The sequence below is a fragment of the Streptomyces sp. NPDC054887 genome, from assembly GCF_053610585.1.
The window spans coordinates 1-103,687 of record NZ_JBSGYQ010000020.1 but is presented as its reverse complement, the minus strand read 5'-3'; the positions used below and the strand labels follow the sequence as shown (position 1 = coordinate 103,687).

The 103,687-nt window shown below is 73.4% G+C and carries 89 protein-coding genes and 1 pseudogene; 45 read left to right on the top strand and 45 right to left on the bottom strand.

The genetic code is table 11. From position 1 onward, the window contains the following. Nucleotides 1–15: 15 nt before the first annotated feature. The 7 genes from ACWGH0_RS14390 to ACWGH0_RS14360 form a co-directional block, all read right to left on the bottom strand. Entirely contained in the window at nucleotides 16–1,653 is a 1,638-nt protein-coding gene (locus ACWGH0_RS14390; protein WP_453404471.1) for a phytoene desaturase family protein, read from the bottom strand. Nucleotides 1,654–1,683: 30 nt separating this feature from the next. Continuing rightward, nucleotides 1,684–2,142: an SRPBCC family protein gene (locus ACWGH0_RS14385; protein ID WP_453404470.1), complete on the bottom strand. Its 459-nt coding sequence runs from the start codon at nucleotides 2,140–2,142 to the stop codon at nucleotides 1,684–1,686. A 172-nt stretch (nucleotides 2,143–2,314) separates the two neighbouring features. Further along, complete coding sequence (locus ACWGH0_RS14380; protein ID WP_453404469.1) at nucleotides 2,315–3,973, bottom strand: catalase; 1,659 nt, start codon at nucleotides 3,971–3,973, stop codon at nucleotides 2,315–2,317. Nucleotides 3,974–4,226: 253 nt separating this feature from the next. After that, on the bottom strand, nucleotides 4,227–5,432 hold the full coding sequence (locus tag ACWGH0_RS14375) for a type III PLP-dependent enzyme (protein WP_453404468.1): 1,206 nt from the start codon (nucleotides 5,430–5,432) through the stop codon (nucleotides 4,227–4,229). After that, the gene (locus tag ACWGH0_RS14370; RefSeq protein ID WP_453404467.1) at nucleotides 5,429–7,186 is read right to left on the bottom strand and encodes an IucA/IucC family protein; all 1,758 of its coding nucleotides are present in this window, start codon (nucleotides 7,184–7,186) and stop codon (nucleotides 5,429–5,431) included. Before ACWGH0_RS14370 ends, ACWGH0_RS14375 begins: the two co-directional genes overlap by 4 nt. Before the next feature lie 119 nt (nucleotides 7,187–7,305). Further along, on the bottom strand, nucleotides 7,306–9,039 hold the full coding sequence (locus ACWGH0_RS14365; RefSeq protein WP_453404478.1) for an IucA/IucC family protein: 1,734 nt from the start codon (nucleotides 9,037–9,039) through the stop codon (nucleotides 7,306–7,308). 230 nt (nucleotides 9,040–9,269) lie between these two features. Further along, nucleotides 9,270–10,460, bottom strand: a complete 1,191-nt coding sequence (locus ACWGH0_RS14360; protein ID WP_453404466.1) for an ATP-grasp domain-containing protein — start codon at nucleotides 10,458–10,460, stop codon at nucleotides 9,270–9,272. Between the two features lie 178 nt (nucleotides 10,461–10,638). Here ACWGH0_RS14360 and ACWGH0_RS14355 point away from each other — a divergent pair, with 178 nt between their 5' ends. Next, complete coding sequence (locus ACWGH0_RS14355) at nucleotides 10,639–11,505, top strand: (2Fe-2S)-binding protein (protein WP_453404465.1); 867 nt, start codon at nucleotides 10,639–10,641, stop codon at nucleotides 11,503–11,505. Nucleotides 11,506–11,515: 10 nt separating this feature from the next. Here the strand turns inward: ACWGH0_RS14355 and ACWGH0_RS14350 are convergent, their stop codons facing one another. After that, on the bottom strand, nucleotides 11,516–11,740 hold the full coding sequence (locus ACWGH0_RS14350; RefSeq protein ID WP_453404464.1) for a hypothetical protein: 225 nt from the start codon (nucleotides 11,738–11,740) through the stop codon (nucleotides 11,516–11,518). Between the two features lie 141 nt (nucleotides 11,741–11,881). On the opposite strand from ACWGH0_RS14350, the gene ACWGH0_RS14345 reads away from it, so the two are divergent. Next, a complete protein-coding gene (locus tag ACWGH0_RS14345; protein ID WP_453404463.1) occupies nucleotides 11,882–12,340 on the top strand; it encodes an RrF2 family transcriptional regulator in 459 nt (152 codons plus the stop codon). A 168-nt stretch (nucleotides 12,341–12,508) separates the two neighbouring features. Next, on the top strand, nucleotides 12,509–13,783 hold the full coding sequence (locus ACWGH0_RS14340) for an acyl-CoA dehydrogenase (protein WP_453404462.1): 1,275 nt from the start codon (nucleotides 12,509–12,511) through the stop codon (nucleotides 13,781–13,783). Nucleotides 13,784–13,880: 97 nt separating this feature from the next. Here ACWGH0_RS14340 and ACWGH0_RS14335 read toward each other — a convergent pair whose 3' ends face one another. Further along, nucleotides 13,881–14,369: an isochorismatase family protein gene (locus ACWGH0_RS14335; RefSeq protein WP_453404461.1), complete on the bottom strand. Its 489-nt coding sequence runs from the start codon at nucleotides 14,367–14,369 to the stop codon at nucleotides 13,881–13,883. Between the two features lie 466 nt (nucleotides 14,370–14,835). Between ACWGH0_RS14335 and ACWGH0_RS14330 the strand changes: the two genes are divergently transcribed. The 8 genes from ACWGH0_RS14330 (at nucleotide 14,836) to ACWGH0_RS14295 (ending at nucleotide 24,086) form a co-directional block, all read left to right on the top strand. Next, complete coding sequence (locus ACWGH0_RS14330; protein ID WP_453404460.1) at nucleotides 14,836–16,965, top strand: hypothetical protein; 2,130 nt, start codon at nucleotides 14,836–14,838, stop codon at nucleotides 16,963–16,965. A gap of 77 nt (nucleotides 16,966–17,042) precedes the next feature. Then, complete coding sequence (pelF, locus tag ACWGH0_RS14325) at nucleotides 17,043–18,548, top strand: GT4 family glycosyltransferase PelF (protein WP_453404459.1); 1,506 nt, start codon at nucleotides 17,043–17,045, stop codon at nucleotides 18,546–18,548. Continuing rightward, nucleotides 18,545–19,903 (top strand): hypothetical protein, encoded by a 1,359-nt coding sequence (locus tag ACWGH0_RS14320; protein WP_453404458.1) that lies wholly within the window; start codon nucleotides 18,545–18,547, stop codon nucleotides 19,901–19,903. Before pelF ends, ACWGH0_RS14320 begins: the two co-directional genes overlap by 4 nt. A 42-nt stretch (nucleotides 19,904–19,945) precedes the next feature. Next, nucleotides 19,946–20,953, top strand: coding sequence for an SDR family NAD(P)-dependent oxidoreductase (locus ACWGH0_RS14315; RefSeq protein WP_453404457.1), 1,008 nt, complete (start codon nucleotides 19,946–19,948; stop codon nucleotides 20,951–20,953). Nucleotides 20,954–20,985: 32 nt separating this feature from the next. Then, nucleotides 20,986–21,699 carry a nucleotidyltransferase family protein gene (locus ACWGH0_RS14310; RefSeq protein WP_453404456.1) on the top strand — a complete coding sequence of 238 codons (714 nt, stop codon included), beginning with the start codon at nucleotides 20,986–20,988 and terminating at the stop codon, nucleotides 21,697–21,699. A 7-nt stretch (nucleotides 21,700–21,706) separates the two neighbouring features. Continuing rightward, nucleotides 21,707–22,615, top strand: coding sequence for an NAD-dependent epimerase/dehydratase family protein (locus ACWGH0_RS14305; RefSeq protein WP_453404455.1), 909 nt, complete (start codon nucleotides 21,707–21,709; stop codon nucleotides 22,613–22,615). Between the two features lie 50 nt (nucleotides 22,616–22,665). Further along, complete coding sequence (locus ACWGH0_RS14300) at nucleotides 22,666–23,310, top strand: spherulation-specific family 4 protein (protein ID WP_453404477.1); 645 nt, start codon at nucleotides 22,666–22,668, stop codon at nucleotides 23,308–23,310. Next, the gene (locus ACWGH0_RS14295) at nucleotides 23,307–24,086 is read left to right on the top strand and encodes an endo alpha-1,4 polygalactosaminidase (protein WP_453404454.1); all 780 of its coding nucleotides are present in this window, start codon (nucleotides 23,307–23,309) and stop codon (nucleotides 24,084–24,086) included. The genes ACWGH0_RS14300 and ACWGH0_RS14295 overlap by 4 nt, the downstream gene beginning before the upstream one ends. 5 nt (nucleotides 24,087–24,091) lie before the next feature. Here ACWGH0_RS14295 and ACWGH0_RS14290 read toward each other — a convergent pair whose 3' ends face one another. Next, nucleotides 24,092–26,227, bottom strand: a complete 2,136-nt coding sequence (locus ACWGH0_RS14290) for a SpoIIE family protein phosphatase (RefSeq protein ID WP_453404453.1) — start codon at nucleotides 26,225–26,227, stop codon at nucleotides 24,092–24,094. A gap of 273 nt (nucleotides 26,228–26,500) precedes the next feature. After that, a complete protein-coding gene (locus ACWGH0_RS14285) occupies nucleotides 26,501–27,301 on the bottom strand; it encodes a LysR family substrate-binding domain-containing protein (RefSeq protein ID WP_453404452.1) in 801 nt (266 codons plus the stop codon). Nucleotides 27,302–27,346: 45 nt separating this feature from the next. Here ACWGH0_RS14285 and ACWGH0_RS14280 point away from each other — a divergent pair, with 45 nt between their 5' ends. After that, entirely contained in the window at nucleotides 27,347–27,763 is a 417-nt protein-coding gene (locus ACWGH0_RS14280; RefSeq protein WP_453404451.1) for a DUF5997 family protein, read from the top strand. Nucleotides 27,764–27,808: 45 nt separating this feature from the next. Here ACWGH0_RS14280 and ACWGH0_RS14275 read toward each other — a convergent pair whose 3' ends face one another. The 8 genes from ACWGH0_RS14275 to ACWGH0_RS14240 all read right to left on the bottom strand — a co-directional run bounded on the left by ACWGH0_RS14275 (nucleotide 27,809) and on the right by ACWGH0_RS14240 (nucleotide 36,307). Further along, the gene (locus tag ACWGH0_RS14275; RefSeq protein WP_453404450.1) at nucleotides 27,809–28,186 is read right to left on the bottom strand and encodes a 5-carboxymethyl-2-hydroxymuconate Delta-isomerase; all 378 of its coding nucleotides are present in this window, start codon (nucleotides 28,184–28,186) and stop codon (nucleotides 27,809–27,811) included. Nucleotides 28,187–28,337: 151 nt separating this feature from the next. Beyond that, the gene (locus tag ACWGH0_RS14270) at nucleotides 28,338–29,444 is read right to left on the bottom strand and encodes a prephenate dehydrogenase (RefSeq protein ID WP_453404449.1); all 1,107 of its coding nucleotides are present in this window, start codon (nucleotides 29,442–29,444) and stop codon (nucleotides 28,338–28,340) included. 69 nt (nucleotides 29,445–29,513) lie between these two features. Then, the gene (locus ACWGH0_RS14265) at nucleotides 29,514–30,452 is read right to left on the bottom strand and encodes a DMT family transporter (protein WP_453404448.1); all 939 of its coding nucleotides are present in this window, start codon (nucleotides 30,450–30,452) and stop codon (nucleotides 29,514–29,516) included. Further along, entirely contained in the window at nucleotides 30,449–31,696 is a 1,248-nt protein-coding gene (locus ACWGH0_RS14260; protein ID WP_453404476.1) for an aminotransferase-like domain-containing protein, read from the bottom strand. Before ACWGH0_RS14260 ends, ACWGH0_RS14265 begins: the two co-directional genes overlap by 4 nt. Nucleotides 31,697–31,757: 61 nt before the next feature. Continuing rightward, nucleotides 31,758–32,678, bottom strand: a complete 921-nt coding sequence (locus ACWGH0_RS14255) for a phytanoyl-CoA dioxygenase family protein (RefSeq protein WP_453404447.1) — start codon at nucleotides 32,676–32,678, stop codon at nucleotides 31,758–31,760. Continuing rightward, entirely contained in the window at nucleotides 32,675–33,847 is a 1,173-nt protein-coding gene (locus ACWGH0_RS14250) for an alpha-hydroxy acid oxidase (RefSeq protein WP_453404446.1), read from the bottom strand. The genes ACWGH0_RS14255 and ACWGH0_RS14250 overlap by 4 nt, the downstream gene beginning before the upstream one ends. After that, a complete protein-coding gene (gene hppD / locus ACWGH0_RS14245; RefSeq protein WP_453404445.1) occupies nucleotides 33,844–34,953 on the bottom strand; it encodes a 4-hydroxyphenylpyruvate dioxygenase in 1,110 nt (369 codons plus the stop codon). Before hppD ends, ACWGH0_RS14250 begins: the two co-directional genes overlap by 4 nt. Nucleotides 34,954–35,539: 586 nt before the next feature. Further along, nucleotides 35,540–36,307, bottom strand: a complete 768-nt coding sequence (locus tag ACWGH0_RS14240; protein WP_453404444.1) for a DeoR/GlpR family DNA-binding transcription regulator — start codon at nucleotides 36,305–36,307, stop codon at nucleotides 35,540–35,542. Between the two features lie 167 nt (nucleotides 36,308–36,474). Here ACWGH0_RS14240 and ACWGH0_RS14235 point away from each other — a divergent pair, with 167 nt between their 5' ends. The 11 genes from ACWGH0_RS14235 (at nucleotide 36,475) to dhaM (ending at nucleotide 47,239) form a co-directional block, all read left to right on the top strand. Further along, on the top strand, nucleotides 36,475–37,707 hold the full coding sequence (locus ACWGH0_RS14235) for an MFS transporter (RefSeq protein ID WP_453404443.1): 1,233 nt from the start codon (nucleotides 36,475–36,477) through the stop codon (nucleotides 37,705–37,707). Nucleotides 37,708–37,710: 3 nt separating this feature from the next. Then, nucleotides 37,711–38,322: an HAD family hydrolase gene (locus tag ACWGH0_RS14230; protein ID WP_453404442.1), complete on the top strand. Its 612-nt coding sequence runs from the start codon at nucleotides 37,711–37,713 to the stop codon at nucleotides 38,320–38,322. Further along, nucleotides 38,319–38,615, top strand: a complete 297-nt coding sequence (locus tag ACWGH0_RS14225; RefSeq protein ID WP_453404441.1) for a hypothetical protein — start codon at nucleotides 38,319–38,321, stop codon at nucleotides 38,613–38,615. The genes ACWGH0_RS14230 and ACWGH0_RS14225 overlap by 4 nt, the downstream gene beginning before the upstream one ends. A 269-nt stretch (nucleotides 38,616–38,884) precedes the next feature. Further along, entirely contained in the window at nucleotides 38,885–40,153 is a 1,269-nt protein-coding gene (locus ACWGH0_RS14220; protein ID WP_453404440.1) for an aspartate aminotransferase family protein, read from the top strand. Next, nucleotides 40,150–41,121, top strand: coding sequence for an inositol monophosphatase family protein (locus tag ACWGH0_RS14215; RefSeq protein WP_453404439.1), 972 nt, complete (start codon nucleotides 40,150–40,152; stop codon nucleotides 41,119–41,121). The genes ACWGH0_RS14220 and ACWGH0_RS14215 overlap by 4 nt, the downstream gene beginning before the upstream one ends. Next, nucleotides 41,118–42,155 (top strand): zinc-dependent alcohol dehydrogenase, encoded by a 1,038-nt coding sequence (locus ACWGH0_RS14210; protein ID WP_453404438.1) that lies wholly within the window; start codon nucleotides 41,118–41,120, stop codon nucleotides 42,153–42,155. The genes ACWGH0_RS14215 and ACWGH0_RS14210 overlap by 4 nt, the downstream gene beginning before the upstream one ends. Beyond that, nucleotides 42,152–44,062: a beta-galactosidase gene (locus ACWGH0_RS14205; RefSeq protein ID WP_453404437.1), complete on the top strand. Its 1,911-nt coding sequence runs from the start codon at nucleotides 42,152–42,154 to the stop codon at nucleotides 44,060–44,062. Before ACWGH0_RS14210 ends, ACWGH0_RS14205 begins: the two co-directional genes overlap by 4 nt. Before the next feature lie 211 nt (nucleotides 44,063–44,273). After that, complete coding sequence (locus ACWGH0_RS14200) at nucleotides 44,274–45,059, top strand: LppU/SCO3897 family protein (RefSeq protein WP_453404436.1); 786 nt, start codon at nucleotides 44,274–44,276, stop codon at nucleotides 45,057–45,059. 116 nt (nucleotides 45,060–45,175) lie between these two features. After that, the gene (dhaK, locus tag ACWGH0_RS14195; protein ID WP_453404435.1) at nucleotides 45,176–46,168 is read left to right on the top strand and encodes a dihydroxyacetone kinase subunit DhaK; all 993 of its coding nucleotides are present in this window, start codon (nucleotides 45,176–45,178) and stop codon (nucleotides 46,166–46,168) included. 82 nt (nucleotides 46,169–46,250) lie between these two features. Beyond that, nucleotides 46,251–46,832: a dihydroxyacetone kinase subunit DhaL gene (gene dhaL / locus ACWGH0_RS14190; protein ID WP_453404475.1), complete on the top strand. Its 582-nt coding sequence runs from the start codon at nucleotides 46,251–46,253 to the stop codon at nucleotides 46,830–46,832. Beyond that, nucleotides 46,829–47,239: a dihydroxyacetone kinase phosphoryl donor subunit DhaM gene (gene dhaM, locus ACWGH0_RS14185; RefSeq protein WP_453404434.1), complete on the top strand. Its 411-nt coding sequence runs from the start codon at nucleotides 46,829–46,831 to the stop codon at nucleotides 47,237–47,239. The genes dhaL and dhaM overlap by 4 nt, the downstream gene beginning before the upstream one ends. A 257-nt stretch (nucleotides 47,240–47,496) precedes the next feature. Here the strand turns inward: dhaM and ACWGH0_RS14180 are convergent, their stop codons facing one another. Then, on the bottom strand, nucleotides 47,497–51,027 hold the full coding sequence (locus tag ACWGH0_RS14180) for a phosphodiester glycosidase family protein (RefSeq protein WP_453404433.1): 3,531 nt from the start codon (nucleotides 51,025–51,027) through the stop codon (nucleotides 47,497–47,499). A gap of 677 nt (nucleotides 51,028–51,704) precedes the next feature. On the opposite strand from ACWGH0_RS14180, the gene ACWGH0_RS14175 reads away from it, so the two are divergent. Continuing rightward, nucleotides 51,705–53,489, top strand: coding sequence for a bifunctional sugar phosphate isomerase/epimerase/4-hydroxyphenylpyruvate dioxygenase family protein (locus tag ACWGH0_RS14175; protein WP_453404432.1), 1,785 nt, complete (start codon nucleotides 51,705–51,707; stop codon nucleotides 53,487–53,489). Here the strand turns inward: ACWGH0_RS14175 and ACWGH0_RS14170 are convergent. Continuing rightward, nucleotides 53,486–54,451, bottom strand: coding sequence for a DUF4331 family protein (locus ACWGH0_RS14170; RefSeq protein ID WP_453404431.1), 966 nt, complete (start codon nucleotides 54,449–54,451; stop codon nucleotides 53,486–53,488). The genes ACWGH0_RS14175 and ACWGH0_RS14170 overlap by 4 nt on opposite strands. Before the next feature lie 185 nt (nucleotides 54,452–54,636). On the opposite strand from ACWGH0_RS14170, the gene ACWGH0_RS14165 reads away from it, so the two are divergent. Next, nucleotides 54,637–55,581 carry a glycoside hydrolase family 16 protein gene (locus tag ACWGH0_RS14165; RefSeq protein WP_453404430.1) on the top strand — a complete coding sequence of 315 codons (945 nt, stop codon included), beginning with the start codon at nucleotides 54,637–54,639 and terminating at the stop codon, nucleotides 55,579–55,581. Nucleotides 55,582–55,656: 75 nt separating this feature from the next. Here the strand turns inward: ACWGH0_RS14165 and ACWGH0_RS14160 are convergent, their stop codons facing one another. Together ACWGH0_RS14160 and ACWGH0_RS14155 are read right to left on the bottom strand one after the other, a co-directional pair. Further along, nucleotides 55,657–56,238 (bottom strand): hypothetical protein, encoded by a 582-nt coding sequence (locus tag ACWGH0_RS14160; RefSeq protein ID WP_453404429.1) that lies wholly within the window; start codon nucleotides 56,236–56,238, stop codon nucleotides 55,657–55,659. Between the two features lie 110 nt (nucleotides 56,239–56,348). After that, nucleotides 56,349–57,854 (bottom strand): UDP-N-acetylmuramoyl-L-alanyl-D-glutamate--2,6-diaminopimelate ligase, encoded by a 1,506-nt coding sequence (locus tag ACWGH0_RS14155; protein ID WP_453404428.1) that lies wholly within the window; start codon nucleotides 57,852–57,854, stop codon nucleotides 56,349–56,351. Between the two features lie 399 nt (nucleotides 57,855–58,253). On the opposite strand from ACWGH0_RS14155, the gene ACWGH0_RS14150 reads away from it, so the two are divergent. Further along, nucleotides 58,254–59,342, top strand: a complete 1,089-nt coding sequence (locus ACWGH0_RS14150; protein ID WP_453404427.1) for a magnesium and cobalt transport protein CorA — start codon at nucleotides 58,254–58,256, stop codon at nucleotides 59,340–59,342. Here the strand turns inward: ACWGH0_RS14150 and ACWGH0_RS14145 are convergent. Together ACWGH0_RS14145 and ACWGH0_RS14140 are read right to left on the bottom strand one after the other, a co-directional pair. Beyond that, nucleotides 59,337–60,989 carry an amidohydrolase gene (locus tag ACWGH0_RS14145; protein WP_453404426.1) on the bottom strand — a complete coding sequence of 551 codons (1,653 nt, stop codon included), beginning with the start codon at nucleotides 60,987–60,989 and terminating at the stop codon, nucleotides 59,337–59,339. The two genes, ACWGH0_RS14150 and ACWGH0_RS14145, sit on opposite strands and share 6 nt — an antisense overlap. A gap of 44 nt (nucleotides 60,990–61,033) precedes the next feature. Then, nucleotides 61,034–62,425, bottom strand: coding sequence for a purine-cytosine permease family protein (locus ACWGH0_RS14140; RefSeq protein ID WP_453404425.1), 1,392 nt, complete (start codon nucleotides 62,423–62,425; stop codon nucleotides 61,034–61,036). A gap of 151 nt (nucleotides 62,426–62,576) precedes the next feature. Here ACWGH0_RS14140 and ACWGH0_RS14135 point away from each other — a divergent pair, with 151 nt between their 5' ends. Then, nucleotides 62,577–63,185 (top strand): TetR/AcrR family transcriptional regulator, encoded by a 609-nt coding sequence (locus ACWGH0_RS14135; RefSeq protein WP_453404424.1) that lies wholly within the window; start codon nucleotides 62,577–62,579, stop codon nucleotides 63,183–63,185. 88 nt (nucleotides 63,186–63,273) lie between these two features. On the opposite strand, the gene ACWGH0_RS14130 is transcribed toward ACWGH0_RS14135, so the two are convergent. From ACWGH0_RS14130 to ACWGH0_RS14110, 5 genes are all read right to left on the bottom strand, one after another. After that, nucleotides 63,274–63,942, bottom strand: a complete 669-nt coding sequence (locus ACWGH0_RS14130) for a response regulator (protein ID WP_453404423.1) — start codon at nucleotides 63,940–63,942, stop codon at nucleotides 63,274–63,276. Further along, a complete protein-coding gene (locus tag ACWGH0_RS14125) occupies nucleotides 63,939–65,294 on the bottom strand; it encodes a sensor histidine kinase (protein ID WP_453404422.1) in 1,356 nt (451 codons plus the stop codon). Before ACWGH0_RS14125 ends, ACWGH0_RS14130 begins: the two co-directional genes overlap by 4 nt. Nucleotides 65,295–65,304: 10 nt before the next feature. After that, nucleotides 65,305–66,477: an acyltransferase family protein gene (locus ACWGH0_RS14120; protein ID WP_453404421.1), complete on the bottom strand. Its 1,173-nt coding sequence runs from the start codon at nucleotides 66,475–66,477 to the stop codon at nucleotides 65,305–65,307. Then, a complete protein-coding gene (locus ACWGH0_RS14115) occupies nucleotides 66,470–67,438 on the bottom strand; it encodes an alpha/beta hydrolase (protein WP_453404420.1) in 969 nt (322 codons plus the stop codon). The genes ACWGH0_RS14120 and ACWGH0_RS14115 overlap by 8 nt, the downstream gene beginning before the upstream one ends. A 150-nt stretch (nucleotides 67,439–67,588) precedes the next feature. Next, entirely contained in the window at nucleotides 67,589–69,136 is a 1,548-nt protein-coding gene (locus ACWGH0_RS14110; RefSeq protein WP_453404419.1) for an MFS transporter, read from the bottom strand. A 247-nt stretch (nucleotides 69,137–69,383) separates the two neighbouring features. Between ACWGH0_RS14110 and ACWGH0_RS14105 the strand changes: the two genes are divergently transcribed. Next, nucleotides 69,384–69,707: a putative quinol monooxygenase gene (locus ACWGH0_RS14105; RefSeq protein ID WP_453404418.1), complete on the top strand. Its 324-nt coding sequence runs from the start codon at nucleotides 69,384–69,386 to the stop codon at nucleotides 69,705–69,707. A 77-nt stretch (nucleotides 69,708–69,784) separates the two neighbouring features. After that, nucleotides 69,785–70,480 carry a type 1 glutamine amidotransferase domain-containing protein gene (locus ACWGH0_RS14100; protein WP_453404417.1) on the top strand — a complete coding sequence of 232 codons (696 nt, stop codon included), beginning with the start codon at nucleotides 69,785–69,787 and terminating at the stop codon, nucleotides 70,478–70,480. A 66-nt stretch (nucleotides 70,481–70,546) separates the two neighbouring features. On the opposite strand, the gene ACWGH0_RS14095 is transcribed toward ACWGH0_RS14100, so the two are convergent. From ACWGH0_RS14095 to ACWGH0_RS14080, 4 genes are all read right to left on the bottom strand, one after another. After that, complete coding sequence (locus ACWGH0_RS14095) at nucleotides 70,547–73,393, bottom strand: NHLP bacteriocin export ABC transporter permease/ATPase subunit (protein WP_453404416.1); 2,847 nt, start codon at nucleotides 73,391–73,393, stop codon at nucleotides 70,547–70,549. A gap of 1 nt (nucleotide 73,394) precedes the next feature. Continuing rightward, nucleotides 73,395–75,671, bottom strand: a complete 2,277-nt coding sequence (locus ACWGH0_RS14090) for an NHLP family bacteriocin export ABC transporter peptidase/permease/ATPase subunit (RefSeq protein WP_453404415.1) — start codon at nucleotides 75,669–75,671, stop codon at nucleotides 73,395–73,397. Beyond that, nucleotides 75,668–76,474: an HlyD family efflux transporter periplasmic adaptor subunit gene (locus ACWGH0_RS14085; RefSeq protein ID WP_453404414.1), complete on the bottom strand. Its 807-nt coding sequence runs from the start codon at nucleotides 76,472–76,474 to the stop codon at nucleotides 75,668–75,670. Before ACWGH0_RS14085 ends, ACWGH0_RS14090 begins: the two co-directional genes overlap by 4 nt. A 195-nt stretch (nucleotides 76,475–76,669) precedes the next feature. Next, a complete protein-coding gene (locus ACWGH0_RS14080) occupies nucleotides 76,670–76,894 on the bottom strand; it encodes a type A2 lantipeptide (protein ID WP_138895529.1) in 225 nt (74 codons plus the stop codon). Nucleotides 76,895–77,389: 495 nt separating this feature from the next. On the opposite strand from ACWGH0_RS14080, the gene ACWGH0_RS14075 reads away from it, so the two are divergent. After that, nucleotides 77,390–77,830, top strand: a complete 441-nt coding sequence (locus ACWGH0_RS14075; RefSeq protein ID WP_453404413.1) for a hypothetical protein — start codon at nucleotides 77,390–77,392, stop codon at nucleotides 77,828–77,830. 19 nt (nucleotides 77,831–77,849) lie between these two features. Here ACWGH0_RS14075 and ACWGH0_RS14070 read toward each other — a convergent pair whose 3' ends face one another. Next, a complete protein-coding gene (locus tag ACWGH0_RS14070; RefSeq protein ID WP_453404412.1) occupies nucleotides 77,850–78,575 on the bottom strand; it encodes a class I SAM-dependent methyltransferase in 726 nt (241 codons plus the stop codon). A gap of 119 nt (nucleotides 78,576–78,694) precedes the next feature. On the opposite strand from ACWGH0_RS14070, the gene ACWGH0_RS14065 reads away from it, so the two are divergent. From ACWGH0_RS14065 to ACWGH0_RS14050, 4 genes are all read left to right on the top strand, one after another. Further along, complete coding sequence (locus ACWGH0_RS14065) at nucleotides 78,695–79,165, top strand: SPW repeat protein (RefSeq protein WP_453404411.1); 471 nt, start codon at nucleotides 78,695–78,697, stop codon at nucleotides 79,163–79,165. Nucleotides 79,166–79,327: 162 nt separating this feature from the next. Then, nucleotides 79,328–81,679 carry an FHA domain-containing protein gene (locus ACWGH0_RS14060; RefSeq protein WP_453404410.1) on the top strand — a complete coding sequence of 784 codons (2,352 nt, stop codon included), beginning with the start codon at nucleotides 79,328–79,330 and terminating at the stop codon, nucleotides 81,677–81,679. 11 nt (nucleotides 81,680–81,690) lie between these two features. Beyond that, nucleotides 81,691–82,998: a hypothetical protein gene (locus ACWGH0_RS14055; RefSeq protein WP_453404409.1), complete on the top strand. Its 1,308-nt coding sequence runs from the start codon at nucleotides 81,691–81,693 to the stop codon at nucleotides 82,996–82,998. Beyond that, nucleotides 82,998–84,005, top strand: a complete 1,008-nt coding sequence (locus ACWGH0_RS14050) for a serine/threonine-protein kinase (RefSeq protein WP_453404408.1) — start codon at nucleotides 82,998–83,000, stop codon at nucleotides 84,003–84,005. Before ACWGH0_RS14055 ends, ACWGH0_RS14050 begins: the two co-directional genes overlap by 1 nt. Here ACWGH0_RS14050 and ACWGH0_RS14045 read toward each other — a convergent pair. Further along, entirely contained in the window at nucleotides 84,002–85,303 is a 1,302-nt protein-coding gene (locus ACWGH0_RS14045; RefSeq protein WP_453404407.1) for a streptophobe family protein, read from the bottom strand. The genes ACWGH0_RS14050 and ACWGH0_RS14045 overlap by 4 nt on opposite strands. Before the next feature lie 153 nt (nucleotides 85,304–85,456). On the opposite strand from ACWGH0_RS14045, the gene ACWGH0_RS14040 reads away from it, so the two are divergent. From ACWGH0_RS14040 to ACWGH0_RS14020, 5 genes and pseudogenes are all read left to right on the top strand, one after another. Continuing rightward, complete coding sequence (locus ACWGH0_RS14040) at nucleotides 85,457–86,698, top strand: DUF6777 domain-containing protein (RefSeq protein WP_453404406.1); 1,242 nt, start codon at nucleotides 85,457–85,459, stop codon at nucleotides 86,696–86,698. A gap of 124 nt (nucleotides 86,699–86,822) precedes the next feature. Then, nucleotides 86,823–88,547, top strand: a complete 1,725-nt coding sequence (ctaD, locus tag ACWGH0_RS14035; protein ID WP_453404474.1) for an aa3-type cytochrome oxidase subunit I — start codon at nucleotides 86,823–86,825, stop codon at nucleotides 88,545–88,547. Nucleotides 88,548–88,580: 33 nt separating this feature from the next. Further along, on the top strand, nucleotides 88,581–88,922 hold the full coding sequence (locus ACWGH0_RS14030; RefSeq protein ID WP_453404473.1) for a hypothetical protein: 342 nt from the start codon (nucleotides 88,581–88,583) through the stop codon (nucleotides 88,920–88,922). A 129-nt stretch (nucleotides 88,923–89,051) separates the two neighbouring features. Further along, nucleotides 89,052–90,089, top strand: coding sequence for an NAD-dependent epimerase/dehydratase family protein (locus tag ACWGH0_RS14025; protein WP_453404405.1), 1,038 nt, complete (start codon nucleotides 89,052–89,054; stop codon nucleotides 90,087–90,089). A gap of 112 nt (nucleotides 90,090–90,201) precedes the next feature. Next, a pseudogene (locus ACWGH0_RS14020) lies at nucleotides 90,202–91,044 on the top strand (SigB/SigF/SigG family RNA polymerase sigma factor); the annotation flags it as partial. A 37-nt stretch (nucleotides 91,045–91,081) separates the two neighbouring features. On the opposite strand, the gene ACWGH0_RS14015 reads toward ACWGH0_RS14020, so the two are convergent. From ACWGH0_RS14015 to ACWGH0_RS13990, 6 genes are all read right to left on the bottom strand, one after another. Continuing rightward, a complete protein-coding gene (locus ACWGH0_RS14015; protein WP_453404404.1) occupies nucleotides 91,082–91,522 on the bottom strand; it encodes an ATP-binding protein in 441 nt (146 codons plus the stop codon). A gap of 96 nt (nucleotides 91,523–91,618) precedes the next feature. Beyond that, on the bottom strand, nucleotides 91,619–92,830 hold the full coding sequence (locus ACWGH0_RS14010; RefSeq protein WP_453404403.1) for an FUSC family protein: 1,212 nt from the start codon (nucleotides 92,828–92,830) through the stop codon (nucleotides 91,619–91,621). A gap of 25 nt (nucleotides 92,831–92,855) precedes the next feature. Beyond that, nucleotides 92,856–93,563, bottom strand: coding sequence for an HAD family hydrolase (locus ACWGH0_RS14005; protein ID WP_453404402.1), 708 nt, complete (start codon nucleotides 93,561–93,563; stop codon nucleotides 92,856–92,858). A gap of 164 nt (nucleotides 93,564–93,727) precedes the next feature. Continuing rightward, entirely contained in the window at nucleotides 93,728–93,904 is a 177-nt protein-coding gene (locus ACWGH0_RS14000) for a CsbD family protein (RefSeq protein ID WP_453404401.1), read from the bottom strand. Between the two features lie 107 nt (nucleotides 93,905–94,011). After that, nucleotides 94,012–94,206 (bottom strand): hypothetical protein, encoded by a 195-nt coding sequence (locus ACWGH0_RS13995; protein WP_453404400.1) that lies wholly within the window; start codon nucleotides 94,204–94,206, stop codon nucleotides 94,012–94,014. Nucleotides 94,207–94,221: 15 nt separating this feature from the next. Beyond that, entirely contained in the window at nucleotides 94,222–94,593 is a 372-nt protein-coding gene (locus ACWGH0_RS13990) for a VOC family protein (protein WP_453404399.1), read from the bottom strand. A gap of 136 nt (nucleotides 94,594–94,729) precedes the next feature. Here ACWGH0_RS13990 and ACWGH0_RS13985 point away from each other — a divergent pair, with 136 nt between their 5' ends. The 4 genes from ACWGH0_RS13985 (at nucleotide 94,730) to ACWGH0_RS13970 (ending at nucleotide 98,668) form a co-directional block, all read left to right on the top strand. Then, a complete protein-coding gene (locus tag ACWGH0_RS13985) occupies nucleotides 94,730–95,272 on the top strand; it encodes a 2Fe-2S iron-sulfur cluster-binding protein (RefSeq protein ID WP_453404398.1) in 543 nt (180 codons plus the stop codon). After that, nucleotides 95,269–96,255 (top strand): FAD binding domain-containing protein, encoded by a 987-nt coding sequence (locus ACWGH0_RS13980; protein ID WP_453404397.1) that lies wholly within the window; start codon nucleotides 95,269–95,271, stop codon nucleotides 96,253–96,255. Before ACWGH0_RS13985 ends, ACWGH0_RS13980 begins: the two co-directional genes overlap by 4 nt. Nucleotides 96,256–96,275: 20 nt before the next feature. Beyond that, entirely contained in the window at nucleotides 96,276–98,381 is a 2,106-nt protein-coding gene (locus tag ACWGH0_RS13975) for a xanthine dehydrogenase family protein molybdopterin-binding subunit (protein WP_453404396.1), read from the top strand. A gap of 110 nt (nucleotides 98,382–98,491) precedes the next feature. After that, nucleotides 98,492–98,668: a hypothetical protein gene (locus ACWGH0_RS13970; protein ID WP_453404395.1), complete on the top strand. Its 177-nt coding sequence runs from the start codon at nucleotides 98,492–98,494 to the stop codon at nucleotides 98,666–98,668. A 601-nt stretch (nucleotides 98,669–99,269) separates the two neighbouring features. On the opposite strand, the gene ACWGH0_RS13965 is transcribed toward ACWGH0_RS13970, so the two are convergent. Next, complete coding sequence (locus ACWGH0_RS13965; RefSeq protein ID WP_453404394.1) at nucleotides 99,270–99,689, bottom strand: CBS domain-containing protein; 420 nt, start codon at nucleotides 99,687–99,689, stop codon at nucleotides 99,270–99,272. Nucleotides 99,690–99,896: 207 nt separating this feature from the next. On the opposite strand from ACWGH0_RS13965, the gene ACWGH0_RS13960 reads away from it, so the two are divergent. Beyond that, nucleotides 99,897–100,124: a DUF6480 family protein gene (locus ACWGH0_RS13960; protein WP_453404393.1), complete on the top strand. Its 228-nt coding sequence runs from the start codon at nucleotides 99,897–99,899 to the stop codon at nucleotides 100,122–100,124. A gap of 15 nt (nucleotides 100,125–100,139) precedes the next feature. On the opposite strand, the gene ACWGH0_RS13955 is transcribed toward ACWGH0_RS13960, so the two are convergent. Both ACWGH0_RS13955 and ACWGH0_RS13950 read right to left on the bottom strand, forming a co-directional pair. Further along, nucleotides 100,140–100,949, bottom strand: coding sequence for an SDR family oxidoreductase (locus ACWGH0_RS13955; RefSeq protein WP_453404392.1), 810 nt, complete (start codon nucleotides 100,947–100,949; stop codon nucleotides 100,140–100,142). Nucleotides 100,950–100,986: 37 nt separating this feature from the next. Beyond that, nucleotides 100,987–101,736 carry an SDR family oxidoreductase gene (locus ACWGH0_RS13950; protein ID WP_453404391.1) on the bottom strand — a complete coding sequence of 250 codons (750 nt, stop codon included), beginning with the start codon at nucleotides 101,734–101,736 and terminating at the stop codon, nucleotides 100,987–100,989. A 625-nt stretch (nucleotides 101,737–102,361) separates the two neighbouring features. On the opposite strand from ACWGH0_RS13950, the gene ACWGH0_RS13945 reads away from it, so the two are divergent. Then, nucleotides 102,362–103,687, top strand: a 1,326-nt coding sequence (locus ACWGH0_RS13945) for an MFS transporter (protein WP_453404472.1), incomplete at its 3' end; no start/stop codon positions are given.

Below are 103,687 nucleotides of genomic sequence, written 5' to 3'. Positions count from 1 at the left end.
GGACCAGGACGCGCCTCACCCCGGGTCCGGGCCCGCCCGTTCGCCGCTCCTGTCGCGCCGGCTGAGCAGGCGCTGGGTACGGCTGAGCACGCCGCCCACCGAGCGGGCGCGCAGCGCCGCCCTGGCCGCGTTGGCCCCCGGGGCGCCGTGGACGCCGCCGCCGGGGTGTGCGCCGGCCGAAGCGAGGTAGAGCCCTGCCACGGGGGTCTCGGGGCGGCCCGTGCCGGGGACCGGGCGGAAGAAGAGCTGCTGGTGGACGGCGGTCGTGCCGCCGTTGATGGCGCCGCCGTGGAGGTTCGCGTCCATCGCCTGCATCGTGGCGGGCGAGAGCACGCGGCGGGCCCGGATCCTGGCCCGGAAACCCGGCGCGTACCGCTCGACCTGGGCCTCCACCCGGTCCGCCATCGCCTCGCGCTCGCGCTCGTCCCAGGTCCCGGTGAGGCCGTCGCCGCCCGCGTCGCCCTTGATCACGTGCGGGACGTGGGTGTAGGCCCAGGCCGACTCGGTGCCCGCCGGCGACCGGGAGGCGTCGGCCGTCGTCATCTGGCCGAACAGCGCGAAGGGCTCGTCCGGCACCTGGCCCATGGCGATCTGGGCGGCGAACCGGGTGAGCCCGTCGACCCCGTCGGCCAGGTGCACGGTGCCCGCGGTCGCTGCCTGCGGCGCGGTCCACGGCACCCGGCCGTCCAGCGCCCAGTCGACCTTGAAGGTGGCGAAGTCCCACTGGAAGCCGCGCAGGTCCCGCACGAACCGGCTCGGCAGGTGCCGCACGTCGACCAGGCCGCCGTACAGGTCCGGAACGGCCACGTCCGCCAGTACGGCCCGACGCGCCGGCACCCCCTCGCCGCCCGCCGTGCGCACGCCCACGGCACGTCCCGCCCGTACGACGACCTCGGCGACGCGTTCGCCGCAGCGCACCGCCCCGCCCCGGGACTCCAGGCGTCGTACGAGCGCGGCGGTGAACTCGCCCGCGCCGCCGGTCGGCACGGGAAAGCCGTGACTCTGGCCGAGCATCGACATCAGCCAGCCGTAGCCTCCGCTGCCCGCCGCCTCCGGGGCCAGGTCCGCGTGCAGGGCGTTGCCGGCGAGCAGCAGCCGGCCCCCCTCGCCGCGGAACTCCTCCTCGCCGAGCCGGCGTACCGGCAGCATCATCGTGCGGGCGAGGCGCAGGCCGCCCGCGCCGCGCAGCCGGACCGCGAGGCGGGCGGCGGGGCGCACGGGCGGGAAGGGGGTGAAGAGGGCACTGAGGATGTCCGGGCGGAGCCGGTCCCAGATGTCGTACAGCCCCTGCCACGCCGCGCCGTCACCGGCGGCGAACTCGTCAAGACCGGCGACGGTGTCCGCGGCGCCGCGTTCCAGGACCGCGCACCGGCCGTCGGCCAGCGGATGCGCCAGCACGCTGGGGGCGTGGCTCCAGCGCAGTCCGTGCTCGTGGAGGCGCAGGCGGGCCAGGACGGGCGAGGCCGCGGCCAGTGGATAGAACGCGCTGAAAAGATCGCTGACGTAGTCGGGGTGCACCCCCCGGTCGCTGCGGACCGCGCCGCCGGGCTCGGGCTGGGCCTCCAGCACCTCGACGGTCCAGCCCGCGTCGGCCAGCAGGTTCGCGGCGACGAGCCCGTTGGGGCCCGCGCCGACGACTACGGCGTCCGGCATCGCTCCTCCTGTTCACCCCGGCCACGCGCTTCAGGACGGCGCGTTCGCGCCGCTGCGGCTGCTGCTCTCGACGACCTTGGCGAGTCTGCCCAGCATGCTGCGGTGGCGCAGCTGGATCACGGCGTCGAGCGCCGTGTTGTGCAGGGCGCCGCCGATGCCGCGCAGGGGGTGCTCGTCGAGGACGACCAGGGCGTCGTCCCCCCAGGGGCGGACCTCGATGGCGATCCTCGCCGTGCCGAGCGCGCCGCTTTCGGCCTCCAGCTCGATCTCGTGCGGCGGCTCGCTGCGGCGGACGACGGTCCGCCCGGTCAGCCTCCACGGCCCGATGTGCACCGCGTACTCGATGGACGCGCCGACGTCCGGCCAATGGCCCTCGGCCGGGCGCGAGTCGGCGGTGCCGACGACCCAGTCGCTGTAGCGCGAGCCGTCGGACAGGACCTTCCACACCGCCTCGGGCGACGTGCGGATCAGCTGATGACGTACGGCCATGGGTCCTCCAGCGCCTGGGCGGAAACGATCAGCGGCCCCCGGGTTCCCAGCCTAGGGCGGGACATTCCCGCCGACCTCCCGGAGACGGCGAACGGGCCCGGCGGGTGGCCTCCGCACGTACACGCGGCGTGTACGCGCCGGGGCCGCCCGCCGGGCCCGGGTCCGGCGGTCGTCAGCGGGTGACGACGTGCCGTTCGTTGGGTACGCAGTGCGTCATGGTCAGACCGGTCACGTCACGCGGCGGGTTGTCGCCCAGGTTCGCGAGCCGCTTCCGGTCGTCGTCGGTGAGGTCCTGGCTGGCCAGCGGCTCCAGACCGGCCACGTCCCGCGGGGCGATGCCGAGCCCTTCGCCCACCCGCAGGCCGAGCTCGTTCTCGACGAGCAGGAAGTGCCACACCATCCGCTCCTGCACGGGACGGTCGCAGTCCGAGAGCAGGGTGACGAAGTTGTGCACCAGGTCGTCCCGCTCCCAGTCCTCCATGAGCCGGAAGCGCTGGCCGGCCTGCATGTAGTCGTTGGTGCGCGGAATGCGCTTGCGCGTGAGCCGGCCGCGGATCTCGGGGCCCTGCTCGTCGTGCGTGGGGTACTGGTCCTCGCGCAGACCGCCGGTGATCGACGGTTCGTAGTTGACGCTCGGGTTCTCCCCGGCCCCGTCGACGTGGTACGTCATCAGGCCGTCGCGCTGGTTGGTGCGCACGTCGGCGTTCTTGGCCTGGTTGACGGGAAGCTGGAGGTAGTTCGGCCCCACGCGGTACCGCTGGGTGTCGCTGTAGGAGAACGTACGGCCGACCAGCATCTTGTCGTCGGAGAAGTCCAGGCCGTCGACCAGCACACCGGTGCCGAAGGAGATCTGCTCGTTCTCGGCGAAGAAGTTGTCCGGCATGCGGTTGAGGACCATCTTGCCGACCGGCTTCGGCGGGAAGTCCTGCTCGGGCCAGGTCTTCGTGTCGTCGAGCGGGTCGAAGTCCAGCTCCGGGTGGTCGTGGTCCTCCATCATCTGGACGACCAGCTCCCACTCCGGGTACTCGCCCCGGCCCACCGCCTCGTAGAGGTCCTTCGTGGCGTGCCCGAGCCCCTCGGCCTGTACGTTGGCCGCGTCCTCCTCGGTCATGCTGCGTACGCCCTGCTTGGGCAGCCAGTGGTACTTGACCAGGACGGACTGGCCCTCGGCGTTGATCCACTTGTACGTGTTGACGCCGAAGCCCTGCATGTGCCGGTAGTCCGACGGGATGCCGCGGGGGCTGAACAGGTTGACGAGCATGTGCATGCTCTCGGGGGTCTGCGACATGAAGTCGAAGATCCGCCGGGGCTGTTGCTCGAAGCTGACCGGGTTCGGCTTGAGTGCGTGGATGACGTCGGGGAACTTGATGGCGTCGCGGATGAAGAAGACGCCGAGGTTGTTGCCGACGAGATCCCAGTTGCCGTCCTCGGTGTAGAACTTCACCGCGAAGCCGCGCGGGTCGCGGGCCGCCTCGGAGGAGTCGCGGCCCCCGATCACGGTCGAGAAGCGCACGGCCAGGTCGGTGCGCCTGCCGCGCTCCTGGAAGAGCTTCGCCCGGGTGTAGCGGCTGATCGGCTCGTCGCCCCACGCTCCGTACGCCTCGAAGTAGCCGAAGGCGGTGACGCCCCGGGCGTGCACGACGCGCTCGGGGATGCGTTCGCGGTCGAAGTGGCTGATCTTCTCCAGGAACTGGTAGTTCTCCAGGGTGGCCGGTCCCCTGGCTCCCACCGTGCGCTGGTTCTGGTTGTCGTAGACCGGGTGGCCCTGCCGGTTGGTCAGTACCTTCCGGTCATCGTCCGGGGACGGGCCCTTGCCGGATACATCCGTCACGATCTTCAACCCCTTCTATGCCCTTTTTGTGCCGATTACTCCACACTATTCCCCTTCGCGCGGAAGCCCGGCTCGCCCGAAGGTGTGGCGGAGGTGCGCCGCCGTCCCGCCAGTACCCCTCGGCACCGAAGTCATACGGCCGCCCGGCGGAATCCGGCCCCGGTGCGGCGGTCCACCGCACGAGGCCCCGTGATCGGCGCCGCTGCGTGTCCGCTCGTGCGCGATCCGGGCGGCGGGTGCGGCCGGCCGGCGGTCAGGCGCCGAGGTAGTGGAAGCCCGGGCGGGGGTGCATCAGGAAGTCGTGGTGCGAGATGTTCCACGCGTACGCGCCGGCGAGCGAGAAGGCCACCCGGTCGCCCGCCCGCAGACCCGCCGCCGGGACGCGGCGGGCCAGTACGTCCTTCGGCGTGCACAGCTGCCCGGTGAGGGTGACCAGGTCTCCCCGGGCCGCCGGGCGCGGCCAGGGGTGCGGCCAGGCGTCCACCGGCAGCACCGCGCACGGCTGGTCGTGCCCCTTGGTCGCCGGGGTGCGCAGGTGGTGCGTTCCGCCGCGTACGACGGCGAACTCCTCGCCGTGGCTGTGCTTCACGTCCAGAACCTCGGTCGCGTACCAGCCGCAGTACGCGGTGAGCGCGCGCCCCGGCTCGATGCGGAGGGTCAGGTCCGGGTGGGCCTCGGCCAGTTCGCCGAGGCCCCGGCCGTACGCGTCCCAGTCGAAGCGGCGCTCCGGCCGCGCGTAGTCCACCGTCATGCCGCCGCCGACGACGACCTCGGGGAGCCGTGCGCCGTGCCGGTGCGCGAGGGCGGTGGCCCAGGCCACCACGGACCGCGCCACCGCCAGCAGCTCCGGAGCCTCCAGGCCGCTGGCCAGGTGGGCGTGGACGCCCCGGGGCTCCAGCTGCGGGTACGTGCCGTCGGTGAGGAGCCGGACGACGGCGTCGGCCTCCGCCGGGTCGATCCCGAACGGCGTCGGACGGCCGCCCATCGCGAGGGCGCTCCGCTCCAGGGAGCCGTCGGGCACGGGCAGGTTGAAGCGCGGCAGCACCGCGACGCGCGTGCCGGGAACGGTGCGGGCGGCGAGCGCGGCCAGCATGTGCAGCTCGTACACGCTTTCCACGTGGAAGCGGCCCACGCCCGCCCGGAGCGCGGTCGTGATCTCCGCGGGGGTCTTCCCCGGGGCGCCGAAGGCCAGGCGGTGGCCGGGGACGGCGTGGTGGACGTGGGTGAGTTCGCCGCCGGACGAGACCTCGTAGCCGTCCACGTAGGGGGCCAGCGCGGCCAGGATCTCGGGGTCGGGGTTGGCCTTCGCGGCGTAGTACAGCTCGACGCGGGCGGGCAGAGCGGCCCGTACCGCCCCGGCGTGCTCCCGCAGCGCCGCCAGGTCGTAGAGGTACGCGGGCAGCCCCTCGGCGGGCAGGGACAGGGCGCGGTCGCGCACGGCGGCGGTGGGGGGTGTCATCGGGTGTTCCAGGGGGTGTCGGCGCCGGTCGCCCCGGAGAGGACGTCCTCGGCGAGCGGGGAGGGGAGCCGTACGTAGCCGGCCTCGCGGTCGGCCTTGCGCTCCCAGCGGGTGAGCAGATTGGCCTTGGCCGGCAGCGGCACGCCCGCGAGCAGGGCGGCGAGCCGGGGCGGCCGGTTGTGCCGGTCGGCGCAGCCGCGCAGCACCGCGCGGACCCGCGCCCACAGGGCGGGTTCGGTGGCCGGGTGCAGGTCGGCGAGGGCGGCGAGCATCTCGGCGACGTGGTTCACCAGCAGGCAGTAGACCACCCGGTCCCAGCCGCGCTCCGCGTCGTACGTCAGGGGGGCGGCCACGTCGGCCGGGAGCGCCGCGAGGGCGTCCGCGTGGTGCTCGGGGAGGAGCTTCACGCCCTCCAGGTCGCGCAGCAGCACCTGGACGGGCATGCCGTCGTCGTCGACGCAGACGACGACGTTCTGGAGGTGCGGCTCCAGCACGACGCCGTGGTCGAAGTAGGCGGCGATGACGGGCGGCAGGAGCAGTCCGAGGTACGCGTCCCACCAGTCCAGCGCGGTCTGCGGGCCGCCCCCGCCGACGAGGTGGGAGATGTGGCCGGGCCCCGTCGGGTACTCGTCGGCGACGGCGGCGGCGAGCAGCGCGGTGGTGCCGGGGAGCCGGTGCCGCGGCAGGCCCTCGCGGACGATCACGCCGAAGCCTTCCAGCAGGGCGAGGTCGGGGACGCCGTCGGGCCCGGGGAGGGCCAGGCTGCGGTACGCGGGCTCGCGGAGCAGGGCGGCGGCGGGGAACTCGGCCGCCAGGGCGGCCAGCGCGGGCCGCAGGATGCGGGTCAGGGCGACGGCGCCGGCCAGCTCGTACCGCGCGCTCCTGCGCACGCAGTTGGTGATGCGGACGTTGAGGCTGAACTTCAGGAACGTCTCGCCGTCGTACAGCGTGCGCACGGACGCGGTGGCGGCGAACGGGGCTCCGCCCTCGCCCAGGTCGAGGACGTCGCCGCGGGCCGTCGCCGCCCGCAGCAGGGGGTGCTCGCGCAGCAGCCCGTACTGCCAGGGGTGGGCCGGCAGCAGCCGGTAGCCGGGCGGTACGCGCGGCTCCTCGTCCCCGAGCCGGTCCAGCGGCGCGGCGGCCCCGGGCCCGGCGATCTCCTCGGCGATCAGCTCCTCGCGCACGGCGAGACGGCGCAGCGGGAAGGAGGCGGCCGCCTCGGGGGCGTACGACGACCAGGCGCCGGGGTCGCCGGTGCGGGCCTTCGGGGTCGGGTGGAAGCGGTGGCCGAGGAGGAGCGACTGCTCGGAGGCGAGGTACGTGCGGTGGCGGCCCTCGGGGCGCGGGCGCGGGCCGGCCGCCAGGGCGGCGCGTACGCCCCGGTGGCTGGAGGCGACCTGCTCCAGGAACTCCTCGTTGCGCACGCCGGTGCGCAGGGAGAGCTCGGCGTGCGCGTAGCCGGCGAGCCGGCGCCAGTCCACCTCGGTCCAGGCGTCGCCCCGCCGTTCGGTCACCGGGCCGGTGAAGCGGTGCGCGCCGAGGAGCGAGGTGCGGCGCAGCGCGACCCTCAGGAGCACGCCGCAGCGGGGCAGGCGCAGCAGGAGCCGACCGTCGGAGACGGCGGTCTGGTGCTCGGGGCCGGACAGCTCCCGCAGCAGGCAGTTCAGGAGGGTGTGGGCCACGGCCTCGTCGGCGGTGGGCAGGCCCCTGGGGGCGGACGCGTGACGGGGCGAGGCGCCGGTGGGCAGTGTCATCGACGGCTCCTGCGAGAACGGTACGTACGGCGGATCGGTGCGCGGCGGACGGCCGGCGGCCCGAGCGGGGGCGGTCGCGGGGCCTTCCGGCGCGGACGGCCGGGGGCGGCCGGCCGGGGTCATCCCGTGTCCCCGGTCCTGGCGAGGTAGTTGGGGCCGTCGGTGTAGTGCTTGTTGATGTCGGCGGCGCCCGAGCGCTCCTTGCTGAGCAGGGTGCCCGCCGTGACCATGGCCTTGACGGGCAGGCGGGCGGCGTCGAGCACCCGGGCGCGCAGCACCGCGCCGGGCTCGCCGGGTGCGGCGCCGAGGCGGCCGACGGCCTCGGCCAGCCGGTCGCGTACGAGCGTCAGCAGCGTGTCGAGGGGTGCCCGGCCGTGCCGCGCGAGCCCGAAGGCGTACGCGCCCGCGCAGAGGTGGACCGTGATGGTGGTGAACAGGTCGGTGAGCTCCCGGTCGTCGTCCGTGAAGATCCGCGGGTCGGCGAAGTCGGCCGGACCGGGGGCGTCGGGGCCGAGGGTCGCGCGCAGCCGGGCGGTGTGCAGGCGGGGCCCGTCGTTGTCCTTCAGGAGAAGCCGCAGCCGGGGCGCGCCCGGGCCGGGGTCGAGCACGAGGGAGATGTTCTGCTGGTGGGACTCCAGCGCGACACCGTACGCGAACAGTGTGGTCTGCCAGTCGAGGAGGACGGTCAGGACGGCGTCGAGCAGGGCGACGGGGTCGCCGCCGTAGAACCGGTCGGCGAGGTGGTCGATCACGAGCCTGCCGTCGGGGGCCTCGCTCAGCAGCGCGGCCATGGGGACGACTACCGAAACGTCGAGGCCCCGTGGGAGGCGGCGGCAGAGTACGGCGAGGAGTTCGTGGCCCGCGTGGACGTGCGTCGTCTCGTCGGCGAGCAGGACCGTCTGCGCGAACCGCGGCTCCCGGGCGATCACGCGCTCCAGCAGCCGCTGTCCCGCCGCGCCGTCGACGAGGGTGCCGGGCTTCATGGTCCGCCGGTTGCGCAGCCCCAGGGACGAGGTGGCGAGCGGCACCTTGAGGTGGAGGGCGGGGTCTGCCGTGAGGGCGACCGTGCGCATCGACAGCGTCGGCACGGCTTCCAGGTACGGCCGTTCGGCCAGGACGGCGTGGTCGGTCAGCCCGGTTCGGCGCAGGGCCTCGCGCAGCGGGGCGCCGGCCGTCAGGGGGTGGACCGCGAGCGCCACATGGCTGCGGTCGAGGTGGGGCAGGCCGAGGAGGGCCGGGGTGGGCCAGCAGCCGGGCAGCCCCACCCGGCCGGGCGTCAGGGTGAGCGCGTCCCGGGGGACGGCGATCCAGCGGAGCCCGAAGCGGGGGTGGAACTCCGGCCCGTACGCGCGAAGCTGCGGGCGGCCGAGGCCGGACCGGCCGCGCGCGGTCGGGTAGACGGGGTGGTCGTGGTGCGCGGCGAGGGTGTCGAGGGCGAGGCCGCCGGCCGGGCCGGTCCAGTGGGCGGGTGCGGTGCCGTACCGGTCGGTGAGGGCCCGCAGCACGTCCGCGCGTGTCTCGGTGTGCAGGCGGACGGTGTCGAGGGTCTGCCGGCACTCCTCGGCGAAGTCGTCGAAGCCGCCGCGGTCGGCGGGGTCGGCCAGCGCGCGCAGCGCCGCGAGGACCTCGTCGGTGGTGGCGAGGACGGCCCCGTCGGACTCCCGTCGCAGCAGCGGGAGCCGGGCGGCGTCGGCGCACTGGAATCCGTCGGCGACGACCGGCAGCAGCAGCGCGTCCCCGTCGGCGGCGGGCAGTCTCAGCCAGCGGCCGTCCGGCAGCCGCACGGGAACGCCGCGCGTGCGCAGGCCGACGACGTCCTCGCGCAGCAGGGCGCTGAGGACGCGCAGGAGCAGCGCCGCGTCGTCGGCACGGGCGGCGGCGGTCGCTGCGGGCGGTGACGCGGGGGCGGGCGCGGGCCCTGCCGGTGACGCGGCACGGGGGACGGTCGCGGGCAGTGGAGCGGTCGGCGGGGACGCGGCGGCGGGGACGGTCGTGGGGGGTGAGACGGCCGACGGCGACACGGTATCGGGGACGGTCGTGGTCAGTGAGGTGGACGGGCGCGGTGACGCGGCATCGGGGACGGTCACGGGGTGAACTCCCAGCGCTGCGCGGCCAGGAACTCCGTCGCGGCCCGGTCCACGGCCGCCTGGTCGTCGCCGAGGGTCCGCAGGACGCCGAGGTAGTCGCGGTTGGTGTGGTGCAGTGGGTGGCGCTCCCCCACCTCGCGCAGCGGCCGGTAGGCCAGCCGTACGCCGTCGACGGTCAGGTCGGCGGCCGGTGGAGCCGCGACGAGCGTTCCCGCGCTCTCCGCGCACGGGTAGTCGACGCGGGCCCGCCCGTCCGTGCGCGTCACCAGGGCGCCCGGGAGCGGCTCACCCAGGTGCGTCCGCAGGATGTGCTCGAACAGCGGTGTGCCGAGCAGTTCCCGCAGCAACAGGTCGCACTGGTCACCGATGACCCGGTAGTTCACCTCGATGATCCGCGCCCGGCCCTCGTGCACCACGAACTCGGTGTGGCAGGCGCCGAAACCGACGCCGAGGGCGTCGAGCTGCGCGAGCACCTGGGCGACGACGGGCTCCGGGTGCTCGGGGACGTACGTCAGGCGCGTCTCGATGAAGTACGGGGGCTGCGACACGTCGGTGCGGAAGCCGCCCAGCACCCGGAGCCGGTCGCCGTCGCCGAGGGTCTCCAGCGTGAACAGGTCGCCGGCGAGGTACTCCTCCACGACCAGAGCCGCTCCCGGCCGCCGCGCCCGTATCTCCCGGCAGCGCGCCAGCAGCTCGTCGGCCGACGCGGCCAGTACGACGTCCTCGCTGGCCACGCCCTCGCGCGGCTTGATCACACAGGGGTACGGAACCGGCCGTGCCGCCAGTTCCGCCGGGTCTTGACCCGCCGGGAGTTCGGCCGCCCACACCGCGTCCGCCCCGGTCGCGGCGAGACGTCTGCGCATCTCGGCCTTGTCCTTGGCGCGCAGGGTGGCCCGCCAGTCCTTGGCGGGGAGGCCGAAGTACGCGGCGGCCAGGGCGGCCTGGGTCTGGAGATGGTCGCTGTTGGTGAACACCGCGTCGGCCGGGTGGTGCGTGGCGATACGGGTGACGACGGCGCGGTAGTCGCGTACGTCGCACTCCAGGACCTCGACGTCCGGGGCGAGGCGCCGGTGGGGTTCCGGCCGGTCGGTGAGCAGGGTGATGTCGACGCCCAGCCGGCGCGCGGCGGGAAGGAAGCCCTCGGACACGGAATCGGTCGGATTCAGGGCAAGCAGGTACATCCGCACGGGCGGGAGCCCTTCCGGTCCGGGGGGTCGGGAGCCGACAGATTAAGTTAGGGCGACCTAACTCTGTCAACTTGAGTCCAAGACCGCACATCTGACGGCATGTCCGTCACACCACCCCGCACACCTCGTACTAAGGTAAGGCTGACCTTACGTTCGCGATGGTGATGGAGAGCTGACGATGCCGGTCCCGGCACCCACCGCGCCCGCCCCGGAGGCGAGCCATGCCGCACAGCCGGCCGTCGCGTCGGCCGCTGCGTACCGGCGCCTGGCCGGCGTCTGTCCGTCGTTGCGCGTGGAGGTCGTGCGCACGGCGGAGCCCGCCGACGGCTGGACCGACGGCGCGCGGCTGACGGCCGAGGCCGCGCGGCTCGACGCGTTCGTCGACGGGGAGGCCCGGCGCATCGAGGCCGCGCACGGCCACACCGCCCGCCCCGACGTCGCCGCCTCCCGGGCGCTGCACCACTACCTGTGGACGGTCTGCCTGCTGATGAGCGGCCCCTGGTACCTGGAACGGCGGGTACCGCTGCTCCGCCCCCGGGACGTGTACGTGGACCCCGGCACCGGGGACTTCGCCGTTGTGCCCGGCCCGTTCGCCTGCCTGCCGGACGACCCCGGCGCCCACTGTGCCGACGCGCGGGTGGTCCCCGACGAGGAGGCGCTGCGCGCCGCACTGCGGGCCGCCGTGGCCGATCACGTACGCCCGCTGCTCGGCGCGCTCGCGCCCCGGCTGCGCCGTGGGCCGCGCGTGCTGTGGGGCATGACGGGCGACGACCTGGTCTCCGGCATCTGGTACCTCGGGCGCATGCTGGGCGAGGAGGACCGGTCGGTGGAAGCCGCCACCGCGCTGCTGCCGGGGCCGGTGGCGCCGTTCCCCGGCGGCGCCGACTTCCGCCGGCTGCGGGCCGGCGGCGCCGGCCCGCAGCACACGACCCGTACGCGGCTGGGGTGCTGCCTCTACTACACGATCAGCCCCGGGAACGCCTGCCTGACCTGCCCCCGCGTCTGCGACGACGAGCGGCTGGCGCGGCTCGCGGCGCAGCCCTAGGAAGCGCCCTTCACAACCGGGGCTCCGCCCCCCAGTAGTCGGGACCGCCGCCCCGCCAGTCGATCAGCGGGGACACCACGGCCTCGGTGTCCTCCATGTCGAGCCCCGCGCGGCTCAGGAACTCCACCAGGTCGGGCAGGCCCGACGCGAGGCCGAGGTCCTCACCGCGCACGGTCACGCGACGACCGCTGTCGCCGAGCGGGGGGTGAACGATCACAGGCATGTGTCCGGACATGGCTCCAGCGTGCCCCGCGGCGACCCCGTACGCATCCGGACGGCGCGTGCGACGCCGTACGCATCCGGACGGCGGGCACGCCCCTGAGGCACCCCGACCACTCCCCCGTCCGCACCCGGACACGTGCGGAATAATGCGGGCATGCGGATTTCAGCCAAGGCGGACTACGCGGTGCGCGCCGCACTGCAACTCGCCGCTGCGCGGGACGCGGAGCCGCTCAAGGCGGAGGCCATCGCCGAGGCCCAGGACATTCCGCACAAGTTCCTCGAAGGCATCCTCAACGACATGCGCCGGGGCGGGCTCGTGGTCAGCCGGCGCGGCGGCAACGGCGGGTACCGGCTGGCCCAGCCCGCCGACGCCATCACCGTCGCGGACGTCATACGCGTCGTCGACGGGCCGCTCGTGTCGGTGCGCGGGGTCCGCCCGCCGGAACTGTCGTACACGGGACCGGCCGAGTCGCTGCTGCCGCTGTGGATCGCGCTGCGGGCCAACGTCCGCGAGGTTCTGGACAGGGTGACGCTGGCGGACCTCGTGTCGTCCGCGCTACCGGCCGCCGTGTCGGCCCTGGCCGAGCAGCCGGACGCCTGGACGAACCCCTGATCAGCCCGGCCCGCCGAACCGCCCGTCCGCCCGCCCGCCGACGCGGGGACCGCCGTCCCGAAGGCCGGAACTCGACGTCCACCTCTTGGTCACCCCCTTGGGGCGGGGGACCGCCTCTGGCAGTATCCCTACCAATCCAGTGGGAATACTAGGGATGGGGTCGCCGGGGTGAGCAGCGGAGTGCCGGGCAGATCTGCCGCGCGGGACAAGGCCGCGGAGGAGAACGAGGCCGCCGAGGAGGCGATATGGCCTCGCGTCGTCCGGGAGCTCGCGGACGACCTGGCGGCCGACGCCGTCGTCCGCGACCGTGCGGGCAAGCCGCCGTACGACGAGGCCGCCCGGCTGCGGGAGGCCGGGCTGCCCGCCCTGCTGACCCCGCCGGGCCCGGGACGCCCCGGCGCCGACTGGCGCACCGCCTGTACCGCGATCCGGGAGATCTCGGCGGCCGACAGTTCCATCGGCGAACTGCTCGCGCGCCACTACGCGTTGTCGTGGAGCGCCCGCTTCTTCGGCGCCCCGCCCGGGTGCGCGCCCTTCGAGAGCCGGGCCGTCGCGGAGCAGTGGCTGCTCGCCGGCAGTACGCGAGCGCCGGAGCAGGGCGGGGGCCCCGGCCTCACGCTCACTCCGTCCCGCGCCGGGTACGTGCTCAACGGCCGTCTGGACCTCCGTGCGGGCGCCACCGTGGCCGACCGGCTGATCCTCGGCGCGACGTGCGGAAGCACCGGTGAACCGCTGGTCGTCCTGGTCGACCCGGCTCACGGCGGGGTGCGGACCGACCCGGCGGACGAACGCCTCGGCCAGCGGCTCACCGGGGCCGGCGGCGTCGACTTCGACCACGTGCCCGTGAGCGCGGACGACGTGCTCGGAACCGTTCCGCGTGACGAGCACACCGCCACACCCTTCGGCTCCCTGTCCCCCGTCGCGCTCGGCCTGCTCCTCACGCACGTCGCACTGGGGATCGCGGAAGGGGCGCTGGCCGAGGCGCGGGACCTCAGCCGCACGGCGCCGCGCGCCCGGTCCGCCGCGCACGGAGGCGGCGGCGACGCGTACGCCGAGCGGCCGAGCGGCGACCCGTACGTACTGCTCGCGTACGGCGAACTGGCGACCGCCGCCCACACCGCGGCGGCCGTCGTCGAGCGGGCGACGGACGCCCTGGCGCGCGGACTGCTCGCCGGGCGGGAACTCGGTGTGGACGAGCGTGCGGACATCGCCGTCCTCGTCGCCGCCGCCGAGGCCGTGACGAGCAGGTGCGCCGCGCACATCACCGCCCGTGTCCTCGAACTCACCGGCGACGCGGGCCGTTTCGACGGCGGTACGGGGCTCGACCGGTTCTGGCGCAACGCGCAGGCGCTGACGGCACGGTTCTCCGCCGCCGACAGGCTCCGCGACGTCGGCGACCACTACCTCAGCGGAACACGTCCGCACCTCACCCGGAGCGCCTGACGCGCGCGGCGGCGCACGTCCGCCCCGGCCGACCGGCAGCACAGGCAGCGCGGGTTCGAGGCGCCCCGCCGCAAGTGCCCGCCGAACGCCCGCCGTTTCAGCCGTAGTCCGCCGTCTTCCGCACCTCGCCGAACCGGGGGAAGATCCGCTCCACGGCGAAGTCGTGCTCGTCCGCCGCGAATCCGGACATCGCGTCGGCGACGAACTCCACCTCGTAACCGTGGTCGCTCGCGGCTCGCGCCGTGGACTCCACCCCCATGGTGGTGACGAGTCCGGCGAGCACGACCGTGTCCACGCCGCGACCGCGCAGCCGGTCGTCGAGGCCGGTGCCGTGGAACGCCCCGACGGTGTTCTTCACGATCACGATGTCGCCCGGCAGCACCAGACCGTCGGCGAAACCGCTGCCGGAGGGCTGCTCGGCGACACCGGGGCGTTCCGCGCGGACCAGCGCCACCGGGCGGCCGCTCGCCCGGAACGCCTCGGCGAGACGGCGACAGCGCTCCAGCACCTCCTCACCGGTGTGCGGGGCCAGGGGCAGCGCGACGATGCGCGGCATCAGGTCGGTCAAGACGAGGGCACTGGTCACGGACCCGATCGTAGGCCCCGGCGCCGACAACGGCCGGGCTTTCACCGTATGCCCGTTCGCAGCACTCCCGTTCCCCCGCATGGCCGAATTCGACAAGTCGTGCGGGAACTTCTTCTCTGGTCTAGACCCTATGAGTGCGCCGGTCAGCGCGGTGGGTGCCACCGACGCCCGTGAGCTGTGACGGAGAAGCGGAATCGCCCTCACCGCGAATGCAGCGGGGGCGTGAAGTGGTCCGGTCCACGAGGCCCGGAGCTCGCCAGGTCACGTGCGTTTCTCGCCAGGTTTCACGACGCCCACACAAATTCTCCATGCATGACCCCACTATGTGATCCGACAGAGCGGGACGCGGGCGGCGGCTGTCCGAGCGCCCCGTCCGCTGGGGGCAGGGGCACGTCGGTCGCACGTCCGGCATGCCCTTTGCGGGAAGGGACCCATGCACCTCACAAGCCGTACGGTCCGATGGGCCATGAGATCCACGCTGGCCACCGCGCTCGCGACGACGTTCCTCGCGCCGGCGTACGCGGCCGAGGCGGCGCCCGTCACGCCGCGCGTCGACCTGCGCGTGCTGGTGGTGAGCGACGGCGGCCCCGCCACCGCGGCGATCACCGCCGAACTCGACGGCGCGGGCACGCCGTACACGACCGTCGACCTGACCCGCAACGACCGCCCCGTGATCAACGGCGGCTTCCTCGCCGACACGCTCGACGGCCGGCCCCGGGCCAAGTACCAGGCCGTGGTGCTGCCCAACGACAACCCGTTCGGTGCCGGTTCGTCGGAGATGCAGGCGCTGGTCGCGTACGAGAAGACCTTCGCGGTCCCCCAGGTGGACGCCTACACCTACGCCCGACCCGAGGTCGGTCTCGATTACCCGGCCAACGGCGGCTACAGCGGCTCCCTGGACGGCGTGCGCGCCGAGGTCACGCCCGCCGGCGCCGCCGGCCCGTTCGGCTACCTCGACGGCGGCATACCGTTCGAGGACAACTCACCCTCCGTCGGCGAGAGCTACGGGTACGCCGCCAGGCCACTGCCCGGGGCCGACTTCACCAGTTACGTCGAGGCGCCGGTGCCGGGCACCGGGGAGCGCGGTTCGATCGTCGGCGAGTACCGGCACGACGGGCGCCGCGAACTGGTCGTCGGCTTCGTCTACAACCAGTACCAGCAGCAGTTCCGGCTCCTCGCCCGCGGCATCGTGGACTGGATGACGCAGGGCGTGCGCCTGGGCGCGTCGCGCAACTACTTCGCGGTCCACGTCGACGACGTCTTCGCCGCCGACGACCGCTGGGACACCGAACTCAACTGCACCCCCGGCGACGTGGACTGCGCGCCCGGCCAGGGCGGTGAGCCGGACCCGATCCGGATGACGGCGGCCGACGCCGCGTACGCGACCCAGTGGTCGGCGGCCAAGGGCTTCACCCTGGACATGGCGTACAACGGCGGCGGCAGCGAGCTCTACAAGGAGGAGCACGGCGGCACGGACCCGCTGGCCCAGCAGCTCTTCGCCGACAAGAACGCCTACCGGTGGATCAACCACACGTACAACCACCCCTTCCTCGGCTGCGTCCAGGACGTCTCGGTCGTCCCGTGGGTCTGCGCCAAGAACGCCGACGGAAGCACCCGTTACGTCACCCGCTCCGAGATCTCCACCCAGATCAGGGAGAACCGGGCCTGGGCCCAGCGCGCGGGACTGCCGCTGGCGACGGGCGAGTTGGTGACCGGTGAGCACTCCGGTCTGAAGATCCTGCCGCAGCAGCCCGACGACAACCCGAACCTCGGTCCCGCCCTCGCCGACAACGCCGTCACCTGGCTCGGCTCGGACAACTCCCGCGACCGCGCCCAGCGCAAGGTCGGCCCGGCGCTCACCGTGCCGCGCTACCCGATGAACGTCTTCTACAACGCGGGCCGCGCCACCGAGCAGATCGACGAGTACAACTGGATCTACACCAGGGCGTCCGACGGCGGCAGCGGCGTCTGCGAGAGCGCGGCGGGCACCACCTGCCTGGACGAGCCGCTCGACACGGTCACCGGTTACGCCGACTACATCGTGCCGCTGGAGGCCCGCATCGCGCTGGGCCACGTCCTCGCCAACGACCCCCGGCCGCACTTCATCCACCAGTCCAACCTCGCCGAGGACCGCATCGCCTACCCGGTGCTGGACCGCGTCATCGACGACTACTCGGGCCTGTACGCCGCCAACACCCCGCTGGTCAACCTGCGCCAGCAGCAGATCGGCGCGGAACTGCGCGACCGGGCCGCCTGGAACACCGCCCTCAAGGCCGGGCAGGTGACGGCGTACCGCGTCGGCGACACGGTCACCGTCCGCGCGCCCGGCGGCGTCCGGGCGACCGCGACCATGCCCACCGGCACCCGGCAGAACGCGCTGCTCGGCACCGAGGCGTTCGGCAGCCCGTACGCCGGCTCGGCCTCCGGCTGGGTCTCGCCCGGACTCCTCCAGGACCGGGTGACGCTCACCCTGCCCGCCGGCGCCACCGCCACGGCCGCCTCGGTGGACCGGGCCGACCCGGTGCGGGCCCGCGCCCCGCGCCTGCCGGTGCCGGCCGGGGTGCGCGAGAGGGTGCCGTACGGCGTCACCGGCTGATCAGCGCCCGACCACCGCACCACCGCAGCCGTACTCGGCCGGCACCGCGCCGCATCTCCACGGGGGAACGTCTCGTCATGCCCGAAGTACTCCGCGTGCCGCCGTCCGGCGCGGCGCGGGTCACCCTCCTCACCGAGGGCACCTATCCGCACAGCCACGGGGGCGTCAGCGTCTGGTGCGACCAGCTCGTCCAGGGCATGCCCGACTTCGACTTCCGGGTGATCGCGGTGACCGGCACCGGCCGGGAGCCGCTCGCCTGGGAGCTGCCCGCCCACGTCGCGCCGCCCGTCACGGTCCCCATGTGGGGCCCGGACCCGGGCGGCAGGGCCCCGCGCGGCCGTCGCCGCAGACAGCTGATGGCGGCGTACGAAAACTTCCTGACCGCACTCCTCGACCCGGACGCCGAGGACCGGTTCGGGCCCGCGCTGTACGAACTGGCCCGCGCGGCAAGGGACGGGGAGCTCGCCCCCGCCCTGCGCACGGACCAGGCCGTCGGCGTCCTGGCCGCCGTGTGGGGCCGCCCGGGCCTGCCGGTCCACGCGGCCCGGCCGACCCTGCACGACGCCCTGACCGCCACCGACCTGCTGGAGCACGCGCTGCGCCCGCTCACCGCGGCGCCGCCCGAGCACGGCGTGTCCCACGCGGTGAGCGGAGGACTCGCGGTCCTGCCGGGACTGGTCGGGCGGCGGCTGCACGGCGTACCGCTGCTCCTCACCGAGCACGGCGTCTACCTGCGCGAGCGCTACCTCGGGTACCGCACCGGCCCCTACCGGTGGCCGGTCAAGGCGCTGCTCCTCGGGTTCTTCCGGCTGCTCGCGGAGGAGACGTACCGCACCGCGGACCTGATCACGCCGGGCAACCGCTACAACCGGCTGTGGGAGGAACAGGGAGGCGCCGCGCCGGAGTTGATACGCACCGTCTACAACGGCGTCGACCCGGCGGCCTTCCCGGCCGCCGGCCCCGAGCCGGAGGTCCCCACCCTGAGCTGGGCGGGGCGGGTCGACCCGATCAAGGACCTGGAGACCCTCATCAGGGCCTTCGCGCTGGTCAGGGCCGAGATGCCGGACGCCCGCCTGCGGCTGTTCGGTGGCACACCGCGCGGCGGCGAGGTCTACCGGGAGCGCTGCGAGGCGCTCGCGGCGGAGCTGGGGCACGCGGACGCCGTCGTCTTCGAGGGCCGGGTCGAGGACATACGGGACGCCTACGCGGCGGGCAACGCCGTGATGCTGTCCAGCATCAGCGAGGGTTTCCCGTTCACGCTCATCGAGGCCATGTCGTGCGGACGCGCCACCGTCTCCACCGATGTCGGCGGAGTGCGGGAGGCGGTCGGCGACACGGGTCTCGTGGTCCCGCCGAGGGAGCCCGAGGCCATGGCCCGAGCGGCCCTGGAACTGCTGCGCGACCCGGAACGCAGGGCCGCCATGGGGCAGGGCGCCCGGCTGCGGGTCATCGAGCAGTTCACGCTCCGGCAGACCATCGACACCTTCCGCTCCATCTACACCGAACTGGCCGCCGGGCGAGCCCGCGAAAGCGCGGACCTGACCGGGTGGCGGGCAGAGCGGCACGCCGGGGCCCTCGGATGAGCGGCCCGCTGCGCCTGCTGCCGGGCGAGGGCGGCAGCCTGCCCGCCCTGCCCCGGCAGCGGAAGGGGAACAGGGGGCGGCCGAGCTGGGCCGCCGATCCCATCGACGAGCTCGCGGAGCGGCTGATGGAGCCCGTGTCCGCCGCCGTCCACCCGTACGAGGTCGCCGCGCTGCTGGAGTCGGACGGACTGACGGGCGATCAGATCAGTACGCGCTACGGCCGTCCCGGTCTGTTCGCGCTCGCCGCCGACCTGTACGCCCGGGTGCCACGGCACTATCCCGAACCCGCGCCGGCCGCCGATCCCTGGCGTCCCGACACCCTGCGGTGCGCCGTGCGCGGGCTGGTCTTCTCGCTCCCCGGCCTGGCCTACGTGCTGGGGTCCCCCCTGCTGGAGGGCGCGGGGGCCGTCAGCGGGCTGGTCGCCGCCGGCCTGGTGGCGTGGGCGTGGAACCAGGCGCTCAGCCACCGGGCCCACGTGCGGCTGGCCGCCGCCGGAGAGGCCGCGGCGGGCCGCACGCTGCGGCTCGGCGCTCCCGCGGGGGCCCTGGCCGCCTCCGTGACGGGCCTGGCGCTCACCGGGCCGGGACAGGCGGGGGCCTTCGCCGCCGGGCAGTCCTGCTACCTGGGCGCGGCCACCGTGCTCCTGGTCCTCGGCCGCGAACGGACGCTCCTGCTGACCCTGCTGCCCGTCGCCGGGGGCGCCGCCGCCACGCTCTGGTGGCGCCCGCCGACCGCCGTGGCGGTGGCCGCGCTGCTCGCCACCGTCGGCCTCGCGACGCTCACGGCGGCCCGAGGGGTACGGCAGCCGGCCCCGCCCCCCGTGGCGGCGGGCGCGGCGCCGGGGCTCACGGCGTCCCTGCCGTACGGTCTGTTCGGCCTCGCCGCCGGGGTCCTCGCGATGCTCACGGGGGCGGCGGACCCGTACGCCGTGGTCGTCCTGACCCTCAGCATGGGCTTCGCCGAGTGGCTGCTCTACCGCTACCGGGGGCTCGCCGTCGCGGCCCTGCGCGCCAGCACCGCACCGCGCGACTTCGCCCTGCGGGCCGCCCGCGCCCTGGTGCTCTGCCTGGGCTCGTACGTCGCCCTGCTGGCCGCCGGCGCCCTGCTCACCGGGACGGGCGCCGCCCCGCTGCTCGGGCTCGGGGCGGTCCTGTGGACCGCCCTGCTGCTCCAGGCGTTCGGTGTGGCCTGGCCGCCGGCGGCGGTCTGTCTCGCGGCGGCCGCCGCGGAGGCCGCCGCCCCGGCGGCCGGGCTGCCGGCCCCGCTCGCCCAGCCGCTCTGCCGGACCGTCGCCGCCCTCGCCCTCCTGTACCTGGCCTGCCGGATCCTCGGCAGGCCCACCGCACACCGCTGAACCGCTCGCCTTCCCGTCCATCACCCCATGAGGAGCGTCCCCGTGACCGCACCAGCCCCGTCCCTCGTCGCCGTCACCGGCGCGGAGGGCTTCATCGGCTCCCACCTCACCGAGGCGCTCGTGGCGGCCGGCCACCGCGTCCGCGCGATGGCCCAGTACAACTCGTTCTCCTCGTACGGATGGCTGGAGACCCTGTCCCCCGAGACCCTGGACCAGGTCGAGATCGTCCTCGGCGACGTGCGCGACCCCGGCTCGGTCAACCAGCTCGTCGAAGGCGCCGAGGCCGTCTACCACCTGGCCGCCCTCATCGCGATCCCGTACTCCTACCAGGCTCCGCACAGTTACGTGGACACCAACGTGACGGGCACGCTCAACGTCCTGGAGGCGGTGCGCAGACACGGCACCCCGCGCCTGGTCCACACCTCGACGAGCGAGACGTACGGCACCGCGCAGACCGTGCCGATCACCGAGGACCACCCGATCAGCACCCAGTCCCCGTACGCCGCGTCGAAGGCCGGCGGCGACCGGCTCGCGGACAGCTACCACGCCAGTTTCGACACCCCCGTCGTCACCCTGCGCCCCTTCAACACCTTCGGCCCGCGCCAGTCGATGCGCGCGGTCATCCCGACCGTCATCGGCCAGGTCGCGGCCGGGGAGCGGACCATCACGCTCGGGGACCTCCGTCCCACCCGCGACTTCCTGTACGTCAAGGACACCGCCCGCGCCTTCCTCGCCGTCGGCACCGCGCCCGCCGAGGCGGTCGTGGGCCAGACCTTCAACGCCGGCACCGGCGGGGAGATCTCGGTGGGCGAACTCACCCGGCTCATCGGCAAGCTGATGGACGCCGACCTCGACGTACGCGAGGACGAACAGCGCATCCGCCCGGCCAACTCGGAGGTCATGCGCCTGGTCGCGGACGCCACGCGGCTGCGCACCGCCACCGGCTGGCGGCCGGAGCACGACCTGGAGCAGGGACTCGGCCACACCATCGACTTCTTCCGCGACCCCGGCAACCTCTCCCGCTACAAGACCGGCATCTACAACATCTGACCTCGACCGCACGCGACGTACAGGGGACTTCCATGCATGCAGTGATCCTCGCCGGTGGCAAGGGCGTTCGGCTGCGGCCGTACACGACGGCGCTGCCCAAGCCGCTCGTGCCCATCGGCGACCAGCACGCGATCCTGGAGATCGTGCTCCGCCAGCTGGCCGCGAGCGGCTTCACCAGCTGCACGATAGCCATCGGTCATCTGGGCCACATCATCCGCGCGTACGTCGGCAACGGCTCCCAGTGGGGCCTGCGGGTGGGCTACTCCACGGAGGACAGCCCGCTCGGCACCATGGGCCCGCTGCTCACCATGATGGACCGGCTGCCGGACGACTTCCTGGTGATGAACGGCGACATCCTGACCGACCTCGACTACGGCGAGGTGGTCCGCTCGCACCGCGCCTCCGGGGCCCCGCTCACGGTCGCCACGTACGCCCGCAAGGTCGCCATCGACTTCGGCGTCCTGACGACCGAGGAGGGCCGCGTCACCGGTTTCGCGGAGAAGCCGAGCATGGACTACCGGGTCTCCATGGGCGTCTACGGCCTCTCCCGGGAGACCCTTGCCGGCTACACGCCGGGCCTGCCGCTCGGCTTCGACGAACTGGTCCTCGACCTGCTCGCCGCCGAGAAGCCCCCGGCCGCCTACGAGTTCGACGGCTACTGGCTCGACATCGGCCGGCCCGACGACTACGACCGGGCCAACGCGGAGTTCACCACGTACCGCGGCCTGCTCCTCAAGGGGGCGTGAGCGGGACATGCGCCTTCTCGTCCTGGGCTCCACCGGATTCCTGGGCGGGCACACCGCCGAGCGGCTGCGCGCCCTGCCGGGCGTGCGGCTGCTCGACGGCGGCCGGTCCGCGTCCGCCGGTGTGCCCCTCGATCTGACCGCCGACCCGGAAGTCCTCGCGGACGCGCTGCGCCGGGCGGCGCCCGACGTCGTCGTCAACTGCGCGGGTCTGGTGTCCGGCAGCGCCGTGCGGCTGACCGACGTCAACGCCCGCGGGCCCGCCGCGCTCTGCGAGGCGATGGCCACCGCGGCGCCCGGCGCGCGCCTCGTCCATCTCGGCTCTGCGGCCGAGTACGGCCCGACAGCTCCCGGCGAGCCGGTCGCGGAGGACGCCGCCACCCGGCCCCAGGGCCCGTACGGGGCGACGAAGCTGGCGGGCACCGCGGCGGTGACCGCCGCGGGCATCGACGCCGTCGTCCTGCGCGTCTTCAACCCGGTGGGTCCGGGGGCGCCGGCCGCCGGGCTGCCCGGACGCCTCGCCGGGGAGCTGCGCCGGGCCGGGACGTCGGGAACCGTGCGGGTAGGTGACCTGTCGGCGTACCGCGACTTCGTCGACGCACGGGACGTGGCGGACGCCGTAGCCCTGGCGGCGACGGCCACCGGGCCGCTGCCGGCCGTGCTCAACATCGGCAGCGGCCGGGCCACCGCCGTGCGCGACCTGGCCCACGGGCTGGTGTGGGCCGCCGGGTTCACCGGCACGCTGGAGGAGACCGGCGGCGGCTCCGCCCGGTCGTCCGCGGTGTCCTGGCAGTGCGCGGACGTCACGGCGGCGCGGGCCGCCCTCGGCTGGGAGCCGCGGCGCGCTCTCGCGCGGTCGCTGTCCGACCTGTGGGCGGCCGGTCCCCGCGAGGCCCCCGTCGAAGCAGCCGCCCGGTGAGCGAGCGGCCGGGGCCGGCGTCCGTGCCGCCGGCGAAGCTGCTCGTCCCCATGTACGTCCACCCGGCCGTCGATCCCGACGCCTGGTGGACGCTCGTGGAGTCCGCGCCGCTGCTGTACGGCGTGGTGCTGAACATCGCGGACGGTCCCGGCGCCGCGCCGGAGCCGTCGTTCGCCGCCGCCGCCCGCGCCCTGCGGGCGGCGGGGGTGCCGCTGCTCGGGTACGCCGACACCGACTACGGCCGGCGGCCGCTGCGCGCGGTCACCGCCGACTTCGACCGCTACCGAGACTGGTACGCCACCGACGGCGTCTTCCTGGACCAGGCCGCCTCCGCCCCCGGAGCGGTGCGCCACTACCGGCGGCTCGCGCGGGCGGCGCGCTCCCGGGGCGGCCGTACGGTCGTGCTCAACCCGGGGACCCACCCGGCCCCGGGCTACGCGGCGGTCGCCGATCTGCTGGTCACCTTCGAGGGCGACTGGGCCGCGTACTCGGCGGCGCCCGCCGCGCCCGCGTGGACGTCGGCGCATCCTCCGGAACGCTTCTGCCATCTCATCCACGGCGTACCGGCCGGTCTTTCGGTGCTCGCCGCCCGCACGGCGGCGCTGCGCCGCGCCGCGGTGCACTGCGCGGTGCCCGGCCACGGGCCGAACCCCTGGTCGCTGCTGCCGCCCGCCCTGCGCCGGAGGGCCTCATGACCCGCGCGCGTCCGCTGTGCCTGCTGTTCCTGCTCGCGCTGCTCGCGGCGTGCTCGGCGCCCGAGCCGCGCCCCGCCGTGCCGTGGCGGCCGGCGGTCGGCACGGCGTGGCAGTGGCAGCTCGACGGGCACGTCGACGGCCGGGTCGACGTGCCCGTCTACGACATCGACGGATTCGAGAACGACGCCGCGACGGTGCGCCGGCTGCACCGGGACGGCCGCCGGGTCATCTGCTACGTCAACGCCGGGGCGTGGGAGTCCTTCCGCCCCGACAGCGGGGACTTCCCGTCCGCCGTCCGGGGCCGGGGCAACGGGTGGGCCGGTGAACGCTGGCTCGACATCCGGCGCCTCGACGTGCTGCGCCCGCTGATGGCGAAGCGTTTCGACATGTGCCGCGACAAGGGCTTCGACGCGGTGGAGCCGGACCTGATGGACGGCTACCTCAACGACACCGGCTTCCCCCTCACCGCCCGCCACCAGCTCGCGTACAACCGCATGCTGGCGGGCCTCGCCCACGCGCGCGGCATGTCGGTGGGGCTGAAGAACGACCTGCCGCAGATCACGGAGCTGGTGGGCGACTTCGACTTCGCGGTGAACGAGGAGTGCGCCCAGTACGACGAGTGCGCGGCGCTCGCCCCCTTCGTGAAGGCGGGGAAGGCGGTGCTGCACGTGGAGTACGCCCTGCCGGCGGGCGACTTCTGCGCGCGCTCCACCGCGCTGGGCCTGAGCTCGATGCGCAAGAAGCTGGACCTGGGGGTGTGGCGCCGTCCCTGCTGACGCGTTCAGGGACGCGTCTCCCCCGCCCCCTCGGTGCCGATCAGCAGCAGCGCGATGTCGTCGTGGCGGGGCTGCTCGGACGGCGGGCGCCGCACCAGGGCGTCCGCGACGGCGGCCATGGTGGCGCCCCCGCACAGCGAGAGGCGGTGCGCCAGGCCGGCGATGGCCTGGTCGATGTCGACGCCGGGAGCCTCGACGAGGCCGTCGGTGTACAGGGCGAACACGGAACCCGGGGGCAGCGCGATGTCCGACGTGCTGTACCGGGCGGCCGGGTCGATGCCGAGGAGCAGCCCGGCCGGTACGGATACCACCTCCGTGTGTCCGTCGGGACCGCGCAGGAGCGGCGGGGGGTGACCGGCGCTCGCCAGTTGCACACGGCGGCTCGTGAGGTCGATGTGCGCGTACGTACAGCTGGTGAACAGGCCGGTGTCGAGGTCGGTGAGGAGACGGTTGGTGCGGGCGAGGACTTCGTCGGGGGGCGCGCCGGCCGAGGCGTGCACGGCGGTGCGGACCTGTCCCATGAGGGCGGCGGCCTCGACGTTGTGCCCCTGTACGTCGCCGATGGCGGCGGCCGCCGTGGTGTCGTCGAGGCGGATGAAGTCGTAGAAGTCCCCGCCGACGCCCATGCCGTGTCCGGCCGGGAGGTAGCGGGCCGCGACGTCGAGTCCGGCGAGGTGGGGCAGGGTGTGCGGCAGGAGGCTGGCCTGGAGGCCGTGGGCGAGCTGGTGCTTCGCGTCGTACAGACGGGCCCGGTCGAGCGCCTGCGCGACCAGTCCGGCCAGTGAGCTGAGGATCGCGCGCTCCCCCGGGGCGAAGGAGCGGGGGAGCGCGTAGGCGAGGACGAGGGAGCCGACCGGGCGGCCCGACGCGACCAGCGGCAGGAAGGCCCACGCCCGCATGTCGCCCAGGATGACGGCGGAGGGGTAGGCGGCGTGGAGTTCCTCCGGGCTGGCGAAGAACAGGGGCATGCCGGTGGCCAGCACCCGTGCGGTGGGGGCGTCGGAGTCGAGGGGCGCGCCGTCGAACCGGCCGAGGAGTTCGTTGGTCTGGCCCCGGGTGTGACCACGGTGTCCGATGACCTTCAGACGCCCCTCGTCCGCCACGAAGATCGTCATGGCCTGGGCGCCCAGGGCGGGAATGAGCTGGTCGGCCGATTGGTCGACGACGTCGCGCACCCCGGCGGCCTCGGTGAGGATGGCGGCCAGGTGCATCAGGTGGTACAGGGCGGTCGCCCGGCTGGGCAGCGACGCGGACGCGGGCGGGCTCGTCGCGTCGTCGCCGTCCGCGGGCGCGTCGGCGGGCGTGATCCGCACGCTGATCCCGGAGGCGTCCGCGTAGAGGTGGAACGCCAGCCAGTGGTCGGGGGGGCGAAGGACGGTGAAGGACGTGCTCTGGCGGCTGATCACCGCGGCGCGGTAGCGGTCCTCGACGGTCGCGTTGTCCATCCAGGGCAGGGCCTCCCACGGCAGGGCCCCCATGAGGTCACCGGGGTCGGCCCCCAGCAGGTCGGCCGCGGCGGGAGTGATGAAGGTGATGCGGCCGCTGAGGTCCAGTGCGCAGCTGCCGCCCGGCAGGCGGTCGACGAAGGCCACCGCCGCCGCGGCCTCGGCCGGGCCCGGTGTGCGGCTCTCGGCGGCGGGGAGCACGCGGGGCCGGTGTTCGGGCAGGAGGGGGCGGCCGTCGTCGGCGGCCTGCCGGATCATCCGCCCGAGCCGGTCGCATCCGGTGTGCACCGCCTGGCGTTCGCGCTCCCCCAGCTGCTCCGGGTACGAGCCGGGCCACAGCAGTACGACCCCTCCCAGGGTCTCGCCGCCATGGACGACGGGGGCGGCGGCCAGGGTGAACCGGTAGGGCAGGACCAGCGCCGGGCGGGGGTAGCGGCGGCCCATCTCCTCCTGGCTGCCGATCCAGATGAGCCGCCGTTCCCGCACGGCGTCGGCCACGGGAATCGGGTCCGTCAGGGCGACCCGCGTCCAGGGCGTGGCGAACTCCCGGGCGACTCCGCCGATCACCACCAGGTGGAGCGCGTTCTCCCCCGGCGGCAGCAGGTACACCATGACGGCGGACGCGGCGGTGTCGTGGAGGATGTCGGACGCGACCGGCTCCAGCCTTCGCACCCCGTATTCGGCAGACCCCTCCATACGGTCACTCTCCCCCGGAGGCGCCCGCCGGGCGCGTCCGCCCGCGCGGCCGGGCTCCGCGTCCGCCACCGGCGTGGGAGCACCCGCCGGGCCCCGGAAGCCGTCCGGCCCGTGCCGCCGGCATCCGGGACAGGCTGTCAATGAACCGCGCGAATGCACCCATAACGCGACAATACGCTGACCCCGGAGAGGAGGGCGGGGCCCGTGCGGGCCGGATGCACCTGAGCGTCCCCCCTTCAGGGCACCGTCACCGCGCCACCCGCCGCGCGGCGGTCAGGAGCGGCGGCGGGGTCTGCCGCGCTTGGCGCCCTTGGCGGGGCCGCCGGAGCCGCCCCGCGAACCCTTGCCGGCCGGCTTCCCCGCCGAGGTGCGCACCGGCTTGCCCCCGGCCTTGCCGGCGGCGGGCTTGCGCCGGGCGTCGCGCGTGTCCGCGCTCTTGCCCTTCGCCGCCGCCGACGGCGCGGGACGGCCGCGGGAGCTGTTGACGGTCCGGCCCCGTACGATCCCGATGAAGTGCTCCACCAGGTCGGTGGTCGCGTCCTCGGGCCACGACAGCGCGACGCGCGACTGCGGCGCGTCCGACACCGGCCGGTAGGTGAGGTCCCTGCGGTGGTGCAGGCGGGCGAGCGACTGGGGCACGACGAGCACGCCGATGCCCGCCGCCACCAGTTCGACGGCGTCCTCCGTCGTGGCGGGGCGCTCGTTCGCGGGCAGCCCCGGCAGCCGCTCCCACCCGAGGGTGTCGTCGAGGGGGTGCAGCACGATGTCGTCGGCGAGATCCTCGGTGGACACCTCTTCGGCCGCCGTCATCGGATGGTCCTTCGGTACCACCACCACGGTCGTCTCGGTGTAGAGGGGGATCGCGCTGAGGTCCGTCCGGTCGACCGGCAGCCGTACGAACCCCGCGTCGGCCTCGCCGCGCCGCAGTACGCCGAACGACTCGGCGGCGGTGACGCCGGTCAGGGTCAGGGGGACCCCGGGCAGCCTCTCGTTCCAGATCCGCACCCACTTCGTGGGCATCACTCCCGGCACATAGGCGAGGCGGAACGAGGGGGATGCATCGGGAGCGGTCACCCCGCAAGGCTACCGCCCGGCCGGACGTGGTCGGAGGCAGCACGCATGCTCGATACCCTTGACGCCATGACGTCGCACAAGAACACCCAGACCATGAAGCCCGCGACCGCGGCGAAGAAGCTGGGTGTGTACCTCGAGGCCACCCCCGCCGAGTTCCAGGAGGGTGTCGTCTCGCGCACCGAACTGAACACCCTCCAGACCGACCCTCCCCAGTGGCTCCAGGATCTGCGACGCAACGGCCCGCACCCCCGCCCGGTGGTCGCGGCGAAGCTGGGCGTCTCCATCGCCGGTCTCGCCCGCGGCGGTGTGACGGAGCCCCTCACCACCGAGCAGATCGAGGCGCTGAAGGCGCAGTCGCCCGAGTGGCTGGAGCAGGAGCGCGCCAACCTGGCCGAGGTCCGGAAGGAAGCGGTGCGCATCAAGGAGAAGAACGCGCAGAAGGCCGACCAGCACCCCTCCTGACCGGCTCGCCCCTGCGCGTACCCCCTCGGGCGACCCCGCCGGGCGCTAGCTGCTCGGCGAGCCGCCGGGGGTCACGTGCTTGGCGTACGCCGCGCTGAGGTCCGACACGTCCACGGAGGCGTGCACCACCCCGGGGACGGAGGCGGTGTGGCGGCGTACCAGGTCCAGCACGGCCGCGCTCAGCGCCGCCTTGGCCTCGGTGGTGCGGCCGGGCAGGATGGCGAGATCGACGTGGATCAGCGCCTGGCCGTCGTCCCCGTCGGCGACGACGACCTCGTCCACGCGCCGGAAACGGGTCTTGCAGCTCGCCACGGTGATGCCGGCGACCGTTTCCGCTGCCAGCGCGTGCAGTTCCAGAGCGAATTTCCGGCGGTCCAGGGCGGCTTCCACGGTGCTGTCGTGGTCGACGACGATGTGCGGCATCTGCGTTGCTCCTCGTTCGCGTTCGGATGTCCGGGCGGACGGTCAAGTCAGTCGGGACGGACGGCGTCCCGTCAAGTCATGTTCACGTCGTGTCGGTCGGGTCGGGCCCCGTCCGGGGCACGGCATGCCGTGCCCACGAGGCCCGTCCGCTTCAGGCCAGGGCCGGGACCTGGTGGACCGCCCATCCCCGGTCGCGCAGCGCGACGGTGAGGGGGCGGGCGATCTCCGCCGCCACCTGGATCTCGACCGTTTCGTGCGGCGGCGGCCCGTCGTCCGGGAGCACCATGCCCTCCAGGTCCATCCGTTCCGCGTTCACGTCGTCCAGCAGCCGGGCCAGCGGCCGGTCGCGGCCGACGAGGGCGACGGAGAGCGAGGCGGGCGGCACCTCCGTCCCGCCGTACCCGTGCGTGGTGACGACGCGGGAGTGCCCCTCGCTGCCGCGCCGCAGGATGTCCGTCAGATCGGCCCGTGCTGCCTCCCGGCTCTGCCGCCCGCCGCCGGTCAGTCCTTCGAGCGCGTCGGCCGTGCGTCGCAGGTCGTCGGTGAGATCGGCGAGCAGCGGGCCGACGGCCGCCGCGTTGCACGCGAGTACGTCCGCCCACAGCCCGGCGTCGCCGGCGGCGATCCGGGCGAGGTCTCCCATGCCGCGGCCGGCCAGCCGTACGGCGTAGTCCTCGCCCTCCAGCAGCCGGGCCGCGGTGAGGCTCGCCATCAGGTGGGGCAGGTGGGACACGAGGGCCACGGCCCGGTCGTGGTCCCGGTGTTCGAGGAGCACGGGGACGGCGCCGCACAGCGACACCAGTTCCAGGGCGCGGTTGAGCGCGGCCTCGCGGGTGTCCGCGGCCGGGGTGAGCACCCAGTGGCGGTCCTGGAAGAGGTCGGCGCGGGCCGCGAGCGGACCTGAGCGTTCCCGCCCGGCCAGCGGATGCCCGCCCACCAGCGACGTGGTGTCGCACCCCAGGTCCACGCACGCGTCGTACACCGGGGCCTTGACGGCCGCCACGTCCGTGTAGACCTTGGCGAGTCCGGACTCCTGCTGCGCGGCGAGGGCCGTCGCGACCTGCGACGGCGGGACGGCGATGACCGCGATGTCCACCGGCGCCGTGGGGCTTTCGGGTGTGCCCGCTCCCCTGGCGGCGGCGAGGCGCACGCCGTCGGGGTCGCGGTCGATCAGGTGGGTGGTGATTCCGCGGCCCGTCAGGGCCAGGGCGATCGACGTGCCGATGAGACCGGTTCCGACGACTGCGGCGGTTCTCAAGGTGACGCTCCTCGACCGTGGTGGTGGGGGTGGGGGCCGGACCGTCCGGCGGGGACCCGACGGTCCGGTCTACCGGTCGGCCGGGGCGGGCGCCGTCGGCTCCGCCGCGGGGAAACGGTCGCCGGTCAGGCGCCGCAGCAGCGCCGGGCTGGTCAGCATGACGGCGTTGCCGATCAGGATCAGGACGACGCCGGCCAGGTCCCGTACCGTCCAGTGGAAGTCCTCGAACACCGTGGACAGCAGGAGCGCCACGATGGGGAAGAGCACCATCGCGTACGCGGCGCGCTCGCCGCCGATCCGGCCGAGCAGAGTGAGGTAGGCGCCGAAGCCGATCACCGAGCCGAACACGGCGAGGTAGAGCAGCGAGCCGGTGTACTCCAGGGTGGGCTCGAACAGCACGCCGTCACCGAGGAACGCCGCGAACGGAGCCATGAGCAGCGCCCCGTACCCCATGGCGTAACCGGTGCCCTGGATGACGGGGATGCCCGCCGCCTGCGTCTTGCCGGACACGACGTTGCCCAGGCAGAACACCAGGGTGCCGATGACCGACAGCACGATGCCGCGGCCCGCCCCTGAGGAGAGGTCGAACGCCCGGAACTCCGGCCAGAAGACCGTGGCGATGCCCAGCAGGCCCACCGCTCCCCCGACGAGGGTCTTGGCGGTGATCGTGCGCCGGAAGAAGATGCGGGCGAAGGCGATGTTCACCACCAGCGACATGGCGAAGATGATCGACACGAGGCCGGTGGTGAGGTGGTGCTCGGCGACGTAGAAGCACAGGAAGTTCGTGGAGAACATCAGTCCGCCCATGAGGGCGAACTGCCCGTGCACGCGCCCCGGGTAGCGCAGCGGCAGTCCGCGCAGGCGCGCCCACGCCAGCAGGATCACGGCGGCCAGGGCGAACCGGTAGGCGATGGACGCCGTGGGGTGCACGTCGCCCAGCTGGCCCTTGATGGCCAGCCAGGTGGAACCCCAGATCAGTACGGTCACGACGTAGAGGACGGCGTTCACAGGCAGCTCCGTTGCAGCAGGTCCACCAGGCGGCGGGCTCCCTCGACGACCTGGTCCGGCGTCAGGTAGCTGACCGACAGACGCATCTGCCGCCGGCCTCCGTCGTCCGGGTGGAAGTAGCTCATGGGGGTCCAGATGACGCCGTGCTCGCGGGCGGAGACTTCGAGCAGGGCGTTGTCCGCCGGGACGGGGAGGGTGAGGGTGAGGAAGAAACCGCCGTCGGGCGCGTTCCAGTGGATCCCGGCGGCCTCGCGCGGTTCCGGCGGCAGCAGCCGCTCCAGATGCTCCAGCAGAAGCGCCAGGTTGCCCGCGTAGAAGTCGGCGGCCGGCTTGTTGGCCTCCCGCAGCCGGCAGTCGTGCATCAGGAGCATGCCGCCGATGACGGCCTGGCTCAGCGCCGGCGTGTTCACCGTCACCATGCCCTTGATCTTCGACAGTTCGTCCGCGAGGAGCGTGCGGGTGCCGTCCGCGGCCTCGACGAGCTGGTCGGCGACGACGTAGCCGACCCGGGCTCCGGGGAAGCACGTCTTGGCGAACGAGCCCAGGTAGACCACGCGCCGCCGGTCGTCCAGGGCCTTGAGCGTGGGACTGCCGTCGCCGGTGCGGGTGAAGAAGCCGTACGGGTTGTCCTCCAGGAGGAGCAGGTCCTCCCGGTCGGCCAGGCCGAGCAGATCGTGGCGCGCGGGCAGCGGCATGCGGGTGCCCGTCGGGTTGGCGAAGTCCGGCACCACGTAGAGCGCGCGGGGCCGCTTCCCTGCCGCCCGGAGTCCGGCGACCGTCCGCCGCAGCGCTTCCTGGTCGACGCCTTCCTCGCCCTCGGGCACGTGCACCGTCTCGATGTCCAGCAGCCGGGCCGCGCCGGTGATCCCGACGTAACAGGGCGAGGAGACGAGCAGGACGTCCGCGGGCGAGGCGAACAGCGCGCGCAGCGTGAGGAACATGCCCTCCTGGCAGCCCACGGTCACCACGAGGGACCGGGGGTCCGCCTCGATGCCCTCGTCGTTGCGCAGGGTGCGGGCCACGAGGTCGTGGATCTGGCCGTTGGTGCGTCCGTACTGGAACAGCAGGGACCTGATCTCGTCGGGGCTGCGGCCGAGGTCCTCGGCGAGGTGCCGCTTGTACGCGTCGAGGTAGTCGCCGATCCGCTCGACGTCGAACAGGCCCTCGTACGGGCGGCCGGGACCGAAGGAGATGGCGTCGGGGTGGCGGGTGGTGACCTCGTTGAGGAAGTTCATCACCTCCATCAGCGGGTCGCCGAGGGAACCGTGCAGGTCGCGGGCGGCCAGGACGTGGGGCGGGGGTCCCTCATTCACCGGGCGTCTCCCACAGGACGGGGCAGAAGTCGGGGTCGGTGTAGTCGGGGTTGCCGTGCTCGTCCGCGCGGACGAGCACGTCGTTGTTGTAGACCACGCGCTCGCCGTCGGAGAGGTGGAAGGGCCGCCACTGGTTGGCGCTGTCCTGGAGGTGCAGCGATATCGCGCGGCGCGGCCGGTCGCTGACGTTGTACCCGCTGCCGTGGTAGGTGCGGCAGTGGTGGAAGCTGATGTGTCCCTTGGGTACGACGACGGGCACCTTGCGGACCTCCACCCCGTTGTGGGCGGCGTTCTCCGCGAGTACCTCCTCCAGCTCCGACCGGTCGCGCTCGGCGAAGTGACGGGTGGTGGTGTCGTCCGTGCCGATCTCCTTCCAGCGGTGGCTGCCGTCGACCATCGTGATGGTGCCCATCTCCTCGCCGCAGTCGTGGAAGGGGATGAAGGCGGTGAGCATCTCGTCGGACGAGCAGGTCTGCCAGTAGTGGCGGTCGAAGTGCCAGGGCACGATGTTGCGTGCGTCGTCCGCGCGCGGCGGCTTGTGGATGAGGGTGCTGTTCCACAGGCGTATCTGGCCGCTCCGCGCGATGCGCGCGGCGACCGCCGCGATGAGCGGCTTGGCCAGGATGCCGCGGATGGTGTCGTCCTCGTAGAAGATGTAGTCGTTGTGCCGGTGCACGTCGCCCTGGTCCGGCTCCCAGTACGCCAGGCGCGGAGGGCGGGTGGGCAGGGTGCGGTCGCGGTGCCCGGCGTAGAAGCGGTCGGCGGCGGAGTCGAGGAGGTCGACCTCCTCGTCGGTCAGCAGCTTCTTCGACAGGTACCAGCCGTGTTCCTGGTAGAAGGCCACGTCGTCGTCGGACGGCAGGAGCTCCTGCTCGGCCTCGGTCAGCGAGAAGCGTACGTCGTGGGTCGTCATGCCATGTCCTTGTCGTTCGTGTGGGGGTGGCAGGGGTGGGCGGCGCGGCGGTGGAGGACGTCCGGGGCGATCGTGTCGAGGCGGGGGCGGCCGGTGAGGGCCATCGCCTCTTCCAGCTCCGCGTGGAGGGTGGTGAGGACGTGTTCGACGCCCGCCGCTCCGTCGACGGCGAGGCCCCACAGGACGGGGCGGCCGACCAGCACCGCGCGGGCGCCGAGAGCCAGTGCCTTCAGGACGTCCGTACCGCGGCGGACGCCGCCGTCGACGAGGATCTCGCAGTGCGCCGACGCGGCTTCGGCCACTTCCGGCAGGGCGTCCAACGCGGCGACGGCGCCGTCGAGTTGGCGGCCGCCGTGCGTCGACACGATCAGCCCGTCGACGCCCAGGCCGGCGGCCCGCCGCGCGTCCTCGGCGGTGAGCACCCCCTTGAGCACCAGGGGCAGCCCGGTCAGCGAGCGCAGTCGCGCCAGGTCCTCCCAGGTGAAGGCGGCGTCGTGGTGGCGGGCGGCGTGCTCGACCAGGGTGGAGCGGGCGCGGCGGCCGTCGTGCAGCCCGGCGGCGTGGTCGTCGTCGAGGTTGGCCGGCCCGATGTGCGGCGGCAGGCTGAAGCCGTTGCGCAGGTCGCGCTCCCTGCGCGCCATCCGGGGGGTGTCGGCGGTGACGACCAGCGCCCGGTAGCCGGCGGCTTCGGCCCGGCGCACGAGCGATGCGGTGACCTCTCTGCGGCGCAGCATGTAGAGCTGCAACCACAGCGGGCCGGTCGCGGCGGCGGCCGTCTCCTCCAGGGTGGTGCTGGCGAAGGTGCTCGCGACGGTCAGCACGCCGGCCGCGCCCGCCGCCCGTACGGTGGCGCTCTCGCCCTCCGGGTGCACCAGGCGGTGGTAGGCCATGGGCGCGACGCCGACGGGGAACGCCACCGGGCTGCCGAGGAGCGTGGTTCCCGTCTCGCAGTGGGACACGTCGACCAGCGTGCGCGGGCGCAGCCGGTACTGGTCGAAGGCGGCGCGGTCGCCGCGCAGCGACACCTCGTCGCCGCTGCCGCCGGCGATGTAGTCGTACACCGGCCGGTCGAGCCGGGCGCGGGCGGCCTCGGCGTAGTCCCGCCAGGACAGCGGAGCCGTCGGCTCCACTCCTGGGAGGGGGGCCGGGGCGGCGGGCGCGGCGGTCATCCGCCGGCCTTCGCCAGGGCGCCGGCCGGCGCCGCCTCCTGCGGCCGGCCGGCCCGCTCGCGCTCCACGGCCTCGTAGAGCGCCTTGATGTTGCCGCTGCCGAAGGTACGGGCCTCCAGCCGCTGGATCAGCTCGAAGAAGACCGTCCTGCGGGCGTACGGGGAGCGGGTGAAGACCTGGACCAGCTGGCCCCATTCGTCGCGGTCGGCCAGCAGGCCCAGTTCGCGCAGTTCCTCGTGGTCGATGTCCACCTCTATGCCCCGCTCGGCCAGCGCGGAGTAGTAGCCGGCCGGGGTGGGAAGCAACTCGACGCCGGAGGAGCGCAGTTCGCGGGCCGCCCGGGCGATGTCGTCGGTGCCGTACGCCACGTGCTGCACGCCGGGGCCGTCGAAGCGGTCGAGGAAGTCGTCGAGCTGGCCGCGGTCGGCGGCGGGGGCCGGTTCCACCATGGTGAAGGTGACGCCCCGGGTCTCGTCCTGCACGACCTTGGACGCCATGGCCTGACCGCCCACGACGATGTACTCGTCGTAGGTGTGACGAAGGCCCAGGGAGCGCTGGTAGAAGTCGACCATGGCGTCCAGCGAGCCGGGGCGCAGGCACAGGGCAAGGTGGTCCACCGACCGCAGCAGTCCCGGGTCTGCGGCGCCCGCGGCGGCCGTCGGCCGGTAACGCCCGGGCAGGAAGGTTTCCGCCGGTCCCTCGCGCTGTACGAGGGTGTGGACCAGGTCGTTGGTGGCGGCGATGGTGGCGCGGACGACACGGCCGTCGGCGTCCTCGAAGGTCTCGGGCTTTGCGACGACGTCCGCTCCGGCGGCCACCGCGCGCTCGAAGTCCCCGGCGGCGTCGGTGGAACGCAGGGCCACATCGCGTACGCCGTCGCCGTGCCGGCGTACGAACCGGGCGGCGGCGTGGTCGGCGTGCAGGGCGGACGTCAGCACCAGGCGTACGCCGCCGTGCGCCAGGACCAGCGAACGGGCTCCGGCGAGGCCGGTGTCGGGGCCGGCCTCGGCCACCACGCGGAAGCCGTACGTACCGCAGTAGTAGTGGGCGGCCTGGTGGGCGTCACCCACGAAGAACTCAACATGGTCGACTGAATGAACGGTCATGCCGATCCGATCTGTGCTCGAGGTGATAATCGGGCGCCGACGGGCGGACGGCCGGGCTGGCCGCCACGGGCCGGACAGGGCCGTGGCGGGGCTGGGCGGTGAGCCCGCGGCGGGGCTGGGGAGACGTTCACCGGGTCCTCCGACCTGGTCATCGAGGGGGCTGTGCAACCGGATGAGTGGTCTCGTGCAGCCTGGGGATCCGAACAGGATTCGGCAATGCCGAACGCCTACGGAGAGCAAAGCTCACTGACCCCGACCCCGTCAAGCACTTTCCTCACCGGGGCCACCTGCGACGATTTCACATCAACCACCATGCGCGATCGGCGAGTTGATGAACACTCAACGGCGAAGAACGGCCGGATATCGCCCCGCGCTTCACTGTGACGCCACCCCGGGTTCAGCATTGCCGAACGGAGTCCGGCGCCGTAGAGTCCTGACTCGATCTCGGGATGGCACCGCGCCCACCGGCGATCCCGGCGGGTGGGTGGCGGGCGGTTCCGGCGCGACGGGGAGGGGCGGACGTACGGCACACGGCGCCGCGGCCCGTGCGGCCGGGGCGTGCGCGGCACCTCGCGGGGCGGCCGGCTCAGGCGTCCGCCGGGCGCACCACCTCCACGCCCTGGTCCCTCAACTCCTGCACCACCGCGGAGTCGTCGGGGGCGTCCGTGACGATGAGGGCGATCTCCTCCATCGAGCAGATGCGGCCGAGCGCGGCGCGGCCGAGCTTGTCGGCGGTCGCGACGAGGATCACCCGCTGCGCCGCCTTCACGGCGGCGCGCTTCACCTGTACGTCGTCCAGGTTGTAGGCGGTGGCGCCCTGCACCGGGTCGACACCGCAGCAGCCCAGGATGAACGTGTCGAAGCACAGGTCCTGGAACGTCTGGACCGGGGTGTGGCCGTAGAAGGAGAGCTCCTCGGGCCGCACCTGACCGCCCGGCATCAGCAGCTGGATGCCGGAGTGCCCGGAGAGGGCGAAGGCGGCGTGCAGGGAGAGCGGGGTGACCGTCAGCTGGCGGTCGGCCATGGCCTTGGCGATGGCGACGGCCGTCGTACCGGTGTCCAGGGCGACCGTCTCGCCGTCGGTCAGCAGCTCGACCACCGTGCGGGCCAGCCGCTCCTTGGCCTGCCCCTCCGACATGGCACGGATGGCGTACGGCGGTTCCACGCCACCGGGCAGGTTGCTCAGCGCGCCTCCGCGCACCCGGCGCAATGCGCCCCGGGACTCCAGGACCTCCAGGTCACGACGGACGGTCATCTCCGACGCCCCCGTGGCCCGGGCCAATTCGGCCACCGTCGCGCGGTTCTCCTTCATGAGCAGCGCCACGACGAACTTGTGCCTCTCCATCACGTTCATGTGTCTGCTTTTAGCACAGAAACCAGCCGTCGCGAGCATACGCACATCAGAACTGTTGAAACGAACGACTGCGGTGAGTAGTGTTCGGCTCGCTGTGTGAATCCGAGCATGTTTCGAACGTCGCTCATGTTCGTTCAATAGTCAATGATGAAACGACGAGGAGAACGATGTCCGCAACCAGTGAGGCCGACCTGCCGGACACGGGAAAGCCGCTCCTCACCACCGTCGCGATCATCGCCTCGTGCGTGGCGTTCGTGGTGATCGGAGCACTGCAGGCGCTCTACGGCCCGGCGATCCCGGCGCTGCGAGACGAGTACGGCCTGAGCCCGGCCGTGGCCGGCCTCAGCCTCAGCGCCCACTTCGTCGGCGCGCTCCTGGGAGTGCTGATCTACCACGTCCTGCGAGGCCGTCTGAACAACCGCGTGCTGCTCGGCGGTTCGTACGTGCTCATGGCGGCCGGCGCGGCCGGCTTCGCCTTCGCCCCCAACTGGGGCCTGGCCCTGACCGGCACGTTCGTGATCGGTCTCGGCTTCGGCGGCATCGACTACGGCCTCAACCAGCTCTTCGCGATCGGCTTCGGCCGCCGCAGCACCGCCATGCTCAACCTGCTCAACGGCCACTTCGGCGTCGGGGCGATCGCCGGCCCGGCCCTGATCGGCTGGCTGGGAGCGGCGAACTACCCGGCGATCTTCATCGGCGTCGGCGTGCTGTGCGTGCTGATCCTGTTCACGCTGGGCGGGGTGGCGGCCAAGGAGCCCGAGCCGGCCCCGGTGGAAGGCGCTTCGGCGGGCGGAGCCCGGGTCCTTCCGATCATCGCCGTGTTCATCGGCATCTACGTCCTGCACGTGGCCATCGAGACCGGCGTCGGCGGCTGGGAGCCCACCCACCTGGAAGCGGTGGGCTACGGAGCGGCGGCCGCCGCCACGGCGACGTCGGCGTACTGGGCCGCCATGACCATCGGCCGGTTCATCGCCGCACCCCTCAGCCTGCGCTTCTCCGCGCCGGCGATCCTGATCGTCTGCTGCGCCGGCATGGCGGGCTTCCTGCTCCTGGCGACCGTTCCGGCGTTCGCCCCGTACGCCTACTTCGGCGTCGGCCTGATGATCGCGCCCATCTTCCCGACCTGTCTGCCCTGGCTGAACCGGGCCGTGCCCAGCGTGGCGGCGGCCGGCGCCTATGTGATCGCCGCCTCGATGATCGGCGGCGTGGCCTTCCCGCCGCTGCTCGGCGGGGTGATCGACACGATGGACGTGAAGGCGGTGCCGCTGGTGCTGTTCGTACTGGCCGTCGCCTGCGCGGTCCTGAGCCTGTGGCTGCGCAAGAACGCACCCGACCCCGACGGCATCTCCGGCCCCCGCGAGGCGGACCGGGCGAAGCCCGTCGCGACCCAAGGGACCTGACACATGAAAGCCGTCCTCTTCGACATGTTCGGCGTCATAGCGCGCGTCCAGTCACCCGAGTCGCAGGCCGTGCTGGAACGCACGGCCGGCGGTGAACCCGAGCGGTTCTGGGAGGCGTACTGGTCCCAGCGCGCCCCCTACGACCGCGGCGACGTGACCGGTCCCGCGTACTGGAAGGGGGTCTGCGCCGGGCTCGGCATCCCTGTCGACGCACGCCTGACCGACGACCTGATAGCCGCCGACCTGGACAGCTGGAGCGAGATCGACCAGCGCAGCGTCGACCTGCTCGGCGCCCTCGCCGGCCGCGGGATCACCTGCGGGCTGCTCTCCAACATCCCCGAGGAACTGGCCGTGCGGTACGAGACCAGCCAGCCCTGGCTGGAGCACTTCTCCGTCGTCGGCTTCTCCTGCCGGATCGGCAGCGCCAAACCCGAACCGGCCGCCTACCAGTGGTGCGTGAGGGAACTGGGACTGCCCCCCGAGGAGATCCTGTTCGTCGACGACCGGGTGGAGAACGTCCGGGCCGCCGAGGAACTGGGCCTCAAGGGACACGTGTTCACCTCCCCCGCGCACCTGGAGGGCGTCCTGCGCACGCTGGAGGCGGCGTCGCGGTGACGTCGCCGCCGCTTCTCCTCGCCCGGTGCGCCGCCGCGCGGGGCTGTTTCCCGCCACCCCGGCGGGAGATCGAGACGGGCCGCGGTCTCGCGGGAGCGCTCCTGGTCCAGGGCGCCCTGACGGACCGGCTCCAACTCGGCGCGGACCGGGTCCGGTCGACCGGCCGGGGCGACACGGGCGATCCCGCACTGGCCGAGGCGCCGGCGCGGCTCGGCCGGGGCGGGCGGCGGCGGGCCCCGGCCGTGGCCGATTCCCGTACTTCCTCGGCCGCCGCTCCGGCCTTTCACGGTTAGCGATTACGGCCGGTCGCAGGCGGATTCGAGACGCCCCGCGTACGCGTCGGCCAAAATACATTCATCATCCAAGATCCCTCTTGTCAGGGCCGGTTCGAATGTGTTCGTATGAGTGGGAAGGCGGCGCCGAGAAACTCCCCGGAACACCGGGTGAGAAGTAAGGACCGCTCCATCCGGCAGCAGGCACATCCCCTTCCTTTCCCTTGGACGTGACGTGCGTTTTTCCGTCCATATCTCGACGTTTTACGTGACCCGTGTGAGAGGGACCGATGGATACCAAAGATGTTACCGAGCACATCTATTACCCCGTCAGCGACCGCAAGATGGACCGCGGTGAAGGCGTCTACCTCTACGACGAGGACGGCAATCGCTTCCTCGACTGCGCGTCCGCTACCTTCAACCTGAGCCTCGGTTACTCCCACCCGGCCGTCATAGCCGCCATGAAGGAACAGCTCGACAAGGTGGTCCACCTGACCTCCTCGTACCAGAGCGACCCGATCAACGGCCTGGTCCGGCGGCTGGTGGAGGTCTCCCCCGACAGCCTGACCAAGGTGCACCCCAAGGTGTCCGGCGGCTCGGCCGCGAACGAGGGCGCCATCAAGATGGCCCAGATGGCGACCGGGAAGTCCGAGGTCATCACGCTGTTCCGGAGCCATGTCGGGCAGACGATGATGATGACCTCGATGTCGGGCAACTCCTTCCGCCGCGAGCCGTTCCCCAACCTCTTCCCCGGCAGCCTCCAGGTGCCCGACCCGTACTGCTTCCGCTGCTTCTACGGGCAGCAGAAGGAGACGTGCGGCACGATGTGCGTGGACCGCCTGGAGGACTTCGTCGACTACGCGAGCTCGGGCCGCGTCGCCGCCGTCCTCATCGAGCCGATCTCCGGAAACGGTGGCAATATCGTGCCGCCCGACGGTTATATGCAGAAGCTGCGGGCCTTCTGCGACGAGCAGAACATCGCGCTCATTTTTGACGAGATCCAGACGGGTATCGGCCGCACCGGCCACATGTTCGCCGCCCAGTACTTCGACGTCGAGCCCGATGCCATCACCACGGCCAAGGGGCTCGGCGGATCGGGTGCGCAGGTCGCCGCCATCATTACCAATGAACGGCTCGCCGGCCTGCCGGCGAACCACCACTCCTTTACGTACGGGTCAAATCTCCTCGCAGCGGCTGCGGCGAATGTCACTCTCGATATCGTGCGCAAGCCCGAATTCCTGGCGAACGTCACCCGAACCGGCGACTACATCATGGAACGCCTGGAGGACATGAAGACCCGCTATCCGGCCATCGTGGATGTCCGCGGTGTCGGACTCATGATCGGGTTCGAGATCGCCGAGGCGGACGGCAAGCCGGCCGTGAAGCTCACCAACCACCTGGCCGGGAAGGCCATGGAACACGGTCTGATCCTGCGCACGTCGCGCTACGGCTACGGCAACGTCCTCAAGATCCGTCCGCCGCTGATCCTCACCATGGACCAGGCCGAGGAGATCTGCGACAAGCTGGAGGACCTCTTCCTGGCGGAGCTGGCCCGATGAGCACACCGAACGCGATGAAGCACCTCCTCACCTCGCTCGGCGAGCACGTCCGCTCCGAGCTGCTGGCCTACGCGGACCGGGGCCAGGCCCGCCAGGTCCACGGCGACTCGCCCGGCGGCGACGCCCAGTTCGACGTCGACGAGGTGGCCGAGAAGGCCGTACTGGACTACCTGCGCGCCCACGCCGAGGTACCGCTGGCCCTCTACACCGAGGACGGTTCGTACGTCGAGCTCGCGCCCGACCCGCAGCTGCTGCTCGTGGTCGACCCGATCGACGGGACCCGCCCCACGTCGGCGAACCTGGAGATGGGCATGGTGTCCATCGCCGCCGCGCCCTACGGCGACGGCGCCCCCACCCTCGCCGACGTCCACGCCGCGTGCCTGGTGGAGATCAAGAGCGGGGCGTGGATCTACGGGGACGACACGGAGGGGCTGACCAGCAACGGCTTCACCACGCCGGTCCCCCGTCTGAGCCGCAACACCGATCTGACCCGGATGTTCTGGTCGATCGAGTTCAACGGGCACCCCATGCGCCTGATGGCCGACGCCTACGACCACCTCGTGGACCGGTCGGCCAACACCGGCGGCATCTTCGTGTTCAACAGCAGCACCTTCTCCATCTCCCGGATCATCACCGGCCAGCTCGACGCCTACGCCGACATCGGCAACCGCGTCCTGCGCGACCACCCGGACACCGAGGAGCAGTTCCTGAGCGTGGGGCGCGGGTCGATCCTGCATCTGTTCCCTTACGACATCGCCGCCGTGGTCTACCTCGCCCGGCAGGCCGGCGTCGTCATCACCGACGCCTACGGCGACGACCTCGGCACCACCTCCCTCGTGGACCTCGGCCCGATGAACCAGAAGTCGTGCATCGCCGCGGCCACCCCCGAGCTCCACAAGCAGCTCCTCGACTCGATCCGCTGGGACCTCGGCCGCGGCACCGCCGCGCCCGCAACGGAGGCATCATGAAGGCACTGACGCTCACCGCCGACCGCATGCTCGCCCTCGTCGAGCACCCCAAGCCCGAGCCCCGCGCCGCCGACGACGTCGTCATCCGCGTCACGCAGAGCGGGATCTGCGGCACCGACCGCAGCGTGCTCGTGGGCAAGTTCCCCGCCGAGACCGGGGTGGTGATGGGCCACGAGGCCGTCGGCGTCGTCGACTCCGTCGGTGACGGTGTGACCCGCTTCGCCGTCGGCGACCGGGTCATCGTCAACCCCACCCTGTACTGCGGGAACTGCCCCACCTGCCTGGAGGGCCACTGGAACTTCTGCGGCCGCAAGGCCGGCACCGAGGTCGGTCTGGACTACGACGGCTCCTTCGCGGAGTTCATCCGCCTCCCCGAGCTCTTCTGCCACGCCATACCCGACGGCATGAGCTTCGACCGCGCCGTCGTCGTCGAACCGCTCGCCTGCGCCCTCAACAACATCGAGGCCGGCCGGCTGGCCGCCGGTGAGACCGTGGTCGTCGTCGGCGGCGGCCCCATGGGCGTCGTCACCGCCATGGCCGCCCAGTTCTACGGTGCCCGGGTGCTGCTGGTCGAGCCGGACCCGGTCCGCCGGGACCTCGGCCGGGAGGTGTTCGAGGCGCCCGACTTCGGTGGCCGCGTCACCCTGCACACCCCGGACGACCCGGCGCTCGCCGAGAGCGGCGACCTGGTCGTCGATTCCGTCGGCAACCTCCTGGAGCAGAGCATCGGCTACGCCGCGCTGCGCGGACGCGTCGTCGTCATGGGCTTCAACAGCAACGCCTCGGCCACCGTACGTCCGCTGACGCTCCTTCAGCGGGGGCTTCAGATCATCGGCGCCGGGGACTACAACAGCATGATCTTCCCGAAGGCCGTGGAGCTGGCCCGCCGGCTTCCGCTGGAGCGGGTGGTCACCCACCGCTTCGACCTGGCCGACCACGAGGAGGCGTTCAAGGCCCTCGCCGCCGTCCCGGGCGCCGAGTACGCCGCGCTGAAGGTCGTCCTCGTACCGCCGCACCCGGGGGCCGACGCGTGAACCACTCCCCGCACACCCGTCTCGCCCAGACGCTGGTCCCCGGCACGTCCCGTCCCGTGGTCGTCGGCGAGTACCCGTACTACCGGGCCGATCCGGCCAACTGGGCCTCCAACCTGCGGGAGCTGCGCCGGCTCGGCGTCGACGTGGTCTCCTGCTACCTCCCCTGGCGCTTCCACGAGACCGGCGAGGGCGCCGAGCGCTCCTTCGACTTCACGGGGGAGACCGACCCCCAGCGGAACGTCGTCGGGCTGCTCGACCTGGCCGCCCGCGCCGGCCTCGGCGTGCTCCTCAAGCCCGGGCCCTTCATCCACGCCGAGGTCCAGCTCGGCGGGCTGCCGGACCGGTTGTGCGAGCCGCCGTACACCGCGTACCGGGGCCTGGACGGCAGTGTGCTCACCTCGCAGGGCAAACCGCTGCCGAGCCTCCTCGACCCGGAGGTGCGCAAGGAGAGCGAGATCTGGCTGCGCGCGGTGGCCGACGAGGTCGTGGCCGGGGCCGCCGGTCCCGGCGGCCCGGTGGTCGCCCTCCAGCTCGGCAACGAGGGCACCGCCGGGGACGCCCACCTGCCGGTGGACGCCCAGGACGCCTCACCGGCCGCCCGCGAGTCCTTCGCCCGCTGGCTCACCGGACGCGGCCTGCCCGACGAGGCCGCCCGCGCCACCGAGGACGTCGGCGCGTGGAGCAGCGCGCAGCGCCTGCTGTGGTCCGAGTGGTGCGGGCACGCCATCGTGGGGATGTGGGACGACATGTCCGCGCTGTTCCCCGAGGGCCCCGCCCGGCTGGCCAACGTACCGCTCGCCGGCCTGGACTCACCGGGTGCGGCGCTCGACGCCTGGGCCTCCCGGCAGCGCGCCGTCCAGGGCTCCGGGCACCTGATCGGCCACACCGAGTGGGTGGGCAACCCGGCCCGTGACACCACCGCCTTCGGTTCCCACCTGACCGGGATCCTGCTCGGCGGCACGGACGTGGTCGAGGCCAACTGGGGCTTCACCTGGACCGACGCCTCCTTCGCCCGGCCGGCCACCCCGGTGTTCAACGCCCTGCTGGCCCTGCTCCTCGGTTCCAGCACCGTCAGCGTCTACACCGCCTGCGCGACGGCGAGCTGGGGCCTGCTGGTGGACATGGACCCCGACGGGCTGCGGGCCGACGGCGTGGACCCGGCCCTGCACGCCCCGCCCTACACCCCCGGGGCGCCGCTGTCCGAGGGCGGCACACACCAGGCCAACGCGGAGGGGCTGCGGCTGCTGGCCGCGTTCCTCGACCGCTTCGGCGACGTGCTGCTCACGAGCACCCTCGACCGCGACGCGGTGGTCCTGGTCGACCGGGCGCTGCCCGAGGCCGGGGCCTGGCAGCGGACGAGCCGTACGGCTCTCGCGGAGCTCGCCGACGCGGTGCAGGACCAACTGGCCTCCTCGGGACGGCTGCTCGGCCTCGGCTGGCTGGACGAGCGCCCCGCGGGACCGGAAGGCGGCGCCCCTGTTCCCGTCGCGGTACTGCGCGCGGGTCACGACGAGGGGGCGAAGGCCGCCGACGAGCTGGCGGTCGTGGCCGGAGCCCCGGCCGACGGGGCGGTCGCGGACTTCGTCGCCTCCTTCACCGCCGGGCTCCCGGCGCCGGGCGGCCCGCGCTGGACGACGGAGCACGGCCGGGCGCGCGTCCTGAGCCGCACCGGCCCGGGAGGCGTCCGCGTCGTCGGCGCGTTCAACCCCACCGGCGGTGACGACCGGATCACCGGCGACGACGGCGCCTGGACGCTGGACCTGCCCGCGGGCCACGCCGCCGTGACCGTCAGCCGCGACGGCGCTCTCCTGGGATGGCTGGCCACCCCGGAGGAGCCGTCCACCACGCCCGTCGCCCTCACCTGGGGCGGCGGCGAGGCCGACGCGCGACGCGTCCTGGCCTCCTGAGAACGCGGGCGGCGGGAGCGCGTACCTGACAGCGCGCCCTCCCGCCGCCCGTCCCCTCGCCCCTCCGCGCCCCGGTGTGTCAGCCGCCGCCGGGCGCCCTCCCACGCGCGAGACGGCGTCACGCACCAGAACCCTCCTGCCGCACGTGGGCCGGTGGCCCGGCCGCCGCCCTTCGTTAGGGTGATCCGTCGTCAACTGCCAGGAGATCGCCGTGTCCACCCCGCCGCCACCCGGCTCGTACCCCTCCGCACCGTACGGCGCCCCGGCGCCCCAGGGGGGCGGCGCACCGTACGGCCCTCCCGGCGTCCCGTCGTGGGACGGTGCGCCGCACCCGGGTCCCTCGCCGTACGGGAACCCCGCGACGCACCGGTGGGCCGGTCCGCAGTTTCCCGCCGGGCCCGCGTGCCAGGTGTGCGGCGCGCGGCCGGCCGCGCACGCGGTCATACGCGGCCACCAGGGCTTCCTGGTGATCATGCGCTTCCTCAAGCGCGAGGGCGACTTCTGCCGCGACTGCGGTACGTCGTTCTACCGGAGCATGACCGCCGCCACGCTGTGGCAGGGCTGGTGGGGTCCGCTGTCGGCGGTCATCACGCCCTTCACGGTGCTCCTCAACCTCGGTCCGCGCGCCGTCATGCGCCGTCTTCCCGCACCGGCCGGCGCCGTGCGCCGCCCCCTGGACCCCGGCAAGCGGGTCCTGGCCAGGCCACCGGCGCTCATCCCCCTGGCCGCCGTCGGCCTGGCGCTCGCCCTGGTGACCGTGCTGATCGGCGTCGGTCTTGTGGCGGGCGGCGGGACGGCGGCGGCCGGGGTGTCGGTCGGCGACTGCGTCCGCAACAACGCCGCCTGGCCCGAGCAGGACATCGAACGCGTCGGCTGTTCCGGCGGCGACAGCCAGTACCGGGTGGCGCCGGACGCGGACTGCTCACCCGGCGCGTACCTCCTGTCGCCGGAGTACAGCAGGGACGGGTCGGCCCTGTGCCTGGAGCCGGTGCGCTGACGGGCCGCCGCGCCTACCCTTGGCACCGTCGGCCGTCGCGCTGCCCGCCAACGCGTCGTCCGGGCCCGCGCAGCCCCTGCCGGGAAGCCCGCCGCCCACCTCGTCAGGAGATCCCGTTGAGAATGCTCATCAACGTCGCCGAGACGGTCGTCGCCGACGCGCTGCGCGGGATGGCCGCCGCGCACCCCCGGCTGACGGTCGACGTGGAGAACCGGGTCGTCGTACGGTCCGACGCGCCCGTGGCGGGCCGGGTCGGTCTGGTCTCGGGCGGCGGCAGCGGGCACGAACCGCTGCACGGCGGTTTCGTCGGGCCCGGGATGCTGTCCGCCGCGTGCCCGGGCGAGGTCTTCACCTCGCCCGTTCCCGACCAGATGGTGCGGGCCGCGGCCGCCGTCGACAGCGGACAGGGAGTCCTCTTCGTCGTCAAGAACTACACCGGCGACGTGCTCAACTTCGACATGGCCGCCGAGCTGGCCGAGGACGAGGGCATCCAGGTCGCCAAGGTCCTCGTCGACGACGACGTCGCCGTGGCCGACAGCACCTTCACGGCGGGCCGGCGCGGCACCGGTGCGACGCTGTTCGTAGAGAAGATCGCGGGCGCAGCAGCCGAGGAGGGCGCGCCGCTGGAGCGGGTCGAGGCGATCGCGCGCCGGGTGAACGAGTCCTCCCGGAGCTTCGGCGTCGCCCTCAGCGCGGTCACCACACCCGCGAAGGGCACACCGACGTTCGATCTGCCGCCCGGCGAACTGGAGTTGGGCATCGGCATCCACGGCGAGCCGGGCCGCGAGCGGCGGCCGATGATGACCTCGGGCGAGATCGCGGACTTCGCGGTCGACGCGGTGCTGGAGGACCTGCGGCCGACGCGTCCGGTGCTCGCGCTCGTCAACGGCATGGGCGCGACCCCGCTGCTTGAGCTGTACGGGTTCAACGCCGAGGTGCAGCGCGTCCTGTCCGAGCGGGGCGTCGCGGTGGCCCGTACGCTCGTCGGGAACTACGTCACCTCGCTGGACATGGCGGGCTGCTCGGTGACCCTGTGTCAGGTCGACGAGGAACTGCTGCGCCTGTGGGACGCGCCGGTCGAGACCCCCGCGCTCCGCTGGGGACGCTGAGCCGGCGTACGCCCCGTCATCCGTCACGACCGCGCAAGGAGACACCGTGCTTGTACTCGACACCGCGTTCTTCCGCCGCTGGATGTCGGCCATGGCCGCCGCGGTGGACCGTGAGGCGGGCCGCCTCACCGATCTCGACTCGGCCATCGGCGACGCCGATCACGGCAGCAACCTCCAGCGCGGATTCGCGGCCGTCGCCGCCGCCCTGGACAAGGAGCCGCCCGCCACGCCGGGGGCCGTGCTGACGCTCGCGGGACGGCAGCTCATCTCGACGGTGGGCGGGGCCTCGGGGCCGCTGTTCGGGACGCTGCTGCGGCGTACGGGCAAGGCGCTCGGCGAGGACGCCGAGGTCACGCCCGAACGGCTCGCCTCGGCGCTGGGCGCGGGCGTCGACGCGGTGGCGCAGCTCGGTGGTGCGCAGGCCGGGGACAAGACGATGCTCGACGCGCTGATCCCGGCGGCCGACGCGCTCACGGAGTCGCTCTCCTTCGACGCGGCGCGGCGCGCGGCCGACGAGGGGGCGGTCGCCACCGTGCCGATGCGGGCGCGCAAGGGCCGGGCGAGCTACCTGGGCGAACGCAGCGTCGGCCACCAGGACCCGGGGGCGACGTCGTCGGCGCTGCTGATCGGCACGCTCGCCGAGACGGCGGAGGCGGCCGCGTGAGCGCCGGGGCTCTTGTCGGCGTGGTGCTCGTCTCGCACAGCGCGTCGGTCGCCTCAGCCGTCGCCGAGCTGGCGAAGGGTCTCGCCGGCGGCAAGGAGACCGCACCGGTGGCCGCCGCGGGCGGCACGCCGGACGGGGGCCTCGGGACGAGCGCGGAGTTGATCCGCGAGGCGGCCCGGTCGGTCGACGCGGGCGCGGGGGTGGCCGTACTGGTCGACCTGGGCAGCGCGGTGCTCACGGTGAAGGCGCTGCTGGCCGAGGGCGACGAACTGCCGACCGGGACACGGCTGGTGGACGCGCCGTTCGTCGAGGGAGCGGTCGCCGCGGTGGTCACCGCGTCGGCGGGCGCGGACCTGGCGGCGGTGGAGGCGGCGGCCAAGGAGGCGTACGACTACCGCAAGGCTTGAGCGGCTTCGCCGGGCGGGCACGCCGTCGCCCGGGTCGGTGGGGGCCCGCCCCAACTGTTGCGGGCAGTCGTACGCGCGGGGGAGCGCGGGCGCTGGTCCGCCGCAGTGGCGAAACGGGCGCCGGCGGCGGTACCGCCGTCACCGACCCGGCGTCGCACGCCTGGTCCGCGACCTGCGCTCCCGAGGGCAGCCGTACGACTGCCCCCCGACGGGCCGGGGCCCCGCGCCTCCAGGGGCCCCGGCCCGCCGTCACGGATTCACCGCCCACCCGCCGTCGCCGCTCGGTCCGTCGGGACCTTCCGGTGTCCGGGCGTTGTCCGCGCGACGCGGACCTCGGTGCGCTGTGTCGTGCCGTTGACCGTCACCGCGAGCGTGACCGCGCCGGGGCGCAGGGCCATGAGGGTGCCCGTCGCCGGGTCGAAGGCAGCGGTGTGGCGGGGCCGCGCGCCCCGCGCCGGGCCGAGGTGGAGGTTCGGGGAGCCCGTCCAGTCCGCGCTCAGCGGGAAGGCGACCGGCACCCGGCGCGGGCCCTGGGTGACGGTCGCCCGCACCGCCGCGTTCCGGCCGGGAGGCAGTGCCGCCGGGGCGTCCAGCGTCAGGGCGTCCACCTGCGCGCGGGTCTGGACCGTGACCCAGTCCGGCCCGCCCGCCCAGGGCCGCCGCCGGGCGGCGGCCTGTTCGGCCCGCGAGACCGCGTCGACACCGACCAGCGACCAGCCGGTGAAGCCGCCCCGGTCCGCCGGACCGGCCGGCGTCTTCCCGGTGTTGCCGTTGACGAGGTAGGGCACACCGTCCACGCGGGCGGCGTGGAAGACCCCGACGTGACTGCCGATCAGCCCCGCCCCCTTCCCGGCGGTACGGCGGAAGTCGGCCAGCCAGCGCTCGATCAGCGCCGCCTCCTTGCGGTCCCCGAGTTGGCTGCCCTGCTGCGGGGTGGGGTCGCGCGGCGGGACGTGCTGGATCAGCACGACCGAGCTGACGCGGTCGTCACCCGATGCCGCGTCGAGTTGCGCCCGCAGGTTCCTGATCTGCGCGAAGCCGCCGCCGCGCAGGCTCAGGCTGGACGTGTCCAGGGTGATGAACCGGGTCCCCTCGTGGTCGAACGTGCGGTGTGCGGGGCCGAATTCGGCGATGAAGTGGTCGATCTTCCCGCCCATCACCTCGTGGTTTCCCGGTACGTAGTACCAGGGCAGGGCGTCCCCGAGTTCCTCGGTCAGGATGCGGCGGGCGAAGGCGAGGTCGGCCGGTGAGCCCTCGTCGACGAGGTCGCCGTTGACGACGAGGAAATCGGGTTCGGCGGCCCGGATCTCGCGCAGGGTGCGGCGCGTGCGTGCGACGATCGCGCTGTCCGGGTCGCGGGCGACGAACTGGGCGTCGGACATCACCGCGAACTGCCAGTCCCTGCCCTCCGTCCGGGCCGCCGGGCCGATGAGCGGATCACGGGGCACGGGCTGGTCCGGCAGGTCGACGGCGGGCGGCACCTGTGCGGCGAGCGTGTCGATGACGATCTCGCCGGTGTACTGCCTGGCCGCCGCCGTCTCCGCGAGGTAGAAGCGCTGGATCCCCAGCGGCTGGGCCGCGCCCGGCGGTACGGCGAAGGTGACCTGCCGCCAGCCGGTCCAGGTGATGAACGGGCCGCGCAGGAGCTGGTCGGAGCCCGCCGCGTCCTTGAGGTGCAGGGTCGGCCACGCCCCTGCGCCGTCACCCTTGATCCACAACGTGAAGGACTGGGGCCGGCCGGCCACGGCGACCGGCGGCCGGGGCGGACTGGCGTAGGCGGCGCGGGTCGCCGTCGACTGCGTGAAGTCGTACGTGAGTCGCAGCCCCGTGCCGGTGTGGCCCTCGGGGGTCGCCGCGACCGAGCCGCTCGCGCGGGCCTGGGCGAACGTCCAGGACGCGGCGTCGTCGAGCGCGGACACGGCCTGCTCGGTGAGTCCGACACTGACAGCCAGCCAGGTGACCACGCCGTTCACGGTCGCCGTGATCCGTCCGGCGCCGCCGCCCGTGCGGGAGGTGACGGTGAAGCCGCCCCGGCCGTCGTCGCGGATGTCGAAGAGCGACCGGTCGTAGTCGAGTCGTACGTCGCGCGGCTCCACGGGGGCGCTGGCGCCGTGGGCGTCGTAACCGACGATGCCGAACGTGCCGCTCGCCGCCGCGTCGGCGAGCCCGACGCGGCGGGTGGTCGGTTCGGCGCGGGCGAGCTCGTCGAGGACGGTCAGCCGGATGACGCCGTCGGCGGGTCCGCGGTGCGCGCGCACCTGTGTGGCGCCGCCGCGGCGGGCCGTGAACAGCCCTTCCCCGTCGACCGTGCCCACGGACGCGCGGGAGCTGTGCCAGCGCGGCTCGCCCTCGGCCGGGCCGTACGTCTCGTCGTGGCCGGCGGCGGTGAGCTGCCGCGTCAGGCCCGGGAAGACCCGGTCGGGGTGACCGCCGCCGACCGGGTCGGCGGTCGGTGCGCCGAGGGCGGGTGTACGCGCAGCGACCCAGTAGCCGCGCAGGTCTCCGCTGCCGTCCGGGGCGGTGAGGGCGAGGCCGTTGGGCACGGTGCGTTCGCTGCCGTCGGACGGGCCGTTCTCCACCCGCAGCGCGTCGCTGCCAGGGGCGCGGGCGACGAGGGTCGAGGAGCCGCCGCCGTCGAGGTTCAGGGCGCTGTGCGATCCGGCGCGCTTCATCATGACGGCGAGTTCGGTCAGCGTGACGCCGCCGCTGTCGGCCTGGCGGCCGTCGACGGTGATCACCTGCATCTCGCCGCCGTCCCGTGAGAAGCCGACGGCGGTGCGGGGCGCGGCGGCGTTGTTGCCCTGGCCGTCGTGGTTCTGCGGTACGCCGTCCACGACGAGCAGTTCACGGCCGCCGACGGCCGTGCGCGGCACAGGGCCGCCGTCGGTGCGCGCCCGGTACTCCATCGTGACCGGATCGCCCGGTTTCAGCGCGCCCAGGACCGCCGCCCCGGCCTCGCGGCCGACGAGGACCGTGGTGCCCTCGGGGACGGGGCCGGTGCCGGGCCGGTCGTCGACCGCGACGACTCGCCCGTCCCGTACGGCCGCTTCGGCGACCGGGGTCGCCGCGTCCACGGTCAGCGCCCGGTCGGCGGCGCCCCAGCCTGCCGTGTACGCCCCCACTCCCCCGGCGGGCACATTGGCCGCGTTGTAGGCGGCGAGGGGGTGCGTCCCGCCGGGGAGGGTGAGCGTGCCCTCGAAGTACAGCTGGAGGACGCGGCCCGCGCCGCCGGGGCCGACGCCGACGGCGCGGTGGACGCCGGGGGCCGGCGAGTGGACGGGCCGGCCGTCCTTGACGCCTGGCCCCTGGGGCGCGCCGGTCTGGTTGATGTCGAAGAAGTCGGCGTTGAACGCGGCGACGGTACGGCGGCCCGCGCCGGGATCGTGCGCGGCGGCGAGCGCGGACACCGGGCGGCGGTCGGAGACCTTGCCCGAGTGGAGGTAGTCGGCCTGTACGGCGCCGCCGTCGAGGTCGACGGAGAGCGCGTCCACGCGAAGCCACTTGTCGGATTCGAGGCGATCGTACGAGGTGAGCCGGACGCCCGGGGCGACCGGGCGGACGCTGCGGGCGGTCTCGATGCCGTCGCCGTCGACGACGGAACGGGGGCTCGCGTCGGGGGCGCTCGCCGGGGGCGGCGCGACGGGCCGGAGCATTTCGGCGGCGTCGCGGGGACGGGGGTCGGGGGTCGTGCCGGCGTCGGCGGGGGCCACCGTCCCGGCGGTCAGGGCGGCCACCGTCGCGAGGAGCACGACGGACCTTCCGAGGGGGCCGGCTGTGCCAAGTCCCACAAGTCCTCCTGGGGAACGGCGGGTTCGACGGGTCGGCGGGCGGTGGGCGCCGCCGCCCACAGCATCGCCGTGCGCGCACCGGGGCACCAGGGGGCGCGGGGGCCCTTGGGAAGAACACCGTGCGGCACCGGAGTGACGCCGCATCAGGAGGCCCTGCGGAGCGCCCGATGAGGCCCGGCCCACGTTACGGCGGCGAACGCCCCCGGCACGGCAGCCGCCGGCCGATGTCGACACTCCCGGGCCGCGCGGGTGCGTCACGGGTGGCCGCCGCACGCTCGCGGGCGGAGCGGTGCGGGCGCGTACGCCGCGCCGACGGTCGCGGGACTGGGCGACACCACTGCTGCGGCTGGGGTGCGTACCCACGGCCCTGCGCCACACCGGCGGACGGTGCCGGCGCGTACGCACGCCCGGAGGCCCCGCCCGTCCCCACTGCTGCATCCGGGGTGCCCGGGCGCCGATGTGGTCCCCGGCGGCCCGACACGGAGCTGCGGCGCCGGGACGGGGGCGCGGGCTGCCGCACGCTGTACGGCGGACGGGCCGGCCTCCCGGCGGCGGTGCATACGCTCCGGGCGCGCACGGGACACGAGCCGGGGCCGGGCGGCCGGCCCGCCCGCACGCGAGCCGCCGCCGACCGGGCGGCTCGCCCGCCCCCGACGCCGCCCAGGCAGGAGTCCCTCATGCGCAAGTCCATCGCCACCGTCTCCGTCAGCGGTTCCCTGACCGAGAAGCTGGAAGCCGTCGCCCGGGCCGGGTTCGACGGCGTGGAGATCTTCGAGAACGACCTGCTCGGCTGCCCGCTGCCGCCGGAGCGCATCCGTGAGCGGGCCGGGGACCTCGGCCTCCGCATCGACCTCTATCAGCCCTTCCGCGACTTCGAGGCGGTCGCGCCCGAGCGGCTCGCGGACAATCTGCGGCGGGCCGAGCACAAGTTCCGGCTGATGGAACGGCTCGGCGCGGACATGATGCTCGTCAGCTCCAACGTCTCCCCCGACTGCGTCGACGACGACGGGCTCGCCACCGAGCAGTTGCGGCTGCTGGCCGAGCGGGCCGCCGAGCACGGCATCAGGATCGCGTACGAGGCGCTGGCCTGGGGCCGGCACGTCGCCACGTACCCGCATGCCTGGCGGATCGTCCGGGCGGCCGGCCATCCGAACCTCGGCCTGTGCCTGGACAGCTTCCACATCCTGTCGCGGGGAAGCGATCCGGAGGGGATCGAGGCGATTCCCGGCGACAGAATCTTCTACCTCCAGCTCGCCGACGCCCCGCTGCTCGCCATGGACGTACTCCAGTGGAGCCGCCACTACCGCTGCTTCCCCGGCCAGGGCGGCTTCGACCTCGCCGGGCTGCTCGCCCGGGTGCTGCGGACCGGCTACGCGGGTCCGCTGTCACTGGAGATCTTCAACGACGCGTTCCGGCAGGCCGACACCGGGCGGACGGCCGTCGACGGGATGCGGTCCCTGATCGCGCTGGAGGAGTCGGTGAGTCAGGTGCTCGGCACCCGCTCCCCCCTTCCCGCGCCCGTGCGGCCCGAAGGGTTCGCCTTCGTCGAGCTGGCGACCCGTGACCACAGGCGCCTGGGCGGCCTGCTCACCGCCCTGGGTTTCGCCCGTACGGGACAGCACGAGACGAAGCCGGTCGAGCTGTGGGAGCAGGGCGGGACCAGGATCCTCCTCAGCCGCGTGCACCCGGAAAGCCCCACCGACACGTCCGTGGTGGCCATCGGGCTGGAGTCCGCGGACCCGGCGCGGTCCGCCGCGCGCGCCCGGGCCCTGCTGGCGCCCGTACTCACCCGGCACCGTGCCCCGGCGGAGGCGCCGCTCGAAGCCGTCGTCGCGCCGGACGGCACAGAGCTGTTCTTCTGCGCCACCGAGCCGACGGCCTGGCGCGAGCACTTCGACGCCGTGACGCCGCCCGGCGGCCATGTGTCCCGCATCGACCACGTGGCGCTCGGCCACCCCTGGGACCGGTTCGACGAGGCGGCGCTGTTCTACCGCGCGGTGCTCGGGCTGCGGCCGCACGAGAGCGTCGAAGTGACCGATCCGCACGGGCTGTCGCGCAGCCGGGCCATGTCCGACGTCACGGGCGGGGTCCGCCTCGTCCTCGACATCGCGCGCGTCGGGGCGCGGGAACTGCCGGGGCAGCACATCGCGCTCGCCGACGACGACATCGCCGCGACCGCGCGCCGGCTCCAAGCGCTGCCCGACGACGTGCTGCTCCCCATCCCCGGCAACTACTACGACGATCTGCGGGCCCGTTACGACCTGGACGAGGAGCGGCACCGCGAACTGCGCGAGCTGGGGCTGATGTACGACAGGGACGAGGACGGCGAGTACCTGCACCTGTGCACCGTCACCGTCGGCCGGGTCTTCTTCGAGATCGTCCAGCGCGTCGGCGGCTACCGCGGCTTCGGCATGGCCGACGTACCGGTGCGGCTCGCCGCCCAGTACGCCGCGCGCGGCTAGCCGGCGGTGGGACCGAGGTGGGGCGGGCCCAGGTAGGGGAACTCGGGGAGCAGGTCCGTGTGCGGGCCGATGTGGTCGCCGGCGACCTTGCCGCCCGAGATCATGGCGAGGCGCGCGGAGGTGACGTCGTCGGTCAGGGTACGGCCGTTGGGGTACGCGGCCGTGCGCCCCCGGTCGTAGACCAGGATGTCCGGGAGGACCGTACGCAGCACCTCCTCGGCGGTACGGGCGTCGTATCCGCCGGTGTGCCGCAGCACCTCCGTCCACGCCTCCCGGTAGGTGTCCCAGTCCGCGACGGGCTCCCCCTCGTTGTAGGCGGTCTTCGCCTCGTCGGCGTTGAAGTACGCCGTCAGGGAGGGGTGGGCGCCGCGGTCGACGGACCTCAGCTGCCCGTCCTGCCGCACGCTCACCCGCGCCCAGACGCCGATGGGGTCGGCGTCCAGTTCCTCGCTGGGGATCTCCAGCGCGATGCCGAGGACGTTCTTGTCGGCTCCCCAGTCGACGCCGGTCCACTGGAAGTCCTTGACGATCCCGTCGAGGTCGGCGAAGAAGGGGTCGCTGCGCAGCCCGGCGGCGAAGAGGTAGGGCCCGGCTTCGATCACGTTCGGCTGCGCGCCGAAGGAGACCGGCGCCTCGGCGATGATCTGCTGCCCGCCGGGCTCCGGGCTGCGGGCCTGCGCCCCCGTCGCCCAGTACACGCTCGCCGTCTGCTGCCCGCCGGCGGGCGGCGAGAAGACGAAGCTGAACGCCGCGTCGGCCCGTTCGTCGCCGTCGATGTCGACATCGATGCGGTAGACCGCGTCCGGATGGAACGCCGCACCCGTGGCAGGGGCGATCGGGTGGACGTTCATGATCAGAACGGTGCGGTCGCCGGGCACGGTGAACACGAACAGATCCGTCAGGTCCAGCCGGGCGTCGTCCATGGGCGACCGCAGGTTCGGTCCGCTGAGGTGATGAGACATGGACTCAGCCTCGGCCCCGTGCCCCCCGCGCGCACGCGCTGCCCGCCAAACGCGCCCTCGGTTCACTCGCCCGGCCACCGGTCCGGGCCGCGTATCCGCTCCGACCGGTGTACGGCGCGGCGCGGCCCCCGTACGGTATGGGGCGCACCGTCCGGAACAGGTACCGGTATCTGGAGGAACGGGCCATGACCGCACCCGCGCACCGTCGTCCCCGGCGGCGTCTGCTGCCGGCCGCACTGGCTCTCGCCCTCGCCGCGCCGGCCTTCCTGTTCGCGTGGCTGCTGCCGGCGTCGGGGGCGGCCGCGCCCTCGCAGGACGCCTGCCGCACGGTCGGCGACAGCATGCCGCGCGGCGACTGCGGCCCCTTCCGCCAGATCTTCGCGGAGGATTTCAACGGCGACACGCTACCGCTCGGCTCCTTCAGCGACTGCGACCACCACGCCGACACCAAGGACGCGTACTGCGGCGGCCTGGAGGGCTCCTACCGCGACGACTGGTGGGCGTACCCGAGCAGGTGGCAGGACACCGCGACCTCGGGCGCCGACGGCAACACGGGCCGGTCGGTGGGCGGCGCCTACCACCCCGAGGACACCGTCAGCGTGGGGCCCGCCGAGAACGGCGACGGGCGGATGAGCGTCCGGATGTGGCGGCCCGCGGACGGCGGACCGGTGCACGCGGCGGCCGTGGTCCCGAAGAAGCTGATGGAGCGGACGTACGGGAAGTTCAGCGAACGCTTCCGGGTGGTGAAGGCCGCGCCGGGCTACAAGTCGGCACACCTCTGGTACGGCGACGGGTGCGAGATGGACTTCCCCGAGCAGAACTGGACCGACACCATCACGGCGTTCACGCACCCGTGCGGCGGCGGACGGCAGGACATGTTCCCCACCGGCGCGCGCTGGACCGACTGGCACACCACGTCCGTCGAGTGGACGCCGCGGGAGATCCGCTACTACCTGGACGGCGTGCTGGTCGGAGCGAGCACGCGCGGCATACCGTCCGAGCCGCTGTCGTGGGTGCTCCAGAACGAGAGCGCGCTGTACGGCCCGCCCGCCGCGCCCGGCTCGTCGGCGCAGCTCGACATCACGTGGGTCACGGGCTACGCGTACGAGGGCGCGCCCGAGGCGGGCTGAGCGGACCGCCGTCGAGCCGCCTCCACCGCAACGTGCCACGCGCCGCGTCCCGCTGAGCGCGGCGCACCCGCCGTCTCAGGCGCGCGCGAGCACGGCCAGGACGGCAGCGAACTCCACGCACAGCGCGAGAGATCCGTAGCTCAGGACCCGGCCGACGGGCCACGGCGAACGGCCGCCGGCGTCCGCCCGCAGCACCGACCGGTGCGCGGCCAGGGACGCCGCAAGGGAGACGCCGTAGACGACAGCGGCGTACGTGAGCCAGTCGCGGGCCTCGGGCCACGAGCCGGGGGCGTCGCCCGGGGCGTACAGAACCACCACGAGCAGCGGCACCCCCACCGGGAGCAGCAGCGCCGGCACGGCGACGGCCGCCACCCGCCACCCGCGTCTCGCGCTGCCCCTGCGCCGCGCCCACCCGTGGCCGAGGGCGACGGCCGGCAGTACGTGAGAGACGGTCAGCAGCGCGGCGCAGGGGACGAGCGCCGCCAGCACGACGGGCAGCAGTACGGGCAGCACGCCGCCCGTACCCGCCTGCGGCACCGCTCCCAGCAGCGGCGCCGCGATCAGCAGCGCCACGCCCTCCAGCCAGAGCACCGCCATGGCGACCGACGACGCCGCCGGCGCCCTGCCCCGTTCCGTGCCCCCGTGTGACAGTCCCACCGTCGCCCCCTCGTCGGCCCTCATCATGGCGGACGGCTGACCCGGCGGCCGCACCCCCCGTCGGCGGACGGTCCGCACGCCGGGGGCGACCGGTCGGCCCCGACCGGGCCCTACACCTCGTCGCAGAGCTCGCGCACCGTCTCCATGTCGTTGAACGGGATCAGCCGCTCGCCGACGATCTGGTACGGCTCGCTGCCCTTCCCCGCGACCAGCACGATGTCGTCGGGCCCGGCGGCGGACAGCGCGTACGCGATGGCGGCGCGGCGGTCGGCGTACCGCTCGAAGGGGGTTCCGGTCGCTTCTAGACCGGGCGTGATCTGGTCGAGGATCTGCTCGGGGTCCTCGTTCCGGGGGTTGTCCGAGGTCAGCACGCACAGGTCGGAGTGCGTTCCGGCGATCTCGCCCATCTCGGCCCGCTTGGTGCTGTCGCGGTCGCCGCCGCAGCCGAAGACCGTCACGATGCGTCCCCGGGCGAAATCACGGACGGTGGTCAGCACCTTGTCGAGCGAGTCGGGCGAGTGCGCGTAGTCCACGACGACGGTCGTACCGGACGGCGTCCGGAAGCGTTCGAAGCGCCCGGGGGCCGTCGGCATCCGGTCGAGCGCGGCGACCAGCCCCGCCAGGTCGTACCCCAGAGCGTGGCAGGCGGCGACGGTGGCCAGCGCGTTGGCGACCGAGAACCGGCCGGGCACGGGAATCGCCGCCGGGTACTCGCGTCCGCCGTGGTGGAGCGTGAAGCGCGTGCCCCGGCTGTCCGTGCTCAGGCCGGTCGCCCGGTAGTCCGCCTCGGTGTCGAGGGCGTAGGTCGTCACCGCCCCCGGCATCATCGCCACGATCGAGGCGCCCACCGCGTCGTCCAGGTTGACGACCGCCCGCCGGCAGAGCCCTTCGAAGAGGCGCAGTTTGGCGTCCCGGTAGTGCTCCATCGTTCCGTGGTCGTCCAAGTGGTCCTGGGTGAGGTTGGTGAAGACGCCGATGTCGATGAAGGAGTCGTCGACCCGGTGCGTGAGCAGGCCCATGGAGGTCGCCTCCAGGACCACCGTGGAGACCTCGCGGTCCCGCATGCGCCCCAGGAGGTACTGGAAGTCCGGTGATTCGGGCGTGGTCAGCACCGTCCTCGGCATGGGGATCGTCTCGTCCCCGATCCGGTTGCCGCCCGTTCCGATCACACCCACCCGGACGCCCCCGGCGATCCGCAGCAGCGACTCGACCATGTACGAGACGGAGGTCTTCCCGTTGGTGCCGGTGACAGCCACCATGTCCATGCCGCGCCCCGGTTCCCGGTGGTAGCGGGAGGCGAGTGCAGCGGCGGCCCTGCGGATGTCCGGCACCCGCACGACGCAGGCGCCCGCGGCCGCCGCGGAGACCGACGCCGTCAAGCCCTTGTCCGCGTCCGTACCCGCGCCGTCGCCTTCGACGAGTACGGCCACCGCGCCGCGCGCGACGGCGTGGCCGACTCCGCCGGGGCCGCCGCCGGCGTGCCCCGGCACGGCGATGAACAGGGAACCCGGCGCCGCCCTGTGGGCGTCGAAGCAGGTGCCGGCGGTGATCGTCGCCCCGGCGTCCCCCGTGAGGACCTCGTGGTCGTGGCCGGCCAGCAACTCGCTCAACTGCACAGGGGTCCTCTCGAAAGGGATTACGGCGTCGGCCGGTCGTCCGGCGTCGGCGGAGACTGCGCCCGGGCTCTGGGGCCCCGGGCGGAGGTGTGCGAAGCACAAGAAGGAAGAAGGGGATGAAAAGGGGGAGGAAGCGCTGCACTCGCGCGGCAGAGCGAAGGCCGGACGAGGAACCGGCGGGCACGACCCGGGCCTGTGCCCGGGAGGGGAATCGCTAGCCGTGGCCGTGCAGGGCCCGGCACCGGGCATGAGGGGCCCGGCCGGGGAACTCCCCCGCTGCCCTCGCGCTGCGACTCATGGTTCGGAGTGTACGGCCCCGCCAGGCATGTCCCGCCCCCGTCGGCGGCCGGTCCGCACCGCAATGGCACACTGGCCGCCGATTCGCCGAAGGAGCACTCCATGCCGTTGATCCGCACGCTCAGCCGGGCGGTCCGCCGCGCCTACCGCCCGAACGTGGATCTGAGCCATCCCACGCGTTCGCCGCTCGGCAGCGCGGTCGTGAACTGCGTGGTCTACGAGGACGGCACGCGCCGGCCCGGCGACTGCCCGGCGGAGGAGGCCCTGGGGCGGGTGCGCAAGGCCGGCCAGGGGTTCGTCTGGATCGGACTGCACGAACCCTCCGAGGAGGAGTTCGCCGGTCTCGCCGAGCTCTTCGGACTCCACCCGCTGGCCGTGGAGGACGCCGTTCAGGCGCATCAGCGGCCGAAGGTGGAGCGGTACGACGACGTGCTGTTCTCGGTCTTCAAGACCGTCCACTACGTCGAGCACGCCGAGCTGACCACCACCAGCGAGATCGTGGACACCGGAGACCTCATGGTGTTCACGGGCCCCGACTTCGTCATCACCGTCCGGCACGGCGGCCGGGGCTCGCTGGGACCGCTCCGCGAGCATCTGGAGTCGACGCCCGAGCGGCTGGCGACGGGTCCCGCCGCCGTGCTGCACGCCGTCGCCGACCACGTGGTCGACGAGTACCTGGTGGTGGCGGAGGCCGTGCAGCACGACCTGGACGCGGTCGAGAGCGCCGTGTTCAGCGAGCCGGCGGGGCGCGGCGACGCCGGCCGGATCTACCAGCTCAAGCGGGAACTGCTCGAACTCAAGCGGGCCGTGGCGCCGCTGGCCGGGCCGCTGCGTCAGCTGGCCACGGAGCCGATGCCGACCGTCGGCGACGAGCTCCGCACCTACTTCCGCGACGTCGCCGGGCATCTGGCGAGGACGGCCGAGCAGATCACCGCCTTCGAAGGGCTGCTCGACTCGATCCTCCAGGCCCATCTGGCGCAGGTGACGATCACGCAGAACGAGGACATGCGCAAGATCACGTCGTGGGCCGCGATCATCGCCGTACCGACCATGATCTGCGGTGTCTACGGCATGAACTTCGACCACATGCCCGAACTGCGGTGGACGTACGGCTATCCGCTCGCCCTCGCCGTCATGGCCGTCGCCTGCTTCGCCATCCACCGCGCGTTCCGCCGCAACGGCTGGCTATGACGCCGTGACCACCACTTCGCCGCCCACCACCACGGTCTCGGCGACGGTGCCGGGGATGTACTCGGGAGCGATGTCCAGGATGTCGCGGGACAGGACGACGAAGTCGGCGAGCTTGCCCACGGTCAGCGAACCCCGTTCGTGCTCCAGGAAGTTGGCGTACGCCGATCCCATCGTGTAGCCGTGCACGGCGGTCGCCACGTCGACGGTCTCCCCGGGCATCCACGGCTCCCCGCCGCCGAGCGGGCGGCGCGTGACGGCGGTGTAGATGCCGACCATCGGGTCCATCTCGGCGACGTTCCAGTCGCTGGAGAAGGCGAGCACGGCGCCGGCCTCGTGCAGGCTGCGCATCGGCCACGCCTTGTGCCAGCGGTCCTCTCCGACGTTCGCCGCCCAGTCCTTGCCGGGCCCGGCGATCTCCGGGGCGCTGTGGCGCGGCTGCATGCAGGCGACGACACCGAGCTCCCGGAAGCGCGGGGTGTCCTCGGGGTCGAGGCATTCGACGTGCACGACCTGGTGGCGGGCGTCGCGCGGGCCGTTGGCCTCGCGGGCGCGCGCGACGGCGTCGAGGACGGTCCGGATGCCCCGGTCGCCGGTGGCGTGGACGAAGCACTGGAAGCCGCGCGCGTCCAGCCGGGTCAGCAGCCGCGCGAACTCCTCGGGCGGGTAGAAGGTCTCGCCCCGGTGGTGGCCGCAGCCGGCGTAGGGCTCCAGCAGGGCGGCGGTGCGGGGCTCGACGACGTCGTCGATGTAGAGCTTGAGCGGGCCGACGTTCAGCCTGTCGTCGTCGAAGCGGCGTGCGGCCTCGGCGAAGGCGTCGAGGTCGGCGTCGGTGGTGCCGCGCGGGTGGAAGAGGGCCGCGACGATCCGCGAACGGAGCCGGCCCTCGGCGCGGGCCCGCTCGTACAGGGCGAGGTCGTCGAGCGAGTTCTGCGGCTCGACGACGGTGGTGATGCCGTAGCGGATCGCGTCGTCGAGGCTGCGGGCGAGACGCCCGTACTGCCGGTCGGGCGACGCCCACGGCACGCCGAGCTCACGCAGGGCGCGGTGGCCGTCGCGGGAGAGGCCCTTGACGGCGAAGTCCGTGACGAAGCCGGTGGGTTCGCCGGTCGCCGGGTCGGTCTCGGCCTCGCCGAAGGGTAGACGCGTACGGCCCCTGGCGACGCCGAGGCGGCGCATGGCCGCCGTGTTGAGCCAGGCGGTGTGCACGTCGTAGCTGAGGACGAAGGCGGGGGTGTCGCCGGTGACCGGGTCGAGGTCCGCCGCGCGCGGCATGCGGCCGCCCGGGATCGCCGAGTAGTCGAACGCCTCCGCCTCGATCCACTCGGCGTCGGGGTGCGCGGTGCGCCAGGCGCGGATGCGCTCGTGGACGCCGTCGAGCGTGCGGACGCCGGCGAGCTGGACGCAGGCGTCGTCCGAGCCGAGCCGGACGTGGTTGTGGGCGTCGATGAAGCCGGGCAGCACGAGCCGCCCGCCCGCGTCGAGGACCTCGGTGTCCGGGCCGGTCCACCGCGCGGCTCCGGCGTCCCCGCCGAGCCAGGCGATGCGCCCGTCCCGTACGGCCAGCGCCCGGGCGTGGGGCAGTCGGGCGTCCACGGTGTGGATGCGGGCGTTGACGAGGACCAGATCGGCCGGGGTGGTGCGGGTCATGGGGAATGCGCTCCTGTGCGTGCGGTGCGGGTGGTACGGGCGTGTCAGCGGGCGGGACGCAGCGGCTTGCGGGCGACCAGCGCCCAGTAGGTGAGAGCGGAGACGACCGAGCCGAGGAGCGTGAGGTCGGCGCCGCCGAGGGGCGCGACCAGGGGGCCGGTCCACAGGGCGGAGTCGCAGGTGAGGGCGGCGAAGACGATGCCGGTGAGGAGCGCGGCCATGCCCGCCGGGTGGTAGCCCGCCCGGTATCCGTACGCGCCGCCCGGCCCCGCGTGCAGGGCCTCGGCGTCGTACCGGCAGCGGCGCAGCACCATGTCGGTCAGGAAGACACCGCTCCACGGGGCGAAGACGATGATGAGCAGGGAGAGGAAGGACAGCAGCGACTCGGTGAAGTCGGCGAAGAAGAGGGCCCAGAGCGAGCCGGCGGCGGTGACGGCGGCGCTGATGAGGATGGCCCTCGACCGGCTCCAGGGGATGCCGAGCACCTGGAGGTTCAGGCTGGACGAGTAGAGCGTGATGATCGAGTTCGTGACGGAGCCGAGGAGGACGAGGGCCAGGAAGACCGGCTGGAACCAGCCGGGCAGGAGCGTCTCGGTCCCGGCCACCGCGTCCGTCATGTCCGTCTGGGTGGCGGCGGCGACACCGGCCACGCCCAGCGCGACCGAGGACAGGAACCCGCCGAGGGCGCCGCTCCAGGTGAGGGAGCGCAGCGAGGTGGACTCGGGCAGGTAGCGGGTGTAGTCGGCGGGCATCGGCACGTACGAGAACGGGCTCGCCAGCATGACGACGAACGCCAGGCTCCAGCCGGCCGCGCCGGGTCCGGTCGCGGGGGCGGCGGTGTCGGCGCCGGGCAGGACGAAGACGAGCAGGGCGGCGAAGCCGGCGGCCAGGGCGTACGCCATCCAGCGTTCGGCGAACTGCACGGTGGCGTGCCCCCACATGGCGACCGCGAAGGTCAGGGTGAGCGTGACCAGGAGAGCGAGGGCGCGGGCGGTGTCGCCGCCCTGCCAGCCGATCTCGGCGAAGAAGACCTCCAGGGCCAGCGTGCCGACCACCGTGTTGACGATGGTGTAGCCGATGCTGACGATCCAGTTGAGCACTCCGGCGGGCCAGTTGCCGCGCGTGCCGAAGGCGGCGCGGGAGATCACGAGCGTGGCCGTACCGGTACGGACTCCGCTGAGGCCGGCGGCGCTGATGACGAAGAAGGCGAGCCCGCCGACGACCACGACGGCGGTCGCCTGCCAGAAGGACAGTCCGAAGGCGACGGCGAGCGCCCCGTTGATGACGTAGGTGAAGGTCAGGTTCGAGCCGAACCAGAGCCAGAAGAGGTCCTTCGCGCTGCCGTGCCGTTCGTCGTCCGGGATGCGGTCGATGCCGTGGGTCTCGACCCGGAACACCTCGTCGGTCTGCTGCCGCCCGGCCATGTGCGTCGCCATGCCACTCCCACCAGATCTTGAATGCCGTTCTAAGAGTTAGAACGGCATTCAAGATGCGGTGTGGCTCCCCCACCCGTCAAGACCCCGGCGAGAATCCGCGGCTAAGGTCGTGACATCGGTACAGACGGCACGGACGGCTAAGGGGAATCGGGTGGCGGGAGCGGCGCGACGGCGCGACGGGCACATCGCCCAGGAGCGGATGCTCGAGGAGGCCATGGCGCTCATCGCCGAGCACGGCCTGGCCGCGCTCACCATGTCCGCGCTCGCCGAGCGGCTGGAGACCAGCGGCGGCCACATCCTCTACTACTTCGGCAGCAAGGACCGGCTGCTGCTGGAGGCGCTGCGGTGGAGCGAGAGCGACCTCGCCGACGAACGCCGGGTCCTGCTGGGCCGCCGGACGACGGCGGAGCGCAAGCTCGACCGGTTCCTGGAGCTGTACCTGCCGCGCGGGCCGCGCGACCCGCGCTGGACGCTGTGGATCGAGCTCTGGGCCCGTACGCCCGCCAACGAGGATCTGCGCCAGGCGCAGGAGGAGATGGACCGGGGCTGGCAGGAGGACCTGGAGGCGCTGCTCGCCAGGGGCGTGGAGCGCGAACGGTTCGCGCCGATGGACATACCGGCGCGTGCCTCGCAACTGCTGGCCCTGCTGGACGGCCTGAGCACCCGCGTCGTCCTGGGCCAGCCCGGCGGCGACCGCGGCCGGGCCCTGACGGCGGCGAAGTCGGCCGCGGGGCTGCTGATCCCGCGGGCGGCCGGGTAGCGCGGCGGCCGACGGCCGCGCGGCTCGGGGGCAGCGCGACTCACCGGGCCGGCAGCTCAGCCGCCCGGCGGTCCGTTCCCCCGGCGGTTCAGTATCCGGTCGGGCGCACCAGACCCGTCTCGTACGCGAAGACGGCGGCCTGGGTCCGGTCGCGCAGGCCCAGTTTGAGCAGGATGCGGCTGACGTGGGTCTTGACGGTCTGCTCCGCCACCACCAGCCGCACCGCGATCTCCGCGTTCGACAGGCCCTGCGCGACCAGCGACAGCACCTCGGTCTCCCGTTCCGTCAGGTCGCCGACACGGTCCTTGAGCGGGGCGCGGGGCCCGTCGCTCAGCCGGGAGAACTCCGTGATCAGACGCTTCGTGATGTTCGGGGCGAGCAGTGCGTCGCCGGCCGCCACCACCCTGACCGCCCGGGCGAGTTCGTCGGCCGACGCGTCCTTGAGGAGGAACCCCGAGGCGCCCGCGCGCAGCGCCTCGTACACGTACTCGTCGAGGTCGAAGGTGGTCAGGACCAGGACCTTGACGGTGGAGGCGGCAGGTTCGGTGATGCGCCGGGTCGCGTCGATGCCGCCGAGCACGGGCATGCGGATGTCCATCAGGACGACGTCCGGGCACAGTTCGGCGACCTTGGCGACGGCGTCGAGGCCGTCCACGGCCTGGCCAACGACCTCGATCCCGGGTTCGGCGTCGAGCAGCACCGTGAATCCCTGGCGGACCATCATCTGGTCGTCGGCTATGAGCACGCGGATGGTCATGGACCGCCCTCCAGGGGAAGTGTCGCCATTATCTCGTAACCGCCTCCGGGCACGGGCCCGCCGGCGAAGTCTCCGCCCAGCATGGCAGTGCGTTCGCGCATGCCCAGCAGTCCGTGTCCGGCGCCCCGCGAGGGCGCGGGCGGCCCGTCCGGCGCGGTGTTGGTGACCCGGACCGAGAGGCTCGTCGACCGGTACCCGATCTCCACCCGCGCCCGCGCCCCCGGCGCGTGCCGCATCACGTTGCTGAGCGCCTCCTGCACGATGCGGAACGCCGAGAGCTCGACGCCGGGTGGCAGCGGGCGCCGTTCCCCGGTAATCCGCGTGGCGACCGTGAGCCCGGCGCCGCGCACGTTGGCGACCAGTTCGTCCAACCGGTCGAGCGTGGGCTGCGGGGCGTGGCGCACGGCGTGCGACAGGGCGTCCTCGGAGCGCAGTACGCCGAGCACCCGGCGCAGTTCGGCGAGCGCGCCGACGGCGTTCTCCCGGATGCCGGCGAGGTTCTCGCGCAGTGCTTCGGACGGGTTGTCGACGAGGTGGGGGGCGACCTGGGCCTGGATGGAGATGACCGACATGTGGTGGGCGACGACGTCGTGCAGCTCGCGGGCGATCCGGTTGCGCTCTTCCAGGAGGGTGCGCCGCGCCCGTTCCCCGGCCGTCATCTCCTCCTGGACGACCAGCTCCGTGCGCGCCACCTGACGGCCGCGCAGAGAGCCGCCGACCACCACCGCGGCGGTGAGGATGCCGGTGGCGCGGCCGACGCCGCCCAAGGGGCCGAAGGGAAGCAGCGCCCCGCAGAGCAGACCCGCCAGGAGGCTGATCGCCAGGGCCTCGGCCGCGACGCGGGGTCGCAGCCGCAGGGCCAGCAGGAAGAGCACTCCGGCCTGCGCGGCGATGCCGGCGCCGGTCCAGGGGAACAGCGGGTCCCAGGGGTACTGCGGGCCGACGGGCACCGGGGCCGCGCCCGGACCGGTCCACACCAGCGCCTTTTGCCCGGTGACCTGCGCGACCGAGAGCCAGGCGACGACGACCGTGGAGACGGTCACCAGCCACCACGCCGCCACCGGCCGGAACACCGCGACGACGAGTGCGAGCGACTGGGGCCCGCCGAGCAGCAGGGCGTACCGGGTTCCCAGGCCGTGCCCCGAAGCCGATTCGAGGTGGTTGACGTTGAACACCGCGAGGAGCCCCGCGCACATGACCAGCACGAGCACGACGACCGGCTGCCACATCAGCCAGCCGGGACGTCCGCCGCGCGGCAGCGGAGCGGCGGCTCCGGTCCACAGGTCCTCGCGCAGGGTGCGGGGCAGCCTCCGCAGCGCCGCCGCCGACCGCCGCCCGTCGATCTTCTTCACCAGGTCAACCCTAAGCACGCCGTACCTCCGGCTCACGGGCGGGACGCCCTTCGCGCACCACCCTGCTGTTCTCCAACACCTCGCGCACGCGGGGCTGTTCGTACGAGTGGAACGCCGCCCGGCACACCGCGAGCGCCGCGGCGAACACCGGCAGCCACGCCAGCCGGGCGAACACCCACCCGGCGCCGTCGGGCACGGTGTGCAGGCCGGTCAGGGGCCCGTCGGCGAGCAGTCCCACGGCTGTGACCGCCATCATCGCGGTCTGGTGCCAGAGGAAGACGGTCATCGCGGAGAGGTTGACCAGCGCCACCGCCGCCCAGGCGGCGGGCCGCCGCAGTACCCGGCGCAGCGGTCCGAGCAGCAGCGCCGCCGCGCCGCACTGGGCGAGGCCGAACGTGACGGCGGCGAGGGTCGGCGGGGCGAGGTTGGAGACGCCGGCGCCCGGCACTCCGACCATGGACGCCGGGTAGCCGCCGTACAGGACCAGGAGGGCCGTGGCGGCGGTGCCGCCGGTCAGCAGGGCCCAGCCCGTCGCGTGGCCCGGCGGACCGCCGCGGGCCCATGCGGCTCCCAGGCAGTACGGGACCAGCCAGCCCGCCGCCACGTTGGCCCAGCCGGTCCAGGCGGGCCCGCCGAGCCCGAAGCGGACCAGGTCGACGTGGAGTACGACGGCGAGCGGCCACAGCGGATGCAGCCTGGCCGCCAGGGGGGTCGCCGCCGTCAGGGCGGCGAAGACCAGCAGGAACCAGAGCGGCGACAGCACCAGTTTCAGCAGCGCGCGCACGGTCTCGGGGCTCGCCCCCGCCGCGAGCATCAGGCCCGCCGCCAGGGCCCATACCACCAGCACGGCGGCGACCGGCCGGCTCAGCCGGACCGTCCGGGCGGCGAGCCACTGCCCGTACGTCACGCCCCTGGCTCGGGCGGCGGCGTAACCGCGTGCCCCCACCAGCCCGCCGACCAAGAAGAAGACGGCCAGGGTCTGGAACAGCCAGGAGACCGGGGTGAACTGGGGCATGGACCGCAGCGGGCTCGCGGCCCGTACGGCGCCGGTGTCGGAGACAAGGGCCGTCACCAGCCAGTGGCCGAGCACGACGCCGAGGATCGCCAGGGCCCGCAGCGCGTCGACGGCCCGGTCGCGGCCGGGCGGAGTCGCCGTGTCGATCCGCCGGGCGAGTTCACGCATGACGGCCCTCCCGGGAAGGCGTCCCGCCCCGGACGATCCGGGCGATGTTCGCCAGGGACACGGAGCCGGGCCGCAGATAGTCGCTGTGGCCGCCGTCGCCCGCCGGGAACACCCGGGCGCCGAACGCCGGCGAGACCGGATCGGCCCCCAGCCCGACAGTGGCGAAGGGAAGGCGCAACCGTGCGTGCGGTACGTGGGCGATCCAGTCACCGGCGCCGCGGCCGGCCCAGACGGCGGCGCGCGTGCGCAGAGCGGCGACGTCGTCGGCGCCGGCCCCGGGGCTGCCGTACAGCACAAGGTTCGCGACGTCGAGCCCGGCCGCGGCCCGGCCGCAGACCACGGAACCGTACGAGTGGCACAGCAGGGAGGTGCGGGCTTCGGGTCTGGCCGCGCGCAGTTGGGCCGCGAACCGGCGCAGCGCGGGGGCGGCGTCGTCCGCGCGGCCCGGCGTCAGCACCTCCGGGCTCACCGTGCCCGGCGTCCGGTAGCCGAGCCAGGCCACGACGGCGGAACGGCCGCCCAGTGCGCGATGGAGCGCCGTCGCGCCGGCCCGGAGGCGTCCGTACCGGTCGAGGCTGGTGTCCGACCCCGGCACGAGGACGGCGATCCGCTCGGCCCCGGACAGGTCGCCGAACACTTCGGCGGCGCGGCCGCCGTCGCGGCCGTCGAAGGCGAGGACGTGGCGCTCCGGGCCCGCCATGGCGCGCAGTGCGGCGGCCCGCCTCCGGTCGCCGTGGCCGGCGGCCGCGCGTTCGGCGGCCCGGATGCCGTCCCGGTTGGCGGCGTACCGCTGGGCCAGGTCCGCCGGGGTGGCGGCCCGCAGCGGGGCCGGGGCGGACGGCGCGGGCGCCGGGACGGCGGACGGGCGGGCCGCGCCCGACACCGGGACGGCGACCGCGGCGATGACCAGCGCGGCGAGCAGGGTGCGGCGCGAGCGGCCGGGGTGAGGGCGGGACGCCATGGAGGGTGGTCCTTTCCGTACCGGGTCCCATTCGGGCTTCCGGTAGGGAAGGTATGGATCACACCTCGTGGTCGGCGTCCCGCCCGGGAGCGCACCTCGCGCGTAGCTCTCCAGTACTACGGGTAGGGGGCGCCGTCCCGGGGGCAGGCGTCAGTGCGCGTTCTCCGTCGGGCGGAGGTCCTTGGGGATCTTCGCCCAGGCGAGCGCCGCCGCCGCGACGGGCAGCGCCGCGGCGAGCAGGAAGGTCGGCGTCATGCCCGCGGTGAAGGCCGTGGCGACCTTGTCGAGCAGTGCGGCGCCCTCCGGGCCGCCGGTACGGGCGGCCAGGTGCGCGGCCTCGCCCACGGAGTCGCGCACGGCCGCCGTCGACGCGCTGTCGAGGCCGAGCGCGGGCAAATGCGCCCGGTACAGCGCGGAGGCCACGCTGCCCAGGATGGCGACGCCCATCGCCGCGCCCAGTTCGTAGCAGGTCTCCTCGATGGCCGCGGCGCCGCTGACGTCGCGGGCGGGGGCGGCTGCCATCAGGGTGACCGAGGCGACCGTGGTGGCGATGCCGACACCGCAGCCGAGCACCGCCAGGGCGAACGCGACGGACGGGTAGTCGAGCACGCCGGCCCGCTGGAACGTCCAGGGCAGTGCGAGACCGGCGGTCATCATCAGCAGACCGCCGCCCAGTACGTGGCGGATCGGGAGCCGATGCATCAGCGCGGGCGTCACCAGTGAGGTGACGACCAGGCCGAGGGGCGCGGGGAGCAGCCGGACGCCGGCCTCCAGCGGGGTGTAGCCCTCGCCGTACTGGAACCACTGCGTGATCAGGAACAGCGCCGACCCGAGCGCGATCATCCCGAGGAAGATCGCCGCGGCGGCGATGCTGAACGACCGGCTCGCGAACAGCCGTACCTGCAACAGGGGCTGTTCGAGCCTCAGTTGCCGGCGTACGAACACGGTCAGCGCGACCGCGGCGAGGACCAGCAGCGCCCAGGCCACCGGGTCGGCGGGGCCGCCCTTCCCGAGCTGCTTGACGCCTCCCGCGAGGGCGAGCATGCCGACGACCGACTGCCCGACACCCCACCAGTCCCAGCGCCCGTCCCTCGGCCGGCGCGATTCGGGCAGCAGCCACAGGCCGAAGGCGATGACGCCCAGCGCGACCGGGATGTTGAGCAGGAACGCCGACTGCCAGCCGTTCCTCTCCACCAGCAGACCGCCCACCACCGGGCCGAGCGCCATGCCGCCGCCGAAGACCGCCGCCCACACCGCGTACGCGAGAGCGCGCTCGCGGGCGTCGGTGAAGACGTGCCGCAGGATCGACAGGGTCGACGGCATGATGGCCGCGCCGCCGACGCCGAGCAGCGCGCGGGCGGCGATGACCTGCCACGGCGCGGTGGCGAACACGGCGATCAGCGACGCCAGCGCGAAGACGCCGAAGCCGAGGAGCAGCATGCGCTTGCGCCCCCAGCGGTCGCCGAGCGCACCGGCGGTGACCAGCACACCGGAGAGCGCGAGCGCGTACACGTCGATGATCCACAACTGCTGCACGGAACTCGGCCGCAGATCGGCGACGAGGGAGGGGAAGGCGACGTTGAGGATCGTGGTGTCCATCGCGATCAGCAGCAGGCTGCCGGAGAGGATCGTGAGGACGGCCCAGCGCCGGGGATCGAGCTGAGCCCGGGTGTCTTGCCGGGCGGGGGCGGGGTGCATGGGTTTCCTGTTTCTGGTCCTAGCGAGCGGGCGCGGCGACACCGCACGGTCTCGCCTGAGACATCAGTGTCTCAAATAAGACGCCGATGCGCACACTCGATACGTCGACGCGTCACTATGCCCGCTATGCGCGCTATCCCCGCTCCAGGCGTTTTCACGGCCGGGGGTCGTGCGGCTGCCTCGTGTCACGCTCCGGCCGGAAGGAGCGACTGGCGTAGCTTGAACGAGTGCGACATAGAATGCCCGAATGATCTTCATTGTTGTTAAGTTTCCGGTGAAGCCCGAGTACGTCGACGCGTGGCCGCAGCACGTCGCGGCCTTCACGGAGGCCACGAGGGCCGAGCCGGGCAACCTGTGGTTCGAATGGTCGCGCAGCCTCGACGAACCGGACACGTACGTACTGGTCGAGGCGTTCCAGGACGACGCCGCCGAGGCGCACGTCGGCTCGGCCCACTTCAAGGCCGCGTTGGACACGATGCGCCCCCTGGTCCGCCGCACGCCCGACATCGTCAGCACGACCGTCGAGGGCGCCGACGGGTGGAGCGCGATGGGTGAACTCCGGATCGACTGAGCAGACGCCCGGCGGGCGAGACGGACCGACGGACGACACCGACTGACGGACGAGACCGACTGACAAGGGAGTGCTTCATGTCGAAGATCCTCTTCGTGGTGACCGGCGCCGATCACTGGACGCTGGCCGACGGCACCCGCCACCCGACCGGTTTCTGGGCCGAGGAGGTCGTCGCCCCCCATGAGGTGTTCACCGGCGCCGGGCACGAGGTCCTCGTGGCGACGCCGGGCGGCGTCGTGCCCACGGTGGACCGGGCCAGCCTGGCCCCGGAGGTGAACGGCGGCCCCGAGGGCGCCGACCGCGTGGTGCGGGCCATCGCCTCCTTCGAGGAACTGCAGCGGCCGTTGAAGCTGGAGGAGGTGGACGCGGCCGACTACGACGCCGTGTTCTACCCGGGCGGCCACGGCCCGATGGAGGACCTGTCGGTCAGCGAGGAGTCGGCCGCGGTGCTGACCGGCACGCTGGCCTCGGGCAAGCCGCTGGGCATCGTGTGCCACGCGCCCGCGGCCCTGCTGGCCACGGAGAACGCCCCGGGCGGCTCACCGTTCGCGGGCTACCGGCTGACCGGGTTCAGCAACGCGGAGGAGGCCGGGGCCGGCTTCGCCGGGAAGGCCCGGTGGCTGCTCCAGGACCGGCTCGTACAGCTCGGCGCGGACTACCGCGAGGGCGAGCCGTGGGCGCCGTACACCGTCGTGGACCGGAACCTGTACACCGGACAGAATCCGGCGTCGTCCGGTCCCCTGGCACGCGAGATGCTCAAGGCGCTGGGCTGACGGCCGCCCCGCGCGGCTTCGTACCGTGCGGGCGCGGGACGGGTCCTGGCCGGCGCCCGCACCACTTCACGCCAGTTGGCGCCGCACCAGTTCGTGCAGCCGGCCGCCCGGGTCGGCCAGCAGCCGGGCGGGCGGCCCCTGTTCGACGATCCGGCCGTCGTCCATGACGAGCACCCGGTCGGCGTCCATGACGGTGGACAGCCGGTGGGCGATCACCAGGCGGCCGGCGCTCAGCCGGCGGGTGCTCTCCATGACGATGCGCTGCGTCTCGTTGTCCAGTGCGCTGGTGGCCTCGTCGAAGAAGAGGATGCGCGGACGCCGCACCAGCGCCTGAGCGATCATCAGGCGCTGGCGCTGGCCGCCCGAGATCGCGCCGCCGCCCGAGATCATCGTGTGCAGCCCCATCGGCATCCGCCTGATGTCCTCCGCCAGGCCGGCCATCTCGGCGGCCTCCCACACCTCCTCCTGGGAGAAGACCTCCGCGCCGCTGATGCACTCCAGGATCGACCCGGTGAGCGGCTGCGCGTTCTGGAGGACGACGCCGCACTGGCGGCGTACGGCGGCCCGGTCGAGTGCCGCCAGGTCCTGGCCGTCGTAGAGCACACTGCCCGACACGGGCTTGTCGAAGCCGATGAGGAGCCGCAGCAGGGTCGACTTGCCGCAGCCGCTGGGGCCGACGATCGCCACGAACTCGCCGGGCCGTACGTCGAGCGACACGTCGTCGAGCACCAGCGGCCCGTCGTCGGTGTAGCGGAAGGAAAGCTTCTTGGCCTCTACGGCGCCGGACAGGACGCCGGGCTGCGCGCTCGCGCCCCGCACCTCGGGAGCCTCGTCGAGGACCGGCTTGATCTGCTCGAACATGGGCAGGACGGCGGCCACCGAGATGAGCGCGCCGGTCAGCTGGGTGACCGAGGTGAGCAGCATGGTGACGGCCGTGCTGAAGGTCAGGAACGCGCCGGCCGACATGCTGCCCCGGGCCGGCCCCGCCAGCAGCATGAACATGCTCAGCGAGCAGAGCGGGAGGTAGACGGCGTCGAGGACCGTGGTGAGGTTCTTGACGCGGCCCGCGCGCTGCTGCAGTTCGCGCGAGCGGGCGAACTCCCGGGCCCAGGCGGCGTACGCGAAGCTCTCGGCGGCGGCGACCCGCAGCTTGGGCAGTCCCCGCAGGGTCTGGAACGCCTGGTTGTTCAGCTTGTTGCCGAGCTCGACCAGCCGCCGCTGCCAGCGCACCTGCCACAGGCCCATCGCGAGGAACACCGCGCCGATGACCACCAGCATGGCGACCGCCGCGAGCGCCAGCGGCACGCTGAACCAGAACAGCAGCACGACGTTCATCGCGCCCACCGTGCTCGCCTGCACGGCCACCGGGCCGAGCCCCGAGAGCACCCGGCGGATGGCGCTGATGCCCATCGCGGCGCTCGCCAGCTCGCCGGTGGAGCGTTCGGTGAAGAACCTCGTGGGCAGCCTCAGCAGGCGGTCCCAGACGGCGGGCTGGAGGGTCGCCTCGATGCGGCCCTCCATGCGCAGGATGGTGAGGTTCTGGAGCAGCATGAACGACGCCGTGACGATGCTGGTGATCATGACGGCGAGTGAGACCTGCGCGATGAGCCCGCTCTCGGCGTTCGGTACGTACACGCCGAGCACCTGGCCGGTCGCGATCGGCACCAGGCCGCCGAGGCCGACCGTCACCAGGCCGCTCAGCAGCAGGTTGCGCAGGTCGAACCGGGTGTCCCGGAGGCTGAAGCGCAGCAGCCCCCACGGGGTCGCCGGGCGGTCGGGCAGGGGGCGGTAGAACATGACCGCGCGCGGCTCGAAGTCGTCCGCGTTGTCCTTGCCGACGCGGATGCGCAGGCCCGATGCCGGGTTGAGCGCCTCGTACCGTCCGCGCCGCCACACCAGCGCGACGGGCGCACCGGACTTGGCGCGGCGGCCGACCAGCGGGCCGAAGTCCGTCCGCCACCAGCGTCCGTCGAGCCGGACGTCGCGGGTGCGGACGCGGGAGTGCAGCGCGATGCGTTCGACGGGGGTGACGCGGTCGTTGACGGCGCCGCCCCTGGGCGGCTCGGTGAGGGTGATGCCCGCGGCCTCCGCGACCCGGCGGCAGACGGCGAACGTGGCGTCGTCGCCCGAGCGGTCGGTCTCCGTCGTACCGCGCCCGGACCGGTCGGGGCGGCCGATGGAGGCGACCAGGGCCTGGTCGGCCCGCTCGCGCACGGCCGCGCCGGCCTTGATACCGGCCGCGGTGCGGTCCTCGTGGGCGCGCTCCAGCTCCTCGATCCAGTGGTCGACGGCCGACAGCAGCCGGTGCTGCTGGTTGACCAGCTGCTGCCACATCGCGGTCTCGATCAGCAGGTCGCCCGCGGCCTCGTGGCCGTAGGAGGCGCCGTACTGCACGCTGCCGGGCGACACCGGCATCCACAGGACGTCGTCGTCGCCGACCGCCCCGTCGCTGTCCGGGCGGCCGTCGAGCGGGGCCTGGAAGAGCACGCCGAGGCCGCGTCCGACTCCGAGCGCGAAGGCGTGGTCCAGAGGGCTCTCGTACACCGCGTGGGCGTCGCCGTGGCCCTCGGCGTGTCCGGGCTGCCGCCAGAGCTCCCGCAGCGGGATCCGCCGCAGCAGGCAGTCCTGCGACGGCCGGCCGATCAGGGTGTGCTGGGGGCCGTCCACGGGACCGAGCAGCAGCGCCCCGGCTTCGAGGCGGCCGAGGAAGTGCCAGTGGCCCTGCTGGACGGCGTCGACCGCGAAGAGGTCGAGCGCTCCGCCCACGACGAGCCACAGCACCTGGGGCCCCTCCAGGGAGAGGCTGCGCAGTCCGGAGCAGTCGACGGGCGCGCCGAGACCGCCCAGCGCCCAGGTCACCGCGTCGGGTCCGGGGGGAGCGCCCTCGACGGCGCCCGGGTGTACGGACGCCATGTCAGTGCTCCCTGACGAGCGCGGCGTACGCCCCGCCGGCCGCGACCAGCTCTTCGTGGCGGCCGCGCTCGACGACCGTGCCGTGGTCGAGTACGACGATCTCGTCGCTGTCGCGCACCGTGCTCAGCCGGTGGGCGATCACGACGCAGGCGCAGCCGCGCCGCCGCAGGTTGTCGATGATGATCCGCTCGGTCTCGGCGTCCAGCGCGCTCGTCACCTCGTCGAGTACGAGGATGCTGGGCCGCCTGACCAGCGCCCGGGCGATTTCGAGGCGCTGGCGCTGGCCGCCGGAGAAGTTGCGGCCGTCCTGCTCGACGCGGCTGTGGATGCCGTCGGGGCGCCGTGCGATCACGTCGTACAGCGCGGCGTCCCGGAGGGCCGCGACGACGGCCTCGTCGGGGATCGAGGGGTCCCACAGCGCCACGTTGTCGCGGACCGTGCCCTCGAAGAGGAAGACGTCCTGGTCGACGAAGGACACGGAGGCGGCCAGCGCGCCGCGGGGGATGTCCTCCAGCCGCTGTCCGTCGATGCGGATCGTCCCCTCCCACGGGGTGTAGAGCCCCGAGATCAGCCGGGAGACGGTCGACTTGCCGCTGCCCGACCCGCCGACGAGGGCGACCTGCTGCCCGGGACCGACCGCCAGCGAGAAGCCGGTGAGCAGCGGTGCGTCCAGGGGGCTGTAGCCGAAGGTGATGTCGTCGAGGGTCACGTGCCCGGTGAGCCTGCGGGTGCTGCCGTCCGGCTCGCGGCGCGAGTACAGCACGTCGACGGGGAAGCTCTCGACGTCCTTCAGCCGGGCGACGTCGGCGGCGAAGTCCTGGATGCGGCCCGCCACGCCGTTGAGCCGGCTGATGGGCGCGGTGAAGCGGGCCACCAGCGCCTGGAAGGCGACGAGCAGACCGATGGAGATGTGGCCCTCGACGGCCCGCAGACCGCCGATCCACAGGATCAGCGCGCTGTTGAGGGTCGCGAGCGTGGGCGCGACGACGGCGAGGAACGCGCTCGGCACGCCGAGGCGCTGCTGCACGTCCAGCGTGGTGGCGTGCTGTCCCGCCCAGCGGCGGAAGAAGCCGTTCTCGCCGCCGGTGGCCTTCATCGTCTCGATCAGCTGGAGCCCGGTGTACGACGTGTTGGTCAGCCGTGCGCTGTCCGCCCGCAGCTTCTGGGTGTGGGTGGCCCGCAGCCGGATCACGACGCGCATGGCGACGACGTTGAGCAGCGCCACCACGACGCCGACGAGCGTCAGCTGGGGGTCGTACGTCCACATCAGGAGGGCGTAGAGGATCACCACCACCCCGTCCACCCCCGCGGCGGCGAGGTCGCGGGCCAGCGTCTCGGCGACCGCGTCGTTGGACTGGAGGCGCTGGACGAGGTCGGCGGGGCTGCGCTGCGCGAAGAAGGTGACGGGCAGCCGCAGCAGGTGCCGCAGGAAGCGGGCGCTGCTGAGCGTGGAGGAGATGATGCGTCCGCGCAGCAGGTTCGCCTGTTGCAGGCCCGTGAGTACGGCGGTCAGCGCCACCATGGCCGCCATCGAGGCGAACAGCGGCCCCAGCATCGACGTCTGCTCGCCGATCAGGAACATGTCGATGTACGTACGGCTCAGCGCGGGCACCGCGGCACCGACGGCGACCAGGAGCAGGCTGGCGAGCAGCGCGGCGAGCAGGGTGCCCGTCGTTCCGCGCAGGCGGGCGGGGACGGCGCTCAGCACGCCGGGTCTGCGGCCGCCGCGCCGGAAGGACTCGCCGGGCTCGAAGACGAGGACGACCCCGGTGAAGCTGGTGTCGAAGTCCTCGGAGGGGACGAAACGGCGTCCCTTGTCGGGGTCGTTGACGTGCACGCCCCGGCGGCCGAACCTGCGCCCCATGCCGTCGTAGACGACGTAGTGGTTGAACTCCCAGAAGAGGATGGCGGGCGGCTGCACCTCGGCCAGGGCGGCCGACTCCATCTGCATGCCCTTGGCCTGGAGGCCGTAACCGCGGGCGGCCTTCAGCAGGTTGCTGGCCCGGGAGCCGTCGCGGGACACGCCGCAGGCGATGCGGAGCTCTTCGAGCGGCACGTGGCGGCCGTGGTGGGCGAGCACCATGGCCAGCGCGGCGGCGCCGCACTCCACCGCCTCCATCTGGAGGACGGTGGGCGTGCGGACGGCCCCGCGCTTCTTGACCTGGACGGGCCGGGCGCGGCGGCGCCCGCCGGCGGACGGCTCCGGGCGGTGCCTGCGGCGGCCCGCGGACGGCAGTTGCGGCTGGGGCGGCGCGGCGGACGGCTGGGGCGGGGTCACGGGAGCAGCCAATCGATCGGACGCTGCGCGGCGAGGTGGACGGCGCCGGTGGCGAGGGTCATGGACTCGACGGCGTACGGGGGCCCTTGCGAGGTCGACCAGGCGTAGCCGGAGCGGGAGTCGGCCGAGCGCTCCAGCCGTACGAGCACGGAGACGGGCGGGCCCTGCCGGGAGAACTCCTCACCGAGCTGGCCGCTGCCGAGGAAGGCGGTGATGCGCTGGCGGGTCTGGGCGGTCCTGCCGACCGCTTGGACCCGGCCGCGCAGTACGCCGTACCGCTGGGTCGCGACGGACTGGACCGTGAGGTCGACCGCCGCGCCGACGGGCACGGTGGAGCCGCGTTCGGCCGGTACGTACAGCATGGCCATGAGGGGGTCACGGGCGTGCCGCACGCGTTCCACCGCCGCCACGTCCGCTCCGGTGGTCACCACGGAACCGATCGCGGCGACGAGCGTCGTCACCCGGCCGGCCGCGATGGTGCGGACGACGGTGTCGCCCCGGGCGGTACGGACCTTGAGCAGCGGCGCGTTCGCGGGGACCCGCTCGCCCTCGTCCGCGAGGACGGCGGTGACCTGACCGGCGACGGGGCTCTGGAGGACGTAGCTTCCCTGGGCGTGCGTGAGGACGCCGGGGGCGGCGACCGTGGCGGACACGGTGCCTTTCACGGCCCAGACGGCCGAGGCGATCATGACGACGACCGTGACGGTCAGAACAAGCCGGCCCTGGGGCCTGGCGAATCGCACCGGCAGATCGATGTCTTCGGGCGATTGCAGCTTGGAAAGCGCCTGTTGGCGAAACTGCACGACACTCTTCCCTCAACCGCAATGGGCCGACTGCAATGATCCGGCGGCACATCGGCCGCCGGGAATTCGAGGCGGCCGTACGCCCCGGAACCTGGGCGGGTCCGGGGCGGTACGGCCCGGCCGGTCGGCAGGGAGGGGACGCCGACGGGCCGTAGTCACCGCTGGGTGACCGCGCCGCTCGGCGGCGCGGGCGGATCAGACGCCGGCGACCGTGGCGGTGGCGATGCCCGTGACCGCGCCCGTGTTGAGGCCGGTGACGCCCTCGACGGTGCCGAGGGCGGAGCCGACGGTGCCCGAGACGGGGACGACGGAGTTCAGGACGCCGGTGGCGTTGCCGACCACGCCGCCGAGGAGGCCGCCGGACACGTTGTCCAGGTCGTTGTCGGAGATTTCCTGGGTCGCAACCTGGGAGAAGTTCATGATGCGAGTTTCCCTTCGCGGTGAATATTTCGAAATAACCGGGACCGCCCTGACGGGCAGGTCTCGGTGTGAAGGATCAAAGCACGTAAGCGCGTTGGGCAGCCAGTCGGGACATTGCCCGTCCGGTCACATCTCTGCGTGGAATTACCGTGACGTGCACGGCCGTCCATGACTTGGTGACAGGTTCTTCACCGGATCGCCCGAGCTGAATGCGAAGCAGCCTTGAAACAACGCGCGACCGATTGGGACATTCCCGCGCAGACGTGCATATCCGCAGGTCAGCACAGGTGTGACTATTTGTAGACCGTGTGCCGCCTGCGCATTCGATGTGCAGATTCCCTGGTGTGACACGTCACTTACGGAAAGCCACTCCACAACGGCGGGAGAAACTGAGGGACTTCCTGCCGGAACGGGCCGCCTAGGTCATCAGCGACATGGGTAGGAAACCGGTCAGGAGAGAACGTCCGCCGCGAACGGCGGCAAGAGGGGACACCCATGGACCTGAGTGAGGTCACCTACCAGGATCCCGACGACGAATCCGGCGAGGCCGCCATGCGCGCATACGCGCGGCGCGCCTGCGAACTGACCGGCATGGACCCGGAGTTCGGCGTGCCCGCGCTCGCCACCATCGCGCTGCGCGAGTCCGCGTCCAACCACCCGCGCTGGCGGGTGAACACCCAGGACTCCAACGCCCACGGCCCCGTCGTGGCGGACGGCCACCCCCAGAACTGCTCGCGCGGCGCGACGCAGTGCATCCCGCCGACGTTCGCGCGCTACCACCAGGAGGGCACCGCGACCACGCCGTACGACGTGGTCGCCTGCATGTGCGCCACGATCAACTACGTCCGCGCCAGGTACGGCGTCAACGAGTCCGGGTCCAACTTCACGGAGCGGGTCCAGCAGGCCGACCCGGACCGGCCGCCCAAGGGGTACTGAGACCCCCGCACCGGCCCGGTCACGCCTTGCGGGCCACCACCAGCCGCCACCCGGGGCTCCCGTCGGCACGCCGGCCGAGCTCCTCCAGGGGCTGCGACCGCACCTCGAACCCGGCCCCGGCCAGGTCGTCCAGCACCCCCCGCAGCGGAAACGTCCGGTAGTACATGACGAACCTCGGCCGCCACAGCGCGTTGCGCACGCGCATGACGGAGTCGAAGCCGAGCAGTGCCCAGTACAGCGGCGACCCGATGCGCGGTGGCGCGCCGACGGGGAAGGCGAAGAGTCCACCGGGCCGCAGTGCCCGGTGGACGCCCGCGAACAGCGCGGGCCGCTCGGCCGGCAGGAAGTGCCCGAACGCCCCGAAGCTCACCGCCAGGTCGAACTCGCGGCTGAACGGCAGTGCGCGGGCGTCGGCCCGCACCCACTCCACCGCCGGCTCCCCGCCCTCGCCGCACGCCCGGCGGGCGGCGGCCAGCATGCCCGCGCTGAAGTCCACCCCGGTGACCCTCCGGCGGCACAGCGGGCGCAGTACGCGCGCGCCCGCGCCGGTGCCGCAGCAGACGTCGAGGCCCGCGTCGAACGGGCCGAGGGGCTCCAGGGCCGCGGCGACGGCGTCCAGGAAGCGGTCGGGGGTGCGGAAGGGGGTGTGGTCGAACTTCGGGGCCAGCAGGTCGTAGCCGCGCTCGATGGACGACAGCGCCTGCACGGTCAGCTCGCGGAAGGTGGGGCCCTGGGAGGTGAACACGGGCCCAGCGTAGCCAGGGCCCTTTTCCGGCCCGCCAGCCCGTTGACCAAAGGGGATGGATGGGCGTTAATTAGGACGTAAAGGGCAGATAAAGGCTCTCTTAGTGGAGGCAGCCTGTCATGACCACTCACACAAGCATTGAGCAGCACCCGGACGTCGCCGAGATGCGTTCCCGGTTCGAGCGGGCGACGGCCACGCCGCGCGCTCAGGCGATCGAGACGCTTGCCCTGCTCACGGGTCTGTACCTCGCGGCGTCGCCCTGGATCGTCGGGTTCAACGGCCTCACCACCCTGGCCGTGTGCAACCTGATCACCGGTGTTGCCTACGCCATGTGCATGGGCGGGTTCGGCTCGGCGTACGAGCGGACCCACTCCATGGCATGGGCCGCCGCCGCCATCGGCGCGTGGACGATCGTCTCCCCGTGGGTCGTGTCGGGCAACGTCGACACCACGCGCAGCGTCGTCAGCAACGTGATCGTCGGCTGCGTGGCCCTGCTGCTCGCCGTGGCCATGGCGGCCATGAACAGCGGCAGCCCCGGCGCGTCCCGTTCACGCGGCCGCCGGAACACGGACGTCGGCGCGAGGGCCTGACACCACCGGACCGCACGCCGTAAGGGCCCCGGTCGCGGCGCGACCGGGGCCCGGCCATGTCCGCGCGTGTCCATGGGTACGGGCCTGCGCACCCGTCCCGCCGGCGCCTGCGAGCGCCTTCTCCGAGCGGCGGAAACGGGGTCCGAAAGCTAGAATCGGGACATGGGTGAACGGCCTGTCGCGCCGACGCCACCCGAGCTCGTCCTCGAAACTGAGGCGGGCTCGACGCTGATCAGTCCGAGCAGGGACTACCACGTCGGGCGCGACCCACTGAGCGACATCGTCATCGACGACGCACGCGTGTCATGGCATCACGCGGTGCTCCGGCCCGAGTCCGACCACTGGACCCTCGAGGACGAGCACAGCACCAACGGCACGTTCGCCGAAGGCAGACGGATCCACGAGTGGGACGTCGGCCCCGGCAGCGTCATCCGCTTCGGCAGCCCGGCGGACGGGCCGCGCGCGGTCCTCCTCGGCCACGGGCGACCACCGTCCGCGCCGGAACGCCCCTCCCGCGTGTCGATGCCTGCCGCGACGGGCACCTTCCGGCAGCCGACCACCGTACGGCCGCTGCCGGCCCGTACCGTGCGCATCGGCCGCGCCGCCGACAACGACCTGGTCGTGGACGACCTGATCGTCTCGCGCCGGCACGCCGAACTGCGGGCGCGTCCCGACGGCACGTACGAGATCGCCGACCTCGGCAGTCACAACGGCACCTACCTCAACGGCCAGCCCGTCTCCGTGGCCCAGGTCTCCCCCGGCGACATCGTCGGCATCGGACACTCCGCGTTCTGCCTCGTCGGCGACACACTCCAGGAGTTCGTCGACACCGGTGAGGTCTCGCTCGACGTACAGGACCTCGCGGTCTCGGTGGACAAGGGCCGCAAGACACTCCTCGACCACGTCACCTTCCCCGTCGGCCAGAAGTGCCTGCTGGCCGTCGTCGGGCCGAGCGGCGCGGGCAAGTCGACCCTCCTCAACGCGCTGACCGGGCTGCGGCCCGCCGACCGGGGGACGGTCCTGTACGACGGCCGCGACCTCTACCGGGACTACGCCGAGTTGCGCCAGCGCATCGGTCTCGTTCCGCAGGACGACATCCTGCACTCGCAGCTAACGGTGAAGCGGGCCCTCGGGTACGCCGCCGAGCTGCGCTTCCCGGAGGACACTGCGAAGAAGGAGCGGCAGGCGCGGGTGACCGAGGTCATCCGCGAACTCGGGCTCGAACAGCGGGCCTCCCAGCCGATCCACAGCCTGTCCGGCGGCCAGCGCAAGCGGGTCAGCGTGGCCCTGGAGCTGATGACGAAACCGTCACTCCTCTTCCTCGACGAGCCGACCTCGGGGCTGGACCCCGGCATGGACCGCTCGGTGATGCACATGCTGCGGGGCCTCGCCGACGACGGCCGTACGGTCATCGTCGTCACGCACAGCGTGCTCAGCCTCGACGTGTGCGACCGGCTGCTGATGCTGGCTCCCGGCGGGAAGATCGCGTACTACGGGCCGCCGGAGGACGCGCTCGCCTTCTTCGGCTTCGAGCAGTGGCCGGAGGCGTTCGAGGCGTTCGAGAACGACCGCGAGCGCGACTGGGCGGGCCAGTACCGGGACTCCCCCTTCCACCGGCGATACGTCACCAACGCCACCGCGCAGCCGCTTCTGCCGCGGGCCGAATCGGCGCCGGCGGTCGTCGGGCCGCCGCCCCGGACCCGGAGCCGCAGTGCGCAGCTGCGGACGCTGGTGCGGCGGTACACGGCCGCGCTGAGCGCCGACCGGACCTTCCTGGCTATCATGATCGCTCTGCCGTTCGTCATGGGCGCGATGGCCCGCGCGCTGGCCGGGTCGCGGCTGACCCAGGAGACGGCGATGAACGCCCTGCTCATCCTGTGCGTCGGCGGCGTCCTGACCGGAGCGGCGAACGCGGTGCGCGAACTGGTCAAGGAACGGGTGATCTACCAGCGGGAGCGTGCGGTCGGCCTGTCCAGATCGGCGTACCTGATGTCCAAGATCGTCGTGCTGGGCACCATCACGATCCTCCAGGCCGTCGTCCTGACACTGGTCGCCCTGGTCGGCGTCGACCTCGGCGCGCCCGGCGGCGAAGGGGTGCTCATGCCGCCACTGGTGGAGATCACGGTGGCCGTCGCGATGCTGGCGTTCACGGCGATGATGCTGGGACTCCTGGTGTCGGCCATGGTGCGCAAGGAGGAGGTCACCATGCCGTTGCTGGTGCTCCTCGCCATCGTCCAAGTCGTCTTCTGCGGCGCGCTGCTGAAGCTGAATGGTGTCGTCGGGATCGAGCAACTGGCGTGGCTGGTCCCCTCGCGGTGGGCGCTGGGCGCGATGGCCGGAACCATCGGCCTGGGCGACATCGTCCCCGGGGAACTGACCTCCGACCCCCTGTTCGGACACTCCGCGGGCGTGTGGCTGCTCAACATGGGGATGCTGGTGGTGCTGTCGGCGCTGTTCGGATACGTCGTCGCGAAGCTGCTGCGCCGGCACGAACCCGCCGTCATGCGGAAGTAGGAACGGGCCCCATGGCGACCCCTGACTTCCGTCCCACGCATGTCGTCCCCCAGTACGGGCTGCCCGCCTGGGAGGAACCGGACGTGTCCCTGCCGACGGAGCCGCTCGACCCGCTGCTGCCGGTGCGCCTGATCGGCCGGCGCGGGGACTGGGGGCAGATCCTCTGCGCCAACGGCTGGTCCGCCTGGGTCGACGGCCGGCTGCTCGTGTCCGTCCCGCAGGAACCGCCGGCCGCCGGGCAGCCGATGGCCCGTACGGCGGACCCGCGCCCCCTGCTGGCACGGGTGGAGGAGTCCCTGAACCAGTACCGGCGCGCCGCCGAGGACCTGACCGCGGGCCGCACGGACGGTGAGGGCTTCCGCCGCCGCACGCGCGGACTGCGGGTCGGGATGGTGGTCGACGGCGAGTCGGTGTGGCTGTACGACGCGGAGCACGAGCGGTGGGTGTACTGCGACGGGACGCGTCTCGCCACGTACGCGGCCTCCTCGTCCCCCGCCGCCGACCCGCCGCCTGGTGACTCGCCCCGGCCGCCCCGCGAGCCGACCCGGGTGGCCGACCGGCCACCCGCCGACCCGGGAGGGGCCCACGAGCCGACCCGGGTGGCCGCGTCCGCCGCGGCCGGCGGCCGGCGCCCGTCTCCGCCCGACCCTCCCCAGGTGGTCGCCCCGCTCGGCTCCGACCCCGTCGGGCCCGTGGACAGCGACCCGCCGCAGCCGGCCCCGCCGACGGACCCCGCACCGACCGCCGCCCCACCGCCGGCGGCGAGCGCGGAAGCCCCCGAGCAGCCCCGTCAGGCGTCCCCACGCGCACCGGAGCCCACCCGCATCGTCACCCCGCCCGCCGAAGACCCCGGCGGACAGTTCCCGCACGGCGAGCACGCGCCGGAACCGGAATCCAACCGAGCAGCCCCACCCGAGCCCACCCGGATCGTCAACCGACCCTCCGCAGGCCCTGGCGGACAGCACCCACAGGACGACAGCCCCCCGCACCTCGCCCCCGACCGCCCGGCCCCGCCCGAACCCACCCGCGCGGTCGCCCGTCCGCCGGCCGGGCCGCGTGGGGGCGCGGGTGGCGGTCCGGGCGGCGAGCGGGGGCCCGGGAACGGCCACGAGCCGGGCGGCGGGGCGCCGCCGGAACCCACCCGGATCGTCACCCTGCCCGGCGGCGGCGGCGTTTCCCCGCCCGAGCCGGCCCGCGCGGCCGGGACCGAGGACGACGGCAGCGGTGGCGGCGAAGGCCGCGACCGCGAGGCCACCCGTGTGGTCCGGCCCGGTGACGGAACCGCCCCGCGTCCGCCCACCCGGCCCGGTGACGGGTGATGGCCCCCACGCCGCAGGAGAGCGGCCTGGCCGGCAGGCCGTCCGAACTGATCGGCAGCCAGATCGCCGGCTACCGCGTGGAGGGCGAGATCGGCCGGGGCGGCATGGCCGTCGTCTACCGCGCGAGGGATCTGCGTCTGGACCGTACGGTCGCGCTCAAGCTGCTCGCGCCCGAACTCGCGCGCAACGACACGTTCCGCCGCCGGTTCACCCACGAGTCACGGGTGGCCGCCGCCATCGACCATCCGCACATCGTGCCGGTCTTCGAGGCCGGCGAGACCGACGGCGTGCTCTACATCGCCATGCGCTTCGTCGCGGGTCAGGACCTGCGCCATCTGCTCGACCGCCAGGGGCCGTTGCCGATCGCCACCGCGTCGCGCATCGCCGCGCAGGTGGCGTCCGCGCTCGACGCCGCCCACGGCCACGACCTGGTGCACCGGGACGTGAAGCCGGGCAACATCCTGGTCGCGGAGGGCACGGACAGCGACCACCCGGAGCACGTGTACCTCACCGACTTCGGGCTGACGAAGAAGTCGCTGTCGCTCACCGGCTTCACCACCGTCGGCCAGTTCGTCGGCACGCTCGACTACGTGGCGCCGGAGCAGATCTCGGGCCGTCCGGTGGACGGCAGGTGCGACGTCTACAGCCTCGCGTGCGTCGTCCACGAGACGATGGCCGGGGGCCCGCCGTTCCAGCGCGACGACGACATGGCCCTGCTGTGGGCGCACCAGTTCGACCCGCCGCCGCCCCTGACGGAGCTGCGCCCCGACCTGCCGGAGGCGGTGGACGGCGTACTGGCGAAGGCGCTCGCCAAGAGCCCGGACGACCGGTACGGCTCCTGCCTTCAGTTCGTGGCCGCCCTGCGCGCCGCGGCGGCGGGCATCGGCCCGGACGCCAACGGCGGGGCGCGGGTGGCGCCGCGCACCGGGGGGCGGTCGTACGCCCCCGAGGCTCCGCCCGCTCCGCCGCGCTGGGCGCTTCCGGTGTTCCCCGGGTACGCGGGCTAGGCAGCCTGCGGCGGGACCTCGCCGCGCCGGTGGACCCGGCGGGCGAGCAGGCCCCCGAGGAAGCCCGTCACAAGACCCCAGAGCAGGGCGAGGCCGAGCGCCGTCCACAGGCGCGGCTGCAACGACACCTCGCCGCCGAGACCGCCCCCGCCGTCGTCGAAGAGGTCTCCGAGGCCGAGCAGCGACAGCCCCACCCGCGCGGAGACGCCGGCGACGAGACAGATCATCAGCACGGTGAGGGTGAGGGCGACGGCCATGTGCACGGCGTGCTGCCAGTGCCGCATCCGCGCGGGTGAGCGCACCGCCATCAGGAACGCGGCGGCGAGCACCAGGACCACGGCGGCGACCAGCAGCCACCACGCCCGCCCGTCGCGCTCGGTGAGCGTGCCGAGGTTCAGGGTGGAGACGTCCTTCGTACGGAGCACCTCGTCCAGCACCTGCGGCATCGGGAGCCCGAACGGGCCGTTCACCTTGCCCTCCCAGGACGCACCCAGGCCGAGGGTGAGGGCGATCCAGGCGAGGTTCGGCAGCCCGAGGAGGATCACCGCGAGCGTCTCGGCGCGGTGGCCGTGCGTCACCAGGACGACGAGCGCGATGACCAGCACCAGGGCGACGTACGCGAGCAGCAGGGCGACCATGGCGAAGGCGGCCGGCCGTACGGGCTCCTGGAAGCGCACGAGCCGGGCCGGGAGCGGGGCCCTGCGGGACACGAGGAGTGCGACGAAGAGGAGCCCCGCCAGCCACAGGAGCCCGAAGAGGACGGTGAGGGGGAGGTCGGCCCTGAAGCCGACCTTCGGCGAGCCGTCGTCGCCCAGCAGGTCGTCGAGGAGGCCGCCCGTCGGGTCCTCCAGGGGGATGGTGAAGGTGTGCCGCGCGAGGAGCGCGAGGACGACCAGTCCCACCACCCACAGAGCCGCCAGCCGGCCCGCCCTGCCCGCCAGTTCACGGGTCCCGGCGACGGCCCGGTGCCGCAGCGGCCGCACGAAGAGCGTGGCGGTCACCAGGGCCCCCACGAGCGTCACCGAGAGCGGCAGCACCGAGAGGTCGGCCTTCGTCTCCGCGAGCACTCCGGCGGCCCCGGACACGTCGACCGATCCGCCGACCGCCATCACCACGACGGCCGCGACGACGCGGGGAAAGGCGCCCGACGGCAGTTCGGCCGCGCCCGCGGCCCACAGTCCGAGGGCGGCCGTGGCGACCATTCCCAACAGGCCGGCGAGCACTGCCACGAGGGCGTCCCGCCAGACGTGTACGGCGCGCGTGGCGCGGCTCCGGTCGCTGATCTTCTGCTGGCTCACCCTGCCACGCTAAGCACGGCGGCCGGTGTCCGCCGCCGGAGAGGGCCGACCGCGTCAGCTTGCGGGCCGTACGGGTACGAGGCACACAATAAGCACGCAAAGCAGGCATAGCGTACGCAGAGCGACCGATCCCTAGGTTGGGGAGTACCGCCCGTGAGTGCTGAACCGCCGCCGTCGTCCGGCCGCCCCACAGGTCCCCCCTCCGGCCCGCTCTCGGGTCCCGGCCAACCCGGGCAGGGGGACCGTCCCACGCCCCCGCCCGGTCCGCCCGGCGGTCCGCCGAGCGGCGGCGGCGCCACCGTCGGCGGGCCCGGAGGACCGGGGGAACCGGGGGGTCCCGGGCGCCCCTGGTGGCGGTCCGTGCCGAAGGTCGCGGCCATCGCCACGGCGATCGTCGCCGCGGTCGTGCTGACCGTGGTCCTCACCCGGCCCGACGGCGGGTCGGTGGCCGGCGGCGAGGTCTTCCTGGAGGCCGCGGGCTCGTCCGGACCCGATCCGTACACCGAGTCGACGGCGCGCGACACCTCGGCGGCGACGGCCGAGCCGACCACGCCGCAGGACGTACGGCCCAGCGTGACGCCGACCCGGACCGGTGTCACCCAGGCGGTGGAGGGGTCCGAGCCCGGTGTGTACGGCGGGACCCAGAAGGTGGCCAGCTGCAACGTCGAGAAGCAGATCTCGGCGCTCACGGCGCAGAAGGACAAGAACCGGGTGTTCGCCTCCGTCCTGGGCATCGAGCCGACGGGCGTTCCGGCGTACCTGCGCTCGCTGACCCCCGTACAGCTGCGGATGGACACCCGGGTCACCAACCACGGCTACCGCAACGGCTCCGCGACGCCCTACCAGTCGGTGCTCCAGGCCGGCACGGCCGTCCTGATCGACGACCGGGGCGTGCCCCGGGTGCGCTGCGCGTGCGGCAATCCGCTGCGTCCGCCGGTCGCGGTCAAGGGCGCCGCCAAGCGGACGGGCAAGCCGTGGGCGGGCTTCCGCTCCTCGGACGTCGTGACGGTGAAGCCGGCGCCGAAGCCGGTCGACGAGTTTCTGCTGTTCGATCCGGAGAACGACGACTGGTTCAAGCGCGAGGCGGGCGACACCGGCACCGACGACCGGCGGACCGAGCCGCCCGCCAAGGAGACGAAGTCCCCGTCCCCCGGCCGGACGTCGAAGTCGCCGTCCACCGAGTCGCCGCACACGGATTCGCCGCCGGTGGACCCGCCGTCCGAGCAGGACCCCGACTCGCCGGTCCCGGACTCGCCCGCCCCCGACTCCCCCGACTCCCCCGCGCCCGACTCCCCGGAGCCGGACTCTCCCGGCCCCGACTCGCCGGACCCGGGCTCTCCCGCGCCGGTGTCCCCGGCCCCCGAAGTCCCGGCCCCCGCGGGGCCGACCGGGTGAATTCGACGGCGTACCAGCCTTCTGGCTCACATCCTGCCCGCCCGACTGGTTTGCTCGCGGGCAGGGGGCCGGCGGGCCGCCACCGCACGCGATTTTCAACCGGAGGAACGTCGTAATGACGACGATGCACACCGCAGGACCGCCCGGATCGGAACCGGAGAGCTACGAGGACGAACTTCCGGTCCACCCGCACCAGCGGGGCAACGTCGTCATCAAGTGGCTGACCACCACCGACCACAAGACGATCGGTTCGCTGTACCTGACCACGTCGTTCATGTTCTTCATCATCGGCGGCGTGATGGCGCTGCTCATGCGCGCCGAACTGGCCCGTCCCGGCATCCAGATCGTGTCGAACGAGCAGTTCAACCAGGCGTTCACGATGCACGGCACGATCATGCTGCTGATGTTCGCGACGCCGCTGTTCGCCGGATTCGCGAACTGGATCATGCCGCTCCAGATCGGGGCGCCCGACGTGGCGTTCCCGCGGCTGAACATGTTCGCGTACTGGCTCTACCTCTTCGGCTCGCTCATCGCGGTGGGCGGTCTGCTCACCCCGGACGGCACTCCGGACTTCGGCTGGTTCGCCTACTCCCCGCTGAACGACGCGGTGCATTCGCCGGGCGTCGGCGCCGACATGTGGATCATGGGCCTGGCCTTCTCCGGCTTCGGCACGATCCTCGGCTCGGTCAACTTCATCACCACGATCATCTGCATGCGCGCCCCCGGCATGACGATGTTCCGCATGCCGATCTTCACCTGGAACATCCTGCTGACCGGTGTCCTGGTGCTGCTCGCCTTTCCCGTCCTCGCGGCGGCGCTGCTCGCGCTGGAGGCGGACCGCAAGTTCGGCGCGCACATCTTCGACCCGGCCATCGGCGGATCGATCCTGTGGCAGCACCTGTTCTGGTTCTTCGGGCACCCCGAGGTGTACATCATCGCGCTGCCGTTCTTCGGCATCGTCACGGAGATCATCCCCGTCTTCAGCCGCAAGCCGATCTTCGGCTACATCGGCCTGGTGGGCGCCACCATCGCGATCGCGGGTCTGTCGGCGACGGTGTGGGCGCACCACATGTTCCCGACGGGCGCGGTGCTGCTGCCGTTCTTCTCGTTCATGACCTTCCTGATCGCGGTGCCCACCGGGGTGAAGTTCTTCAACTGGATCGGCACCATGTGGAAGGGGTCGCTCAGCTTCGAGACGCCGATGCTGTGGGCGACCGGCTTCCTCGTCACGTTCCTCTTCGGCGGCCTGACCGGCATCATCCTGGCCTCGCCGCCCCTCGACCTGCACGTCACCGACACGTACTTCGTCGTCGCGCACTTCCACTACGTGGTCTTCGGCACCGTGGTCTTCGCGATGTTCGCCGGGTTCCACTTCTGGTGGCCGAAGTTCACGGGCAAGATGCTGGACGAGCGCCTCGGCAAGATCACCTTCTGGACGCTGTTCGTGGGCTTCCACGGCACGTTCCTGGTGCAGCACTGGCTCGGCGCCGAGGGCATGCCGCGCCGTTACGCCGACTACCTGGCCGCCGACGGGTTCACCCCGCTGAACACGATCTCGTCGATCGCCTCGTTCCTGCTGGGCATGTCGCTGCTTCCGTTCTTCTACAACGTCTGGAAGACCGCGAAGTACGGCAAGCCGGTCGCGGTCGACGACCCGTGGGGCTTCGGCCGTTCGCTGGAGTGGGCGACCTCCTGCCCGCCGCCCCGCCACAACTTCGTCACGCTGCCGCGGATCCGTTCCGAGTCCCCGGCGTTCGACCTGCACCACCCGGCCATCGCCGCCCTCGACCAGGCGCACAACCGCCCCGACACCTCGGAGACCGTGGCGCCCGGGGACAAGCAGAGGTAAGTACGCCGCCAGGGAAGGGAATGAGGCGTGAGCGTGGAGCCGGAGAAGGAGAGCGCCCGCGGTCTGGCACAGCTGGAGGGTTACCTCCTGTGGAGTTCGGAGGTCGCGGACGCGCGCCACCACGCCGCCCGCTTCGCCGAGCAGTTGCCGTGGCTGACCACCGCGCAACGGGAGGACGTGGAGCGCGTCTACACGGCCGAGCGGCTGGCCGCCTCCAAGGCGATGCTGGTCCGCGTGGCGGAGCGGGCCACTTCCCTGCGCGCCGAGTACACGGAGCGCTACCGCAGTCTGCGGGCGCGGTGTGTGGCGGTGACCGTCGTCTGCGCGGGCGTGGCGGGCGGAGGGTGCGCGGCGTTCACCCTGCTGGTCAGGTGACGGCCGTTTCACCCCGTCCGTAGTGGGGACCCGCAGGACGTCCGCCCGGTGCGGCAGCGCTTCGCGGGCCGGTGGTACGCGGGCCGGTTCGAGAGCGCGGTCAGGACGAGCGAAGTCACGGAGTGCCTCATGAGCGAGACAACAGGACTGCGGGTGGTCGTCACGGGCGCCACCGGGAACGTGGGCACCAGCGTCGTGAGCGCCCTCGCGGAGGATCCGCGGGTGGGTTCCGTCCTCGGCCTGGCCCGCAGGGTGCCCGACCTGGCCTTCCCCAGGACGGAGTGGGCGTCCGTGGACCTGGGCGAGGAGGCGGAGGGTGACGGGCTCGCCGGGCACTTCGCCGGCGCGGACGCCGTGGTGCACCTCGCCTGGCGCTTCCAGCCGACCCACGACCCGGTGATCACCTGGCAGACGAACGTCCTCGGGTCGCTCAGGGTCTTCAGGGCGGTCGCGGCGGCCGGTGTGCCCGCCCTGGTCCACGCCTCGTCGGTCGGCGCGTACGCGCCGGGACCGAAGGAGGCTCCGGGCGTCGACGAGTCGTGGCCCACCCACGGCTGGCCGGACGCGGCGTACTGCCGGGAGAAGTCGTACCTCGAACGGGTGCTGGACACCTTCGAGCTGGAGCACCCGCACGTCCGCGTCGTCCGCATGCGCCCGGCGTTCCTGTTCAAGGAGACGTCGGCGAGCGAGCAGCGGCGCATCTTCGCCGGGCGCTTCCTGCCCGGTCCGCTGATCCGGCCGGACCTGCTGCCCTGGGTGCCGGACCTGGAGGGGCTCGTACTCCAGGCCATGCACACCGACGACGCCGCGCGGGCGTACCGGGAGGCCGTGCTGCGGGACGTGAGCGGAGCGTTCAACCTGGCGGCCGGCCCCGTCGTCGACGCGAAGGTACTGGGCGAGCTGCTGGGGGCGAAGGTGGTGAAGGTGCCCACGGGTGTGGTGCGCGCCGCGCTGGCGGCGGCCTGGAACGCGCGTCTCGCCCCGGCCTCGCCGCACCTGTTCGACGCGGTCCTCCGGCTGCCCGTGCTGGACTCGTCCAGGGCGCGCCGGGAGCTCGGCTGGGAGCCGGAGCGTACGTCCACCGACGCGATCCGGGAGTTCCTGGAGGGCGTGCGCAAGGGAAGCGGGGAGCAGACGGCGCCGCTGGCGGGCCGCAAGGCGAGCTAGACGCGTCGCACGGCGGAACGCGACGCCCGATAAAGCACCAAAACGCCCGTTTGGGTAAGATATCGGCAGGACGCTCGTACGACGGTTTCTCCCAGCGCGTCGAAGGAGCCTCATGTCCAGCCGCCTGCGTACCCGTGAGACCGCATCCGGAGCCACCGAGACCGGCGCACCACGGCCGGGGCCTGCCGGGCTCCCGGACATCCCCGATCCCGCCACCCTCTGCACACTGGACGCACGCACCCTCTCCGACTCCCTGTTCGAGCGGCTGGCGGCGCTGAAGGAGGGCACGCCCGACTACGCGTACGTCCGCAACACCCTGGTCGAGATCAACCTCAGCCTCGTCAAGTACGCCGCGGCGCGGTTCCGCAACCGGAACCAGCCCATGGAGGACATCGTCCAGGTCGGGACCATCGGTCTGATCAAGGCCATCGACCGCTTCGACCTCGGGCGCGAGGTGGAGTTCCCCTCCTTCGCCCTCCCGACGATCGAGGGCGAGATCAAGCGCTTCTTCCGCGACAACAGCTGGGACGTCCGCGTACCCCGCCGCCTCCAGGAGCTGCGGATCGACATCGCCCGCGCCTGCGACACGCTGGAGCAGGGCCTGGGCCGCGAGCCCACGGGCGCGGAGCTCGCGGCCCACCTGGGGGTGGACGAGGAGGAGGTCCGGGAGGGCCGGCGAGCCGCGAACGGCTACAACGCCCGCTCCCTGGACGTGGTCTTCGACGACGCCCCCGCGGGCTTCGCCCAGTGCTGCCTCGGCCAGGAGGTCCGGGCCTACGACACCGTCGAGTGCGTCGTGGCGCTGAAGCCGCTGGTGACGGCGCTGGCCGAGCGCGACCGGATGATCCTCACCATGAGGTTCGTGGAGGAGCTCACCCAGCGGGAGATCGGCGAGCGGATGGGCATCTCCCAGATGCAGGTGTCCCGGCTGCTCACGCGCATTCTGTCGACCCTGCGCGAAGCGCTCCTCGCGGACGACGACGGCCGGCCCGCTACTCCTGCTGCCGGTGGCCGCGCGGCGGCGTCACCTCCACCCACACCGTCTTGCCGTCGCCCCGGGGCTGCGACCCCCAGCTCCGGGCGAGGCGCCGCAGCACCGTCAGACCGTGCCCGCCGGGCACGCCCACGCGTGACGGCCGGGGCCGCGGATGCGCGGGGCTGCCGTCGGTGACCTCGATGCGCAGCCGGTCGGCCGTGCAGTGCAGGACGAACTCCCGCGGGCCGCCCGCGTGCAGGCAGGCGTTGGTGACCACCTCGGACACGAGCAACAGCACGTCGTCGACGACCGCCTGGTCCTCCTCGTCGGCGGCCGGAGTCCACCGCCAGTCCGCCAGCGCCGCCCGGGTGAAGTCGCGGCAGCGACCCACCACGTCCTCGGTGCCGCACAGGGTCAGGCGTCGGATCTGACCGTGCGACTGGAGGACGTCGGCCATGACGCACCCCCTCGTCTCGGTTGGGTCCCGGGACCCCGGGTCCCGGATCTTCGGAGCTTTGAGGCTATGGCCACCGGGTGCCCCAAAAGTTGGGTTTTACCCCCTGTGCCGGGTGCCGTGTGCCGCGCGGTCTCCGTCGCCCACCGGGGCCAGCTCGTGCAGGAGTTGCTGGGCCTGGGCCACCAGGCCGCCCAGCGAGGTGGCCGTCTCGCTGTCGAGCCGCGCCAGTTGCCGCTTCAGCCGCCCGTGCGCGGTCCAGGCGGACTCCAGAGCGCGTGCCCGCTCGTCCGGGGAGCCTTCGCCGCGGCCCTCGAGGTGGTCCCGGTCCGCCGCGCAGACGTCGCCGGCCGCCCGCAGGAGGTCCGAGAGGGGCGCCACGGCCGCCTCGGGGAGCGGCGTGAGCGGGGGCTCGTCACTGGTCGTACTGGCGAGCGTGCGCAGCAGGGTCGTCAGCGGGTCGGCGATCCGCTCCCACGCCTGGTCCCACGCGGGCGGGGGCAGCGCGGGCCCGGTACGGCGCAGCCGGCGGCCGGGGTTGAGACGGTAGCTCTCGCGGCTCCACCGCCGTGCGTCGCGCAGGTCGGCCAGGATGCCCCCGATCCGCCGGGCGCGGTCGTGCCAGCCCTCCGCGTCCTGGCGCCCGTACCCCTCCCGCAGACCGTCGGCGACCGTGCGCAGCAGCTCGGCGCACTCCTCGGGCAGCCGGCGCAGGCAGTCGCGGACGCTGCGCAGGTGGACCGGCGGGAGGATCAGCGCGTTCACCGCGATGCCGATGACCGCGCCGACGGCCGACTCGAAGAGCCGGTGCAGGATGTCGAGGCCCGAGTACGAGCCGTAGGCGAGGACGAACACCGCGGTGGTGGGCGCGTACAGGCCGTGCTCGCCGAAGCGGGCGTAGTTGCCGATCAGGACCGCGACCGGCAGCACCAGGACCATCGCCGTCATGGTGTCGCCCGTCAGATTGGCCGCTCCCGCCGCCAGCACGGTGCCCAGGGCGATCACGACGAGCTGCTGCACCCCGGAGCGCAGCGAACGGTAGACGGTGCTCTGCACGAGGACGACCGCCGTCCAGGGGGCCATCAGCGCCATCGGCGCGTTCCACCACCAGCCGGTCAGCGCCCAGGCCGCCGCTGCGGCGCCCGCGGCCTTGAGCGACTGGGTGACGACGTCCCGTTCCGGTCCTGGGCCCGCCGCCGCGCGACGGGCGGAGCGGCCGATCGCGGCCACCTCCCTGGACAGCCACCACCACGTACGGCCGAGTGCGGCGCCGCTCGTGTGCGAACGGCGCCCGCTGTCCCCGACTGCCACTGCCGCCCCTCCGGTCCTGGCCTGCCTACGACGGGGGCCGGGTGCCCCCGCGCGCGCCTTCCAATCGTTGCCGCAGCCGGGCGAGGGGGCTTTCGTCGAGCCTCGCGAGGAGGTCGGCGGGGTCCTGGTAGACGGCCGCCGCACCGGCCTCCTCCAGGTCCCGGTGCGGGATGCCGCCGCACCGCAGCGCCACGCCGAGCACCCCGGCCCGGGCGGCGGCCTCCATGTCCCACACCGTGTCGCCGACGAACACGGCACGGTCGGCCGGTACACCGGCCAGTTCCAGCGCCCGTTCGACCGGCTCGGGGGCCGGTTTCCCCCGGTCCACGTCCTCGGAGCTCGCGGTGGCGCTGATCGCGTCGTCGGCGTCGAGGGCGCGGCGCAGTGCGGCGAGTTCGCCGCCGCTCGCCGAGGTGGCGAGTACGACGGTCCAGCCCTGCGACGCGAGGGCCCGCAGCAGCCGGCCGGCCTGCGGCAGGGCGGGCAGGCGGTCCGCGTACGTCGCGTACAGGGTCTTGTGGGCGGCGCTGATGGCGTCGTCCCGGCCGGTGTCGCGGTCGTCGCCGAGCAACCGGGCGACGAGGTCGTGGCCGGGCAGGCCGACGGCCCGGTGGATGTCGTGCATCACGACGTCGTGCCCGGCCTGGCGGAACGCCTCCCACCAGGAGACGACGTGCAGATGGTTCGTGTCGACGAGGGTTCCGTCGACGTCGAAGACGGCCGCGCGCTCCATGTCGCCGCTTCCTCCCTGGTGCCTCGTGTCCGACGGGCCCGTGCGGGTGCCCGGGCGCCGGTGCGTCGTACCGAGTGGTTCGTGTCCGGTTCCCGTCCGCACAGGGCGACGGGCCGCGCCCGTCGTGGCGGCGCGGCCCGTTTCCGTACCTGTGCGGTACCGGGTTACTTCCGGGGCGACTTCCTGACCCGCTCGCCGGTCCTGGCGACCGTCTCCTGGGCCGTGCCCCGCAGCTGCTCGCCGCGGCCCTCGGCCTCCATCGACGGGTTGTCGGCGGTCCTGCCGACGGTTTCCTTGATCTTGCCCTTGGCCTGCTTCGCCTTCGCCTTCGCCTTGCTCACGAGGGTGTTCCTTCCAGAGAGATCAGAGGTGACTTGTCCTGGCTCGTCCACCTTGCGCCGGTCACCGTCCGCCTGCAATCCGGGACGCCGCGTCACACTCCTCGCGTTCAGCCGGACGGCTCCTGCGGGGCCGGCTCCTGTCCGGCGGCGGACGCGCGGTCGCCGTCGTCGCGGCTCTCGTCCGGAGCAGGGCCGCCGGTCTCGTCCGCGGGGTCCTCGCCGGCCTCCGCCTGCTGGTCGGGCAGGTCGCGCGGGACGGGCCCGCCGTTGTCCTCGGGGTCCTGCGTACGGGGGTCGCTCATGATTCTTGGTCCTCCCTAGGCGCGGCAGAGGCAGAACGGGTGGCCTGCCGGGTCGGCGTACACGCGAAAGCCCCGCCGGCCGTCCTCGTCGTCGAGGTCGAGCGGCGTGGCGCCGAGCGCGAGCACCTGCTCCTGCGCCGCCTCGATGTCGGGCACGTCGAAGTCCAGGTGCATCTGCTGCGAGTTCGCGTCGGCCCGCGGCCAGTCCGGCGGCCGGAAACCGGGCGCGCGCTGGAAGGCGATGCGGGGTCCGCCGGGGACGTACAGGTCGTACCAGTCCTCGCTGTCCTTCTTCACGTCGCCGCCCAGCACAGCGGCGTAGAAGCCGGCGAGCGCCTGCGGGTCCGGACAGTCCACGGCCACGAGGCAGTACTTCGCGATGGCCATGCCCACCTCCTCGGTCTGGATGACGTCCCAGCCCAGTACCCCGCCCGGGAGCGCTGAACCGGAACGCGGACGACGGAACATTTTGATAGGAAGAGGTACGAAGCGATGCCTTACGAACCTGAAAGGCGGCGACGGCGTGGAGCCAACCGTCCAGCAGGAGAACGCGCACAGCTCGGTCCTCACTCTGCACGTCAACGGGACACCGCACACCCTGACGCTCGACCACCGCACGACCCTGCTCGACGCCCTGCGCGAGCACCTGCGGCTGACGGGGGCCAAGAAGGGGTGCGACCACGGCCAGTGCGGCGCCTGCACTGTGATCGTCGACGGCCGGCGCGCCAACAGCTGCCTGCTCCTGGCCACGGCCCACGACGGGGCGCGCGTCACCACCGTCGAGGGGCTCGCCGACGGCGACCGGCTCCATCCGCTCCAGGAGGCGTTCGTCGAGCGGGACGCCCTCCAGTGCGGCTACTGCACGCCGGGGCAGATCTGCTCGGCCGTCGGGATGCTGGCCGAGGCCGCCGAGGGACATCCCTCGCACGTCACGTCCCCGCGGCACTCGCCCGGCGGTCCGGCCGTCCTCGGCCCGGACGAGATCCGGGAGCGCATGAGCGGCAACATCTGCCGCTGCGGCGCGTATCCGAACATCGTCGACGCGATCGAGGACGTGGCGCCGTGAAGCCGTTCGCCTACTTCCGGGCCGAGAGCGCCGAGGAGGCGGTCGACGCCTTCGACACCCGCCGGCGCACGCAGTACCTCGGCGGCGGAACCAACCTCGTCGACCTGATGAAACTCGGGGTCGCGGCCCCCGACCTGCTCATCGACGTCAGCCGGCTGCCGCTGGACGGGATCGACGAGACGCCCGACGGCGGGCTGCGCATCGGCGCGACCGTGCGCAACAGCGATCTGGCCGCCCACCCGGTCGTGCGCACGCGCTACCCCGTCCTGTCGCAGGCCCTGCTGTCCGGCGCGTCGGGCCAGCTGCGGAACGTGGCGACGACCGGGGGGAACCTGCTCCAGCGCACCCGCTGCCCGTACTTCCAGGACCCCTCGAAGCCCTGCAACAAGCGTGCGCCCGGCACCGGTTGCCCCGCCCGCGAAGGCGTCCACCGCGATCTCGCGGTGCTCGGCCACTCCGAGCACTGCGTCGCCACGCACCCCTCCGACATGGCCGTCGCGCTCGCCGCCCTGGACGCGGCCGTCCATCTGCTCGGACCGCAGGGCGCGCGCACGGTCGCCGTCACCGACTTCCACCGGCTGCCGGGCGACCGTCCCGACCAGGACACCGTCGTCCGGACGGGCGAGCTGGTCACCGGCGTCACGCTGCCGCCGGCCTCGCCCGGCACGCGGTGCGCCTACCGCAAGGCCCGCGACCGCGCCTCGTACGCCTTCGCCCTCGCCTCCGTCGCCGCGGTCCTGCGCGTCGAGGGCGGGATCGTGCGGGACGCCGCCCTCGCCTTCGGCGGCCTCGCGCACGCGCCCTGGCGCGCCCGCGCCGCCGAGGAGGTGCTGCGCGGGGCGCCGGCCACCGAGGACACGTACGCCAGGGCGGCCGACGCCGAACTCGCCGCGGCCGAGCCGCTGCGCGACAACGGCTTCAAGGTGCCGCTCGCGCGCAACCTCGCCGTCAGCGTGCTGGCCGAACTCGCTTCCCGTACCTGATGAGGACGTGACATCCCGTCATGACGCACGCATCCAGCCCCCTCGGCACCCCCGCCGTCCGCGCGGAGGCCCGTGACAAGGTCACCGGCGCCGCCCGTTACGCGGCCGAGCACACCCCGCCCGGCTGCGCCTACGCGTGGCCCGTTCCCGCCACCGTCGCCCGCGGCCGGGTCGCCGCCGTGCACGCCGACGAGGTGCTCGCTCTGCCGGGCGTGCTCGCCGTGCTCAGCCACGAGAACGCGCCCCGCCTCAAGGAACCGGACGACCCGATCCTGGCCGTCCTGCAGAACGACCGGGTGCCGCACCGCGGCTGGCACGTCGCCCTGGTGGTCGCCGACACGCCGGAGAACGCCGTGTCGGCGGCCGGGGCGCTGCGGATCGAGTACGCCCCCGAGAAGCACGACGTACTGCTGACCGCCGGCCATCCGGGTCTCTACACGCCGGACGAGGCGAACAGCGGGGTGCCCGCGCTCCGGGAGCGCGGCGACTTCGACGCGGCCTACCCGGCGGCCGCCGTGCGCGTCGACGCGACGTACACGATGAGCGCGCTGCACAACCACCCCATGGAGCCGCACGCCTCGACCGCGTGGTGGGACGACGGAAGTCTGACCGTGTACGACTCCAGTCAGGGGTCGAGCAAGGTACGCGACGCCCTCGCGCAGGTCTTCGGTCTCGAGAAGCGCCGGATCACCGTCGTCTCCGAGCACGTCGGCGGCGGGTTCGGTTCCAAGGGCACTCCCCGCCCGCAGGTCGTGCTGGCCGCGATGGCCGCGCGGCACACCGGGCGGCCCGTCAAACTGGCGCTCCCCCGCCGCCAGCTCGCGGCCGTCGTCGGCCACCGCGCGCCGACGGTGCAGCGCGTACGGCTGGGGGCCGGCGCCGACGGTGTCCTGACCGCGCTGGCCCACGAGGTCGTCACGCAGACGTCGACGGTCAAGGAGTTCGTGGAGCAGGCCGGCGTGCCGGCCCGCGTCATGTACACCTCGCCGAACAGCCGCACCGGACACCGCGTCGCCGCGCTGGACGTGCCGTCCCCCTCCTGGATGCGGGCGCCGGGCGAGGCGTCCGGTATGTACGCCCTCGAATCGGCCATGGACGAACTCGCCGTCGCCGCCGGCCTCGACCCGGTGGAACTGCGGCTGCGCAACGAGCCGGACCGGGAGCCCGACAGCGGCAACCCGTTCAGCAGCCGGCACCTGGCCGAGTGCCTGCGGGAGGGGGCCCGGCGCTTCGGCTGGGAGGGGCGCGATCCGCGGCCCGGCATCCGCCGCGAGGGTGATCTGCTGCTCGGCACGGGCGTCGCGGCGGCCACCTATCCCGTACTGGTGAGCCCGTCCGCCGCCACCGCGCACGCCGCCCCCGGCGGGACGTACGTCGTCCGGGTCAACGCCACCGACATCGGCACCGGGGCCCGTACGGTGCTGGCGCAGATCGCGGCCGACGTGCTGGACGCGCCCCTGGAGTCGGTGCGCGTCGAGATCGGCAGCAGCGACCTCCCGGTGGCGCCGCTCGCGGGCGGCTCGTCCGGAACGGCCTCCTGGGGCTGGTCGGTGCACAAGGCGTGCGCCCTGCTGGCCGGGCGGCTGCGGGAGGGCGGGGGCGGCGTACCGGAAGGGGGGATCACGGTGACGGCGGACACGGAGCGGGAGGCGGCGGAGGAACCACCGTACGCGCGGCACGCGTTCGGCGCCCACTTCGCGCAGGTGCAGGCCGACACGGTGACGGGTGAGGTGCGCGTACGCCGCCTCCTCGGCGTGTACGCCGCGGGGCGCATCCTCAACCCGCGCACCGCGCGCTCCCAGTTCATCGGCGGGATGACCATGGGCATCGGGATGGCACTGACCGAACACAGCACCATGGATCCCGGCTTCGGCGACTTCGCGGAGCACGATCTCGCGTCGTACCACGTGCCGGCGTGCGCGGACGTACCGTCGATCGAGGCGCACTGGATCGACGAGGACGATCCGCACCTCAACCCGATGGGCAGCAAGGGCATCGGTGAGATCGGCATCGTCGGCACGGCGGCGGCCATCGGCAACGCCGTCCACCACGCCACGGGGGCGCGGCTGCGGGATCTGCCGCTGACGCCGGACAAGGTGCTGCCGCACATCGGCCGGGGACGCTGAACGCAGCTCCCGGGCGCGGGGCATGACCGTGATGCGGCGGGGCACAAGGCTGTCAGCGGCGCTGCCACCACCCCGACGTGTGGCGCGCCGTCGAGCGGCAGGAGAGGAACATGCTGGCAATCGCGGCGGCGGTGGTCTTCGTCATCGCCTTCATCATTCACGCGACGGAGACGTCGACGGAAACGATCTTCAGTACGACGAGCCTCATGCTCGTCGGGCTCGCCCTCCTCGCCCTGCACGTGGCGGGCCTGGGCGCGGGCTGGTCGGCCCGCGGCCGCCGGCGCTGACGCGTACGAGGCGATGACGAGGCGATACGGCCCCGGGCGGGACTCCGAGCCCCGCCCGGGGCCCACCCGCGCGGTGGTGACCGCTCCCCCGCGTGTTCTGAGGTTTCGATGCCCTGTCGTTCCGACGGGGCACAGCGCCGATGTCCAGTCGTCCCGACGGGGGACGGCGTCGTTTGCCGCATGATCTCCGGGGAACCCGCCGGGGCGACGGTTCCCCTCAGCACGGATGGGTTTTCTCATGGGCACACCTCCGAACGACCCCGTCCCGCCCAACCCGACCCCCGCCCCGGGTCCCGGGCCCACACCCGGACCGGCGCCCGGGCCGGTGCCGACGCCGGGGCCCGATCCGGTGCCCCCGGCTCCGCCGCGGCCCGAACCCGATCCGCCGGCGCCGGTTCCTCCGCCGGAGCCGAAGCCCGCGCCCGGTCCGCTGCCGGGTCCCGGGCCGACGCCGGCGCCCGTGACCTAGGTACGGGCCTGCGTACGGACCCTCAGTAGTACGGACCCTCAGTACGGACCTGCGCCGCGCCGGCCGGCCTGCCCGGTGGCCGGCTCCGGGCAGGCCGCAGCCCCCGGTAGTGTCCGGGGGTTGCGGCCTGGCTCAGGTGTTGGGCGCGGCGGCGCTCACGTCCCCGAGCGGGGACTCGGGATCGCGCTCGATCGCCAGATCGCCGAGGGACACGATGCCCACCGCGGTGGAGCCCTCGACCACGGGCAGCCGGCGCAGCGCCTTCTTCCGCATCAGGCCGATCGCGTGGTCGACCTCGTCGTCGGGGGCGACCGTGGCGAGATCCGTGCTGCACACGTCCCTGACCGTCGTCTCCCCCGGGTCCTTGCCCTCGGCGAGGACCCGTACGACCAGGTCCCGGTCGGTGACCAGTCCGCGCAGTCCGTCGCCGTCGGCGACCAGGACCACGCCGATGTTCTCCTCGCGCATGCGGCGCGCGACTTCGCTGACCGCCGTGAGCACGCCCACGGTGACCGGGTTGCTCGTCATGACTTCGCGTACCTGCTGACCCATCGGGTCCTCCACTGGACGGGCGGCGGCAGCCGCGGCCCCCACTGCCGCACGGGTACCCGCGCACGCATCGCCCACGCTCCACGATTCCCCGGCCGGCGGCCGAAGGCGCCGCGGGACCGCCGCGTGGCCGGCCCGCAGCGCGCCGCACGGTACGCACGCAACCGGCAGTAAATACGTTATTCGCCAGAAATCGGGCACCCGCTCGGTATGAACACACCACTGAACCCAGATCCCGATCCGGACCGGACCACCGGTCTCGAACCGGGCGGCTCGGTGCCGCCCGGCGAGACGCCTCCCGGGGAGGCCAGTACCAGCTCCGGCACCGGCCCCCGCGTCGAGCCGCCGCGCGGCTGGGCCAAGGGCCCGCTGATCGCCATCGGCGTGCTCGTGGTGCTGATCGCGGCCTTCTTCCTGGTGTACGCGATCCTCATCTGACCCCGGAGCGGGGCCTCACGGCCGGCGCCAGGAGTCGTCGTCCAGGTGGGAGCCGGCCATGGGGCCCATGCGGAGCATGCCGCCGTCGACCTGCCACGAGGCGCCCGTGACGTAGGAGGCGTCCGGGCTCGCCAGGAAGGCGATGACGGCGGCGACCTCCCGTGCGTCGCCGGGCCGCCCCAGGGGAACGCCCCGGCGCACCTCGGTGCGTACGTCCGTGTCCTCCTGGCCGGTCATCGGGGTGGCGATCTCACCGGGGGCGACGGCGTTGACGGTGATGCCGTACTCGGCGAGTTCGAGGGCCATCACCTGGGTGAGCAGGCCGAGGCCGCCCTTGGCCGCGCAGTAGGGCGCGGCGCCGACGCGGGGCGCAGTCTCGTGGACCGAGGTGACGTTGACGATCCTGCCGCCGTCGCCCTGCCGGATCATGCGCCGCGCCGCCCGCTGTCCGCACAGGAAGGGGCCGATCAGGTCCACGTCGAGGACCTCGCGGACCGTGTCGAGGCCGAGTTCGAGGAACGGGGTGGCGGTGCCGGTTCCCGCATTGTTGATCAGGACGTCGATCCGGCCCAGCTCGTCCGCGAGCCGGTCGACGGCGTCGGCGGCCTCGGGCAGGCGCGTGAGGTCCATGGCGGCCACGGCCGCGCGGCGCCCGTGCCCGCGCACCTCACGGGCCGTCTCCTCGGCGCCCTCCTGATCGGTGTGGAAGGTGATGCCGACGTCCATGCCCCGCGCGGCGAGGCGGACGGCCGTGGCGCGCCCGATTCCCGAGTCCGCGCCGGTGATGACGGCGACTGGCGTTGCTGCGTTCCCAGGGCTGGGCATACGGACGTTCCTCCTCGCGGGACGGGTTGACGGGGGATCAGGGCCAGGACGGTTCCTTGCGCGGTACGACGACCAGCTCGGACACCGAGCTGCCGACCGGGACGGAGAGGGCGTACAGCACCGTGTCGGCCACGATGTCGGGGCTCTGGAGCATCGAGGTGTCGGCGTCCGGGAAGCGCTCCATGATGAACGGTGTCTCCATTCCGCCCGCGATGATGCCCGTGACGCCGATACCGGGGCAGTCGCGCTGCGCCTCCTGGAACAGCGTGTGGGTGAACGCGCGCAGGCCCGACTTGCCCGCCGCGTAGGGGCCGGCCTCGGTCCAGGTGCGGTTCGCGGCCGTGGAGAGGATGTTGACGATGTGGCCGCCGCCCCGCGCCACCATGCGGCGGTAGGTCTCCAGACAGAGGTACATCGGCCCGAGCAGGTTGGTGGTGACGACGCGCGTCACCTCCTCGGCCGTCAGGTGCTCGATGGGCTTGGAGACGTCCACGGCCGCGTTGTTGACCAGGATGTCCACTGCGAGCCCCTCCGCCTCCAGGTCCGTGAAGACCTCCGCGACGGCCTCGGGATCGCGGACGTCCATCTCCACGAACCGCGCGTCGCCGGGCCCCGCGGCGCCCAGCTCGTTGCACAGCTCCCGCGCCAGGTCCTTGCGTACGTCCGCCACCAGTACGGAGGCTCCGGCCCCGGCCAGGCTCCGCGTGATCGAGGCCCCCAGCCCCCGTGCGCCGCCGGTGACCAGCGCCTGCCTGCCGTGAAGATCGACCCGCACTCCGGTTTCCATACCGCTGCCTTCCGTTGCCTTCCGTGCCTGCCGGACGGGAGCGGTGTGCGTTCGGCGACCGCCCCGTATCTCACTGTGAGCCCCGGGGGCGGGTGCGGCACGCCGGACTAGGCCGCCCCGCCGGGCCCGCCGCTGTGGTCGCGGTCACGCGTCCGGGCCGTCCGGGCGGGGCGGCGGGAGCACGGCCGGCGGCCTGTGAGCAAGCCCACCAGAAGTACCGGATCCCGTACGGCACAAGGGATGTCGGCCGCCCGGGAGCAGGGGCGCGCGAGGTTCCCGCCCGCAGGTGCCGAACCCTTCTGCCACGATGGTCCAGGCCGTGCCCCGGAAGGACTCCACCGCCGCCGAAAGGCGCCCCGAGTCCGCAGCCGGGCGGTACGGCCCAGACCAGATCCGGTGGAGCGGCCGCGCAGAGCAGCCGGTGTTGTGAGCTTCCGCCGTTCCGCCGCTTGAGCTCCGGCTCGTCTCCGAGTAACTCACTGTGTCTTCCATGCCTGCGGGCCACGCGCCCTCCCCTGCCCCTGCCCCCGACGCCGCCGCGACCGTCCGCCGCGGGCGGTTCGGCCGCCCCGCGAAGAGCGGGAGCGGCGACCACTCGCCGTGGCGTTCCCTGAAGTACCGCAGCATGCGCTGGTGGTCGGTCGCGAACTTCGTGTCCAACGCCGGTACCTGGATGCAGCTGACGGTCCAGAACCTGCTGGTGCTCCAGATCACCGGGTCCGCCGCCGCGACCGGACTCTCGATGTCCGTCCAGGCCGCGCCCGGGCTGCTGATGAGCCTCGCGGGCGGCGCGGCGGTCGACCGCTGGCCGAGGAAGCTGACGGCCGCCGTCAGCCAGGGGCTGCTGGGCGCCGTGGCGTTCCTGACGGCGGTCCTGGTGGCGACGGACCAGCTCAACCTGGCGGTCCTGATGACGCTGGCCGCGGTGACGGGCCTCATCGCCACGGTCGACGGGCCGGCCTGCTCGCTCCTGGGCAACGATCTCGTGCGTACGGAGGACGTCCCGTCGGCCATCGGCGTGGGTTCGCTCGTCCACAACGCGGGGCGCCTCACCGGCGCCGCGCTGGCCGGTGTCACCGTCGCCTTCCTCGGCACGGCCGCCGCGTACGCGGCCAACGGCCTCTCGTTCCTGTTCGTGGCCGCCGTCATCCCGTTCCTGCGTCCCGTCCACAAGGCCGTACGGGCCGCCGCGACCGCCCCGGCGGCCGGGAAGCGGGTCCCGGAGGCAGGGCCGGACGGGGCCGACCAGGACATGACCGTGCGCCAGGGCGTCGTGTTCTTCCTGCGGCGGCCCCGGCTGGTGGCCCTCGCGGGCATCACGGGCATCAGCGCGGTCTTCGGGCGCAACTACTCGCTCACCCTGGCCGTGCTCGTGACCGGGCCGCTCGCGGGCGGCGCGGGGGCCTTCGGCACCGTCTCCACCGTGCTCGCGGTCGGCGGCATCGTGGGCGCGGTGCTCGGGGCCCGGCTGCGCAAGCCGTCCGTGCGGCTCGTGGGCACGCTGGCGGCCGGCGGGGCCCTGCTCCAGGCGGTGGCGGGGTTCTCCCCGTCGCTCGCCGTGCTGCTGGTGCTCGTCCTGCCGATGGCCGTCGTCGAGTCGGTCTCCGACACGGCGGGGACGACCGTCCTCCAGACCGATCCGCCGGCTCATCTGCGGGGGCGGGTGCTCGGTGTGTGGGGCACCGTCAAGACGTCGTGGGGTCTCGCGGGCCCGCCGGCGCTCGGCCTGCTGATGGAGCTGGCGGGGGCGCGGGGCGCACTGGTGTCCGGCGGCCTGATCATCGCCGGTGCGATCGGAGCGGGTTTCCTGCTGCGCCGTCGCCGGACGGCGCCGGCCGTGATCGTGCGGACGGAGCCCGTGCCGGCCGGTCGGCCGGCCCTGGGCCCCGCCCCCGGACCCCACCCCCCCTACGCCCAACCAGTCGCGTATACACAACGGACGCGGCCGCCG

Excerpts from the sequence above, each read along its gene's own strand:
- ACWGH0_RS13955 (WP_453404392.1), bottom strand. The coding sequence starts at position 100,949 with ATGCCCAGCCCTGGGAACGCAGCAACGCCAGTCGCCGTCATCACCGGC.
- ACWGH0_RS14130 (WP_453404423.1), bottom strand. The coding sequence starts at position 63,942 with ATGACCATCCGCGTGCTCATAGCCGACGACCAGATGATGGTCCGCCAG.
- ACWGH0_RS14105 (WP_453404418.1), top strand. The coding sequence starts at position 69,384 with ATGATCTTCATTGTTGTTAAGTTTCCGGTGAAGCCCGAGTACGTCGAC.
- ACWGH0_RS14170 (WP_453404431.1), bottom strand. The coding sequence starts at position 54,451 with ATGTCTCATCACCTCAGCGGACCGAACCTGCGGTCGCCCATGGACGAC.
- ACWGH0_RS14350 (WP_453404464.1), bottom strand. The coding sequence starts at position 11,740 with ATGTCCGGACACATGCCTGTGATCGTTCACCCCCCGCTCGGCGACAGC.
- ACWGH0_RS14300 (WP_453404477.1), top strand. The coding sequence starts at position 22,666 with ATGTACGTCCACCCGGCCGTCGATCCCGACGCCTGGTGGACGCTCGTG.
- ACWGH0_RS14330 (WP_453404460.1), top strand. The coding sequence starts at position 14,836 with ATGAGATCCACGCTGGCCACCGCGCTCGCGACGACGTTCCTCGCGCCG.
- ACWGH0_RS14230 (WP_453404442.1), top strand. The coding sequence starts at position 37,711 with ATGAAAGCCGTCCTCTTCGACATGTTCGGCGTCATAGCGCGCGTCCAG.
- ACWGH0_RS14345 (WP_453404463.1), top strand. The coding sequence starts at position 11,882 with ATGCGGATTTCAGCCAAGGCGGACTACGCGGTGCGCGCCGCACTGCAA.
- ACWGH0_RS14110 (WP_453404419.1), bottom strand. The coding sequence starts at position 69,136 with ATGCACCCCGCCCCCGCCCGGCAAGACACCCGGGCTCAGCTCGATCCC.
- ACWGH0_RS14290 (WP_453404453.1), bottom strand. The coding sequence starts at position 26,227 with ATGGAGGGGTCTGCCGAATACGGGGTGCGAAGGCTGGAGCCGGTCGCG.
- ACWGH0_RS14005 (WP_453404402.1), bottom strand. The coding sequence starts at position 93,563 with ATGGAGCGCGCGGCCGTCTTCGACGTCGACGGAACCCTCGTCGACACG.
- ACWGH0_RS14150 (WP_453404427.1), top strand. The coding sequence starts at position 58,254 with ATGCCGTTGATCCGCACGCTCAGCCGGGCGGTCCGCCGCGCCTACCGC.
- ACWGH0_RS14210 (WP_453404438.1), top strand. The coding sequence starts at position 41,118 with ATGAAGGCACTGACGCTCACCGCCGACCGCATGCTCGCCCTCGTCGAG.
- ACWGH0_RS13960 (WP_453404393.1), top strand. The coding sequence starts at position 99,897 with ATGAACACACCACTGAACCCAGATCCCGATCCGGACCGGACCACCGGT.
- ACWGH0_RS14175 (WP_453404432.1), top strand. The coding sequence starts at position 51,705 with ATGCGCAAGTCCATCGCCACCGTCTCCGTCAGCGGTTCCCTGACCGAG.
- ACWGH0_RS14260 (WP_453404476.1), bottom strand. The coding sequence starts at position 31,696 with ATGGAGGTGATGAACTTCCTCAACGAGGTCACCACCCGCCACCCCGAC.
- ACWGH0_RS14310 (WP_453404456.1), top strand. The coding sequence starts at position 20,986 with ATGCATGCAGTGATCCTCGCCGGTGGCAAGGGCGTTCGGCTGCGGCCG.
- ACWGH0_RS13950 (WP_453404391.1), bottom strand. The coding sequence starts at position 101,736 with ATGGAAACCGGAGTGCGGGTCGATCTTCACGGCAGGCAGGCGCTGGTC.
- ACWGH0_RS14370 (WP_453404467.1), bottom strand. The coding sequence starts at position 7,186 with ATGACACTGCCCACCGGCGCCTCGCCCCGTCACGCGTCCGCCCCCAGG.
- ACWGH0_RS13965 (WP_453404394.1), bottom strand. The coding sequence starts at position 99,689 with ATGGGTCAGCAGGTACGCGAAGTCATGACGAGCAACCCGGTCACCGTG.
- ACWGH0_RS14080 (WP_138895529.1), bottom strand. The coding sequence starts at position 76,894 with ATGAACTTCTCCCAGGTTGCGACCCAGGAAATCTCCGACAACGACCTG.
- ACWGH0_RS14140 (WP_453404425.1), bottom strand. The coding sequence starts at position 62,425 with ATGGCGACGCACATGGCCGGGCGGCAGCAGACCGACGAGGTGTTCCGG.
- ACWGH0_RS14065 (WP_453404411.1), top strand. The coding sequence starts at position 78,695 with ATGACCACTCACACAAGCATTGAGCAGCACCCGGACGTCGCCGAGATG.
- ACWGH0_RS14075 (WP_453404413.1), top strand. The coding sequence starts at position 77,390 with ATGGACCTGAGTGAGGTCACCTACCAGGATCCCGACGACGAATCCGGC.
- ACWGH0_RS14060 (WP_453404410.1), top strand. The coding sequence starts at position 79,328 with ATGGGTGAACGGCCTGTCGCGCCGACGCCACCCGAGCTCGTCCTCGAA.
- ACWGH0_RS14250 (WP_453404446.1), bottom strand. The coding sequence starts at position 33,847 with ATGACCGCCGCGCCCGCCGCCCCGGCCCCCCTCCCAGGAGTGGAGCCG.
- ACWGH0_RS14215 (WP_453404439.1), top strand. The coding sequence starts at position 40,150 with ATGAGCACACCGAACGCGATGAAGCACCTCCTCACCTCGCTCGGCGAG.
- ACWGH0_RS14320 (WP_453404458.1), top strand. The coding sequence starts at position 18,545 with ATGAGCGGCCCGCTGCGCCTGCTGCCGGGCGAGGGCGGCAGCCTGCCC.
- ACWGH0_RS14055 (WP_453404409.1), top strand. The coding sequence starts at position 81,691 with ATGGCGACCCCTGACTTCCGTCCCACGCATGTCGTCCCCCAGTACGGG.
- ACWGH0_RS14120 (WP_453404421.1), bottom strand. The coding sequence starts at position 66,477 with ATGCGTGAACTCGCCCGGCGGATCGACACGGCGACTCCGCCCGGCCGC.
- ACWGH0_RS14165 (WP_453404430.1), top strand. The coding sequence starts at position 54,637 with ATGACCGCACCCGCGCACCGTCGTCCCCGGCGGCGTCTGCTGCCGGCC.
- ACWGH0_RS14095 (WP_453404416.1), bottom strand. The coding sequence starts at position 73,393 with ATGGCGTCCGTACACCCGGGCGCCGTCGAGGGCGCTCCCCCCGGACCC.
- ACWGH0_RS13995 (WP_453404400.1), bottom strand. The coding sequence starts at position 94,206 with ATGAGCGACCCCCGTACGCAGGACCCCGAGGACAACGGCGGGCCCGTC.
- ACWGH0_RS14025 (WP_453404405.1), top strand. The coding sequence starts at position 89,052 with ATGAGCGAGACAACAGGACTGCGGGTGGTCGTCACGGGCGCCACCGGG.
- ACWGH0_RS14100 (WP_453404417.1), top strand. The coding sequence starts at position 69,785 with ATGTCGAAGATCCTCTTCGTGGTGACCGGCGCCGATCACTGGACGCTG.
- ACWGH0_RS14295 (WP_453404454.1), top strand. The coding sequence starts at position 23,307 with ATGACCCGCGCGCGTCCGCTGTGCCTGCTGTTCCTGCTCGCGCTGCTC.
- ACWGH0_RS14390 (WP_453404471.1), bottom strand. The coding sequence starts at position 1,653 with ATGCCGGACGCCGTAGTCGTCGGCGCGGGCCCCAACGGGCTCGTCGCC.
- ACWGH0_RS14305 (WP_453404455.1), top strand. The coding sequence starts at position 21,707 with ATGCGCCTTCTCGTCCTGGGCTCCACCGGATTCCTGGGCGGGCACACC.
- ACWGH0_RS14050 (WP_453404408.1), top strand. The coding sequence starts at position 82,998 with ATGGCCCCCACGCCGCAGGAGAGCGGCCTGGCCGGCAGGCCGTCCGAA.
- ACWGH0_RS14240 (WP_453404444.1), bottom strand. The coding sequence starts at position 36,307 with ATGAACGTGATGGAGAGGCACAAGTTCGTCGTGGCGCTGCTCATGAAG.
- ACWGH0_RS14275 (WP_453404450.1), bottom strand. The coding sequence starts at position 28,186 with ATGCCGCACATCGTCGTCGACCACGACAGCACCGTGGAAGCCGCCCTG.
- hppD (WP_453404445.1), bottom strand. The coding sequence starts at position 34,953 with ATGACCGTTCATTCAGTCGACCATGTTGAGTTCTTCGTGGGTGACGCC.
- ACWGH0_RS14015 (WP_453404404.1), bottom strand. The coding sequence starts at position 91,522 with ATGGCCGACGTCCTCCAGTCGCACGGTCAGATCCGACGCCTGACCCTG.
- ACWGH0_RS14255 (WP_453404447.1), bottom strand. The coding sequence starts at position 32,678 with ATGACGACCCACGACGTACGCTTCTCGCTGACCGAGGCCGAGCAGGAG.
- ACWGH0_RS14115 (WP_453404420.1), bottom strand. The coding sequence starts at position 67,438 with ATGGCGTCCCGCCCTCACCCCGGCCGCTCGCGCCGCACCCTGCTCGCC.
- ctaD (WP_453404474.1), top strand. The coding sequence starts at position 86,823 with ATGCACACCGCAGGACCGCCCGGATCGGAACCGGAGAGCTACGAGGAC.
- ACWGH0_RS14375 (WP_453404468.1), bottom strand. The coding sequence starts at position 5,432 with ATGACACCCCCCACCGCCGCCGTGCGCGACCGCGCCCTGTCCCTGCCC.
- pelF (WP_453404459.1), top strand. The coding sequence starts at position 17,043 with ATGCCCGAAGTACTCCGCGTGCCGCCGTCCGGCGCGGCGCGGGTCACC.
- dhaL (WP_453404475.1), top strand. The coding sequence starts at position 46,251 with ATGTCGGCCATGGCCGCCGCGGTGGACCGTGAGGCGGGCCGCCTCACC.
- ACWGH0_RS13975 (WP_453404396.1), top strand. The coding sequence starts at position 96,276 with ATGACGCACGCATCCAGCCCCCTCGGCACCCCCGCCGTCCGCGCGGAG.
- ACWGH0_RS13970 (WP_453404395.1), top strand. The coding sequence starts at position 98,492 with ATGCTGGCAATCGCGGCGGCGGTGGTCTTCGTCATCGCCTTCATCATT.
- ACWGH0_RS14280 (WP_453404451.1), top strand. The coding sequence starts at position 27,347 with ATGCTCGATACCCTTGACGCCATGACGTCGCACAAGAACACCCAGACC.
- ACWGH0_RS14385 (WP_453404470.1), bottom strand. The coding sequence starts at position 2,142 with ATGGCCGTACGTCATCAGCTGATCCGCACGTCGCCCGAGGCGGTGTGG.
- ACWGH0_RS14355 (WP_453404465.1), top strand. The coding sequence starts at position 10,639 with ATGCCGGTCCCGGCACCCACCGCGCCCGCCCCGGAGGCGAGCCATGCC.
- ACWGH0_RS13990 (WP_453404399.1), bottom strand. The coding sequence starts at position 94,593 with ATGGCCATCGCGAAGTACTGCCTCGTGGCCGTGGACTGTCCGGACCCG.
- ACWGH0_RS14220 (WP_453404440.1), top strand. The coding sequence starts at position 38,885 with ATGGATACCAAAGATGTTACCGAGCACATCTATTACCCCGTCAGCGAC.
- ACWGH0_RS14235 (WP_453404443.1), top strand. The coding sequence starts at position 36,475 with ATGTCCGCAACCAGTGAGGCCGACCTGCCGGACACGGGAAAGCCGCTC.
- ACWGH0_RS14145 (WP_453404426.1), bottom strand. The coding sequence starts at position 60,989 with ATGACCCGCACCACCCCGGCCGATCTGGTCCTCGTCAACGCCCGCATC.